The organism is Streptomyces sp. NPDC058678, assembly GCF_042714835.1.
Taxonomy (GTDB): domain Bacteria; phylum Actinomycetota; class Actinomycetes; order Streptomycetales; family Streptomycetaceae; genus Streptomyces.
This window is the reverse complement of the sequence record NZ_JBHXSG010000007.1, coordinates 113,300-225,901: the sequence shown is the minus strand read 5'-3', so window position 1 is coordinate 225,901 and position 112,602 is coordinate 113,300. Positions and strand designations below refer to the sequence as shown.

The following is a 112,602-nucleotide window of genomic DNA, read 5'->3' as shown; positions in this document are numbered from 1 at the left end:
CCGAAGCCCTGGGAAGTGCCGATGGACGACGACAGCACCTTCGAGCCGTACGACTTCCTGCCCACCGAGGCCGCGCACCCGCTGTGGCACGACGACGACGCGGCGCACGAGGCGCGCTGGGCCGCACTCAGGGAGGCGTCCACCCAGCCGGAACCATCGGGATCGCCCGACGCGCTCTGACGCCGGAGGCACTCCGACGCCGACAGGCCGCCGTCAGCTGCTCGCCCCCAGCACGCCTCGCAGCTCCTTCGGCAGAAGGTCCGCGCAGGACTGCTGTGCCTGATTCGTGAGGGCGTCGTTCGTGCAGGTGTAGTAGTCGCTGTAGACCAGCTTCACGGTGAAGCCCGCGGCGACCAGGGCGATGGCCAGGGACGCCGTGACCAGGCCGCTCACCGCGGCGGTCCGCTGCGGGCGGCCGCTCTGCGCGGGCGCCGGGATGTTCGGGTCGGGGGCGGCGGGAGGCTTGGCGCGCAGGGCGCTGATGCCCCAGTACATGGCCAGCGCACCGAGCAGCAGTGCCACGTACGGCCAGCTGAACAGGGCGAAGAAGAAGGCCCACATGCCGCTCAGGAGGGCGTACCGCGCGCGCCGCTGGGACGGGTCCGTCGGGTCCCAGCGCAGGCCCGGGCCCTGCTTGCCGCCGCTAGGCCCCTCGGGACCGGCACCCGGGCGCTCGCCGAAACCGTCGGGGGAGCGGCCGGGCTGCTGGTTGCTCCACTGACTGCCCCAGGGAGCTCTGCCGCCGCCCCCGCTCGATCCGTCGGAGGCCTGACCGCCTTCGCCGGTCTCACCGCCCCTCGGGTGGTGACGCGGCTGCCACGGCCGGTCCGGCGTGCCCTCCGGCGGCGGTGCGAACGGGTTGTCGTCCGAGGCGGGAGCAGCAGCCGGAGCCGAGCCGTCCTGCCCCTGCCCGTGTCCCTGCCCTTCGCCGGTCGGCCGGCCCGAGGGCGCGTCGGGCGGTGAGGTGGGGCGCTCCCGCAGAAGCACGCCGCTGCGCTCCCCTCCCTGCGATGACTGCGGGGGGAGCGTAAGGAGTCGCAGACTGCGGTCCGGCATCAAGTGAGCGTCTTCCCCTAGGTGATACGGCTGTCTGTCCTGAGCTGTCACGTGGAGAACGCACCGCACGACGACCGCGTTCCCGAGCCCGTTCCTCCCAGACGCTACCTTCCGGCCACGCCCCCGTCCCGTGGGGGCCGCCCGGTGTGCCGGTATCGTTGCTGACGGTCGGCCGCTTCGTAGACTTCCCCGTATCCCGGGGCGCGAAGCATTCGTACGACCATACAAACGCACCCCCGAGAAAGGGCCTCACCGTGGCCGCCAAGCCCGTGGCCAAGCGCCTCGTCGTGCTGGTCTCCGGTTCCGGTACCAACCTGCAGGCGCTGCTCGACGCCATCGCGACCGTCGGGACCGAGGCCTACGGCGCCGAGGTCGTCGCCGTCGGTGCGGACCGCGCGGGCATCGAGGGACTGGCCCGCGCCGAGCGCGCCGGCATCCCCACCTTCGTGTGCCGGGTGAAGGACCACGCCACCCGCGACGAGTGGGACGCGGCCCTTGCCGAGGCCGTGGCCGCGTACGAGCCCGACCTCGTCGTGTCCGCCGGTTTCATGAAGATCGTGGGCAAGGAGTTCCTGGCCCGCTTCGGCGGGCGGTTCGTGAACACCCACCCCGCCCTTCTCCCCAGCTTTCCCGGTGCCCACGGCGTCCGTGACGCGCTCGCGTACGGCGCGAAGGTCACCGGTTGCACCGTCCACTTCGTCGACGACGGCGTCGACACCGGACCGATCATCGCTCAGGGCGTGGTGGAGGTCCGGGAAGAGGACCACGAGGACGAGGGTGCCGCTCTGCACGAGCGCATCAAGGAAGTCGAGCGAAGGCTGCTCGTCGATGTCGTGGGGCGGCTCGCCCGCAACGGCTATCGCATCGAGGGACGAAAGGTAGTTATCCAGTGACCGCCGAGAGCAACAAGCGGGCCATCCGACGGGCGCTCGTCAGCGTCTACGACAAGACGGGCCTCGAAGACCTCGCACGCGGCCTGCACGAGGCGGGCGTGGAGCTCGTCTCCACCGGGTCGACCGCCTCCCGCATCGCCGCCGCCGGCGTCCCGGTCACCAAGGTCGAGGAGCTCACGGGCTTCCCCGAGTGCCTGGACGGCCGGGTCAAGACGCTGCACCCCAAGGTCCACGCCGGCATCCTGGCGGACCTCCGTCTGGAGGACCACCGGAACCAGCTCGCCGAGCTGGGCGTGGAGCCGTTCGACCTGGTCGTGGTCAACCTCTACCCGTTCCGCGAGACGGTCGCCTCCGGGGCCTCTCCCGACGAGTGCGTGGAGCAGATCGACATCGGCGGTCCGTCGATGGTGCGCGCGGCGGCGAAGAACCACCCGTCGGTGGCGGTCGTGACCAGCCCGGCGCGCTACGCGGACGTCCTCACGGCCGTGAAGGACGGCGGGTTCGACCTCGTCACTCGCAAGCGCCTGGCGGCGGAGGCCTTCCAGCACACGGCGTCGTACGACGTGGCGGTCGCGTCCTGGTTCGCCTCCTCCTACGCCCCCGTCGACGAGTCGCGGTTCCCCGACTTCCTGGGCGCGACCTGGGAGCGCAAGAACACCCTCCGCTACGGCGAGAACCCGCACCAGCCGGCCGCGCTCTACGTCGACGGCACCGGCGGCGGCCTGGCCGAGGCCGAGCAGCTGCACGGCAAGGAGATGTCGTACAACAACTACACGGACACGGACGCCGCCCGCCGTGCCGCGTACGACCACGACGAGCCCTGCGTCGCGATCATCAAGCACGCCAACCCCTGCGGCATCGCGATCGGCGCGGACGTCGCCGAGGCGCACCGCAAGGCGCACGCCTGCGACCCGCTGTCGGCGTTCGGCGGTGTGATCGCCGTCAACCGCCCGGTGTCGAAGGAGATGGCCGAGCAGGTCGCCGAGATCTTCACCGAGGTCATCGTGGCGCCCGGCTACGAGGACGGTGCGCTCGAGGCCCTCGCCAAGAAGAAGAACATCCGCGTCCTCAAGGCCCCGAACGGTCCGTCCAACCCGGCCGAGCTCAAGCCGGTCGACGGCGGCGCCCTCCTCCAGGTGACGGACCGTCTCCAGGCCGACGGCGACGACCCGGCCAACTGGACCCTGGCGACGGGCGAGGCGCTGTCCCCCTCGGAACTCGCCGAGCTGTCCTTCGCCTGGAAGGCCTGTCGGGCGGTCAAGTCCAACGCCATCCTCCTCGCCAAGGACGGCGCCTCGGTCGGCGTCGGCATGGGCCAGGTCAATCGCGTCGACTCCGCGAAGCTGGCGGTGGAGCGCGCGGGCGCCGAGCGGGCCACCGGCTCCTACGCCGCCTCGGACGCCTTCTTCCCCTTCCCCGACGGCCTGGAGATCCTCACCGAGGCCGGCGTCAAGGCCGTTGTCCAGCCCGGCGGTTCGGTGCGGGACGAGCTGGTGGTCGAGGCCGCGAAGAAGGCCGGCGTGACGATGTACTTCACGGGGACGCGGCACTTCTTCCACTAGTCGCCGTCCGTCCCGCCGCCCGTACGCGGTTCGTTCCGCGTACGGGCGGTTCATGCGGCGAACGCGCCGACAGCGCCCGTCACCGCACGGAAGCCGGCGGCTCCGTAGGGATCGTGGGTTTGTTCCGGCACTCGACGACGTCGGCCATCGCGCGGGCGGAACGCAACAGGTAGGTCATGTGGTCGCGGGCCGAGGTGCCACTGGTGAGGGTGTCCGTCATGAGGCCCGCGAGAGGAGTCAGGCTCTCCTGTTCCGACGGGTTGCCGAGGACCTTGCACTTGACGTACACGCCGTACTGGGTGACTCCCTGGGAGTCCTTCACCTGATGCAGTCTCACCGCGGAATTCACCGGTGTCAGCACCCCTTCAGCGGCGCTTTTGACCTGGAAGTCGAAAGGCAGAGATGAAGGGCCGAACTCGATTTTGAGTCCTTTACTGCTTGAGTCGGCTTTCAGGGTGCACAGTTCGGATGCCCAGTGGTGTCCATCCGGATCCCACGAGTCCATCTGCTTGTTGTACTCGTCTCGCGCGTCCTGCAGACTCATTCCGCCCCGCTCCAGGCTGCCGCTGCCTCCTGTATGACTCTCGATCCATTTCACACCCGATTCGCCCAGGGTCTGCTCGCAGCCGTCCGTCGCAGAGTCCGACGGGTCGTCATCCGAGGTGCAGGAGGTTGTGGTCAGGATCAGCACGGCCAAAGCCCAGGGGGCGACGGACTTTCGCATCATCAGTATCCTCGGACGTCCTTGGTGTCGCTGCGGGCGCGACCATCGTTGTAATAGCCTTCCGCCTCCGTCGACAGATCCCAGATGTCGTCATCGGACATTCCGTGAGCCTGTGCGTAATTCAGGAGCGGCGTCATGGCATTGTGCCGGCCGGTGTCCCGGGCCTTGTCGATTCCCTTGAGTGCCTCGTCCGTGTTGTCGAACTCGTTCTCCTGAAGCCAGTCGAGTGTCTGGTTCGACATATGAGTCTCCGCGGCCCCGCCGGCCACCTCGAAGGCGAGCGGTACGGCGATCGCCGCCGCCGCACGGGCCGGGATGATCACCTCTGAAGCCACCCCCACAGTGGTACCGATCACGGCACCTGCGGCGAAGTCTCGGCCAGGCTCCTTGTTTCTCCAGCTCTCTGTTGGCGGCTTCCTTCTCATCGGCGAACTGCTCGCCGATGCTCTCGAACCGAGCCTGATCGAGCATGCCGTGCATCATGATGCTGTGCATGGCGACCCGCTTCACGTCACCTTCGTCGTCGCCCTGCGCCGCCATGACACTGGTGCCATAAGCCTGTTGGGCCGCGGAGACCGTGTTGTACGAGTCCTCGTCGGATGCCAGGGCGCGGAGGAAGTTCGTGGTGCCCGTCGAGCCGAAGTCGGCGAGGTGGTTCTTGTCCGCGCCGAAACGGGCATCGCGGCCGTTGACTTCCCCGCTGCCCCCGAAGTCGGCAGCGGAGTAGTTCAGGCTGTCGATGTGACCCGAAGCCATGTTCGCCAGGCTGTCACTGATACCGGGCTGCTTCTCGATCACATCCGCTGAACTGTAGTTGTTCACGACCCGCTCCATCAGGGCGGTCCGCTCCTCCCGCGCCTCGATCTGCGCCTCCGTCTTCATCGGCGGGATGTGCGGGTTCTGGTCGTCGTACGCGTACCCCAGCGTGGCGGACTCCAGGGCGTGGCCGAGGTTGTCGTAGCCGAGCGGCTTGCCGTCGTCGCCCTCGGGCCACTTGCGGGCGTCGTTGTCGTGGCCGACGAGGTAGTCCCAGTTGTCGAGCTTCTTCCCGTCCGCCGTCGTCGAGTCGTTGAAGAACTCCAGGGAGGCTTCCGGGTTGTGGCCGAGGGCCTCCATGAGGCCGTCGACCGGGTCGTTGGCGTTGCCGGTGGGCGGGTAGGTGAGGTCGGTGGTGTCGCGCCAGGCGACGCCGGGGTCGCCCGGGTACTCGCGCTCGTACTTCAGCACCGCGTCGCCGTAGTCGTGCAGGAAGTCGTCGTCGAACTTGCCCTTGCCCATCAGGCTGCTCATGACCTGGAAGCCGTTCGGGCCCATGGGCATGGCGGGGTCGACGGGGAAGACCTTGGTGCCGGACGCGATTACGTCCTTCTTCCAGGTCTCCATCGCCGGGCTGTCGCTGTGGGACGCGTTGGCGAGGGCCATGCTCAGGTTGTCCTGCACGTGGCCCATCAGCTTGGCCCGGTCGCCCTCGACCGCGCCGCCGGGCGGGGCGGCGAGGTCACGCCAGAACTGGAGAGTGCCGTCCGCGCCCAGGCCGGTGGCGAAGGCCTCGGTGAAGCCGGGGTTGTCGCGCTGGTTCTCGAGGGTCTCGTTGAAGCGGGCGAGTTTCTCCTCGCTCCACTCGGACACGTCCCCCTTGGCGATCTCCTTGCGCCAGTGCTCGGCGTCCGCCTTGCCCTGGTCGCGGTCGGCGTCCTTCAGACTGTCGGGGCCCTGGTCGGTGAAGTCGTACTTGTTCCTGGCGAGTTGGCGCAGTGCCCGGGCCGCGATGCGGTCGGTCTCGGTCGCCTCCCAGAGGATCCTGGTGATCCTGCTCTGGGCGGCGTCCAGTTCACCGTCCGTGGGCTTGTGGATGTCGGCGTCACCGGCGGCCTGGCCGGAGGGCACGGAGGCGGCGACCTTCCCGTTCCCGTTGACGTAGATGTTGCTCTTCGCCAGCTCGTCGGTGGCGGTGCGCAGGTCTTCCTTGTGCTTCGTGAAGGCGGCGTGCGCGTCCCGCAGGACGGCCAGGACGCTCTTGGCCTCGTCGGCCGCGTCCGCGAACTGTGCCGCGGTCTTGGTGACGAACTCCCGCGAGACCGTGGCGTTGACGCCCTTCCAGTTCGCGGCGTTGGCCTTCTTCTCCAGATCCGTCGCGCTGACCTCGCCGTTGCCGCCGGTGGCCAGTTGTTCCAGTCTGCCGACCATGGTCTTCCAGTCGGAAACCGCGGTGTGCAGCGTGCCCAGGCGCAGGTCCGTGAGTTCCCGCGCGGTGAGCGTCTCCGTCGCCATCTTCGTCAGCCCCGTGGTCGCTACTTGAAGTACTCGTTGATGCGGGAGACCGTCATCAGGTCGCCCGCCGCGTTCCGCATGCCGGTCACGACATGCGCCTCGTCCTTCGCGTGCTGGGCACGGGTGAAGTCCAGATGGTTGGAGATGTGCGCGCAGGCCTCCTTCAGCGTCTGCTGCTGGGTGTTCCACGCGTCGTGCAACTCGGTGAGTGCGGAGCCCATGTCGAGGCCGTCGTTGAAGAGATCGATGGAGGCCGTGAAGGTGCTCGGTCGCGCGAGGTCGGCGTCCACCCGGAACTTCTCGAGGAGGGCGTACGCCATGTTGCCGAGCTCGCCCAGCTCGCCGTCGTGGACGACCAGGTCGGCGTCGCCCCCACCGCCGCCTCCGGACTCGGCCGGCAACTGATTGAGCTGCATCCGGTCCGACCGGTTCTCCCCGGCCGCCGCCTTCAGCTGCTCCCATTCCTCCCAGGCCACAGTCGGTCACCTTTCCCCCGTGATCGGACCAAGAACTCAGCCGCGCATACCCAAAAACAAGCCAACATTCGGATCGGTTCGCCCCGGCGCCGCTCACGTCCTCCTCACGTCCTCCCCACGGCTTCTTGGCCCGCAACCTCGGACCTCTCAGGGTCACGTCCTGCCGGGGGGCGTGTACTCCTTGAGGTGGTGGGCGACGCGGGCGGCGTAGTCGCGGTACTTCGGGGGAACGCCGCCCGCGGCGTTCACGACCTTGGTGGACGTCCGGTACGCGGCCGCCAGCAGCACCCGGCGGTCGCCGGACAGCCCGGTCGGTTCGAGGCGCGGTTCCATGAAGCAGAGGTAGCGGGCCACGGCCGGGATGGACTCGGCGGGGGTGAGAGGAGGCCGGGGGGTCTCCGTCGCGGGAGTGCCGTCCGCGCGGATGTACCAGCGCAGGAGGCTCGGGGTCCAGCGGGCGATGCCGTACTCGCCCTCCTCGCCCGCGCCGGGGTCGGAGAGGTCGGGGTCGAAATTGCTCTCCGCCTTCAGCAGTGCGGCGATCAGCGCGGGAGTGACCTCCGGCTGGACGCAGTCGTGGGCCGAGTCGACGATCAGCCGGCGGTAGGCCACGGGGACGCCCTTGTCCGTACGGAGTTCGGAGGCGCCGTAGGTGGCGGTCGTGACCTTCGCGGTCTCGGCGCCGGCCGACCCCTTGCCGTCCGTGCCGGAGCCGGCCCAGCTGCTGATGCCGTAGCCGAGGACCGCGACCGCGGCGGTCGCGGCCGTGGCGGCCAGGACCGTCGTACGGCGGGAGCGGCGGCGGGGGAGCAGGACCCGGGGCAGCCGGGGCGAGCGGCCGGTGCCCGCGGCCGTCTCGACCCGTCTCAGCAGGTCGTCGATGGCGATACGGTCCGCATGCGTGCGGGTCAGGCACGCCCGCACGATCTCCCGCCAGACGTCCGGCAGTTCGGGGGACAGGCGCAGCTCGTCCGTGCCGCGGGCGTAGGCGGCGGCCGCGTCGCGGCGGGCCGTCGGGGTGCCGCCGGGCAGCGGGAAGGAGCCGGTCAGCAGGAGGTGGGCCAGCACGCCGAAGGCCCAGACGTCCGCCGAGGGGCGGATGCGGCGGCCCCGTTCGCCGATCTCCGACCAGAGGAGTTCCGGCGGGGTGTAGTCGGGGGTGGAGAAGGCGGGCGTGTAGGCGTGGGTGCCCTCCAGCTCCGCGGCCATGTTGAAGTCGGCGAGACGGGCCGAACCGTCCTTCATCAGCAGGACGTTGGCGGGTTTCAGGTCGCCGTGCACCCAGCCCGCGCGATGCAGCTGGGCCAGCCCCTCGCAGATCTGCGCGAGCAGCGCGGGGCCGGTGGACGGCCGGGGCGAGGAGGCGAGCAGGGCGGAAAGGGAGCGTTCCGCCTTCTCCAGTACGAGGACGGTGGCGCCGTCGAGCGCCGGGTGCCCGGGGTCGTCGACGGTGAGGGTGTCGTACATCCGGATCAGCCGGGGGCGGCGCAGCCTGCGGTGCAACTCGACTTCCCGGTCGATCAGTTCCCGCAGGTGGGTCAGCTGGCGCGGGGTCCCCGTGCCGGTGGGAAGGAACTTCAGGGCGACCGTGCGCGGCGCCTCCCCGGTGCCCACCGTGTCGTCCGTGCGCCGCGCCTCGTACACGCTCCCGAACGCCCCCGTCGCGATCGGCTCGCGCACCTCCCATACGCCGAGCCGGTACCCCCGGGGGACCTGCACGGCGTAGGGCTCGGTCACCGGGTGCCCCGGGCGGCCGGCCCCGCCAGGACGACGAGGTCGTCCTCCCGGACCAGGTCGAAGCGGAGTGCCAGGGACACCAGGGACTCCTTCTTGCCGTTGAGGCGGGGGCCGGTGTCCGCCGTCTCCGGGCCGGGTTTCAGGCGCAGCTTCACGGCCAGGTAGTCGATGTTCCACTGGACGGAGGTGCGGGACGCGGCCGGCCAGTGCGGGCGCAGCCGGTCCACGACCTGGTCGACCGTGGGCAGCGGTGCGTGCGGTTCGCCGCGCAGGCGGGGTTCGCACAGGGCGGCCAGCACCGCGAAGTAGCGCTTGCTGCGGTCGACGGAGAAGGCGGGGGCGGTGGTGTCGCCGTCGAGCCCGGCCTCGACGCGCAGATGGTCGTGGCGCGGTGCCCAGACGTCGAAAGCGAGCAGGTCGCCCGCCGCGGGCAGCACGATCCGCGAGAACTCGAACGGTACGGGCGCGTCGAGGCGGCCCGGCCCGACCTTGATGTGCTCGCCCGCGCCCTCCGGGTTCTCCACGACGTACGTCTGGTGGGCGCTGAGGTTGCTCAGGGTCCAGAAGGTGCCCTGCGCGGTGATCACGCCCGCTCTGCGGGAAACCCCGTCGTGCGGAACGATCAGGTCGTTGTCGGAGGCGGAACGGCCGAAGGCCAGCCGTTCGCCCGGTGCCAGCCGCAGTTGCGCGCGGTCCGGCTCGTCCTCCGTGGTCGGCGGAGGTACCACGATGATGCTGTACACGGTGCGTCTCCCCGTCCCCGCATGTCTACGAGTCAGGGTGGGCGACGCCCCGGGGCCGTGTCACGACGTGACACGGCCCCGGGCGAAGGATGGCGAGAAGCGGTCGTAGCGATCCGCCGTGAGATGTGGTGAACCGGTGCTCAGTTCGAGCGGATCACGATGGACGAGCAGACCTTGTCGGCGAAGGTCTGACGCTTGGCGTCCCACGCCGGCCACAGCCAGCCGAGGTAGCACGCCAGGCTGTCCAGGAAGTGCGCGATACGGCGGACGAAGGCCATGCCGACGCCGAGGGGCTGTCCGTCGCTCTCCCGCACGAGGCGGATGCCGAGCGCCTTCTTGCCGAGGGTCTGGCCGGTGCGGCCCTCCTGGATCAGCATCCAGATCGCGATGCCGATGACGCCGAGGATGCCGATGATCGACAGGAACCCGGTCTGGGCGCTGACGTCGATGGCCACGAGGACGTACGGGACCATGAGGACGAGGCCGTCCACCAGGGTGCCGAGGAACCGCTGGCCCCAGTTCGCGTACGACGGCGGCATCCCGTAACCCGGCTGCTGCGGGTAGCCGTAACCGGCCGGGGCCTGCGGCGCCTGCGGGTAGCCGTATCCCTGCTGCGGCGGCACGCCCTGGGGGGCCTGCTGCGGGTAGCCGTAGGGCTGCTGCTGGCCCTGCTGGGGGTAGCCGTAACCCGGCTGCTGCGGCTGCTGCGGCTGCTGGGGGTCCTGCGGCTGACCGTAGGGGTTGTTGGGCGAGCCGAAACTCATGGCGGGATTCCTCCGTTGCGCAAGCTGGGGACAATGCGGACTGCGCGGAGGAACGTCATGAACTGAGCGGTTTGCCCCCCGAACAACAACCGCGAACTGCGCCACACATGGTTCTAGGAGGGCGAGTTGTTGTCCAGCCGCATTCCGTATGTGTTGTGCAAGTGCAACATCGCTGATCATGGCGGGATACGGGCGGACGGGGACCGTGCTGTCCGGTGGAACCCGGATTGGAACCCGGGCGGGGTCATCCGCGAGGATGGGGGTATGACCGCCCAGATTCTCGATGGCAAGGCCACCGCAGCCGCGATCAAGTCCGATCTGACCGCCCGCGTGGCGGCCCTGAAGGAGAAGGGCGTGACGCCCGGCCTCGGCACGATCCTCGTCGGGGAAGATCCCGGCAGCCAGAAGTACGTCGCCGGCAAGCACCGCGACTGCGCCCAGGTCGGCATCGCCTCCATCCAGCGTGAACTGCCCGCCACGGCCACCCAGGAGGAGATCGAGGCGGCCGTCCGCGAACTGAACGAGGACCCCGCCTGCACCGGCTACATCGTCCAGCTGCCGCTGCCCAAGGGCATCGACGAGAACCGGATCCTGGAGCTCATGGACCCGGACAAGGACGCCGACGGCCTGCACCCGATGAACCTCGGCCGCCTCGTCCTCAACGAGCCCGCCCCGCTGCCCTGCACCCCGAACGGCGTCCTGACCCTCCTGCGCCGCTACGGCGTGGAGATCAAGGGTGCCGAGGTCGTGGTCGTCGGCCGTGGCGTGACCATCGGCCGGCCGATGCCGCTGCTGCTCACGCGCCGCAGCGAGAACGCGACCGTGACCCAGTGCCACACCGGCACGCGCGACCTGTCGGCCCACCTGAAGCGCGCCGACATCATCGTCGCCGCGGCCGGTTCGGCCCACCTGATCCGCGCCGAGGACGTCAAGCCGGGCGCCGCCGTCCTCGACGTCGGCGTCTCGCGCAGCGCCGAGGGCAAGATCGTCGGCGACGTCCACCCGGACGTCGCCGAGGTGGCCGCCTGGATCTCCCCGAACCCCGGCGGCGTGGGCCCGATGACCCGGGCCCAGCTGCTCGTCAACGTGGTCGAGGCGGCGGAGCGCAGTGTCGGCTGAGGGCAAGCCCGGCAAGGCCAAGACCGCCGAGAAGGCCGAGGGCGTCGACGAGATCGAGGTGCGCGACCCGGTCAGCGCTCCCGACGTCGACGGGAAGCCGCGCCGGACGACCCGCCGCTTCCCCCTGTTCACGCGGGACACCGCGCGTCCCGAGGGCGGCGGCCGGGCCGCGCCGAGCGATGCTCCGGCGCCCGCCCGGCAGTGGCCGGTCCTCGCCGTACTGGCGATGGCCGGACTCGGACTGCTGCTGACCGCCTTCGATCTGTTCCGCGTCGGCATCCTCCTGCTCGGCGTCGCACTGCTGGCCGGCGGTGCGCTGCGCTGGCTGCTGCCGGACGTCGGCATGCTCGCGGTGCGATCCCGCTTCACCGACATCGTCACGTACGGCGTGCTCGGCCTCGTGATCGTCCTGCTGGCGATGATGGTGCAGCCCAACCCCTGGCTGGTGATCCCGTTCCTCAAGGACACGCTGCACTTCACGGTCAGCAGCTGACCGGTGGCGTGCGACGGCGACCCGTCCCCTCCCCCGAGCAAGGACGGGCCGCCGCCGGGCACCACACTCCTGCACGGTGAACCGGCTGTTCAATGGCTGTCCGTACGCTGTGGCACGGAAGTGACCGTTCCGCCACGGTGTCCGGGCCTTGCGACAGCCGGGCCGGGCACGGGAACCGATCAGGCCTGTGACGTCGTCACTTGCTCAGGATCGGGGTACCGAGGGGAGGTGGCCGATGGGTGCCTGGCAGCCGTTGTCGGACGATCTGCCGCCGGAGGTGCGGCACTTCGTGGAACAGTTGCGGCTCCTGAAGGACCGCACGGGACTCAGTCTGGTCGCCCTCGGCGCCCGCACCGCCTACAGCAAGTCCTCCTGGCACCGCTATCTCAACGCCACCCAGCCCCCGCCCCGGCAGGCCGTCGCCGCGCTGTGCCGGATCGCGGGGCTCGGCGGCACGGACGCCGAACGTTTCGGTGTGCGCTGGGAGCTGGCGGTCCAGGCATGGCCCCGCCCGGAGACGGTGCCCGCGCAACCCGCCGGGAGCGGCCAGGGCGGCAGCGGGGGCGAGGGCTATGAGGACGACCCCACGTTGCCGTGGTGGGACGCGCCCCCCGAGGAGAGCGGCCGCGGACGGGCCGGGCGACTGCTGCCGGCCGCCGTGCTGCTGCTCCTTCTCACGCTGTTGGTCGGCGTCGTCGGCACTGTTGCGTTCGGGTGAACCGAACACCTGCGTGACAGGCGGTATTTCCGGTGTGTGACACTCGTGTCGATGTATTGACAAGTTCGGGGATTTGACACGAAGTCGTTCGACATCGGCGCTAGCGTGTCCTTTTCTGCCGTCGACTTACTGGACCTCTGCCCGGTGGGCGTGCAACGGTGCATGCCCGCGGCCACGATGCACCCGTGCGCCCCCACCCCGGGAACTGAGATCCTGACTGGGCGCATCCCTGTGGGTAGCCACAACGGGGACTCGGCAGAGGCGCCACGCACGGGGAAAAGCGGGGAACAACCAGCACAACCGGGGGGAAGAGGGGGGTAGCAATGCCTCGTTGGAGGGCCTTGCCCGACGAGCTCGATCCGCAGGTCAGAGAGTTCGCAAGCCAGCTGCGGCGGCTCGTGGACCGCAGCGGCTTGAGCATCGCCGCGGTGGCGGACCGCACGGGTTACAGCAAGACGTCCTGGGATCGTTATCTCAATGGCCGGCTGCTCGCGCCGAAGGGCGCGATCGTCGCCCTGGCCGAGGTCACCGGCACCAATCCCATGCATCTGACGACGATGTGGGAGCTCGCCGAGCGCGCCTGGAGCCGCTCGGAGATGCGCCACGACATGACCATGGAGGCCATCCGGATCTCTCAGGCTCGCGCCGCGCTGGGCGAGTTCGGCGCGCCCGCGGCGGGCGCCCAGGGCAGCAAGACGGCCCGCAGGGGCAGCAGCGCCACGGCCACGCCCGGCATCGCCGGACCGGCCGGCGTGGTTCCGTCGGTGCCGACGCAGCCGACGGCACCGGACGCCCGGGACTCGGCGGGCGACGTCCGGGACGTCCTTCCTTCGGGCGGTTCTTCCGGGGGGTCCTCGAGTTCCTCGAGCTCCTCCTCGGGTGGCAACTCGTGGGGGCTCGCGGGGTACCAGCGGCCGGCGCCGACCGGTGGGCGTGGTGCGGGTGCGGGTGCGGGTGCGGGTGCCGGATCCCCGGCATCGGCCTCGGGCTCGGCATCGGCACCGGCCGACGGTCCGGTGCGGACTCCCGCGCCGGCGAGCCCGTACGGCGACCCCCCGCAGGGTCCCCGTCCGGGTGGTCGGTCCTCCGGCGGGGCGGGCGGCAAGCGGCGGCTGACGATGTTCCTCGCGGGCGTCTTCGGGGTGCTCGTGGTGGTCGTGGCCGCGTACTTCCTCACCAACGGCGGAGACGACGGCAAGAAGGAGGACGTCGCCGCCTCGCCGTCACCGTCGGTGAGCACCGACGCCGGCCTGCCGGCCGGGGTGAAGTGCAGCGGTGACTCCTGCACCGGCAAGGACGCGGAGAGCATGGGGTGCAGTGGTGACCTCGTGACCACCGCCAAGACCGCGACCGTCGGCACGACCGTCGTCGAGGTCCGCTACAGCGAGACCTGCGGCGCGGCCTGGGGGCGCATCACGCAGGCCGTGCAGGGCGACGAGGTGCGGGTGACCGCGGCGAAGGCCGAAGAGCAGACCGGGAGCATCACGGTGGCCGGGGACACGATCGCCTACACGCCGATGGTGGCCGTGAAGGACGCGGGAGAGGCGGAGGCCTGCGCGACGCTGACCTCGGGGCAGGAGGGGTGCACGAAGTAGCGGGAAAAGAATCCGGGGAGACGCGCATGCCCGCCTGAATCGCGGGCACGCGAACGTTACCCCCACGGGAGTCCGGCAATCGGTACCCCCGAACGGCGGCCGCCTACGTCCTCCCTCTCCCGGACGGGCGGCCGCCGCTTTTTGTGCGCCAGCCCGGGAGGGTCTCTGTGGGGTGGGCCACACCGCCCCGGACGCCCGGGATCCCACAGGCGCGGTAGCCTGACCGCTGGATCTCTCTTGACGCCAAGAGATCGATCAAACGTCCGGGGCAGGGACGCCCCACCGCCAGCTGTCATACGGAGAACGCCATGACCCGCACTCCCGTGAACGTCACCGTCACCGGCGCGGCCGGCCAGATCGGTTACGCCCTGCTCTTCCGCATCGCCTCCGGCCAGCTGCTCGGCGCGGACGTGCCGGTCAAGCTGCGCCTCCTGGAGATCACCCCCGCGCTGAAGGCCGCCGAGGGTACCGCCATGGAGCTGGACGACTGCGCCTTCCCGCTCCTCCAGGGCATCGACATCACGGACGACCCGAACGTCGCCTTCGACGGCGCCAACGTCGCCCTCCTCGTGGGCGCCCGCCCGCGCACCAAGGGCATGGAGCGCGGTGACCTCCTCTCGGCCAACGGCGGCATCTTCAAGCCGCAGGGCAAGGCCATCAACGACAACGCCGCGGACGACATCAAGGTCCTCGTCGTCGGCAACCCGGCCAACACCAACGCTCTGATCGCCCAGGCAGCCGCCCCGGACGTACCGGCCGAGCGCTTCACCGCGATGACCCGCCTGGACCACAACCGCGCGCTGACCCAGCTCGCGAAGAAGACGGGTTCCTCGGTCGCCGACATCAAGCGCCTGACCATCTGGGGCAACCACTCCGCCACCCAGTACCCCGACATCTTCCACGCCACGGTCGGCGGCAAGAACGCCGCCGAGGTCGTCAGCGACGAGAAGTGGCTGGCCGAGGACTTCATCCCGACCGTCGCCAAGCGCGGCGCCGCGATCATCGAGGCCCGTGGCGCGTCCTCCGCGGCCTCCGCCGCCAACGCCGCCATCGACCACGTGCACACCTGGGTCAACGGCACCGCCGACGGCGACTGGACCTCCATGGGCATCCCGTCGGACGGCTCCTACGGCGTCCCGGAGGGCCTCATCTCCTCCTTCCCGGTCACCACCAAGGACGGCAAGTACGAGATCGTCCAGGGCCTGGACATCAACGAGTTCTCCCGCGCCCGTATCGACGCCTCCGTGCAGGAGCTGGCGGAGGAGCGCGACGCGGTGCGCGGCCTCGGCCTGATCTGAGCCGGACGGCTCGACCGAGCCGTCCTGTCAGGACCCCGCACGGGCCCTGTTCCGGTACCGACCGGAACGGGGCCCGTGCCGTTTTCGGGCTACCGCCGGTCGAGACGCTTCTCGAACCAGTGGGCGGCGTACACGTTGTCGTCGTAGCGGGGGATCTCCCGGTATCCGCAGGCCCGGTACATCGCCTGCGCCTCGGTGAGCGCCGCGTGCGTGTCCAGCCGTACGACGTCGAAGCCGCGGGCCGCGGCCTCGCCCTCCAGCGCCGCCAGCAGCCGTCGGGCGAGGCCGAGGCGGCGGGCGTCCGGGTGTACCCACACGTGCCGGATCTCGCCGGCCCCGGGCTCCAGCCGGCGCAGCGCCCCGCAGCCCACCGGGCGGCTCTCCTCGTACGCGACGAAGAAGGCGCCGGCGTCGCCGGACACCTCCTCGGGCCGTACGAGAGCGGACCGGTCGAAGCCCTCCGGGAAGCGGGCGTCGATGTCGGCGGCGTACGCGTCCAGGCAGGTGCGGGCGTCGGGGGAGGCGCCGGGGACGAGGGCGACGGTGATGGCGGCCAGCCGCAGCAGGCGCTGCGCGGTGGCCAGCGCGCCGGTCAGCTCGGTCCGCTGGCCCGGCGCGAGGCCTTGGAGCAGGCCGGCGACGAGGGCGCCCGCCCTGCGGTTCTGCTCCGCGACCTCGGCGCGGCCGGCGGGGGTCAGTTCCACCCTGCGCAGCCGGTTGTCGTCGGGGTGCACGCTCGTGCGGACCAGGTCCTGGGCCTCCAGGGTCTTCGCCATCCGGCTCAGGTACCCGGCGTCCAGACCGAGCCGTGTCCTGAGCTCCCGCAGGGACGCGCCGGACGTGCTCTCGTGGATCTCGAACAGCAGCCGGGCCTCGCCGAGCGGACGGTCCTGGCCGAGGTAGTGGTCGTCCAGGACGCCGATGCGGCGCGTGAAGTAGCGGTTGAAGCGGCGCAGGGCCGTCACGTCTTCCATGGACACTGGCTTCATACTTCTTTGACTGTAGTCAAAGGATTCGCGGGGGTCCATGGTTCGGCGGCCGATGTCAGTGGCGGCCCGTAGCCTGCGGGGCAGGACGAGTGAGGGGCGGTGGACCGGGAGTGACATTCCGGTTCCGTCGGCCCCACCCGTCCCTCTATGCTGATGGTTTGTCAACAACAGTGTGAGCAAGGGTTTTTCCACGCATCGGGGGAATGGCGTGAGCACCGCGTACGTGCCTCAGCAACCACAGCAGACACCCGCCGGCACACCACCGGCCGAACCGCCGCCCACTGCGCCGCACGCCAGTGAGGCGACCCGGCTGCTGTGCGCGGGCACCTATCTCGACTCCGGTTACCGCGACAAGGTCATCGAGGAGTTGCATCTCAACGAGCAGCGGATCGTGGCCCCTTCGCTCGGCTTCGACGCGGCCCGCGTCCTCGCGCACGCCTTGCGGGCCCGGCGCCAGGAACTGATGTGGGCCGGGGCGGTCCTCGGGCTGTGGGTGGTCGGGACGGCGCTGACCGGAGGGGTGCTGGGCCTCTTCCTGTGGCCCAGCCTGTACCTCGCGGTCGCCGGCTGGGTCAGGGGACGCGGGGACCAGCCACCGCTGTACCGCAGGGTGCCCGCCTTCCTGCTCCGCTGGTGGGGCCGCATCATGTTCGCGCTCCTGCTGGTCCTCGTGACGGTCGCGGCGTTCGGCGGCACGGACGACGGCGACGGGTACGGCTCGTCCTACGACTCGTACGGCTCCACCGGTCTGTACGGCGACAGCTTCTCCGACTCGCCGAGCTTCTCCGACGCTGTGCTGCCCGACTTCGACGACCTCGACAGCTTCATCGAGCCCTGGCGGGCCTGGGCCACCCTCGTGATGTTCGCCCTGATCGCGCTGTGCCTCGCCGCCCAGCGCGGTCAGTTCGCCCGGGTGATGGCCGCCGAACTGTCCCCGCAGCGCTTCCCGGACGCCGCCGGCGACCCCGCCGAGCGGGCCGAGGGGCAGCGCTTCCAGCGGCTGAAGGAGCGCATCCGGCTGGAACAGCACGCGCCGCTGATCATGTACCACGAGGGGCGGCCGTTCTGCGGTGCCGGAGCGGCCTACGAGACCTGGGTCCTCGCCGTCGAACTGCGCCCCGACGAGATGAAGAAGCAGCAGCCGCTCGGTAACCGCATGGTCCTGGAGAAGATCCGGCCCCTGCTCGAACAGCTGCGCCTGCCCGCCGAGTACGCGGGAAGCCTGGGACGCGACCGGCTGCGCCGACTGGAGATCGACGAGTGCGTGTTCCTGCCCGTGGAGGGGCTGCGGCGGCGCGAGGATGCGCCGTACACCCTCCAGGCGTTCGAGGAGCACCGGGCGCGCGCGGTCGAGGAGGGCGCCGAGAAGCGCCGGCACTTCCTGCGCATCCGCGTCGGCGGCTGGGAGGAGGAACTGGTCGTCACGGTCTTCGTGCGCATCCACACCCAGGGCCGCATGCTCATGCTGGAGGTCGCGCCGCATGTGCTGACGCCGGTGCGCGAGGACTTCAAGAACGCCGACCGCACCGCCCACCGCTTCCGCAACAACAGCGCGCTCGGCAAGGGGGCCTGGGCGGTGGTTCGGGTGCCCGGCTCCGCGATCGGCTCCCTGGTCACGCTGGGCAAGGGACTGGCGTACGTCTGGAGGCTGCTCACCGGCGGCAACGCGGGCGCGCTGCCCGAAGGGCCGGCCGTGTCGGTGCGCGAGGTGGGTTCGGTGGCCGTCGGGTCCCTGTTCCAGGAGATGGACGTCTCCCGGTACCTCAAGAGCGTGCAGGACCGCGTCGCGAACGGCGTGCGGACCGCGCTCGCCGACTCCGGTTACCGGACCGGCGAGTTCGTCCAGAAGATCGTCAACATCAGCAAGGGCGGCGTGAACATCGACCGGATCGCGGACAGCACCTTCGCGGTCGGCAGCCACGCGTCCGCGTCCTCCTCGACCACGACCGCCGCCGCGCCGCAGAAGGGAACCCACACCGATGGCAACGGATGAGCCGAACGTCAGCATCGGCGACGTCTCGCACAGCACCTTCGCCATCGGCAGCCACGCGCACGCCGAGAGCCACCACGGTACGGCGGTACAGCGCGACCAGGCCGCCGAGGAACTCCTGAAGGCGGTGCGCGAGCTGCGCGCCGACCTGACCCGGGTACGGGCCGGCGAACAGACGGCCGCCCTGGACGAGGCGCTCGCCGAGACCGAGGACGAGATCACCCGCACCGGACAGGCGGGTCCGTCCCGCCTCGACCGACTGCGGCAGCTGCTCACCGACTCGCAGGCCCTGGTCGGCCTGATCGCGTCCGCCGGGGCTGTCGCCGGTCTCCTGGGGCTGTGAGAGGGGCGCGATGAGTGGCAGCGGGGGAACGCGGTACTGGAACGAGGAGACCCAGCGCTGGGAGGAGGACGACGGCACGAGGGCCGACCTCCCGTCGCCGACGACGCCTCCACCACCGGCCCGGCCGGGGTTCGCTCCGGCGTGGCCCACCGGCACCTCGACGGGGGCGGCGGTAGCGGAGACCGGGGGCGGTCCGGCGGCGCAGGCGGCCGAGGCGGCGGGTGGTCCGGCGGCGCCTGCGGAGCCGGTTCCCGCTTCCGACGGGTCCGCTTCCCCCGCCGGCTCTCCCGTGTGGCCCTCCCCGCCCGCCGACTGGCCGGAGCCGGCGGCCCAGGAGCCGGCGGCCCAGGAGCCGGCAGCCCAGGAGGCTGCGGGCCCCGAGCACGGGGCGTGGCCCCCGACGCAGGCGGCGGGCGGGGTTCCTCCGGCGGCGCAGGACCTCGGCGCCAGCGGAGCGTGGCCTCCGGCCCAGTGGCCCAGTGGTTCCTGGCCGCCCGTCGTTCAGACCGCCGCCCCCGCCCCCGCCCCCGCGCGAGGCATCAGCCGGCGGCTCGTGTGGTCCGTACTGATCGGGGCGGCTGCCGTCGGTGTCGCCGTGAGTCTGGTGCTGACGCTGGTCGTCCGGGGCGGGGACGACGAGCCGGAGGTCGCCGGGGGCGGGTCGCCGTCGCCGTCCTCGACGGCCGAGGTCTCGCAGCAGAACGACCCGAGCCCCACGCCCACCGAGGAGTCGGCGTCACCCACGGTCTCCGCGCCCGAACTCCCCGCCGGATACGAGGAGTACGAGGACGCCGAGGGGTTCCGGATCGCGATACCCGAGGGGTGGGCGCGTACCACGGTGGACTCCCAGTTCGGGATCGCCGTCGTCAACTACCGCAGTGCCGACAGCGAACGCCGGTTGCAGGTCTACCAGGTGTCGGAGGAGTCGCCGGACGCGTCGTTCGACCTGTATCTGTCGGAGGACACCCCCAAGCCGGCCGGGTTCGAACAGCTGACCCGGCAGAACCTCGACGACGACAGAGGGTTCACGGGCACACGGCTGGAGTACCTCGCCGACACCATCAAGGGCGAGCCGGACGTCGGCACCTGGCACGTCTACGACGAGCGGTTCGTGGCACCGGACGGCAACATCTACGCCATCGCCGCATACGGCCCCGACGCCGACGGCCGGGACGACGAACTGGAACTGCTCACCACGGCGTTGGACTGGTTCTGCCCGCCGCTCGGCCAGTGCGCACCGGCGTCGAGCTCGTTCGACATCGACTGACCCGCACCCGACCGGCTCATATGCTCCGCAGCTCGTCCTGGAGCTTCCCGATGTCCACCGTGTCGTCGGCCGAGGGTGTCTTCGTCGGGACCGGCCTGTCGTAGTCCGTGAAGGTCAGCGTCAGGTCGGTCCCGTCGCCCTTCTGCGTGGCCGAGACCAGGCGGTGCGGGGAGTCGGACGTGACGTACAGGGTCGTGCGCGTGCCGTCCTCCGTGCCCTTCAGCGGGATCACCTTCGTGCCCTCGAGCGTCGTCTCGTCGCCCTTGGTCAGGGTGGCCCTGCCGGAGGGGTCGGGAGTGTCGAGGTCCTTCTGGAAGGCGGCCAGGTCGCAGGTGTCGGCCATGCCCCTGAGCAGGGCGTCCTTCGTGGAGCCGTGGATGTAGCGGTCCTTGAACAGCTCGGCCACTGCGTCGCCCTGGCCGCCGGGCACCTGGGCCTTCCAGAAAGCGGTGTCCGGTTTCATCCACACCTCGGCGCTCTGCTTGACGATCTCGACGCTGCCGCCGTCCGAGCCCATCTCCAGGGTGCCGACGCAGTTGCCGTCCTGGTCGAGGGCCAGGTCCATCGAGGTCGGCCGGGTCTTGGCGGCGCTCGCGGCCGCGCCGCGGTCCGTCAGCTTCAGGTGGACGGACTCGGCGTCGAGGAGGTTGTCCTTCGCCTGCGTCGCGAGTTGCCGGGCGCTCAGGTCGTCGGCGTCGCCCGCCGCGACGAGGGCGGGCGCGAGGAGCAGGACGGCGCTCGCCGCCGCGCGGACCAACGCTTTCGAGGCCATGGCGTCACCTCCGTGGCGCGCCTCACGCGCATCCGTGGCGCGCCTCACGCGCACGCCATGACTCAGCGTACGGTTCGCCCTATTTGCCCGCATGTTCAGTGACGCAGCCCACTTTCGGCCATAGATTGCGCATGCAATCGCCGCGCAAGGGCAGGCGCTCACGGTCCCGGTGAGTGACACGTGTGTGACGCAGGGGCACTGAACAGGAACGGAAGGCAAAACCGATCATGGCGGACACACCAGAACTCCAGGCGCGGAAGACCATCCACGTGGACGGGGAGTGGCTCGAAGCCGTCTCCGGCGCCACGCGCGAGATCATCGACCCCGCGGACGCCCTGCCGTTCGCCCTGGTCGCGGAGGGTGACGAGAAGGACACCGATCTGGCGGTCGCGGCCGCCCGGCAGGCATTCGACCACGGCGACTGGCCGCGCACCCCCGTCGCCGAACGCGCCGCACTGCTGCGCCGCGTCGCCGATCTCCTCGTACGCGACCGCGAAGAACTCGGCCTGCTGGAGAGCCGCGACGCGGGCAAGACCGTCGAGGAGGGCCGCGTCGACATCGACTGCGTCGCCGACGCCTTCCGCTACTTCGCCGACCTCGTCGCCGCCGAAGCCCCGGGCCGGGTCGTCGACGCGGGCTCGCCCGACATCCACAGCGTGGTCGTGCACGAGCCCCTCGGCGTGTGCTCGCTGATCACGCCCTGGAACTACCCGCTCCTCCAGGCCAGTTGGAAGATCGCCCCGGCGCTCGCGGCCGGCAACACCTTCGTGGTCAAGCCGAGCGAGATCACCCCGCTGACGACCGTCGCCCTGATCGACCTGTTGACCGAGGCCGGCCTGCCCGCCGGAGTCGCCAACATCGTCACCGGACCCGGCCACTCGGTCGGCGCCCGGCTCGCCGAGCACCCCGACGTCGACCTCGTCTCCTTCACCGGCGGCCTGGTCAGCGGCACGAAGGTGGCCCAGGCCGCCGCACCGAGCGTCAAGAAGGTCGCCCTCGAACTCGGCGGCAAGAACCCCAACGTCGTCTTCGCCGACGCCTGCGCCACCGAAGAGGCCTTCGACACCGCCGTCGACCAGGCCCTCAACGCGGCCTTCATCCACAGCGGCCAGGTCTGCTCGGCGGGCGCCCGCCTCATCGTCGAGGAGAGCGTCCGGGACCGTTTCGTCGCCGAACTCGCCCGCCGGGCCGACCGTATCCGCCTCGGCCGCGGCACCGCCGACGGCGTCGAGTGCGGACCGCTCGTCTCCGAGCAGCAGCGCGCCAAGGTGGAGTCGTACGTGGACTCCGCGCTCGCCGAGGGCGCGGTGCTGCGCTCCGGCGGCAAGCGGCCCGCGCCGTCGCCGGAACGGCCCGAGAACGGCTACTTCTACGAGCCGACCGTCCTCGACCACTGCCACCGCGAGATGAAGGTCGTACGCGAGGAGGTCTTCGGACCCGTCCTCACCGTCGAGACCTTCCGCACCGAGGACGAGGCGGTCGCCCTCGCCAACGACACCGAGTACGGCCTCGCCGGCGGCGTCTGGACCACCGACGCCGGCCGGGCCCGCAGGGTCGCGGGCCGACTGCGGCACGGCACGGTCTGGATCAACGACTTCCACCCCTACCTCCCCCAGGCGGAGTGGGGCGGCTTCGGCAAGAGCGGCACGGGCCGCGAACTGGGCCCCGCCGGACTCGCCGAGTACCGCGAGACCAAGCACGTCTACCAGAACCTCGCGCCCAGGCCCGTCCGCTGGTTCGCCGGCTGACCCCCTCCCTCGCAAGCCCCTGGAGTACCTCCCATGCACCAGCACGAGTACGACTACGTCGTGATAGGCGGCGGCACCGCAGGATCCGTCATCGCCTCCCGCCTCACCGAGAACCCCGACGTCACCGTCGCCGTCATCGAAGGCGGCCCCAGCGACGTGGACAGAGACGACGTCCTGACCCTGCGCCGCTGGATGGGCCTGCTCGGCGGCGAACTCGACTACGACTACCCGACCACCGAGCAGCCGCGCGGCAACTCCCACATCCGGCACAGCCGTGCCCGCGTCCTCGGCGGGTGTTCCTCGCACAACACCCTGATCGCCTTCAAGCCGCTGCCGTCCGACTGGGACGAGTGGGAGGCGGCCGGCGCCAAGGGCTGGGGCGCGGTGCCGATGGAGGCGTACTTCGCGCGGCTGAAGAACAACATCGTCGCGGTCGACGAGAAGGACCGGAACGCCATCGCCCGCGACTTCGTCGACGCGGCCCAGAAGGCGCTCGACGTCCCCCGTGTCGAGGGCTTCAACAAGAAGCCGTTCAACGACGGCGTCGGCTTCTTCGACCTCGCCTACCACCCGGAGAACAACAAGCGCTCGTCGGCGTCGGTGGCGTACCTGCACCCGGTGATGGACGAACGGCCCAACCTCCACCTCATGCTGGAGACCTGGGCGTACAAGCTGCAGTTCGACGGTACCCGCGCCGAAGGCGTGCATGTCCGCACCAAGGACGGCGAGGAGATCCTCGTCCAGGCCCGCAACGAGGTCCTGCTGTGCGCGGGCGCCGTCGACTCGCCCCGCCTGCTGCTGCACTCCGGCATCGGCCCGAAGGCCGACCTGGAGGCGCTCGGCATCCCCGTCGTGCACGACCTGCCGGGCGTCGGCGAGAACCTGCTCGACCACCCCGAGTCGGTGATCGTCTGGGAGACGAACGGCCCCATCCCGGAGAACTCCGCGATGGACTCCGACGCGGGCCTGTTCGTGCGCCGCGACCCCGAACACGCGGGCCCCGACCTGATGTTCCACTTCTACCAGATCCCCTTCACGGACAACCCGGAGCGCCTCGGCTACGAACGCCCGCCCTTCGGCGTCTCGATGACCCCGAACATCCCCAAGCCGAAGAGCCGCGGCCGGCTGTTCCTGACCAGCGCCGACCCGTCGGTCAAGCCGGCCCTCGACTTCCGCTACTTCACCGACGAGGACGACTACGACGGCCGTACCCTCGTCGACGGCATCAAGATCGCCCGCGAGATCGCCACGACCGAGCCGCTCGCCGGCTGGCTCAAGCGCGAGGTGGCCCCGGGCCCGCAGGTCACGGGCGACGAGGAGCTGAGCGAGTACGCCCGCAAGGTCGCGCACACCGTGTACCACCCGGCGGGGACCTGCCGGATGGGAGCCGCCGACGACCGGTCGGCCGTCGTGGACCCCGAGTTGAAGATCCGGGGACTGGACGGCATCCGTATCGCCGACGCGTCCGTCTTCCCGACCATGCCGGCCGTGAACCCGATGATCGGGGTGTTGATGGTCGGGGAACGGGCCGTCGACCTCCTTGGAGGTGGTGCGTGATGAGTACGACGACTACGACTGCGAAGACGACGACGCCGACGGACACGAGCACGGATGCCGTGTTCTCCGTCGAGGGCCTGTGGAAGGTCTTCGGCCCCAAGGCGGACCAGATCCCCGCCGACCCCGAACTGGCCGCCCTCTCGCCCGCCGAACTGCGCGAGCGCACCGGCTGCACCGCCGCCGTCAGGGACGTCTCCTTCGACGTCCGCAAGGGCGAGGTCTTCGTCGTCATGGGCCTGTCCGGCTCCGGCAAGTCCACGCTGGTGCGCTGCCTGACCCGGCTCATCGAGCCGACCTCCGGCGCCGTCGCGATCGACGGCGAGGACGTGCTCGCCATGGACAAGGCCCGCCTTCGCGAACTGCGCAGGAACCGCGCCTCCATGGTCTTCCAGCACTTCGGCCTGCTTCCGCACCGCACCGTCCTCGACAACGTCGCGTACGGCCTGGAGATCCAGGGCGTCGCGAAGGCAGAGCGGCGCGCCAAGGCACTCGAAGTCGTCGCCAAGGTCGGCCTCGAAGAACTCGAGCAGCGCAAGCCCGGTCAGCTCTCCGGCGGCCAGCAGCAGCGCGTCGGCCTGGCCCGCGCGCTCGCCGTCGACCCCGAGGTCCTGCTCTTCGACGAGCCGTTCAGCGCGCTCGACCCGCTGATCCGCCGCGACATGCAGGAGGAGGTCATCCGCCTGCACCGCGACGAGGGCCGCACCATGGTCTTCATCACCCACGACCTCAACGAGGCCCTGCGCCTCGGCGACCGCATCGCGCTGATGCGCGACGGCGAGGTCGTGCAGCTCGGCACGCCCGAGGAGATCGTCGGCTCGCCCGCCGACGACTACGTGCGCGACTTCGTCCGCGACGTGCCGCGCGCCGACGTCATGAAGGTCCGCACCGCCATGCGGCCCGCCGACGCCGACGAGGAGACCAGGGGAGCGGCCGTCGCGCCCGACGCCACCGTCTCCGAGGCCATCGAGGCGGTGACCCGAACCGGCTTCCCGGTGCGCGTCGTGGACGACGGCCGCTGCCTCGGCGTCGTCGACCACGAGCGGCTGCTCGGCGTCGTCGCCGGGGTACCCGGCCCTCGCAAGGCGAACACCGGCGAGGTGGTCGCCTGATGGCCGCCGTCACCGCGTCGGGCCCGGTACGAGATACCGGAATCGGCGCCCTCCTCAAGCACCGGGCCGTCGGCAAGATCCTGCTGCTCGCCGTCGCCGCGGCCGTGCTCGTCCCGATCGCCAACGCCAAGTGGGCCTCCGGCGCCTGGCCCGACGCCCTCACCGTCGACCTGACCTCGCCGCTCGGCAAGGCCAGCGACTGGATCATCGACAACCGGGACAGCCACTGGCTGTTCACCTACTTCCTCGGGCACATCTCCAACGCCATCGTGGTGTCGGTACGCGCCGTCTACCTGGTGCTCCTCGCGGGCGGCTGGGCCGGTGTCGTAGCCGGCGCCGCGCTGGTCGCCTGGCGGGTCGCGGGCGTGCGCCTCGCCGTCCTCACGGCCGCCTCGTTCGGCGTGTGCGGGCTGCTCGGCATGTGGGTGCCGACCATGCAGACGCTGGCCCTGATGGTCGTGTCCGTCATCGCCGCCGTCGTGCTCGGCATGCTCATGGGGCTCGCCGCCGGCCTCAGCGACCGGATCTTCCGCATCCTGCGGCCGGTCCTCGACACCATGCAGGTCCTTCCGGCCTTCTCGTATCTCCTGCCGGTCGCCCTGATCTTCGGCATCGGCGTCCCCGCCGCGGTCCTCGCGACCGTCGTGTACGCGGCTCCGCCGATGGCCCGGCTCACCGCGCTCGGCCTGCGCGGTGCCGACGGCGGCGTGATGGAGGCCGTCACCTCGCTCGGCACCACCGCCCGCCAGCGCCTGTTCTCGGCCCGCCTCCCGCTGGCCCGCAAGGAACTCCTGCTCGGCCTCAACCAGACGATCATGATGGCGCTGTCCATGGCCGTCATCGCGTCGATGATCGGTGGCGCCGGTCTCGGTGACCGCGTCTACCAGGCGCTCGGGACCGTGGACGTCGGTGCCGCCCTCGCGGCCGGCATCCCGATCGTGCTGCTCGCCGTGGTCCTCGACCGCGTGACGGGCGCCGCCGGTGAGCGGCTGGGCGCGCACGCCGAGGACACCTCGCCGCTGCGCGGCGCGCGCGGCTGGTCCGTGGCCGCCGTCGTGACCGTCGCCGTCGCGCTCGCCGTGCGGTTCGCCGACCGGCTGGACTGGCCCGCGGGCTGGACGGTGGACATCGTCGAGCCGGTCAACACCGCCAAGGACTGGATGGTCGACCACCTCTACACCGGCGTGCCCGTCGTCGGCGGCACCGCCGACTGGGCCGCGCACTTCACCACCTGGGTCCTCGACCCGGTCCGCGACGGACTGCAGGACCTGCCCTGGTGGTCGCTGCTGCTCGTCGTCGCGGCCCTCGCCTGGCTGATCGGCACCTGGCAGACCGCTCTGACCGCCGTCCTCGCCATGGCCGGAATCGGCGTCCTGGGCGTGTGGGACAAGTCCCTCGACACGCTCGCGCAGGTCCTCGCGGCCGTCGCCGTCACGCTCGTCCTCGGCTTCGCGATCGGCATCGCGACCGCCAGAAGCAGCCGCCTCGAGCGGCTCCTTCGCCCCGTGCTCGACGTCTTCCAGACGATGCCGCAGTTCGTGTACCTGATCCCGGTCGTCGCCCTCTTCGGCATCGGCCGGGCGCCCGCGGTCGCCGCGGCCGTCGTGTACGCGCTGCCCGCCGTCATCCGCATCACCACGCAGGGCCTGCGCCAGGTCGACGCCGCCGCGATGGAGGCCTCGCGCTCGCTCGGCGCCACCAACTGGCAGCAACTGCGCCAGGTCCAGCTCCCGCTGGCCCGCCCCGCGCTCCTGCTCGCCCTGAACCAGGCGGTCGTCCTGGTCCTCGCCGTCGTCGTCATCGGCGCTCTGGTCGGTGGTGGCGCGCTCGGCTACGACGTCGTGTTCGGCATCGCCCAGGGCGACCTGGCGACCGGCATGGTGGGCGGCGTCGCCATCGTCTGCCTCGGTCTGATGCTGGACCGGGTGACGCAGCCCACGGCACGCCGGGAAGACGCCGCGAAGAAGGGAGCGTGACATGCGTGTACGCACGCGTGCGGTGAGCGCCATGACCGCGGTCGGCGCCCTGCTGGCCCTGGCCGGGTGCGGTGCCGCCGACATGACCAAGCAGGCGTCCCCGTACGCCAACGCGGGAGGCGCCAAGAGCGTGACGCTCTCCGTCCAGAGCTGGGTGGGCGCCCAGGCGGACGTGGCGGTCGCCGAGTACCTGCTCAAGCACGAGCTGGGCTACCGCGTCGACCTCGTCCAGATCGACGAGGTCCCGGCCTGGGACGCACTCAGCCAGGGCCGCGTCGACGCGATCATGGAGGACTGGGGCCACCCGGACGAGGAGCAGCGGTACGTCAAGGACAAGAAGACGATCACGCCCGGCGGCGACGTCGGCGTGACCGGCCACATCGGCTGGTACGTCCCCACGTACTTCGCGAAGAAGCACCCGGACGTCACCGACTGGAAGAACCTCAACAAGTACGCGGAGCAGTTCCGTACCGCGGAAAGCGGCGGCCAGGGGCAGCTGATGGACGGCTCCCCCTCGTATGTCACGAACGACAAGGCCCTCGTGAAGAACCTCGGCCTGGACTACAAGGTCGTCTTCGCGGGCTCCGAGGCGGCGCAGATCACCCAGATCGAGCAGTTCGCCAAGCAGCAGAAGCCGTTCCTGACGTACTGGTACAAGCCGCAGTGGCTGTTCGAGAAGGTGCCGATGACGGAGGTGAAGCTGCCCGAGTACAAGGAGGGCTGCGACGCCGACCCGACGAAGATCAAGTGCGCGTACCCGCACACTCCGCTGCAGAAGTACCTCAACGCCGACTTCGCCAAGCGTGGCGGCAAGGCGGCGGCCTTCCTGAAGAACTTCAAGTGGAGCGAGGCCGACCAGAACGAGGTCTCCCTCGACATCGCCGACAAGAAGATGTCCCCGCAGGACGCGGCGAAGAAGTGGGTCGACGGCCACAAGTCGACGTGGCAGGCGTGGCTGCCCAAGTAGGCGACCCGACTCGACTCTGACGCTTGACCGGTCGTGGGGTGCTCGCGCTGTATGCGGGCACCCCACGACCGCGAACCGGCTCTCCGGCGCGCCGCCGCCTACCGCTTCAGGTCCGCGGCGATCTCGCGCAGTGCCTGGGCCGCCCGGCGTTGCAGCCCCGGCCCGAACGTGACGCGGGTGGCCCCGAGTTCCCCGAGTTCGGTGGGGGAGGGATACTCGCCGTCGCCCTCCAGCACGGCGAACACGTTCATCGGCCCCTGGATGCCGGAGCGCAGCAGCGGCAGCACGGTCGTCGGGGCGCCGATCGGATAGACGCAGTCGGCACCCGCGGCGACGTACAACGCGGCCCGTCGGATGGCCTGTTCGGGATCGGTGACGCCTCTGAGGAAGGTGTCGACGCGGGCGTTGACGAAGAGCGAGTCGCCGGCGGCGTACCGCACCTCGGCGAGCCAGTCGGCGTGCTCGTGCGGGTCCTTGAGGCCGCCCGCGGACGAGTCCTCGAGGTTGCAGCCCACGGCGCCCGTCTCCAGCAGCCGCTCCACCAGCTCCTTCGGCGCGATCCCGTAGCCGCCCTCGATGTCGGCGGACACCGGCACGTCCACGGCCCGTGCGATCCGCGCGACCGCGGCGAACATCTCGTCCGCCGGAGTCGCCCCGTCCTCGTACCCGAGCGAGGCGGCGACCCCCGCGCTGGGTGTCGCGAGCGCCGGGAAGCCGGCCTCGACGAACACGCGGGCGCCGGCCGCGTCCCAGGGGCCGGGGAGGACGAGCGGGTTGTCCGGTGTCCGGCCGTGGTGGAGCCTCCGGAAGATCTCGGCCTTGTTCATGGTGTGTAACCCCCCGGCGGGACACGGCGTCCGACCATGACCCTGTTCCAGTTGTTGATGGCGGTGATCAGCGCGACGAGGTGGGCCAGCCGAGCCTCGTCGAAGTGCACGGCGGCCCGCTCGTACACCGCGTCGGGCACGAAACCGTCGGTCAGGACGGTCACCGCCTCGGTCAGCGCGAGCGCGGCCCGCTCCCGCTCGTCGAACACGTCCTCCCCGGCCTCCTCCCACGCGGCCAGCAGACCGAGCTGTCTCTCGCTCACCCCGTGCTCGCGGGCGATGGCCAGGTGCATGTCGAGGCAGAAGGCGCAGTGGTTGAGCTGCGAGGCCCGGATCACGACGAGCTCGGCGAGGCCGGGGTCGCCGAGCCCCTTCTTCGCGGCGGAACTGAGCGCGGACATCGCCTGACCGACGGCCCGGTCGAGGAGCCCCGTACGGGTCGTCGTCACTTGTGGTGCCCCGGCTCGTAGTGCCCCGGGGCCATACGGAAGGTCACCCCGAACCGGTTCCACGCGTTGATCACCGCGATCGCGGAGATCAACTGCGCCAGCTCGGCCTCCTCGAAGTGCTTGGCGGCAGTCTCGTACACCGCGTCCGGCACGAAACCGTCGGTCAGGACGGTCACCGCCTCGGTCAGCTCCAGCGCCGCGAGTTCCTTCTCCGTGTAGAAGTGCCGCGACTCGTCCCACGCGCTCAGCTGGACGATCCGCTCGACGCTCTCGCCCGCCGCGAGCGCGTCCTTGGTGTGCATGTCGACGCAGAAGGCGCAGTGGTTGATCTGCGAGGCGCGGATCTTGACCAGCTCGTAGAGCCGGTGGTCGAGGCCCTGCTTGGCCGCCGTGTCGAGGCGGATCATCGCCTTGTAGACCTCGGGGGCGAGCTGGGCCCACTGCATCCGGGCCGGCGGTTCGGGCGCGTACTCCATGGTCGTGGGGGCGTGGTCGTTCGTCGTCATGCCCTCGACCCTAGGAGGCAGGCAGCCCAGGGGTATGGTCCATTTCCATGCCGAAACCTTGGGCCACCCTGGGCGTCGACCTGCACGTGGAGCCGACCGGTCCTGGCCTGCGCCGGGGCCTGACCGACGCCCTGCGCGAGGCAGTACGGTCCGGCCGGCTGGCCCCCGGCACCCGCCTGCCGTCCTCCCGCACCCTCGCCGCCGACCTGGGCGTCGCCCGCAACACGGTCGCCGACGCCTACGCCGACCTGGTCGCCGAGGGCTGGCTGACCGCCCGCCAGGGCTCGGGCACCAGGGTGGCGGAGCGCGTGATCGCCGCTCCGGCCGGCGCGGCCCCTCCCCGCCGGGAGCGCCACCGCCCGACGTACGACCTCCGCCCCGGCGCCCCCGACCTCGCCGCCTTCCCCCGCACGGAGTGGCTCAAGGCCGCCCGCCGGGCCCTCACCGCCGCCCCGAACGACGCCCTCGGCTACGGCGACCCCCGCGGCCGCGTCGAACTGCGCACCGCCCTCGCCGGTTACCTCGCCCGCTCCCGGGGCGTACGCACGCACCCCGACCGGATCCTCGTGGTCGCCGGCTTCGGACACGGCCTGAAGGTGCTGGGCGCGGTCCTGCGGGCGCGCGGTGTACGGACCGCCGCGGTCGAGTCGTACGGCCTGAAGATCCACGAGGACCAGCTGAGGACGGCGGGCCTGCGCACCTCACCCCTCCCGTTCGACGAACTGGGCACCGACCCCTCGTACCTGACCGACGAAGGGGCGGTACTGCTCACCCCCGCCCACCAGTTCCCCATGGGCGTGCCCCTGCACCGCGACCGGCGGGCGGTCGTCCTGGACTGGGCGCGGCGCACCGGCGGACTGGTCCTGGAGGACGACTACGACGGCGAGTTCCGCTACGACCGCCAGCCGGTAGGAGCACTCCAGGGCCTGGACCCGGACCACGTCGTCTACCTGGGCACGGCGAGCAAGTCCTTGGCCCCGGGCCTGCGCCTGGCCTGGATGGTGCTGCCGCCGGCTCTCGCCGAGGAGGCGGCCTCCGCCAAGGGCGGCATCGACACCTGCGGTGTCCTCGACCAGCTCACCCTGGCGGAGTTCCTCACCTCCGGCGCCTACGACCGCCACGTACGCGCCGCCCGCCTCCGCTACCGCCGTCGCCGGGACGCCCTGGTCGACGCCGTCGCGACCCGGGCCCCCGGCGTCCACGTCACCGGTATCGCCGCAGGCCTCCACGCCGTCCTGACCCTCCCCCCGGGCACCGAACGATCCGTCCTCCAGGCCGCCACCTGGCAGGGCCTGGCCGTCCACGGCCTCTCCTTCTTCCGCCACGAGTCGGCAACCGCCGCCCGACTGGACGCCCTGGTGGTGGGCTACGGAACGCCGCCCGACCATGCGTGGGCGGGGGCGTTGGGGGCGTTGTGCGGGGTGCTGCCGTGAGCGTCGGCACAGACCGGGGCCCGAGGGGCGGAGCACCTGGCGGTCGGAAAGGGGCGGAGCACCTGGCGGGGTCGATGGGTCGGAGCACCTGGCGGGGTCGAAAGGGCGGAGCCCTTGGAGACCATCACACCCCCGCACCCGACACCTCCCCGAACCGCGCCAACACCAACGCCCCCACCACGGCCACCGCGAACCCCAGCACAGCCACCCACCCCACCCCCTCCCGCGTACGGTCCCCCAGCCACACCACCCCCACCACCGCCGGCCCGACCGTCTCCCCGATCACCATCGCCGCCGTAGCCGTGGTCACCGAACCCCGCTGCAACGCCGACGTCAGCGACAAGAACGCCGCCCCACCGCCCAACACCAGGGCATACGCGGCCGGATCGGCGAACAGCCTTGCCGGCGCGAGCGAGTCGACCAACCGCACGGCCACCTCCACCACCCCGAACCCGACCCCCGCCCCCAGCCCGAGCAGCGCCGCCCGCCCCCGCTCCGGCAACCGCCCACCGCTCAGCCCGAGCACCAGCACCACCACGGCCACCCCGAGCATCACGTACGCCAGGACCACCGACCCGCCCCGGTCCCCCTCCGTCCCGGACGCCACGCCCAACATCGCGAGCCCCGCACACACCACCCCCACCGCACGCCACTCGCCCCAGCTCAACGGAACCCGCAGCACCCGCGCCGCGACCACCGCCGTCACCGCCAGACTCGACGCCAGCGCCGCACCGACCGCGTAGATGGGGATCGACCTCAGCGCGGCGACCTGCAACAGAAACCCCACCCCGTCCAGCGCCAGCCCGGCCAGATACCGCCACTGCCGGACCGCCCGGAGAAGGAGCGCCGCCTCCCCGCCCCCGCCGGTGTCCGCCGCCCGCGCCGCCATCGCCTGCAAAACCGTCGCCGTACCGAAACAGACCGCGGCACCAAGGGCACACACCGTTCCAAAGAGCACAAAGCGACTGTAGGGGGAGGTCATCACTGGTGGGCCGCCCGTCGGCGTGCTCTTACCGATCTCTAGGCTGTCCGCCGGACGACGCACACCGGGCCACCGGCCCGACCAACGGGGAGACACGAAATGGCAGACGCACGTCGGCAACTCCGCTCGGGCACGGTCGCACTCGGCGGCGTGGGCCTGCTCGCCGCGGCACTGACGGCCTGCTCCTCCGACCCGGACAAGCGCTGCGTCGACCGCGACAGCTACAACGCGTCCAAGGGCTACGAGGTCGTCGCCGACAAGAACTGCAAGTCCGCCACCACCGTCAACGGTGCCTACTACTACGGCGGCAAGAAGAAGAGCGGCTGGATCAAGGGCGGCTCCTTCACCAAGTCCGGCAAGAAGTCGGGTAGTTCGAGCACCGGCGGAAGCAGCAGCAGCGGCGGCGTCGACCGAGGCGGCTTCGGCAGCGGCGACAGCGGAGACAGCGGCAAGGGCAGCTCCGGCGGCTGACCGACCCACCTCTCAGGAAGCCCCACATGCAGCGCCACACCATCGACCCCCGCCCCGGCTGGCAGCAGACCGTCGAGGAGCAGGGGCTCATCTACCCGCTCACCCGCCACCCCGACGACTCCCTGCGCCCCTACTGGGACGAGAGCGCCTACTACTCCTTCACGCTCCCCGAGGTCGAAGCCCTGGAGGAGGTCGTCGAGGAACTCCACCGCATGTGCCTCACGGCGGCCGAGCACATCGTGGCCGCGAACCGCTTCGCCGACCTCGGCATCACCGACCCCCGCCTGGCCGAGGCGGTCGCCGAGGCCTGGCACCGCCGCGCCGAACTCCCCTCCGTCTACGGCCGTTTCGACCTCCACTACGACGGGACGGGCCCGGCGAAGCTCCTGGAGTACAACGCCGACACCCCCACCTCCCTCGTCGAGGCCGCCTCGCCCCAGTGGTTCTGGATGGAGGAACGCTTCCCCGGCGCCGACCAGTGGAACTCCCTCCACGAACGCCTCGTCGCCGCCTGGAAGAAACAGGCCGCCCTCCTCCCGCCCGGCAGCCCCCTGTACTTCGCGCACTCCTCGGCCGACGAACTCGGCGAGGACCTCATGACGGTCGCCTATCTGAAGGAGACCGCGGAACAGGCGGGACTCGACACCGACTGGATCTCCATGGAGGAGATCGGCTGGGACCCGCTGTCCGGCCGCTTCGTCGACAACCAGCTCCGCTTCATCCGCAGCTGCTTCAAGCTCTACCCGTGGGAGTGGCTGACCACCGACCGCTTCGCCGACCACGTCCTCGGCACCCTCGACAACGGCGGCGGCACCGGCAGCACCCTGTGGATCGAACCGGCCTGGAAGATGCTCCTCAGCAACAAGGCGCTGCTGGCGATCCTCTGGGATCTGTTCCCCGGCCACCCGAACCTCCTCCCCGCCCACCTGGACGGCCCCCGCGAACTGGCGACGACGACCGGCTACGTCGCCAAGCCCCTGCTGGGCCGAGAGGGCGCGGGGGTGACGGTCCACGAGCCCGGCGCCGACCCCGTCCTACGCCAAGAGGCGTGCTGCTACCAGGAGTTGGCCCCCCTGCCCGACTTCGACGGCAACCACGTCGTGCTCGGCGCCTGGGTCGTGGAGAACGAGTCCGCGGGCCTCGGCATCCGCGAGTCCTCCGGCCTGGTCACCGACGAGTACGCCCGCTTCCTGCCACACGTGATCCGCTGAGGAACCTCCTACAGGGCCGCGGTTCCCCACAGCCCCAGTACGGCACGCAACTGGTCCAGTCCCCAGTCCAGGTCCTCCTTGCCGATGACGAGGGGCGGCGCGATCCGGATCGTCGGCCCGTGCGTGTCCTTCACCAGCACACGCCGCTCCATCAGCCTCTCCGAGACCTCCCGGCCCGTGCCGTACGACGGCTCGACGTCGACGCCCGCCCACAGCCCGCGCCCGCGCACCGCCGTCACCCGCCCCGTCCCGGCCAGCGCGCCCAACTCCCGGTGCAGATGCTCGCCGAGCTCCGCGGAGCGCGCCTGGTACTCGCCCGTCCGCAGCATCGCGATCACCTCCAGTGCCACCGCACAGGCCAGCGGATTCCCGCCGAACGTCGACCCGTGCTCCCCGGGCCGGAACACCCCGAGCACCGCCGTGCTCGACACCACCGCCGACACCGGCACGATCCCGCCCCCGAGCGCCTTCCCCAGCACATACACGTCCGGCACCACCCCCTCGTGCTCGCACGCGAACGTCCGCCCCGTCCGCCCCAGCCCCGACTGGATCTCGTCCGCCACGAACAGCACGTTCCGCTCCCGCGTCAGCTCCCGCACCCCCGGCAGGTAACCGGCCGGCGGCACCAGTACCCCCGCCTCGCCCTGGATCGGCTCCAGCAGCACCGCCACCGTGTTCTCGGTCACCGCCGCCCGCATCGCCGTCAGATCCCCGTACGGCACGATCTCGAAGCCCGGCGTGTACGGCCCGAAGTCCGCCCGCGCCTCGGAGTCCGTGGAGAAGCTGATGACCGTCGTCGTACGCCCGTGGAAGTTGTTGCCGGCCACCACGATCTTCGCCATCTCGGCGGGCACGCCCTTGACCCGGTACCCCCACTTCCGGGCGGTCTTCACCGCCGTCTCCACCGCCTCCGTGCCGGTGTTCATCGGCAGCACCATCTCCATGCCGCACAGCTCGGCAAGCTCCTCGCAGAACGCCGCGAACCGGTCGTGGTGGAACGCCCGGGACGTCAACGTCACGCGCTCCAACTGCGCCTTCGCCGCCTCCACGAGCCGCCGGTTGCGGTGCCCGAAGTTGAGCGCCGAGTAGCCGGCCAGCAGGTCCAGACAGTGGCGCCCCTCCACGTCCGTCATCCAGGCCCCGTCCGCGGTGGCGACCACCACGGGCAGCGGATCGTAGGTGTGCGCACTGTGGGCGTCGGCCGCGGCGACGAGCCGTTCCGTAGCGTTCACGGGATCTCCCTGAGGTGGCGGTGGCCTCCTTCCTATCGTCGCTCGCATGGTGGACGCGGGACCTGTCCGATGCGGCGTGCCCGGTAGGCTGACGGGCGGGCCGTGACTGGCGCGCTGGGATGGGATGAACCATCGGGGAGCGGCCCCTGGACCTTGTCCAGCACCGAGTGCCGTGCGCCTGGGCCGTACCGTGAACGCTGAACACGACGTCCGGAGGTCCCCATGCCAGCCGAACCCCTCTCTCACGAGTCCACCGCCTTCCGTGCCGCCCTCGACGTGATCCGCGCCGTCGAGCCGCGCGTGGCCGACGCCATCGGCCAGGAGGTCGCCGACCAGCGCGAGATGCTCAAGCTGATCGCCTCCGAGAACTACGCCTCCCCGGCCACCCTGCTGGCCATGGGCAACTGGTTCAGCGACAAGTACGCCGAGGGCACCATCGGCCGCCGCTTCTACGCCGGCTGCCGCAACGTCGACACCGTCGAGTCCCTCGCCGCCGAGCACGCGCGCGAGCTGTTCGGCGCCCGCCACGCCTACGTCCAGCCGCACTCCGGCATCGACGCCAACCTCGTCGCCTTCTGGTCCGTCCTCGCCCAGCGCGTCGAGGTGCCCGCCCTGGAGAAGGCCGGTGTCCGCCAGGTCAACGACCTCTCCGACGCCGACTGGGCCGAGCTCCGCCAGGCCTTCGGCAACCAGCGCATGCTCGGCATGTCCCTGGACGCCGGCGGCCACCTCACCCACGGCTTCCGCCCGAACATCTCCGGCAAGATGTTCGACCAGAGCTCCTACGGCACCGACCCCGCCACCGGCCTCCTGGACTACGAGGCCCTGCGTGCCACCGCCCGCGAGTTCAAGCCGCTCATCATCGTCGCCGGCTACTCCGCCTACCCCCGTCTCGTGAACTTCCGGATCATGCGCGAGATCGCCGACGAGGTCGGCGCCACGCTCATGGTGGACATGGCCCACTTCGCCGGTCTCGTCGCCGGCCGGGTCCTCACCGGCGACTTCGACCCGGTTCCGCACGCCCAGATCGTCACCACCACCACCCACAAGTCGCTGCGCGGCCCGCGCGGCGGCATGGTCCTGTGCGACGACTCTCTCAAGGACCAGGTCGACCGCGGCTGCCCGATGGTCCTCGGCGGCCCGCTCCCGCACGTCATGGCCGCCAAGGCCGTCGCCCTCGCCGAAGCGCGTCAGCCCTCCTTCCAGGACTACGCCCAGCGCATCGTCGACAACTCCCGCGCCCTCGCCGAAGGCCTGATGCGTCGCGGCGCCACCCTCGTCACCGGCGGCACGGACAACCACCTCAACCTGATCGACGTCGCCTCCTCCTACGGCCTCACCGGCCGCCAGGCCGAGGCCGCCCTGCTCGACTCGGGCATCGTCACCAACCGCAACGCCATCCCTGCCGACCCCAACGGCGCCTGGTACACCTCCGGCATCCGCATCGGCACCCCCGCCCTCACCACGCGCGGACTCGGTACCGCCGAGATGGACGAGGTCGCGGGCCTCATCGACCGCGTCCTCACCTCCACCGAGCCCGGCACCACCAGCAAGGGCGCCCCGTCGAAGGCCCAGCACGTCCTCGACCCGAAGATCTCGGACGAGATCTCCCACCGTGCAACCGACCTCGTGGCGGGCTTCCCGCTGTACCCGGAGATCGACCTCGGCTGACACCTCGGCCGACGGGCCGGGTCGCCCGCGCCGACCGGGGAGCCCCGATCGCGGCTCCCTGGCCGGCGGCCGTCGCTCCGGACGCCACTCACGCGTGCTCGGCCCGTCGCCTCGGTCGACGGTCCCGGTCCGCCGTCGCCTCGGTTCCCACGGTCCAGGTCCGCCGCCACCTCGGTTCACGGTCCCGGTCCGCCGTCACCTCGGATCAAGGACTCGGTCATCGCCTCGGTCGACGGTCTCGGCCCCTGGCCTGCGCCGACGGTCTCGGCTCAGCGCCAGGGTCCGCCGGCTCTGGGTCCGTCCCCCTCGTTCCGGCTCAAAGATCGATCAACTCCTGTCGTGGTTCCTCCCGCGGCGGTCCGGCACCCGGCGGGGCTGCCGCGCGGCGTATCAGCAGCGTGCCGCCGACCCCGGCGGCGAACCCCGCGGCGAGACCCGGTACCGCCCACCAGGCACCGCTCGCCGCCGGTCCGGGCCCGTCGGCACGGCCCGCGCCCCCGGCCGCCCCCTCACTGGCCGCCCTCTCACCGGCCGCACCCAGCAGTCCCGCCCAGTTAGTCCGCTCGAAGACCGAGCGAGGCGCCCGATGCCAGCGGATGTCGTCGTCCGCCACCTCGGGCGCGACGTCCGAGCGCACCCAGGGCACACCGTCAGCGGCCACGAACAACTGGTCCTGCCGCTCCATGGCCACGTCACCACCCGGCGCCGAGTCCGTCTGCGGCCAGCCCCCGACACCCGTCAGCCCCCACATCACAGTGATCCGCACCGGTGGATACCCGCCCTCGTCCCAGGCCTCCGACACCCGCTCCGTCCCCGCGTACATCGGCTCAAGCAGCTGCCAGAGACGGGCGAAGTCCGGCTCGCCCGAGCGCAGGAGCGTCGTCCGGCCGGTGCCGCCCGCGACGACCACCGCCACATCGGGCACGTCCCGGCCCGGCCCCTGAGACGCCGCGTCCGCCGCGGGCATCCCGCACAGGGCCGCCACCACGGACACCGGCACGAAGACCGCGAGCCGCCCAGCGACACGTCTGCTCCAGGTCCTCATCCGGCTCCCCACACGACTGCGGCGCAATGCCATCCGTCCCCCTCCATGTCGCCATGTCGTCCATCGCCTCATCCGTCGCCGCCCCGGACGTCTCACACGTCCCGCAGCTCCTGCCGCGGCCCCGGCTCCGGTCGCCATCGGTCCCACGGCATCCGCGTGGCGAACAGTCGGAGCACCAGCGCCAGGACGGCTCCGGCTGCCGCGCCGGGCAGTACCCACCACCAGTCGGTGCCTTCCCCGGGCCCGTCTTGCGCGGCCGGTGCGACGGCCGCGTCCGCTACGGAGTCCGTCGTATCGACGCCGGCGTCGCTCCCGGTCTCGCTCGTCTGCCAAGGCGCCGGGAAGATCGCGGAGGAGCCCTGACCCGAGGTCTTACCCATCACCCCCAGGTCCTTGAGCAGGGCGCGCAGTTGGCCGGGGTGTCGGGCGCGGTGCCAGTGGCCGTTCACCGTTTCGGGGAGGTTCGCCGCCGTGTGTATCCAGACCTCGTCGGCGTCCGTCAGCGGGAAGACCCGGTCCAGGCGCCAGGGCGACACGTCGTGTGCCATCCAGGTGACGTTGATCTGCCGGGCGGCCATCAGATCGGCCTCCGGCGGCTTGTCGCGGACGCCGGTGCCGGGGGTGCCGAGCAGTTGCTCCAGCTCTCCGTACTCCTCGTCGGAGTAGTACAGCGCCGCCGTCTCCGTGCTCTGCGGTGAGACCACGAGCACGCTCGTGGGTCCGCCGGCCGACGCCGAGGAAGCCCCCCACAGCATCAGCGCCAACGCCACCGCCAAGGCCCCTGTCAACGCGGCCAGTTCACGACAGCGGCCGCTCCAGCCGACAACGATCCCGTTCCCGATCCCAACCCCGATCCCGCGCATCGAACCCCCTGCAAAGCCGGCCCATCCCCGTGCGGCCCGCCCACGAGCCGCGTGTCACTTCTGGTACACCGCCCGACCCGTCGGGGTTCCCACCCCGCCCGCACTATCTCGGAGACTTCTCGGGCGCCCCGTCGAGGGACTTCGCGATCTCCACCGCCCGCCCCTGCGACGCCACTCCCTCCAGCCGCAGCGTCACGTGCGAGCCGCCGGAGCCGCCCGAGTCGCCGGAGCTGCCCGAGCCGTGCATCCACAGCAGCGTCGGCCCGGCGGTCCGCTGCTCGCGGGTGTGGCGGGAGCCGTACGCATCCACCAGCCAGAAGCTCAGCAGGTGCGGTCGCGGAAACCACAGGGCCGTGTTCGTCGGCGTGCCGGCGTCCGCGGGGTTCTCGCTCAGCGAGATCCACGTGGGCTGCTCGGGCACACTCTTGGCGAAGCCGACGTCCAGACTGGCCGGGTACTGGTCCAGGCGGACCGTGCGCCCCTGCTCGCGCCAGCACAGGCTCACCAAGAACCGCCCCTGCGGCTCGTCGGTGACCGACACGGTGTCCGGCGCGCCCAGCGCCGGAGGAACCAGCGGCTCGAACCCGGCCTCGCGCTCGGCCCGCGCGAGCGAGAGTGGCTTCCCGCAGCCGGGCACCTCGGCGCCGGTCGACGGCACCGCCGACGGGTCGTACCGCACCTCGACCCCGCCGAAGTCGAACCAGTCGAGGACCGCGGCCCGCACCGGGGGCGTGAGCGCGAGGACCGCCAGCAGTCCGCACAGCGTCGCGGACAGCGATCGCCACCGAGCCCGTGTCCAGAACCGGGCCGCCCGTAGCCGATCACCTACCCCCGGCGGCTCGGCCACCGGAACGGGGACCTGCTCGGCGAGTATCCGCTCCAGCACCCGCTCGACCATCGACTCGGCCCCGGCGCCGCCCGGGGGGTCCAGCGAACGCCCCAGCGCCCGCAGCTCCTCCGGCAGCCGGGCGGCCTCGCCGCGCCGACGCCCCCCGCCCCTGTCACCGGCGCCGCCCTCACCGCCGTGGGTATTCCGCTCCCGCTCCTCACTCACGCTCATCACCCCCTTCCCGAGTCTCCCGAGTCTCCCGAGTCTCCCGAGGCCGGAAATCCGGCAGCAGCCGGCTCATCTTCCGCAGTGCGCGGTTGAGCCGGGACTTCACCGTCCCCCGGGGCCAGCCCAGGGCCTGGGCCGTCTCGGACTCGTCCATCTCCAGCAGATAGCGGTAGGTGACGACCAGGCGGTGCTCCTCGGACAGCTTCTCCAGGGCGGCCAGCAGGGCGGCGCGGCGCTCCGTCTCCAAGGTGGCCACCGCGGGGTCCGCCGATTCCGGTATCAGCGGGTCCGCCTCCACGAAGGCCGCCTCACGGCCGGCGAGCGTCCGCTGCCGGGCCGCCGTCCGCACTGTGTTCCTCGTCTCATTGGCCACGATCGACAGCAGCCACGGCTTGAACGACGCGCCGTCCTTGAACCGGCCCAGCGCGCAGTACGCCTTGACGAAGGCCTGCTGCACAACGTCCTCCGCGTCCGCACCCGCCCCGAGCGCGGCGGCCGCCCTGAGCGCGAGGCCCGTATGGGCCCGCACCAGGTCCGCGTACGCCTCCGGGTCTCCGGCGCGTACGCGTGCGATCACCGCGGCCTCATCGACGATGCGGCCCCCCTCCCGCGTCCTCACATTCTTGGTACACCGCTCGGGCCGGATCGGTTCCCACCCGAGTCCCCTCTGTTTCCGGCCGGTTCCGGATCGGCCCCCGACACCTGAGAGAATGGTGAGCATGGCCTCTGACCGACCCCGCGTGCTCTCCGGAATCCAGCCCACCGCAGGCTCGTTCCACCTCGGCAACTACCTCGGCGCCGTCCGCCAGTGGGTGGCCCTGCAGGAGTCCCACGACGCGTTCTACATGGTCGTCGACCTGCACGCGATCACGGTCCCGCAGGACCCCGCGGACCTGCGTGCCAACACCCGGCTCGCCGCCGCCCAGCTCCTCGCGGCCGGTCTCGACCCGGAGCGCTGCACGCTCTTCGTTCAGAGCCACGTCCCCGAGCACGCCCAGCTGGCCTGGGTCATGAACTGCCTCACCGGCTTCGGCGAGGCGTCCCGCATGACCCAGTTCAAGGACAAGTCGGCCAAGCAGGGCGCCGACCGCGCCAGCGTCGGCCTGTTCACGTATCCGGTCCTCCAGGTCGCGGACATCCTGCTGTACCAGGCGCACGAGGTCCCGGTGGGCGAGGACCAGCGCCAGCACATCGAGCTCACCCGCGACCTCGCCGAGCGGTTCAACGGCCGCTTCGGCGCGACCTTCACCGTCCCGAAGCCGTACATCCTCAAGGAGACGGCGAAGATCTACGACCTTCAGGACCCGTCGATCAAGATGAGCAAGTCGGCGTCCATGCCGAAGGGCCTCATCAATCTCCTCGACGAGCCCAAGGCCACCGCCAAGAAGGTCAAGAGCGCGGTCACCGACACCGACACCGTCATCCGCTTCGACCCGGAGAACAAGCCGGGTGTCAGCAACCTGCTCACCATCCACTCGACCCTCACGGGCGAGGGGATCGCGGAACTGGAACAAAAGTACGAAGGTAAGGGCTACGGCGCTCTCAAGGCGGACCTGGCCGAGATCATGGTCGAGTTCGTGACGCCGTTCCGCGAGCGCACCCAGCAGTACCTGGACGACCCGGAGACACTGGACTCGATCCTGGCCAAGGGCGCGGAGAAGGCGCGTGCCGTGGCCGCGGAGACGCTCTCGCAGGCGTACGACCGGGTGGGTTTCCTGCCCGCCAAGCACTGAGGCGTACGACCGCACAGGCGCACCGCAGGGCAGAGCGCTGCACATCACTACGGTTGCGCCTGCCCACAACACAGCCGTGGCCGTACAGTCGATAGCCGGACGGCTGGGAACGCACCCGAACAGGACGACAGGAGACGACGTGGGGACCGTAACGATCGGCGTGTCGATCGCGGTCCCGGAGCCTCACGGCAGCCTGCTCCAACAGCTGCGTGCGGGCTTCGGCGACGCAGCAGCTCACGGCATTCCCACGCACGTCACCCTGCTGCCACCGACGGAGATCGACGAAACCGCGTTGTCGGCCGTCGAGGCCCACCTGACCGAGGTCGCCGCGGCCGGCCGGCCCTTCCCCATGCGGCTGTCGGGCACGGGCACGTTCCGGCCGCTGTCGCCCGTGGTCTACGTCCAGGTCGCCGAGGGCGCCGAGGCGTGCACCTGGCTGCAGAAGCAGGTCCGGGACGCCTCCGGCCCCGTGGCACGCGAACTGCAGTTCCCGTACCACCCGCACGTCACGGTGGCGCACGGCATCGACGACGACGCCATGGACCGCGCCTTCGAGGAGCTGGCCGACTACCGGGCCGAGTGGCCCTGCACCGGCTTCGCACTCTACGAACAGGGCGCCGACGGCGTGTGGCGCAAGCTGCGTGAGTACGTCTTCAAAAGCCCGGTGGTGCCGCCGCAGGCGGAGCACCTCAAGCGCGGTTCTCTGCCGACAGGCCAGCTGTAACCACGGTTACAGCGGCAGCCGCCGGAACACCGGCCGCGGCACGTGCCGCAGTGCCGACATCACCACGCGCAACGCCCCCGGCACCCATACCGTCTCGGTGCGCCGCCGCAGCCCCAGCTCGATCGCCGAGGCGACCGTCTCCGGCGTCGTCGTGAGAGGTGCCTCCGGCAGGCCCGAGGTCATCTTCGTGCGGACGAATCCGGGGCGTACGACCATCACGTGCACGCCGGTGCCGTGCAGGGCGTCGCCCAGGCCCTGGGCGAAGGCGTCGAGGCCGGCCTTGCTCGAGCCGTAGATGAAGTTCGAGCGGCGGGCGCGCTCGCCGGCCACGGAGGACAGCACCACGAGCGAACCGTGGCCCTGGGTCTGCAGCCCGCGCGCGGCGACCAGCCCCGCCGACACCGCTCCCGTGTAGTTGGTCTGCGCGACACGCACCGCGCTCGCCGGTTCGCGTTCGTCCTGCGCCTGGTCGCCGAGGATCCCGAAGGCGAGCAGCACCATATCGACGTCGCCCTCGGCGAAGACCTTGCCGAGCGTGGTCTCGTGGGAGTCGGGATCGAGCGCGTCGAAGGTGACGGTGTGGACCTCGGCCCCGAGGCCGCGCAGGTGCTCCGCGGCCTCGTCCAGGGCGGGCGTGGGGCGTCCCGCCAGCCACACCGTGCGGGTGCGGCGGGCGATCAGGCGGCGTGCGGTGGCGAGCGCGATCTCCGACGTGCCGCCGAGGACGAGCAGGGACCGGGGGATGCCGAAGGCGTCCTTCACGACAGCTCCAAGAGGTTGCCCCAGCCGTGCGGCTGAAGGGGGTGAGACGGCCGGGGTGATCAGATGTCGAGGCGCCGGGACAGGTCCGAGGCGAAGACCCCGCGCGGGTCCAGCTCCGCGCGCAGGGCGCGGAAGTCGGCCAGGCGTGGGTACATCGCGGAAAGCAGTTCGGGACGCAGGCGGGAGTCCTTGGCGAGGTAGAGGCGCCCGTCGGCCGCGGCGACCTCCTCGTCCAGTTCGTCGAGGAAGGCGCCGAGGCCGGGCAGGTGGGCCGGGATGTCCAGGGCCAGGGTCCAGCCGGGCACGGGGAAGGAGAGCCAGCCCGGGTCGGCGTCCCCGAAGCGCTTGAGGACGGCGAGGAACGACGGGCACCGGCGCTGCGAGATGCGGCGCACGATCCGGCGTACGGCGTCCTCCTGGCCGTGGCCGACAACGAACTGGTACTGCACGAAGCCGCCGCGGCCGTAGATCCGGTTCCAGTGGGGGACGCCGTCCAGGGGGTGGAAGAAGGTGGAGATCTTCTGGAGTTCGCCGGTACGCGCGCGTGGGGCTTTGCGATACCAGAGCTCGTTGAAGAGTCCCACGGTCTTCCGGTTGAGCAGGCCCTCCGGGAGGAAGGCGGGAGCGGCCGGAAGGTGGGAGGTGCGGAAGGCCAGTGGGTCTCTGCGCGCGCGCGTGCGTTGCGGCAGTGCCTCCAGGGGGGCGTGGTCACCGCGGGTCAGCACCGCGCGGCCCGTCGCCGCGCCGCGCGCCAGGAGGTCGATCCACGCGACGGAGTAGCGGTAGTGGTGATCGGTGGCCGTCAGACGGGCCATCAGGTCGTCCAGGTCCCGTGCGCGCTCGGTGTCGACCGACATGAGCGAGGTCTCGACCGGCTGGAGCCGGACCGTGGCGGTGAGGATCACGCCGGTCAGGCCCATGCCGCCGGTCGTCGCGTCGAACAGCGGCGTGCCACGGCCGACCGTGCGGATCTCGCCGTCGGCGGTGAGGAGTTCGAGCGACAGGAGGTGCCGGGAGAACGAGCCCGACACGTGGTGGTTCTTGCCGTGGATGTCCGCGCCGATCGCGCCGCCCACCGTGACGTAGCGGGTGCCGGGGGTGACCGGCACGAACCAGCCGAGCGGCAGCAGCACGTGCATCAGCCGGTGCAGGGAGACGCCCGCGTCGCACAGCACGATCCCGTCGTCGGCGTCGATGACGTGGATGCGGTCGAGAGCCGTCATGTCGAACACGGACCCACCGGCGTTCTGTGCCGCGTCACCGTAGGCCCGCCCCAGGCCTCTCGGGATGCCTCCACGGGGCCCGCAGTCCCGGACGGCGGCCACGGCCTCCTCGTACGTCCGTGGGCGGACCAGACGCGCGGCGGTGGGGGCGGTGCGGCCCCAGCCGGTGACGGAAACGGTGTCGGCAGACATGTCGGTGACCGTATCGCCCCTTAGTGGGCGATCAGTTTGCAAACATTCACCTGATCCCCGAAATGGGTGATTAATGGGATGTCGCCCTATATTGCCGGAAATTGGATGGTGTTGACGTGAACAGTGAGTCCACATGGACGATCACGACGACCTGGACCACCGAATCCTTTCGGCGCTGAGGGCGTACGGCGGCGACCCCCACATCGCGAACACCGCGCGCGCCCTGTCCTGGGCCGGCGAGCACGGCGCGCTGTGGCTCGCGGCGGGCCTCGCGGGAGCCGCCGTGGACGGCCCGCGGCGCGGCGCCTGGCTGCGCGGTACCGCGCTCACGGCGGGCGCCCACCTCGTCAGCATGGGCGTGAAAAGGGTGGTGCGCCGTCCGCGTCCAGCGCATGTCGAGCCCCTGGTACGCACCGCCGGCCGGCACTCCTTCCCGAGTTCGCACGCGACCTCCGCCGCGGCCGCCGCGGTCGCCTTCGGCGCTCTGGGGGCCTACACCGTCCCGCCGCTGGCGGCCGCGATGTGCGTGTCGCGCCTGGTCGTGGGCGTGCACCACCCCTCCGACGTGGCGGCGGGCGCGGTCCTGGGGGCGCTCACAGCGCGCATGGGGGCGCGCTGGATGAGAGGGGGCGAGCATGACTGAGGCCGCGCCGATGACAGGCGGCGCACGCACCCGCGAGACGGTGCTGCTGGAACAGAGCACGCCTCTCCGGAAGCCCCCACCACCGCGCAAGGGCTCCCTTCTGGGAGGGCTCGTCAAGACCGCGCGCCCCAGGCAGTGGGTCAAGAACGTCCTGGTCGTGGCCGCCCCTGCCGCCGCCGGCCAGCTCTTCTCCCGGCACGCCCTCACCCGACTCGCACTCGTCTTCGCCCTCTTCACCGCCTGCGCCGCCGCCGTCTACCTGATCAACGACGCCCGCGACGCCGACGCCGACCGCGCCCACCCCACCAAGCGCCGCCGCCCGGTCGCCGCCGGACAGGTCCCCGTACCCGTCGCCTACGCCGTCGGAGGCGCCCTCGGCGTCCTCGCGCCGGTCGTCGCGGCCTGGCTGGCCTCGCCGGCCGTCGCGGCGCTCCTGACGGCGTACCTGGCCATGCAACTGGCCTACTGCGTCAGCCTCAAGCACGTCCTGGTCGTCGACCTCGTCGTCGTCACGACCGGGTTCCTGATGCGGGCGATGGCCGGCGGGCTCGCGCTCGGCATCCCGCTGTCGCGGTGGTTCCTGATCACGACCGGGTTCGGCGCGCTGTTCATGGTGTCGGCCAAGCGCTACTCCGAAGCCGTCCAGATGGCCGGGAAAGCGGGTGCCACGCGCGCGTTGCTGAGCGAGTACACCCCCGGATACCTGCGCTTCGTGTGGCAGCTCGCGGCCGGCGTGGCCGTCCTCGGGTACTGCCTGTGGGCCCTGGAGGAGGGCGGCGTCCCGCACACCAGCGTCCTGCCCTGGCGGCAGTTGTCCATGGTCGCGTTCGTCCTCGCGATCCTCAGGTACGCCGTCTTCGCCGACCGTGGCACCGCCGGTGAACCCGAGGACGTCGTCCTGCGCGACCGCGCACTCGCCGTCATCGGGCTGGTGTGGGTCGCGATGTACGCCCTGGCGGTGGCCAATTGGTGAGCACACGCGCGCGGGCGAGCCGAACGGAACGGCCGCGCAAGCGCGCGTGGGCCGGCCGCCGGGAAATCCTGGGCTTCGCCACGGTCGGCCTCCTCGCCTACGCCGTCGACCTCGCCCTCTTCACCTGTCTGCGCGGCCCGGCCGGGCTCGACCCGCTCACCGCCAAGGTGCTCTCCTTCGTCGCGGGCTGCTCGGTGGCGTACCTGGGCAATGCGCTCGGCACCTACCGGAACACCGGGCCGAAGGGGCCGCGCCCGTACGCCGTCTTCTTCGCGGTGAACGTCGCCGGCGCCCTCGTACAGCTCCTGTGCCTCGCGGTCAGCCACTACGGCCTCGGCCTCACCTCGCAGCGCGCCGACACCGTCTCCGGCGCGGGAATCGGGATGGCCCTTGCCACCGTCCTGCGGTTTTGGGGCACCAGGACATTGGTCTTCCGCAACTAGGGCAGAGTCGGTTCATGGACTGGCTGAAAAGACTCCCCGGCGTCGGGCCGCTGGTCGCCCGCCTGACGGCCACGCACGCGTGGCGGTCGTACGACAGGCTGGACCGGGTGAAGTGGACTCGGCTGGCCGCCGCGATGACGTTCACCAGTTTTGTGGCGCTCTTCCCGCTCCTCACCGTGGCCGCCTCGATCGCCGCGGCCACGCTCAGCAAGGAGCGTCAGGGCACGCTGGAGGACAAGATCGCCGAGCAGGTGCCCGGCATCTCCGACCAGCTGAACATCGACGGCCTGGTGCAGAACGCCGGCACCGTCGGCCTCATCGCGGGCGCCGTCCTGCTGTTCACCGGAATCGGCTGGGCGGGCTCGATGCGTGAGTGTCTGCGGGCGGTGTGGGAGCTGCCCGACGAGGAGGAGAACCCGGTCCTGCGCAAGGCCAAGGACCTGGGCATCCTGGTCGGCCTCGGCGGCGCCGTGCTGGCCACCCTCGCCACGTCCACCGTGGCCTCCGCCATGGTCGGCTGGATCACCGACCAACTGGGCATCGACAGGGAGGGCTGGGGCAGCGTCCTGCTGCAGATCGCCGCGTTCCTCGTCGCCGTACTCGCCGACTTCCTGCTCCTCCTCTACGTCCTGACCCTGCTTCCGGGAGTCGAGCCCCCGCGCCGCCGCCTGATCGTGGCCGCGCTGACCGGCGCGGTCGGCTTCGAGCTGCTGAAACTGCTGCTCAGCGGCTATATGCAGGGTGTGGCCACGAAGAGCATGTACGGCGCGTTCGGCGTCCCCGTCGCCCTGCTGTTGTGGATCAACTTCACGGCGAAGCTGGTGCTGTTCTGCGCCGCGTGGACGGCGACGCAGAGCAAGGAGGACGAACCTACGGGCGGGGCCGGCGACGTACCAGATCCGGCAGCGGCCAGCGGCGGTTGACCAGGAACCCGGCGCCCGCGAGCAGCACCAGCAGCCCGCCGGTGATCGCGAGCGCGATACCCATGCCCCCGGAGCCGCCCTCGGTGGTGGCGGACGCCACCGGCTTCGACGAGGCGTCGGCCTCCGTGCCCCCGGCGTTCGCGCCCCCCGCCTCCCCGGAGGCGGTCGCCCCCGGCTGGGCGCTCGCCTGCGCGGCGCTCCTCGGCGGCACCAGCTCACCGACCGGCTGCACCTTGCCGGCCGCCTTGAAGCCCCAGTCGAAGAGCTTGGCGGTCTCCTTGTAGACCTCGTTGTGCTCGTCTTTGCCGGGGTTCATGACGGTGACGAGCAGCACCTTGCCGCCCTGCTCGGCGACGCCGGTGAAGGTGGCGCCGGCGTTGGTGGTGTTGCCGTTCTTGACGCCCGCGATGCCCGGATAGACGGAGACGTCGGAGTCGCCGGTCAGCAGCCGGTTGGTGTTCTGGATCTCGAAGGACCCGCGGCTGGTCCTGCCCTTCTTGTTCTTCGTCGTCTTGCCCGGGAACTTCGCGCTGACCGTCGAGCTGTACTCGCGGAAGTCCTTCTTCTGCAGCCCCGAGCGGGCGATCAGGGTCAGGTCGTACGCGGAGGAGACCTGGCCGGGCTGGTCGTAGCCGTCGGGGCTGACCACGTACGTGTCGAGGGCCTGGAGCTCCTCGGCGTGCGCGTTCATCTCCGCGACGGTGTTCTTGATGCCGCCGTTCAACTGCGACAGCACGTGCACGGCGTCGTTGCCGGAGCGCAGGAAGACGCCGAGCCACAGGTCGTGGACCGTGTACGTCTCGCCCTCCTTTATCCCGACCAGGCTGGAGCCGGAACCGATGCCGGCCAGGTCGGAGGGGACGACCTTGTGCTTCTCGGTCTTCGCGAACTTCGGCAGCACCGTGTCGGCGAACAGCATCTTCAGGGTGCTCGCCGGGGGCAGCCGCCAGTGCGCGTTGTTGGCGGCCAGCACGTCACCGGACTCGGCGTCGGCGACGATCCACGAACGCGCACTCAGGTCCTTGGGCAGCACCGGGACCCCGCTCGCGAGATTGACCTGCGCCCCCGCCTGGCCGAGGCGTTCGCCGCCGACGGTCGACATGTTCGCCGGGGGAGTGGCCGACGGGCTCGCGGACGGGCTCGGCGACGGACTCGGGGCCGCCAGGGAGACGGGCGCGGTCAACGCGAACGACGACAGGACGGCGGAGGTGACCAGCAGGGATCGCCTGGCGGTCTTCTTCGGTGCGGGCACGGTCAGGAACGTACATGGCACAGCGCGTGAAGTCCCGTCCGGCTCCCCACCCCGGCGGAGGAACCGGACACCCGGCGGCGATACTGGGCGTATGAAGCTCAGCCGCCCCGTCTCCTGGTTCCTGCTCGCCTTCGGGGTGTGGAGCTGGGTCATCTGGGTCACTTTCGTCAAAAACCTGATCAAGGACAGCAGTGGGCTCGCGTTCGACGACGGTCACCCGACGGCGTATTTCTGGGTGCACCTGGTGCTCGCCGTCGTCTCCTTCGTATTGGGGACGGTCGTCGGGGGCATCGGGTTGCGTTCCGTGCGCGCATTGCGCCGCACGTCATAACCGACAGGCCTGACAGCCCACAACGGGGGACACGAGACCGTGGTCATACTCTTCGTACTGCTCGCCCTGGCCGTCCTGGTGACGGCCAACTGGTACCTCTACAGACGCCTGTTCCGCGACACGACCCGGGCCCCCGGCCCGGTGCGCCGCGCCGGTGCGGTGCTGATCGCGGGCGGCTGGGTGCTCACCGTCACGGCCGTCGTGGCCGAGCGCGCGGGTGCGCCGTTCTGGCTCCAGCGCGTCCTGGCCTGGCCGGGCTTCCTGTGGATGGCCCTGTCGATCTACCTGCTGCTGGCCGTGGTCGCGGGTGAGGCCGTACGACCGCTGCTGCGACGGTTCCTGGAGCGGCGGGCGGGCGCCGAGACGGCCGTACGCCGGCCGGAGCCGGTCCCGGCGGGTGGGGCGCCCCTGCCGGAGCCGGAGCCGGAACAGGACCCCGAGCCCGAGCCGGCCCCTGAGCCCGCGGCCACCCCGGCGTCCCTCCCCTCCCGCCGTCTGTTCGTCTCCCGGGTCGTCGGGGGCGCCGCCGCGGCGGCGGCCCTCGGGACCGTCGGCTACGGCACGTACGGCGTCCTGAACGGCCCCACCGTCAAGCGGGTCACCGTCCCGCTGGCCAAGCTCCCGCGCGCGGCGCACGGTTACCGGATCGCCGTGGTCAGCGACATCCACCTGGGCCCGGTGCTCGGCCGCGGCTTCGCCCAGAAGGTCGTCGACACGATCAACGGCACCCAGCCCGACCTGATCGCGGTCGTGGGCGACCTGGTCGACGGCAGCGTGAAGGACCTGGGGCCGGCGGCGGCCCCGCTGTCCCAACTGCGGGCGCGCCACGGAAGCTTCTTCGTCACCGGCAACCACGAGTACTTCTCCGGCGCCGAACAGTGGATCGAGGAGGTACGACGGCTCGGCCTGCGCCCGCTGGAGAACGCCCGCACCGAACTGGCCCACTTCGACCTCGCCGGCGTCAACGACGTGACCGGCGAGAGCGAGGGCCAGGGCCCCGACTTCGCCAAGGCGCTCGGCGACCGCGACAAGGCACGCGCGTGCGTGCTGCTCGCCCACCAGCCGGTGCAGATCCACGACGCCGTCGAGCACGGCGTCGACCTCCAGCTCTCCGGCCACACCCACGGCGGCCAGCTCTGGCCGGGCAACTTCATCGCCTCGGCCGCGAACCCGACCCTCGCCGGTCTGGAGCGCTACGGCGACACGCAGTTGTACGTCAGCCGGGGCGCGGGCGCGTGGGGCCCGCCGACCCGGGTCGGGGCCGAGTCGGACATCACGGTGATCGAACTGGCGTCGAAGCTGTGAGGGCACTGTGAAACGTGGCCGAAACCGCTTGCGGTAATGTCTTTTCCAACTCCCCAAATCTCTCTTCCCCCAGGTGAAACACCTGTGGTTAATTGATCCGCGCCGCTAGGGCAGTGGCTCGTGCGGGGTGGTCCACCAGGGGCCTGGGGAGGGCAAACCGATGCGATCGGTTCGCATGCGGATCATCGCGACGCTGCTGGTGCTGGCGGCCGTGTGCGTGGGCGGCTGGCAGTTGCTGCCGGCGCAGGAGGACGCGAAGACCATCACGGTCGGCACCACGGACGCCGTCACGTCGCTCGACCCGGCCGGCGCCTACGACGCCGGATCCTGGGCGTTGTTCAGCAACGTCTTCCAGTCACTGCTGACCTTCGAGCCGGGCGGCGCCAACCCCGTCCCGGACGCGGCCCGGAGCTGTGCCTTCGTCGGCAAGGGTCTGCGCACCTACCGCTGCGAACTGCGCAAGGACCTCACCTTCCCGAGCGGCCGCAAGATGACCGCAGAGGACGTGAAGTACTCCTTCGACCGGGTCAAGAAGATCAACTCCGAGGTCGGCCCCGCCTCCCTGCTGAGCACCCTCCGCTCGGTCGGCGCGAACGACCTCACCGTCACCTTCCAGCTGTCCTCGGCCGACGCCACCTTCCCGTTCAAGGTGGCCACCGGAGCCGGCGCGATCGTCGACCGCACCAGGTACCCGGCGGGCAGCCTGCGCACCGACGCCGGCGCCGACGGCACCGGACCGTACGACCTGACGACGTATACGAAGGACAAGAAGGCCGTCCTCGCGCCCAACGAGCGCTACGAGGGCGCCCTCAAGGACACCGGACGCCCCGTCGAACTGCGCTACTACGCCGACGCCGACAAGCTCGACGCCGCCTGGAAGGCGAAGCAGATCGACGTCGCGACCCGGCAGCTGCCGCCCGCGGTCCTCGCCGGCCTGAACGCCAGCGACCCGAACCAGCGCGTGTCCGTGGCCGACAGCTCCGAGACCCGCAACCTGTACCTCAACACCCGCTCCGGATCGCCGCTGCACGATCCGCGGGTCCGCCAGGCCATGGCCTGGCTGATCGACCGCGACCGGCTGGCCGCCACGGTGTACGACGGGACCGTCGACCCGCTCTACTCGCTGATCCCGACCGGCATCACCGGCCACACGACGTCCTTCTTCGACCTCTACCCCAAGCTGAACAAGGACAAGGCCAAGCAGCTCCTCGCCGAGGCCGGCGTGACCCTGCCGGTCCACTTCACCTACGGCTACGCCAAGGGCCGCGGTGCCGCCGCCGAGGAGGCCGCGGAACTCAAGCGGGAGCTGGAGGCGGACGGCCTGTTCAAGGTGACACTCAAGGGCTACGAGTGGACCGGATTCCAGAAGCAGTGGGCGTCCGGGAAGCTGGACGCGTACGCCGTCGGCTGGGTGGCCGACTACCCCGACCCGGACACCTTCGGCTCCCCGCTCGTCGGCACCGCCGGCACGATGAACACCGGCTACAGCAGCAAGGCCGTCGACCGGCTGATCCGAACCAGCCAGCAGTACGCCGACCGCACCGAGGCCACCGAGGACTTCCGCGAGCTGCAGCAGACCGTCGCCCACGACGTTCCGGTCATCCCGCTGTGGCAGGCCAAGGAGTACGTCGTCAGCAACGAGGACGTCGGCGGCGGCCAGTACCTCTCGGACGGCACCGGAGTGTTCCGCCTCTGGCGCCTCACCTGGATCTGACGCGATCTCGCGGACAGCGCTGCGCAGGAAGCGGAACGGTGTGGGTCACGACCGAAGGGCCGCTCCCGCCGGCAGCGTGACCGTCACCGCCAGCCCCTCGCCCGGCGCCGTCCGCACCGTCACCTCCCCGTCGTGGGCCCGCACCACCCCCTGCACGATCGCCATGCCGAGCCCGCTGCCCGCGCCCCCGCCGGCCCGGAAGAAACGGTCGAAGACACGCGCCGCGTCCTCCTGGCAGAGCCCCATTCCCTTGTCCGCGACACACAGCCGTACGACGCCGTCCGCGCGCTCCACAGCGAGCCGCACCGGCACGTCCGCGGGCGTGTGCGTGCGCACGTTGGCCACCAGATTGCCGAGCACCTGGCGCATCCCGGACTCGTCGGCATGGACCAGCAGGGAGCCCTCGGCGTCGACCGTGAGGGGCCGCCCCGGCTGCTGCACCCGCAGATCCTCGGCGGCGTCCCGGACCAGGCGGCTGATGTCGACGTTGCGGAAGCGGAGTTCGGGCTGCTGGTCGAGGCGGGCGAGGGTGAGCAGTTCGTCGACGAGCCGGCCCATGCGGTCGACCTCGCCGTTCATCCGGTCCCAGGCGCGCTTGCGCTCGCTCGGGTCGGTGAGCATGCCCTTGTCGTACAGCTGGAGGTAGCCGCGTATCGCGGACAGCGGGGTGCGCAGCTCGTGCGAGGCGTCGCCGACGAAGCGGCGCAGCTGGGCCGCGCTGCGCTCGCGCGTGCGGTACGCCGACTCCACCTGATGGAGCATGGAGTTGAGGGCGACCCGGAGCTGTTCGACCTCCAGGGTGGCCTCGCTGCTGGAGGGGACGCGCCGGGCCAGGTCGCCCTCGGCGATCGCCGACGAGGTCTCCACCATGTCCTCCAGCGGCCGCATCCGGCGTCGCACACTGAACATCGTCAGACAGGCCAGCAGCGCGAGCAGGAGGGTGCCGATGGCGAGGTCGAGCTTGACGGCCTTGGCGACGCCGCGGTGGACGGCGTCGGTCGAGGTGGCGAGCAGGATGAAGGTGCCGTCGGCGAGCCGGGTGGCCGTCGCACGGTAGGCGGAGCCGTCCACGGTGACGTCGTGCGGCTCGGGGTCCTCGGTCAGGGGGCGCGGGTCGCCGACCTCGTCGGCCAGACCGCGCTGGGCGTCGGTCGGCGTGAAGCCGAGGATGCCGACGGCCTCGCCCCGGCTGTCGACCGCGGCGAAGATCGAGTCCGGAGTGGGCTGCTCGGCGCTCTGCTGCGGGTCGAGCCGGTCGCGCACGAAGCCCAGCGCGCTGAGCGAGTCGATCGCGCGCAGGGTGAGGTGCGATCTGCCCAGTGAGTCACGGGTCTTGGTCAGCTCCGTGTCGACCTGGTCGAGCAGGTAGTACCGCATGCCCATCACGCTCACGGCGGTCGCCGCGACGATGCCGAGGGCGAGCAGCGCCACGTTCGCCAGCGTCAGTTTGCCGCGCAGGGAGTGGATGCCGCGCTTGTGCGGAAGGACCCGGATCCTCATGCCAGCCCGTATCCGACACCCCGCCGGGTGGTGATCACCGGCGCCCCCAGGGCTTCGAGTTTGCGCCGCAGATAGCTGATGTAGGTCTCGACGACGGTCGACTCGGACGGGGTGTGCTCGTACTGCCAGACATGACGCAGGAGTTGTTCCTTGGGCACGATTCGGCCGCCGTTGCGCACCAGGAAGCGCAGCAGGGCGTACTCGGTGGGGGTGAGCTCGACGGAGCGCCCCGCGCGGTGCACCGAGTACGTCGTCTCGTCCAGCTCCAGGTCGCCGTAGCGCAGTGGCGGGCGGTGCGGCAGGACGTCGGCCGGGCGGGTGCGCCGCAGCACCGCGGTGATCCGTGCGACGACCTCGTCGATGTTGAACGGCTTTGTGATGTAGTCGTCGCCGAAGCCGAGCGCGCCGACGACCTCGGCGGGCGAGTCGCGCGCTGTGAGGAAGACGATCGCCAGGTCGGATCGCTGGTCGCGCAGTTTGCGACCCAAAGCCCGCCCGTCCCCGTCCGGCAGCATGACGTCGAGCAGCGCGACGTCGGGCCTGGTGCGCTCCGCGAGCGTGAGCGCCTCGCGGACAGTGCCCGCCGTCATCACCTCGAACCGGTGGTAGCGCAGCGCGATGGCGAGGACGTCCGCGATGCTCTCCTCGTCCTCCACGACCAGCACGGTGCCTGGAACCGTCGTCATGCTCCCCAGTATCGGCGCGGGCACTGACAGCGGGGCCGGTTCCCGCTTTGGAGTTCCTTGAGAGTCACGGGATTTGCATGTCCACGCGCGCGTGCCGCAGCCAATTCTGTTGCCCAGGACCTGGGGGACCGACCGGAATACGAGGGGGTTTTTGGCGTGGCGACATTGGCACGCTGGTGCTACCGGCACCGGCTGGTGGTCCTGTTGCTGTGGGTGGGGGCGCTGTTCGGCCTGGGCGCGGCGAGTTCGAGCGCGGGCACGAACTACGCGGAGGTCTTCTCCCTGCCCAACACGGACTCCAAGCACGCGTACGACCTGATGGAGAAGGCCTTCCCGGAGCGCGCGGGCGACACCGACACGGTGGTGTGGAAGGTCGACGAGGGCTCCGTAAGGGACGGCTCCGTACGGTCCCGAATAGAACCCGCCCTGAAGGAGATCGGCGCGATGAAGGGGGTCGGCGAGGTCACCGACCCGTACGGGGCGCAGGGCGCCGCGCAGATCAGTAAGGACGGCCGGATCGCGTACGCCCAGGTCACCTTCGCCGAGCAGGCGAACGCCGTACCCAAGGACCTGGTCCAGGACGTCGTCGACACCGCGCGGGAGGCGGGCGGCGACGGCCTGCAGGTCGAGCTCGGCGGCCAGGCCATCACGCGGGTGCAGGAGCCGCCCACCGGCACCGCCGAGATCGTCGGCATCCTCGCCGCGGCCGTCGTGCTGTTCCTGGCCTTCGGCTCGGTGTTCGCGATGCTGCTGCCGATCCTGATCGCGCTGTTCGGCGTGGGCACCGGCCTCTTCTCCACGCAGCTGATCAGCCACGTCACCAACGTGCCCGAACTGGCCTCGCTGCTCTCCACGCTGATCGGTCTGGGCGTCGGCATCGACTACGCCCTGTTCATCGTCACCCGGCACCGCAAGGGCATCCTGCGCGGCCTGGACCCGGAGGAGGCGGCGGTCACCGCCCTCAACACCTCCGGCCGGGCCGTGCTGTTCGCGGGCGGCACGGTGTGCATCGCACTCGCCGGGATGCTGGTGACGAACCTGCGTTTCCTGGACGGCGTGGTCATCGGTACCTCGCTGACCGTCGTCCTGAGCGTGCTCGCGGCCGTCACCCTGCTGCCCGCGCTGCTCGGTCTGCTGGGCCACCGGGTGCTCAGCCGCCGCCAGAGGCGCCGGCTCGCCGCACAGGGCCCCGAGGTGGAGCGTGCGAGCGGCCTCGCGGCCCGCTGGTCGGCGACCGTCGAGCGCCGCCCGCGCTCGGTCGCCGCGCTGGCCGTCGTCGTGATGGCCGTCCTCGCCCTGCCGCTGCTGTCGCTGCGTCTGGGCACGGTCGACCAGGGCAACGACGACGCGTCGACGACGACCAGGAAGGCGTACGACCTGCTCGCCGAGGGCTTCGGTCCCGGCTTCAACGGCCCGCTCCAGGTGGTGGTGAACGGCGACTCGGGGGACGGTCTGGTCGCGACGATCAGGGAGACGGAGGGCGTCGCCCAGGCCTTCTCCGCGCCTCCCGCGAACGGCGTCACGGTCATCCAGGTCGTCCCCACGACCTCACCGCAGGCCGAGGAGACCGACCGCCTCATCGACACCCTGCGCGACCGGGTGATCCCGGAGGCGGGCGTCCAGGCCCACGTCGGCGGCGTGACAGCGGTCTCGAAGGACTTCGCGTCGGTGACGGCCGACCGCCTGCCGTACTTCATCGCGACGATCATCGGTCTCGGCTTCGTCCTGCTGCTGATCGCCTTCCGCTCCGTCGTGGTCCCCCTGACGGCCGCGCTGATGAACCTGATCGCGGCGGCGGCCTCCTTCGGTGTCCTGGTCGCGATCTTCCAGTGGGGCTGGAGCCTGGACCTGCTGGGCCTCGGCCAGGAGGGCCCGATCGCGGCCTTCCTGCCGATCATCATGCTGTCCCTGCTCTTCGGCCTTTCCATGGACTACCAGGTGTTCCTGGTCAGCCGGATGCACGAGGAGTGGGTGCACACCAAGGACAACGCGCGAGCGGTCCGGGTGGGCCTGGCGGAGACGAGCCGGGTCATCAACTCCGCGGCCCTGATCATGGTGTGCGTCTTCATGGCGTTCGTGCTGAGCGGCGACTACGGGGCGGCGATGGCGGGCGTGGGCTTGGCCGCCGCGGTCGCCCTCGACGCGTTCATCCTGCGTACGGCCCTGGTGCCGGCCGCGATGCACCTGCTCGGCGACTCCAACTGGTGGCTGCCGGTGTGGCTGGAGAAGCGGCTGCCGCATCTGGCGGTGGAACCGAAGGAGGAAGCGGCCGCTTCGGAAGCATCTGCCGCCGAGGGTCCCGCCTCGGCCATCCACGGCTTCGTCCGCACGGCGGACGGCGAGCCGGTCCTGGAGGCGGCGGTGACGCTGCTGTCGGCGGGCGGACGTCAGCTGGACCGGGTGGTGTCCCTCGCGGACGGCTCGTACATCGTGTCGGTGCCGGGTCCGGGGACGTATCTGCTGGCGACGACGGCTCCGTCGTACGGGTCGCGGGCGCGGCACGTGGTGGTCGGGGACGGGCCGCTGGTGTGTGACGTGGAGCTGGCCGAGGGCGAGGTGGACGCGGTCAACTAGCCTTCGGCTGCCCGGCCTTGAGGATCTCGTCCACGTCGAGGGTGACCTTGGCGCCGAGGGAGTCGGGCAGGGTGACGAGCTCGCCGGGAGCGTGGACGCGGTGGTTGGCGTACGTGTCCCCGGCGGGTTCGGTCAAGACGTGGAGGCGCTGATGCTGGCGGTCGACGATGACGTGGACGGGGATCTTCGCCTGGGCGTATGCGGTGACCTTGCCGCGGAGGTCGTTCTGGTAGTTGCTGGACGTGACTTCCAGGACGAGGCGGAAGGCGATCGGGTCGTAACAGTTGTTCTCGACGAGATGGTCCTCGAAATCGGCGTCCACAACAACGAGGTCGGGGATGGCGAAGTCTTCGGCGCCGGCAGGGAGCCAGAGCCCAAGTCCCTCGAGGATTTCGGTTTCACCGCCATCCAGCCCCGCTGCAGCGAAGGGGCGCCTCAACCTGGAGAGCGCGCGAGCATGAGCACCGTCGGGGGGCGGGGACACGATGATCAGGCCTCCGATGATCTCGACGCGGTACCCCGGAAGGCGGTCCATGAGCCGGTTCGCCTCCGCGATCAGCGGACGGTCGCCATGGGGCCGCTCGACGGATGCTGCGAACATCACGTGCCTCCTGTGGGCTGGTGTCGAGAGCATCATCGTAGGCAGGCCGACTCCCCGATGTCCCGTTCGAGCCCATTCATCCGATGGTGGATCACTCCGTCCGCCCCCTCGCCCCCGCCCCCGGATCCGGCATCATCTTCGTCATCCCCGGCAGGAAGTCCGTGAACAGCTCGTGCACCTCCCGCACCAGCGGCCGCAGCACCCGGAACCGGGCCAGTGACACACCCCGTGCGGTGAGCCGCGCCCCCCGCTCGGCGAGCCGGTAACTCCGCTCGCGGCCCTCCGTCCGGTCGAAGATCCAATACAGCACGAGCCCCATCTGGGAGAGCCACATCAACTCGGGCAGGACGTCCCGCAGTTCCTCCGGCACCTTGGTCTTCGTCCCGGCGAGCACCTGGCGGTGGACGCTGATGGCCTCCACGCGCGCGTGCTCCGACTCGGGGGAGAAGGGGCTGAGCGGGCTGTCCGGGTCGGCGGCGTTCTTGAAGAACTGCACGGCGAACTCGTGGTACGGCGTCGCGATGTCCAGCCAGACCCTCAGGACGCCCGCGAGCCGCGCCTCCAGGTCGGTCTCCCGGGCCAGGACCTCCCGGACCGCCACCTGGTGCTCGGCGGCGATCCGGTCGTAGAAGCCCTGGATCAGGTGCTCCTTGCCCTCGAAGTAGTAGTACGCGTTGCCCACGGAGACCCCGGCCTCCTTGGCGATGGCCCGCATGGTCGTCTTGTCGTAGCCGCGCTCCTGGAACAGCCGCATCGCCGTCTCCAGGATGAGCGCGCGGGTCTGCTCGGACTTGCTCGGGTTACCGCCCTCGTCGGGGCCGTCGTTGTTCGCAGGCACGGAACGAGAGCCTAACGAGTGGCGCAGGTACCGCTGTCGCAGGCCGGTGGGCCGTACGTCCATCCCTGGGCGGGGTCGTACACCCACCCGTCCGCGCGGCGGTACACCGTCCCGCCCCACCGGCCGCCGTCGGCAGGGCCCCACTGGCCTTCGTTCCCCCGCCGGCCGCTCCACTGCGCCCCGCGCCACCTGGCCGCGGCGAGCACCGCGCCCTTGGCGAGCCGCGCGCCGGACGCCGTGCTCAGGCGGTGGGCGAGCGGCCGGTGCGCGCGCAGGGCCCACAGGGTGACGATCCAGGCGGCGGTGTCGCGGTAGACCTGCCCCGCGTCACCCACGACGGTGATCTCGTCGAGGGTGGCCCGGTGGTCGAGCCCGGGAAACCGCCGCCTGGCCTCGTCCGACCCGGCGGGCACCAGGTCCAGCGGCACCAGCTGCGGCTGCCGTACGAGCCAGTCGCGCAGGAAGGCGCACAGGGCGCACTCGGCGTCGTACAGGACGGTGAGCCGGCGGACCGGGACGCGCTCGGCGCCCCGGCTCTCGGTGGACGTCACGGTGCTCACGCCCGGACCCAGTCCTGCGGTGCGACCGGCGGCACCTGCTCCCGCTCCATGACGCTCCGCCGCCGGATCCGGCTGAGCACGTACACGTTGCCCAGGTGCATGACGCCGAGCACCAGCAGCACCACACCCAGCTTGGTCGACAGGGCCTCGAAGATGCCGCGGGTGTCCTCGATGGTCTCGTCACCGCTCAGGTAGAGCGCGACGAAGCCCAGGTTGACCAGGTAGAAGCCGACCACCAGGAGGTGGTTGACCGCGTCGGCGAGGCTGTCGTTGCCGCGCAGCACGTCGGCCAGGAAGACGCGGCCGTTGCGGCTGAGTGTGCGGGCCACCCACATGGTCAGTCCGATGCTGACCAGCAGGTAGATGACGTAGGCGATGACTGTGCGGTCCATGCCCCACCCCTTCTTGAACGCGTTCAAAACGCTGACGGGACAGACTGTAGTCCCGTATTTGAACGTGTTCAACTCATCTCCGGGGCGAGGGGCATGGGATCTGCGTCACGCCCGCCGCGCGAGCTCCGGCCGCTTGCCGTAGTCCGTGAACCCGATGACGTTCCCCCATGGATCGGCGACCTCGACGGTCCAGCCGGTGGCCACGGAGAAGGGCGGATCGAGCAGGGGGATGCCCGCGGCGGTCAGTTCGGTCGCGGCGCGGCGGGCGTCCGGCACCTCCAGCCACACGCGGGCGGGGGGCCAGGGAGGCGGTCGGTGCCCGAACCCCTCCTCCTCTCTGAGGAGGATCCCGGGCGTCTCGCCTCCGACCCTGAGCGACGCGATCCCGCCCTCGTCGAACCGGAACCCCACCGTGAACCCGGCGCGCTCGTAGAACCCGACGGCTTCGGCGAGGTTCCCGACCGGCAGGAGCAGGTTGTCGAAACCGAGTAGTTCGTACGACTCGTCATCTGACATGCCATCAGATTAGGTGCGAGGGCGCCACTTGCCGGGCGGGCTGTCCGCGGGGTCACTCATTGGGCCGAGGCGCGGCCCCTTGCGCCGCTACGCTGAAACCTCGGCAGAGCTGCGGCGCAGGGGGCGTGGATGGTTCCGGGGGTGAAGGTCTTCTTCGCGGAGGTGCGTGACACCTGTGCCGAGGTCGCCGGGCGGCTGGGTCTTGAGGGACCGGGCGAACAGGAGTCGGGCCTGCCCCTCGCCGTCGCGACCTACACCGGCTCCGACGTGCGGTACGAGGTCGTCCTCGGCCTGTGGGACGGCTACGTCGAGATCCACGCGTGCCGCGAGACCGAGGCCACCCTCTGCAAGGTGAGCATCGAGAAGCTGGCCCTCGCCGCGGGCGCCGTGGAGAGGCCCGGCGGCGTCTCGTTCAGCGCCCGCAGCCTCAAGCGGATGAAGAAGTCCCTGGCCGGCCAGCTGCGTTACGTCGAACTCGTGCATCCTCTCGTGAGCGGCGACGCGGCGGCCGCGGTGGAGCTGATGCGCAGGGCCGACGCACGGGAGTGGAGCAGGCCGGCCGCGAGGTGAGGGCGGCTCGGTGCCGTGGCAGGGCCCGTTGTCAGTGGTGGCTCGTACTGTCGACGGCATGGGAATCGTGACGTTCGTCGACGAGACGACAAGCGGGAGCCGCAGTGACGGCTGGGGGCTGGAGATCGCCGAGGAGCGGCTCACCGTGCGGGAGCTGATCCGGCGTCGGGTGTTCCAGGAGGTTTTCGAGTACCACGCGCGTACGCCCGGTGCGGTGTTCCAGGGTCTGGTACAGCCCCGGGACGCCGAGCGGGTGCTGAACGGGTACGCGCTGCGGACGCCGAGGCGGATAGACCCGGAGACACAGACGGAGCTCGCGCTCGCGGCCTTCGCGGGCAACGGCTTCCTCGTGCTGGTCGGCGACCGCCAGGTCACGGACCCGGACGAGGAGATCGAGCTGGGGCTCGGTACCGAAGTCACGTTCCTGAAGCTCGTACCGCTGGTCGGGGGATGACATGGCGTACATCCAGACGTACAAGGACCTGATCGCCCAGCGGGTCGCCGACGGTGACCTGGCAGCGCTCGCCGTCGACATGCTCAAGGCCGCGGCCGTCAACAACGGCAACTGGTCCGGCCTCTGGACCGAGGTGCTGGACCGGCTGCGCGAGCTCCCCGCGGACACACGGAAGCTGCTCGCCGACGCTCTCGTGGACCAGTACCACTCCGAACAGGCCGGGCCGGCCGCCCGGGGCAACGCCCTGACCCTGCTGGGAATCCTGTCCCGAGGCCTGACCGGCGACTTCCTCTCCACCGAACGGCTGAAGAAGCTCGACGAACTCTCACGCCAGCATTCCGTCTGGTGGGGCTCGCGCTACGAGGCCCTCGCCGAGGCCGAGCTGGCGACGGGCCGTCCGCTCGCACCCGCCGTGGTGGCCGTGTTCCGCCGCTCGGCCATGGACCCGTACGGCTCGAAGCCCTTCGCGGAGCTTGCGGCCAGCCTCACCGCCCCCGTCCTCAACGTCGGCGAGGAGTGGGCCGAACAGGCCCTGCGGGACGCGACCGGCCCCGACTGGCAGGCCCTGCTCACCCACGCCACAACCGCCACCGCCGCCAAACCCAACCCCAAGTGGGACGCGCGGGCGAGCGACCTCATCGAAGCCCTCGGCCCCGACCACGTCCGCGAGACGGTGCTGCCCTGGCTCGCCCTCGTCGGCCGCCCCCGCACCTTCCCGCTGGATCGCGGAACGTACGAGCCGGACGTCAACAGCGCCTACGACCCCTACAACGCCAACGCCCTGCGCGGCCTCACCTGGCTCCTCTCCCTCCTGCCGCCGCACCCCGACACCGCGCGCGCCCTCGGCGCCCTCGTCGAGACCTCGCTGAAGAAGGTCGCCGGACTCGGCCCGCGCAACCCCAAGGTCGCCAACGCCGGCGCCGTCGCACTCGCCCGCATAGACAGCGAAGCCGCCCTGGCCGAACTCGCCCGCCTGGCCACCCGGGTGACGTACAAGAACACGGCCAAGCTCCTCGACTCGGCCCTGGAAGCGCGTGCCGTCGCGCTGGGTCTCGCCCGCGAGGAGATCGAGGAACTGGCCGTGCCGACGTACGGACTCACCGAGGTCGGCGGCGCGGAGTACCGGCTGGGAGAGGCGACCGCCCGGCTCGAAGCGCACGGTTCCAAGACCCAGTTGACCTGGTTCAACGCCACCGGCAAGCCGGTCAAGAGCGTGCCGGCCGCCGTCCGGCGCGACCACGCCGACGAGCTCAAGGAGCTCAAGGCGGCCGTCAAGGACGTCGACAAGATGCTCTCGGCCCAGACCGAGCGCCTGGACCGCCAGTTCCTGGCCCGCCGCGTCTGGCCGTACGCCACCTGGCGTGAGCGCTACCTCGACCACCCGCTGGTCGGCACCCTGGCCCGCCGCCTGCTCTGGACGGTCGACGGCACGACGGTCGGATACGCCGAGGGCGAGCTGCGCACCCTCACCGACGACCCCGTCCGCGAGGGCCACGAGGTCCGGCTCTGGCATCCCGTCGGCCACGAAAGCGCCGGGATCGTCGCCTGGCGCGACTGGCTGGAGCGCCACGAGATCACCCAGCCGTTCAAGCAGGCCCACCGCGAGGTCTACCTCCTCACGGACGCCGAGCGCTCGACAGGCACGTATTCGAACCGCTTCGCGGCCCACTTCCTCCGCCAGCACCAGTTCCACTCCCTGGCGGCGATCCGCGGCTGGCGCAACAAGCTCCGCCTGTGCGTCGACGACGAGGCACCGCCGGCCACCCGTGACCTCCCGCAATGGGGCCTGCGCGCCGAGTACTGGATCGAGGGCGACGGCCAGGAGTACGGCGTCGACACCACCGAATCCGGCAGCTACCTCCGCCTGCGCACCGACCAGGTCCGCTTCTACCCGATCGACGCACCGCAGAACTCCGCGCACTGCTACGGCGGCGAGTACCACATGTGGCTCCGCGACGGGGCGGCCCCGGCAGACCCGCTGCCCCTCGAATCCGTCCCACCCCTGGTCCTCTCCGAAGTCCTGCGTGACGTCGACCTGTTCGTCGGGGTGGCCAGCGTCGGCAACGACCCGACCTGGCAGGACGGCGGCCCCGGCGGCCGCTTCCGCGAGTACTGGACGTCGTACGGCTTCGGCGAACTCAACCAGAGCGCCGAGACCCGCCGCCTCCTCCTGGACCGCCTGATACCGCGCCTCGCCATAGCCGACCGCTGCACCCTGGAGGGCCGCTTCCTGCACGTGAAGGGCGAACGCCACACGTACAAGATCCACCTCGGCTCGGGCAACATCCTGATGACCCCGGACGACCGGTACCTGTGCATCGTCCCGAAGTCCAACGCGAGTGCGCCGCAGCCCGGTTACCTGCCGTACGAGGGGGACCGGACGCTGGCGGTGATCCTCAGCAAGGCGATGATGCTGGCCGACGACACGAAGATCACGGATCCCACGATCCTCAGCCAGCTGTGATGCTGATCCGTGGGCAGCGCGGTCGAGGGCCGTCGGACCGGTCGCCCGACTGCCCCCGACCGGCATCCACGTTGGCCAAGCCTGCCGGATCAGCCGCGCCATCGGGGAGCTGTTCGGCTCACCCGATGGCGGTTCCTTCTGGACGCAACTGCGCCTGGACACGGTGACGACCAAGGCGGCCCGCGCCGGGCAGACCGGTCTCGGCCCAGTCGACAAGTACACGCTGCGCCAGTCCTTCCCGGAGGACTGGTACGACAGCGCGCCCGGTCTGTGGCTCAACTCGATCACCCGTACCGGCTACGCCCCGGGTGACACCACCGGCACCCTCCAGTCCAAGGACGGCATCAGTTTCGCGCCGTACACCGTCGGCTCCGGATCCCCCCAACTGTTGCGTGATCGGGGCCTCCTGCACCGCCAGTTGCCCAACCTCGTCCTGACCGGCAAGAGCGACCAGCGCCCCGGCTTCACCCGCCCCCGCATCGGCATCGTGTCCACCGAGTACGGCGGTGACATCGAGGTCGAGTACACCGGTGGTTGCTCCGCCGACCCGTCCGAGGACAAGGGCAAGAGCAACGGCACCTGCTACCCGGTGCGCTGGTCGCCGGACGGCGACGAGAAGACGCCCGCGAAGTCGTGGTTCAACAAGTACGTCGTCGCTTCCGTCTCGGAGATCGACAAGGTCACATCGCACGGCGAGCCGGTCGTCAACCAGTACGCCTACTCGGGCCCGGCCTGGGCCAAGAGCGACGACGAGTTCAGCCGCCCCGCGCTGCGCACCTACAGCGACTGGCGCGGTTACCGAGAGGTCAAGGTCACCAAGGGCAGCAAGTCCACGTCCGAGGTGGGTGTCCCGCAGACCCAGTCGCAGTCCGCGACGCGGTATTTCCAGGGCGTCGGTGGTGAGGTCAAGGACTCCACCGGTACCTACACGCTGCTGTCGGACGACGCCCCGCAGTACTCCGGGATGACCGCCGAGTCCATCACCTACGTCGACTCCGACGGCGCGATCCTCGAGCGCACCGTGAACTATCCCTGGTCAAAGCAGACCGCCTCCCGCGCCCGGGAGAACGAGGACGCGACGACCGCGGATCCGTTGCTCGCCCACCGACGGCCTCCCGATCCAGGTGGAGACGGCGGTCGTCCAGCCGAGCGGCACCTCCGAGGTGCTCTCCGACCAGACCTGCACCAGGACGTCGTACCTGCACAACACCACGGCATGGCTGATCGGGCTGCCCAAGGAGCAGCGCACCACGGGCACTTCTTGCGCCGGTTACGACACGGCCGATCCGGCGACCAGGCTCAAGTCGTCGGGGCAGTACACCTACGACAACCTGGCCTACGGCGGGACCCCGACCAAGGGCCAGGTCACCTCGGTGGCCGACATCAACGGGGCGGGCACGGCACACTCCGTCGTCACCGGGACGACGTACGACGAACTCGGTCGCGTACGCACCATCACCAAGCCCGGCGCGGGCGTCACCGAGACGGTGTACACGCCCCGGGACGGCGGCCCGGTCACGGCTGTCGTGCAGGTTCGCGCCGGAGATTCCGATCGAGAGGGGTAAACCGGTCCGCTCGGTGATCAAGTGGATCTTCGAGCCCTTCTTGCCCCGGTCCACAGGATTCGGACCTGTCAGGTCCCCCCTTTCAGGGCCCGCATGTTCACCGAATCGATCGCGCACCGGCTCCAGTCCAGGTCGCCGCGCCTGCCCAGCTCGTCCAGGACCAGACGGTGGAGCTTGGCCCATACTCGGGCCTTCGTCCACTCGGTGAACCGCCGGTGGGCTGTCGGCCCCGAAGGTCCAAACGAAGGGGGCAACTGCCGCCACGTGCAGCCCGACGTAGCCACGAAGATGATCGCCGCTGCGACTTCACGATCTCCGTACCGGCGCCGACCGCCGCCCTGCGGCCGCGATGGAACAGGCGGGACCACTCGCTGGAACAGCTCCCACAACTCATCTGGCACCAGACGTTCAACGATCCCCACGAGGCCAGACTATCGAACAGCCCAAATGAGATGACGTCTACGGAGTCGATCTAGCTGCGGAGATGTGTCGTCTCCAGAGTCGCTCGGGCTGCCTTCAGCGCCGGGTGGGTCTGTTGCGCGACGCGGTGGAAGGTTTCCTGGGCGGGGCGGGCCGGCCAGGCCGGGGGAAGGTGGCGGGCCGGGAGTCTCGGGTCCGTGCGGATGGTCCGGAGCCAGTCGCTCACCAGGCGGAGGCGGGTGCCGATCGGGTCGTGGTCGGTGCCGTTTCCCAGGTGGGCGCTCCAGCGCTTGTCGAAGGTGACATAGCGGGCGGCGATGGACTCCAGGTCCCACGTGTCGCGGATCATCTGCTCGATGTCGGTCACCTCGGCGGCCTGGGCGTGGAAGATCTTGACGTGGGCCGTGAGACCGAGGTCGGTGACCACCGCGGAGACGTCCACGTGACCGGGGGCGATCCACAGGCCGCTGTACAGCGCGCCGAATCCGGACCAGGTGAGCCGTGAGCGCAGGACGTGGCGCTGGCGTTTCCAGGAGTCGGGCAGGGAGAAGCCGAGCAGGGTCCAGGAGCCGTCCCAGTCGTCGTTGACGGCGCCCTGCTTCCAGATGCGGGTGCGGCCGTCGATCAGGACGCGGCTGGCCTGCGGGGTCAGGCCGAAGAACATCTTGCGGCCCTCGCGCTGACGCTGGAGCAGGCCTCGGTTGACCATGCGGGTGAGGGTGGAGCGTACGGCCTGTTCGCCCACGCCCACGCGGCCCAGGACGTCGATGATGCTGCCCGAGTAGACGCCCAGGTCCCCCTCCTCCAGAACGTGGTTGCCGAAGAAGGTGAGCATGAGCGACTGCGGGCGCGGCTGCGGCCCCTCCGCGGTGTCCAGGATGTCGTCGTCCTCCACGGGGGCAAGGGTACGACCGCCCGCCGACCGTGCGGCAGGCGGTCGTACGAGGTCACCGGCGGTCGGCGGGGTGGGCAAGGTCGTAGGGGCGGAGGTAGGGGGTGGGACGGTACGTGATGTAACGGGTGGGGGTGGTGGGGTCGGCCGCGGTGGCGCGGGCGTTGAGCGACGCCGGGTCGGTGCCCTGCCAGCTGCCGGTGGTCAGGCGGTCCTCCAGGGTGTGGAGGGCGGCCAGTTGTTCGGCAGGGCTGAAGGTGCAGTGGCCGGCGTTGTCGACGTAGGCCTGGCGGAGGAGGAGGGCGGAGCCGGCGGCCGTCACCGCTCGGCGCAGGGCGCTTTCCGTCTGGACGGGGACCAGGGGGTCGCCGATGGTGTGGATGGAGAGCTGGGGCTTGGCCAGCTTGCCGGTGAAGCTGCTGGTGGTGCTCATCCAGGCGACGGCGGCCGGGTCCGCGGTGACGCGCGGGGCCCGGTTGAGGGCGGCGAGGTCCTTGGTCAGGGAGAGGCCCGCCTTCTTGTACAGCGCGGTGACCTCCTTGCGGACGGAGGACTTCCCGAGCAGCCGTGCGTAGTCGATGCCGGTGTTCCAGGACATGTTGCCGCCCGCGCGGGTCTCGGCCTCCTGACGCCGGTTGAAGGCGGCGATCTTCAGCAGGCCCTTGACGGCGTCGTACTGGTTGGCCTGCTGGGCGTCCCAGTCGTTCGCGGCGGGGCGGGTCTGGGTGGGCGCGTTCCAGACCGGGATGTTGTGCAGGGCCGCGGCGAGGGCGATACGGGCCCGGCCCTCGGCCGTCGACTGGGCGGAGTCGACCGTGGCGGTCAGGGTGTTCGCCGCGGCGGTGGCGGCCTCCTGGCTAGGGAGGTCCACCAGGGGAACGTCGGAGCCCAGGAGCGTCTTGAGGGCGAACACCGGGTCGAGGGTGTTGTTCCAGTTGGCGACGCCGCCGTGGACCAGGCCGCACATGGAGAGCGAGCCGTCGATCTCGTCCGGGTGGCGTTCGGCTATCGCCGTGGTGACCAGGCCGCCGTACGACCGTCCCCAGGCGAGGGTGCGGGAGGCCTGGCCGAAGCGGGTGGTGAAGGCCTTCAGGGCGGCCATCTGGTCGGGGACGGCGTCGGTGACCGCCCAGCCGGTGGTGGCGTAGGAGGAGCCGACGAGGGCGTAGCCGCCCTGGAGAAGGAGCGCCTTGGTGGTGTCGTCGGGGGCGTCCTGGGCGGGGTTGGCGGGGCCGGCGTTGTAGCCGTGGCTGAAGAGCAGGACGGTGCCGTTCCAGGTGGCGGGGACGTCCATCATGTACGTGGCGCCGGAGGAGAGCCGGCCGTCCACGTGGGTGGGGCCCGCGTCGGCCGCCGTGGCCGCGGGTGCGGTGGTGAGGGTGAGCAGCAGGGCTGCCGTACAGGCGATGCGGGTGCCGTGCCTCATGCGGTGATCTCCTCCGTGTGAGGGGTGGTGGGGAGTTCGGGGGTGGGTTCCTCGGCGAGTGAGGTACGGCTCGTCTCGCGGACGAACCACACCGTCAGCGCGGTGATCAGCGAGCCGCCGCACAGCAGGAGGGCGACGGGGGTGCCGTTGCCGCTGCTCGCGACCAGGCTGCCGGCGATCAACGGGGAGAAGCCGGCGCCCACGAGGGTCGCGCCCTGGTAGCCGAGGGAGGCGCCGGTGTAGCGGACCCGGGTGCCGAACATCTCGCTGAACAGGGCGCCCAGCGGGCCGTACATCAGCGACTGGGAGATGCCGTGGCCGATGACGACGGCCAGGATCAGGGCTCCCGACGACCTGGAGTCGACCAGCGCGAGGACGGGGAAGGCGGTGGCCGCGGACAGGATCGCGCCGGTGAGGACGACCGGGCGGCGGCCGATCCGGTCGGAGAGCGCGGACGCGCAGGGCAGGACCACCAGGGCGACCGCGGCCGAGACGGTGAGCGCGGTGAGCACCTGCGGGCGGGGATAGCCGATGCCGGTGGCGTACGCGATCAGATAACTGGTCAGCAGGGACTGGGCGGTGAAGGCGCCGATGCCGACGCAGCAGGCCAGCAGCACGGGCTTCGGGCGGCGCAGGACGTCGAGGATGGGGAGCCTCGACTCGGCGCGGTCCTTCTTCACCTCGGCGAACAGCGGACTCTCGACCACCTTGAGGCGGACGAACAGGCCGACGCCGAGCAGCAGCACGCTCAGCAGGAACGGCACGCGCCAGCCCCAGGCCGCGAACTGGTCCTTGGGGAGGGTGGAGACCAGGGCGACCACGGAGGCGGAGATCAGGGAGCCGAGCGGGGCTCCCATCTGTGTGAAGCTCGACCACAGGCCGCGGCGGCGCTCGCCCGCGTGCTCCACGACCATCAGGGTCGCGCCGCCCCACTCACCGCCGATGGCGATGCCCTGCACCACGCGCAGGGTGATCAGCAGGACCGGGGCCCAGACACCGGCGGTGTCGTACGTGGGCAGCACGCCGATGAGGAAGCTGGCACCGCCCATCAGGCCCATCGTGAGCAGCAGCATGTTCTTGCGGCCGAGGCGGTCGCCGAAGTGGCCGAAGACGATGCCGCCGATCGGGCGGGCCACGTAGCCGGCGGCGAAGGTGCCGAACGCGGCGATCGTGCCCACGGCGGGGTCGGCGCCGGGGAAGAACAGTTCGCCGAACACGAGTGCGGCGACGGTGCCGTAGACGAGGAAGTCGTAGAACTCGACGGCGGTGCCGAGCATGCCGGAGAGGGCGACTCGGCGGAGTTGGAGGGTGCGTTCTGACGCGGTGGGGGCCGGGGGCATCGCGCTCTCCCTTGAGCGGGGGAAGGACACCGTGAAATTAGGCTGTCCGGTGACTACCGTCAAGAAAGTGCACAACATTAGCGCGAACATGCGGGGAGAATGTGACGCGCGTCACTGGAACTCGCTGATCCCCACAGGCAGTGCGTGCGTGACCACAGATATGCGAACCCGGATACGCGCCAGGGATCCGGACGCCTTCGCGGAGCTCTACGACGAGTGCGCTCGCTCGGTGTACAACCACGCCTTTCCGGCTGACCGCCGACTGGTCCGTGGCCGAGGACGTCATGTCGGCGACCTTCATGGAGGCCTGGCGGCGCCGGGCGTCGATCGAAACCGACGGCGGTTCGCTGCGGCCCTGGCTGCTCGGCATCGCCACGAACGTCTCCCGCTCCCACGGGCGCGGCAACCGGCGGTACCGGGCGGCCGCGAGCGCGGCGGCCGGGGCGGGTGTCGCGGAGGTCGCCGACCACGCGGAGGAGATCGCCGGGCGGCCGGACGACCGGCGCCGGATCGCCGCCACGCTGACCGCGCTGGGCTCGCTGAGACGCCCCGAGCGCAAGGTCCTCGTGCTGTGTCTGTGGGAGGGGCTGGAGTACGCCGAGGCCGCCGGCGCGCTCGGAATCCCCGTCGGGACCGTCGGCTCCCGGCTGACCCGGGCGCGGCAGGCTGCGGAAGCTCGCCGAGGCCGAACTGACCGAACTCACCCGAACAAACCGGCAGATAAAGGGTGATCGCGACTACGTGATCCGGTCCGTAGAGGAAGGAAACCGATGAACGCCAGCCCCTCCCAGCCGCACCCGGCCGAGTGGAAGGAGGCCCAGGGTCTTCTGCCCTTTGTGGAGCGGGATCTGCCGGCGGGCCGCCACCAGTTCCACAAGGAGCAGATGATGGTCCGGATCCGCGAAGACCTGCGTACGACCACTGGCACACCCCGCCGCAACCCGTTCCCGCGCCGGGCGGTCCTGCTGCCCGCGCTGGCCTGCGCCCTGGCCGGCGCGCGGTCGTGGGCGGTCTCGCCCTGACCGGCCGTGACGGGAACTCCCTGGCCACCGGGCCCGCCCTGACGACCCGGATCGGCACCGCCGACGCCCGGGGCGCCGACCGGCTGCTCGACTTCCTGCTCGTGGCCCGACCGGCCCCGTCGGCAGCGAAGGAACTGCGGGTGAGTGTCCGGTCGGTGGAACGCCGGCGGTTCAACGACGAAGAGCCGGGCGTATGCTCGCGGCCTCAGCGCCAGTCGGGTACGCCGGAGACGGGCGGCAGGCGGGTTTCGATCTTCGCTCGTATCTCCTGCATCTCGGAGATGATGCGGGCCTCGTGTTCCCTGGTCAACCGGGCCACCGGCACCGAGCAACTGATGGCGTCGGTGGCTGGTGTGTCGTACCGCAGGGCGAAGCCGAAGCCGGCAATACCGGGCACCGTCTCCTCGCGGTCGATGGAGTAGCCGCGCTCGCGCACCTGGGAGAGGTCGGCCAGCAGTGCGGCACGGTCGGTGTGCGTGTTCTTCGTGAGGGTGGTCAACAGCCCGTCCGTGAAGGGTAGTTCGTCGTCGGCGCGCTCGGCGAGCAACGCCTTGCCCAGCGCGCCCGCATGGGCCGGGACGCGACGGCCGACCCGGCTGATGGTGCGCAGGTACTCGTGGGACTCGCGGGTGGCGAGGTAGACGACGTCCGTGCCGTCGAGTCGTGCCATGTGGATCGTCTCGCCGAGCGCGTCCGACGCCTCGTCGAGGTACGGGCGGACCAGGCGGATGCGCCGGTCGCCGTCGAGGTAGCTCGTGCCGGTGAGCAGCGCGCGGATGCCGATGCCGTAGAGGGAGCCGGTGGCGTCGGTGCGGACCCAGCCGTATTCGACGAGGGTCTGGAGCAGCTGGTACATGCTGCTGCGCGGCACACCAAGCTCCTCCGCGAGCTGATCCAGGCGCGAGGGCTGCTCACCCCGCTCGGCGAGGAGTTCCAGCAGCACGACGGTCCGGGCCGCTGACTTCACCCCGCGAACGCCTCTCGTCTCTGACATGCGCTCATCGTAAATCCGCGTCTATTCGTGTCTGCGCACCCATTGACCCGTCGGGTTCATGGTTCTAGCCTCCATCTGCATACATAGACAGCATCTGCATACAGGGACAGGCGACAGGCATGACAGCAATCAGCACCGAGGCCGCAGGGGTCGTCCAGCGGCTCCGTGAGGGAATGGCGAGCGGGGTACTGTCCTTCCCCGTCACGAGCTTCCGGGACGACGGCGGCCTCGACCTGGACGCCTACCGGGCATACCTGGCCGACCGGTTGGACAGCGCACCCGGTGCGGTGTTCCCGGCCTGCGGGACGGGGGAGTTCTTCTCGCTGGACGAGGACGAGTACCGGGCTGTCGTGCGGACCACGGTCGAGATCACCGACGGGCGGTTGCCGGTGGTCGCGGGCATCGGCTACGGCTGGGCACAGGCGCTGCGCTTCGCCCGTATCGCGGAGGAAGTCGGTGCGGACGCCGCGCTGGTACTGCCCCACTACCTGGTCGGTGCCCCACAGGACGGTCTGGTGGAGCAGCTGCGCCACATCGCCGACGGCACCCGGCTGCCACTCATCGCGTACCAGCGCGGTCAGGTCGCCTTCACCGCCGACAGTCTGCGCCGGATCGCACAAATCCCCACCGTCATCGGTCTGAAGGACGGACACTGCGACCTCGACCGGCTCCAGCGCCTCACACTGGCCGCGCCCGACGGCTTCCTCTTCTTCAACGGCGCCTCTACCGCCGAGATCCAGGCCCGTGCCTACGCCACCGTCGGCGTGCCCGCCTACTCGTCGGCCGTCCACGCCTTCGCACCCGAGATCGCGAACGCCTTCTTCGCCGCTCTGCGGGACGGGGACGACGCGGGCGTGACCAAACTCCTGCGCGAGTTCTACGTCCCGCTGGTCGAACTGCGCGACCGGGTGCCCGGTTACGCCGTCTCCCTGGTCAAGGCCGCCGCCCGGCTGCGTGGCCTCCCGGTCGGCCCGGTGCGCGCCCCGCTCACCGACCCTAACCCGGTCGACCTTGCCGATCTGGAGAAGGTGCTGGACCACGGTCTGAGCCTGGTCGGCGCCGTACGACGACCCGCTTGACGAACCCGGTCACTCTCGTGCCCGGCCGCCCCCCGGCTCTGCCACGCGCCAGTGCCCTCTGCCTTCCGAGACCTGCGGCCGTTCTCGCCGTACGCCGATCGGGCCGCCCAGAGCCGACGGAGCGTCCGACTGCCCAGCCAACAGTTCAAAGGGGAACTGCCATGCCCATACTCGTAGTCGGGATCAGTGTTCTGATTCTGCTGCTCCTCATGACCAAGCTGAAAGTCAACGGCTTCGCGGCCCTCCTGCTCGTGGCGGTCGGCGTCGCACTGGTCCGGGGAATCCCGGTGGCGACCATCCCGGACGTCCTCTCCGAAGGCATCGGGGGCCAGATCGGCGACACCATGCTCACCATCGGACTAGGTGCCATGGTCGGCCGCATCATGGGGGACTCGGGCGCCGCTCAGCGTATAGCCGGCAAGCTCCTGGACGCTTTCGGCCCCCGTGGGGTTCAGGTGGCCATGGTGGTCACGTCCATGCTGATCGGCGTGACCATGTTCTACGAGGTCGCGTTCGTCATCGTGGTGCCCATAGCCTTCACCCTGGTCAGGGTCACCGGAACGAAGCTGCTGTGGGTCGGCCTGCCGATGTCCATCGCCCTGTCCACCATGCACAGCTTCCTGCCGCCGCACCCCGGCCCCACCGCGGTCGCCGCGACCTTCCACGCCTCCGTCGGGCTCACGTTGTTCTACGGCCTGTTCATAGCCGTTCCCGCCGGTGCGCTCATCGCCCTGACCTGGCCCCGTCTTCCATTCATCAAGGCGATGAACCCTTCCATCCCCAAGGGACTGGTCAGCGAGCGCGAGTTCACCGACGAGGAGATGCCCGGGCTGGGTTGGTCACTGTTCGTGGCGCTCTTCCCCGTGGTGCTGATCGTAGCCGCCGCCGTGACCGACATGGCCACCTCCACCGAGAGTCCGCTCCTGCACACCGTCGCCTTCATCGGCTCGGCCCCGATCGCGTTGCTGCTGACCCTTTGCCTGGCGGCGTGGGCGTTCGGACCGCGGATCGGCCGCAGCCTGGACGACGTCAGCGCCTCCTGCACCTCAGCGGCCAAGGCGATGGCAATGATCCTCCTGGTGATCGGCGCCGGCGGCGCCTTCAAGAACGTCCTCGTCGAAGGCGGGATCTCCGACTACATCAAGGACGCCACGGACGGCTGGTCCATCTCGCCGATCGTCCTTGCCTGGCTCGTCGCCGTCATCCTCCGCATCGCGCTCGGCTCGGCGACGGTCGCCGTCGTCACGGCCTCCGGCGTGGTGCTGCCGCTCCTGGCGGGCAGCGGGGTCCACCCGGAGATCATGGTGCTCGCCGTCGCCTGCGGTTCCATCGCGTGCTCCCACGTCAACGACCCTGGATTCTGGCTGTTCAAGGAGTACTTCAACCTCTCCGTCGTCGAGGCGATCAAGGTCCGCACCACCTACACGACGGTGCTCGCCGTTCTCGGCCTGGGCGGCGTCCTGGCGGCCGAGTGGGCCCTCGACATCCTCAACCTCTGAACCGGAACCCCCTGAACCGGAAACCTCTGATCACCCGCACCGTCTCACCCGCAGAAGGACACCCGATGAGTATCGGACAGCCGACCGTCACGGCGCTCTCCGTCTACCCGGTCGCAGGCCGGGACAGCATGGAGCTGAACCTCTCCGGCGCCCACGGCCCCTACTTCACCCGCAACATCGTCGTCCTCACCGACTCCGAGGGACGCACCGGGCTGGGCGAAGTACCCGGTGGGGAGAAGATCACGCAGACGCTGCGCGACGCCGAACCGCTGGTCGTCGGGGCGAAGGTGGGCGACTACAAGCGCGTCCTGCGCGAAATCGGCGACCGGTTCGCCGACCGCGACACCGGCGGACGGGGCGCCCAGACCTTCGACCTGCGCACCACCGTCCACACGGTCACCGCCATCGAGTCGGCGCTGCTCGACCTGCTCGGGCAGCACCTCGACGTGCCCGTCGCGGCGCTCCTGGGCGACGGGCAACAGCGGGATTCCGTACGGGTGCTGGGCTACCTCTTCTACGTGGGTAACCCAGACCGGACCGACCTGGAGTACGTCCGGGAACCCGACTCCCCCGTTGAGTGGTACCGGGTCCGGCACGAGGAGGCCCTGACGCCCGAGGCGATCGTCCGTCAGGCCGAGGCGGCCTATGGCCACTACGGATTCCGGGACTTCAAGCTCAAGGGGGGTGTCCTCAACGGCGCCGAGGAGGTCGCGGCCGTACGAGCCCTCAAGGACCGCTTCCCCGAGGCCCGCATCACCCTCGACCCGAACGGCGCGTGGTCACTGAGCGAGGCGATCGAACTGTGCCGGCCGCTGGTCGGCACGCTCGCCTACGCCGAGGACCCCTGCGGAGCCGAGGACGGCTACTCCGGACGGGAGATCCTCGCCGAGTTCCGCCGCGCCACCGGTCTTCCCACCGCAACCAACATGATCGCCACCGACTGGCGCCAGATGACCCACGCCCTGGCCCTCCAGTCGGTCTCCATCCCGCTGGCCGACCCACACTTCTGGACCATGCAGGGCTCTGTCCGGGTGGCGCAACTGTGCAACGCGATGGGACTGACCTGGGGCTGCCACTCCAACAACCACTTCGACATCTCCCTGGCCATGGTGACCCACTGCGGCGCCGCGGCCCCCGGCGAGTACAACGCCCTGGACACCCACTGGATATGGCAGGAAGGGCTGGAACGCCTCACCACCGCCCCACCGCTCATCACCGGTGGCGAGATCGCGGTCCCGGACGCGCCGGGGCTGGGCGTCCACCTCGACATGGACCGGCTCCTCGCAGCCCACGATCTCTACCAGGAAAAGACGTTGGGGGCCCGCGACGATGCAGTCACGATGCAATACCTCATTACTGACTGGAAGTTCGACAGTAGGCGCCCCTGCCTGGTTCGGTAGGCGACTGTTCGTGGACCCGCCTTCGTTCGGCCCTGGTGAGCGCACCCCCGTCCCACCAGCAGCAGTACGACGATGCACCAGGACCAGAAACGCTCGTCACTCCGATCGGCGCCGCAGTCCGGGGCAGTCCCCCACCGTCGACGCTCCCTGGACCGCACCGAAGGGCAAGCCAGAAGATGAAGCTTCCGCTTGATCGTGGACACCTGGAGACTGGGACGTGCGAGCCCCGAGGAAGCAGTGCCAGGTGGCGAGCAAGTACACGAATCGGTACTCAGCGGAGTACGAACGGGACGCGATCGAGCTCATGGGTAGTCGGGCCGGACGGTGACCGAGACGGCCCGGGAGCTCGGGATCAGCTCGGAGTCGTTGCGGGGCTGGGTTAACCCTGGATATTCAGTGGAATTGGGTGATCTGACGCCCCGATAGTTGCATCACCGGCCGTTATTCGGGCCTGCGGTCTCGGATTCCACGGCCCGCCGCGCTCTTGCCGCGCTCGACGAGGCCGCCCGTGTGGCGATCGCCAAGGTAAGGGCGAGGGTGCGCCGGCACATGTGGAGTCTGCTGCATCTGCGGCCGGGCGGCTTCCCGTGGCTGGTTGTGGCGGGCAAGCGGCTGACCCGCTGGATCGTCATCGATCTCGACGCCACCATCATCACGGCGGCGTCCGAGAAGACCGGAGCGGCGGTCACCTTCAAAGAGGCGTTCGGGTTCCATCCGCTGGCCGCATGGTGCGCCAACACAGGCGAGTCCCTGGCCATGCTCCTGCGCCCCGGCAATGCCGGCGCAAACACGGTGACCGACCACATCGCCGTGCTCACTGACGCGCTCGCGCAGATCCCCGGTTCCTCGACCGCGAATATCCTCATCCGGGTCGACAGCGCCGGAGCCACACACAGACTGCTCGAACACCTCGAAGCACTGAAAACCACGCGGCGCACGGTCCGCTACACCCTCGGCTGGAAGATCACCGAAGACGACGAGAAAGCCATCGCCCGCCTGCCCGAGACCGCCTGGGAGACCTCCCTGCACCAGGACGGCAGCCTGCAGGAAGGCTATTTCGTCGCGGAGTTGACCGGGCTGAACACTGGCGCCGGCTGGCCGGAGGGGATGCGGTTGATCGCGCGCCGCGTCAGACCGACCCGGCGGCATCTGAAGAAACTCACCCGCTTCGAGACCAAGACCGGCTGGCGCTACTGCATCACCGCGAACAACATCCGCCACATGTGGAGCATCGCCGGCTCACGCCACAGCCAGTTCCTGGACGTGCTGCACCGCTCCCACGCGTCCATGGAAGACCGGGTGCGCACCAACAGGGCTATGGGACTGGACAACCTGCCCTCACAGTCGTGGGAGGTCAACTGCGGATGGATGCTCGCCACCGACCTGGACGCATGGGTGCGGCTGCTGACCCTGCACGACATCGACGGCCTGTTCCACGCCGAGCCGGACACCATACGTTTTCGCCTCTACCATCCGGTCGCCCGCGACGTGGAAGAGGCGCGGTCCGGCGTAACGGTAGTGGAAGACGCTTCCTTTGGTGGTGAGGTGTAGCGGCAGCTGCCGTAGCCGTGGATGAGGAGATCGTCCTTAGATGTCGTCTCATTTGGAGAGTCTGCGGTAGCAGATGAGGCTGCAGGCGATGGCGGTGAAGGCCAGGAAGTGCTCGGCCTTGCGTTCGTAGCGGCGATGCAGACGGCGGCAGCCGCCCAGCCAGGACATCGTGCGCTCGATCGTCCAGCGATGCCGGCCCAGCCGGGTTGAGGACTCGATGCCCTTGCGGGCGATGCGGTAACGCGAGGGCGGTCGCGTGATCGGGCTTCCGGCCCGGTCGCCGTACCGGCCCGGCACACTGCTGTCGTGGCGAGTACGAATAGGTGAGCAGGAAGGCTCCCTACCGCTGCCAACGGTGATCCTCAGCAAGGCGATCGCGCTGGCCGACGACACAGGATCACCGATGCGATGATCCTGAGCCCGCGGCGAGGGGTCGGCTCACATGTTGCTCAGCGACCGGGCGTAGTTGATCTGCCCCATGACCGCGGGGAAGGTGTGGGGACCGAGGGCCGGGAGCATCGTCGAGTGGTGTCGGCCCGCGCTCGTCACGGTGACCTGGATGTAGCCGACGGTCTTCTTCTCCTTCATCAGGAGGAACAACAGGCCGAGGAGGCAGAACACGAAGAAGAGGATGGCCAGCACGATGGCGTGCGGCGGCATCCTCTCCTCCGTGTGCGACATGTCGGTGGCGTTCCACACCGCGCCGCGCAGCGGAAGCGGGCCGGCCGGCGTGACGATCTGGTCGCCCATCACCGTGATGTCCCCGATGGCCAGCACCGGCGCACCGCCCACGGGGACCGGAGCCGCGGGCTGCTGGGGGAAGCCGTACGCCGGCGCCGGGTTGGGGTATCCGTAGCCGGGCACCGCGGGAGGCTGGGCGGGCGGTTGCCCGGGGCCCCACTGGCTGGCTCCGCTCTGGTACGGATTCGGCTCGGTCATGCTGTGGTCCCCCGTTTTCAGCTGTATCTGATCGGCTCTGTGGCCGAGGGGCCGTTCCTCCCGCCACCGGGAGGAACGGCCCCTCGTACTTTCTCAGACGTCCCGCTGTGTCAGCGAAATCTCCTCAGAAGCGGCGCGTGATCAGCGCCCTCTTCACTTCCTGGATCGCCTTCGTGACCTCGATGCCGCGCGGGCAGGCGTCCGTGCAGTTGAAGGTCGTGCGGCAGCGCCAGACACCGTCACGGTCGTTCAGGATCTCCAGTCGCTGCTCCGCCGCATCGTCGCGCGAGTCGAAGATGAAGCGGTGGGCGTTGACGATGGCCGCCGGGCCGAAGTACTGGCCGTCGTTCCAGAAGACCGGGCACGAGGACGTGCAGGCCGCGCAGAGGATGCACTTCGTCGTGTCGTCGAAGCGCTCGCGGTCCTCGGCCGTCTGGAAACGCTCGCGTGTGGGCTCGTTCGTCTCCTTCGTGATGAGGAAGGGCATCACGTCGCGGTACGCCTGGAAGAACGGGTCCATGTCGACGACCAGGTCCTTCAGGACCGTCAGGCCCTTTATGGCCTCGACCGTGATCGGCTTCTCGGGGTTGAGGTCCTTGATCAGCGTCTTGCAGGCCAGACGGTTCTTGCCGTTGATCCGCATGGCGTCCGAGCCGCAGATGCCGTGCGCGCAGGAACGGCGGAAGGTCAGGGTGCCGTCCAGCTCCCACTTGATCTTGTGCAGGGCGTCGAGGACGCGTTCCTTCGGGTCGATCTCCACCTGGAAGTCTTCCCAGGTCGCCTCGGCCGAGACCTCGGAGTTGAAGCGGCGGATGCGGAAGGTGGCCGTGATGTACGGGGAGTCGGCGAAGCCGGGCTCGGGCGTGCCGGCCGCGTCCGCCTTGTCCAGGGTCGGGGTTGCCATCAGTACTTACGCTCCATCGGCTGGTAGCGGGTCTGGACGACCGGCTTGTAGTCGAGACGGATCGACTCGGTTCCTTCGTCGCCCACCTCGCGGTACGCCATGGTGTGGCGCATGAAGTTGACGTCGTCGCGGTTCGGGTAGTCCTCGCGGTAGTGACCGCCGCGGGACTCCTTGCGGGCCAGGGCGGACACCGCCATGACCTCGGCGAGGTCCAGGAGGTTGCCGAGTTCGACGGCCTCCAGCAGGTCGGTGTTGAACCGCTTGCCCTTGTCCTGGATCGAGACGTTCAGGTAGCGCTCGCGGAGTTCCGCGATCTTCTCCACCGCCGTCTTGATCGTCTGCTCGGTGCGGAACACCATGACGTTCGCGTCCATGGTCTCCTGCAGCTCGCGGCGCAGGACCGAGACCCGCTCGGTGCCCGTCGCGTCGCGCAGGCGCTCCACCTGCGAGATCACCAGCTCGGCCGGGTTCTCGGGCAGCTCGACGAAGTCGGCCTTCTGCGAGTACTCGGCGGCCGCGATGCCGGCCCGCTTGCCGAAGACGTTGATGTCCAGCAGCGAGTTGGTGCCGAGGCGGTTCGCGCCGTGGACGGACACACAGGCGACCTCGCCGGCCGCGTACAGGCCCGGGACGACCGTCGTGTTGTCCGCCAGGACCTCACCCTCGACGTTCGTCGGGATGCCGCCCATGGCGTAGTGCGCGGTGGGCTGGATCGGGATCGGGTCCGTGTACGGCTCGATGCCCAGGTAGGTGCGCGCGAACTCGGTGATGTCCGGGAGCTTGGCATCCAGCTGCTCCGGCGGGAGGTGGGTGAGGTCGAGGTAGACGTGGTCGCCCTCGGGGCCGCAGCCGCGGCCTTCCCGGATCTCCGTGTAGATCGAGCGGGACACGACGTCTCGCGACGCCAGGTCCTTCATCACCGGCGCGTACTTCTCCATGAAGCGCTCGCCGTCCTTGTTGCGGAGGATGCCGCCCTCACCGCGGGCGCCCTCCGTCAGCAGGATGCCCATGCGCCAGATGCCGGTCGGGTGGAACTGGAAGAACTCCATGTCCTCCAGGGGGAGGCCGCGACGGTAGACCGCCGCCTGGCCGTCACCCGTCAGCGTGTGCGCGTTCGACGTCACCTTGAAGAACTTGCCGCAGCCGCCGGACGCGTAGATCACGGCCTTCGCCTGGAAGACGTGGATCTCGCCGGTCGCCAGTTCGTAGGCGACGACACCGGCCGAGCGCTTGACGCCGTCGACCTCGGTGATCAGCTGGTCCAGGACGTAGAACTCGTTGAAGAACTCCACGCCCTCCTTGACGCAGTTCTGGTACAGCGTCTGGAGGATCATGTGACCGGTGCGGTCGGCCGCGTAGCAGGAGCGGCGGACCGGGGCCTCGCCGTGGTTACGCGAGTGACCGCCGAAGCGGCGCTGGTCGATGGTGCCGTTCGGGGTGCGGTTGAACGGCAGGCCCATCTTCTCCAGGTCGAGGACGGAGTCGATGGCCTCCTTCGCCAGGATCTCGGCGGCGTCCTGGTCGACCAGGTAGTCGCCGCCCTTGACCGTGTCGAAGGTGTGCCACTCCCAGTTGTCCTCTTCCACGTTGGCCAGCGCGGCGGCCATGCCGCCCTGCGCGGCGCCCGTGTGGGAGCGGGTGGGGTAGAGCTTGGTCAGCACGGCGGTGCGGCTGCGCTTCGTCGACTCGATGGCGGCGCGCATACCGGCGCCGCCGGCGCCGACGATGACGGTGTCGTACTTGTGGATCTTCATGGGTGGATTACCTCAGCCCCGTGCCTAGCGGATGTTCGGGTCGAAGGTGAAGATCACCAGCGTGCCCAGCAGGATGGTGAACACCGTGGCGGTGTAGAGCAGGCCCTTCAGCCACAGGCGGGTGCCCGCGCGCTCCGCGTAGTCGTTGATGACCGTGCGCAGACCGTTGGCGCCGTGCAGCATCGCGAGCCACAGCATCAGCAGGTCCCAGACCTGCCAGAACGGGGACGCCCAGCGGCCCGCCACGAAGGCGAAGCCGATCTTGGAGACGCCGCCGTCCAGCACCAGCTGGATCAGCAGGTGGCCGATGACCAGGACGACCAGGACGATGCCCGACAGGCGCATGAACAGCCAGGCGACCATCTCGAAGTTGCCCCGTGTGGACTTCGGGGTCTTCTTGGTGCGCTGACGCGGGGCCTCGATGAGGGGGGCCGGGTTGTCGACGCTGTAGAGGGACTCGCCCTCGACGGGGCCGATACCGGACGCGGTCTTCTCGGTGGTGGACATGCGCGTCAGCTCCCGAACAGTTCGCGGTAGGCGTGGCCGAGGACGGGGTAGATCGCCCCGATCATCAGCACCAGCCACAGGCCGACGACACTCCAGAGCATCTGCTTCTGGTAGCGCGGGCCCTTCGACCAGAAGTCGACGGCGATGACGCGCAGGCCGTTGAGCGCGTGGAAGAGGATGGCGGCGACGAGGCCGTACTCCAGCAGCGCCACGACCGGCGTCTTGTAGGTGGCTACGACCTTGTCGTAGTCCTCGGGGGAGACACGCACGAGCGCGGTGTCCAGCACGTGAACGAACAGGAAGAAGAAGATGAGGACGCCGGTGACTCGGTGAGCCACCCATGACCACATACCTTCCCGGCCGCGGTACAGCGTTCCAGCCGGCACGGAAGAGCCCTCCGAAAGCGGGGATTGGGGCCGCGCCGGCTTCTGTGTCGGACGGGCCCGGCCGGGTACGGTCCACCGGCCCCCAGCATCGTAGCGATGCGCGGCCGCTGGGCTGAGCCGGGGTCTGAGGGTGTGATCAAAGTGGCACGCGTATGGGTGAGCGTTTGCGGCTTCTGAGGAGGCATGTCCTGTTATTTGCCGGGTGCGGGCGCGTTGTGGCTGGTCGCGCCCCGCGGCGGAGCCGCCATGTCAGAGCCCCGCGCCCCCGGCCAGCTCCACCAGGCGCCCCTTGGCGAGGCGCCTCAGCTCCTCCGCGGCCACCACCCGTTCTTCCTCCGGATCGTTTGTCAATCGTGACCGGAATCCCGCCAGGACGTGGTCCAGAACCTCCCCGGGGGCCAGACCGTCGAGGCAGATGACGAACTGGTGTCCGAACCGAGCCTCGTACGCCGCGTGCGCGGCACCCAGTGCCATATGTGCGGCCCCGTACGCGTCGTCCGGCAGCGCCGGCAGTGTCTCGCCCGACAGCGCCTCCGCCAGATCCCCCGGCGTCAGGTCGTACGCCGCCTCGTCCGACGCGGCCAGGAGGGATTCCAGGTTCGGGTAGGGCCGATGGGTGACGACACGGGTGGCCCAGCGGAGGCTGCGGAGGCAGGTGAGGAGGGTCGCCAGGATCTCGTCGGCGGGAGCGGTGTTGAAGTGCTCCAGCGGGGCAGGCGAGCCGGGCGTGTCCCGGGTCTGCTCGGGCAGCGAGGGTATGGCCACTCGGCCAGGAAGGTGTGTGGGCGTCACGTGGGTTTCGGCAGAAGGTGATGTGAGAGATGTGGCGCCAGGCTATCGAGAGCGGACAACACGTGTCCGACGGATGCCCGAATTTCATCCGAACGGGAGAGTTTAGGAACGTCTGGTGACGCGCCCCTGTGCTCACAGGGCCTAGCGTGGTGGGTGTGAGTCAGCACAGGCGAAGTCAGCACAGGCGCCGGACAGCGGCGAAGAGCGCGCTGAAGCAGACGTGGGTGCTGATCGTCGCGGTGGTGGTCGTGACGGTCGCGGCCGGGGTGAGCCTCGGGCTGCTGGCCGCCGGCGGCGACGGCAGCGAGTCCGCGGGGTCGGCGCAGGGGCGGCCGTCGCAGGGCGCTTCCGCGGGCGAGGCGCCGCCCCCCTCCAAGACCCCGAGTCCCACGCCGACCCGCTCCTACCCGCTGTCGCAGACACCCCGCACCATCCCCGCAGTGCGCACCCACACCCCCGCGCGCGGTCCCGGCTGGGAGCCGGTCAAGGGCGAGCGGGTCGTGGTCAGCGACGGGGACCTGGCCGACGAGGGCCGGCTGCTCGCCGGTGAGCTCGGGCTGACGTACGCGGGCGAGAAGGACGACGTGCGCGCCGGGGACGTACGGCTGGCGCTCAACGACGACGAAGGCGCGAATCCGGAGTCGTACGCGATGACCGTGCGCGGCGGGCGGGTGACCATCAGCGGGTCCGCGGACGCGGGGGTGTTCTACGGCACGCGCACCCTCAAGCAGGAGGTGCACGCCGGTGGTACGGCCCCGGAGGGCGTCGTGCGGGACGAGCCGGCCAAGCCGGTGCGCGGATTCATGCTGGACATCGCGCGCAAGCACTTCACGGCCGACTGGATCGAGGACCGGGTCCGGGAACTCGGCGACCTGAAGTTCAACCAGCTGGGGCTGCACTTCTCCGACGACCAGGGGTTCCGGATCGAGTCCGACTCCCACCCGGAGATCGTGTCGCAGGAGCACCTGACCAAGGCGCAGGTGAAGCGGATCGTCGCCCTCGCGGCCAGTCGGCACATCACCGTGGTGCCCGAGATCGACTCGCCGGGGCACCTGGGCGCCGTGATCGCCGCGCACCCGGACCTCCAGCTGCGCAATGTGCGGGGCGTGGCGACGCGCGGGGCGGTCGACATCTCCGATCCGGACGCCGCCGAGATCGTCGACGACCTGCTGAACGAGTACGCCGGCCTCTTCCCGGGCGGCCAGTGGCACCTCGGCGGCGACGAGTACCAGGCGCTGGTGGTGTCCGACCCGGAGGCGTCCTATCCGCAGCTCGCCACCGCCGCCAGGGAGGCCTACGGCTCAGGCGCCACGGTCGAGGACCTCACCACCGGCTGGCTCAACGACCGCGCCGACACCGTCCGCGCCCACGACAAGGTCCCCCGCGCCTGGAACGACGGCTTCTTCGCCGGCACCTCCGTCCAGGCCGACAAGGACATCCAGGTCGCCTACTGGACGGGCAAGGAGATCGGGGCGCGGCTGCCGATCGCGTATCTGCGCGAGGGCCGCAAGATCATCAACTACAACGACGAGTTCCTCTACTACGTCCTCGGGCAGCCGCTGACCTTCGTCTACCCGACCGGGCAGCGGATCTACGAGCAGTGGACGCCGCTCGTCGTGCGCGGCACCCAGCCGGTGCCCGCGAAGTACGACGCCCAGATCCTCGGCGGGTCCTTCGCGGTCTGGTGCGACCTGGCGAACTCGCAGACCGAGGCGCAGGTCGCGGCCGGTGTCCGGATGCCGATCAGGGCGACCGTGCAGAAGCTGTGGGACCCGGGGCAGCCGGAGCTGTCGTGGCAGCAGTTCAAGGCGCTCGCGGACCGGCTGGGCTGAGTTCGGTTCAGGAGCCGGGGCGGATTGTTCCGTCCGGCTGCGAACGGCCGTACGAATGTGGTGTATTCGGGCGGAGCCGTACGGAGAGCAGCCGGGGGGAACCGGAATGGGTTACTGGGGGTACTTCGTCGTCGGCCGCGGGGAGCGGCCGCTCGCGGAGCTGGAGGCGCTGGCCGGCGTCAAGGGCATGTCGCCGCGGGCGTCGGCGCCGGGTGGATGGCAGGTGTGGGAGTACGCGAGCGGCGACGGTGACGTCGGGAGCATGAACGGCCTCGCCGTGGAGACCGGCGCGCCCGCGCTCTTCGGGTATGTCATGGACAGCGCGACCGTGGTCGTGGAGGCGGCGGGGCCGGAGAGCGGGGCGTGGACGACGTGTCTGGCCCGGGCGGCGATGGCCACGTATCTCGGGGCCGACCGGGAGGGGCTGACCCTGGAGGACTATTTCCTGGAGCCCCGGGACGCCGGCGAGCGGGCGGTGGCGTGGGCGGCGGAGGCGGGGCACGAGATCGCCGCCGAGCCGGTGATCGACGTGCTGACCGCGGACCCCGACCCGGCGGCGGACGTGTTGGCCGAAAACCTGTTCTTCCGGCTGCTCGACCGGCTCGGTGTGGTGCCCCTGTGACACTCCCGGGTCGTCGCGCGCAGTAAGGGGAAGTGCGGGCTCCGTGAGGGAGGACGCCTGGCGAGGGAGCGTGGGATGAGCCTGGTGGAACTGATCGCTCAGGCCGACGAGCGCGGACTGGCCGCCAGTGGGTTGGCTTGTTTGGATCGGTGCCTGCCCCTGCTGGGCGGTGACGACGAGGTGCTGAGACCGCTGTGGGCCGGCCTCGCAGACGGCGGCGAGGTCGACGACTGGGCCGCCCGCATCGCGGAGGTGCGCGGCAAGCTCGGCGACGGCGGTCCCGCCGACCTCGCCGACCTCGCCGGTCCCCCCGGGTCCCCCGGGGACGAGGCCGCGCTGCTGGCCCGACGGATGCTCGCCGCCGCGCCGGCCGAGCCGTCCGCCGCCGAGGTACGGGTGTGGGCCGACGCCTGCTCCGTCGCCTCCCTGCACATCCACCGTCTCCTCGACCCGCTGGCCGACCGGGCGTCCTCGGTCGACGCCCGCCGCGAGGGCCGTACGGAGGGCATGTCGCCCCTCGTCGCCGCCGAACTGCGCCGCCAGATCGCCGTCCTCGAACTGCTCGCCGAGTACGGCGCGGGAGGGGTACGCCGGGCGCTGGAGGTGTCCACCGAGGGGCGCCGTGTGCTGCGAGCGGTGGTGGCGCGGCGCTCCCGGCGGCGGGCCTGAGGGCCGCTCGGCCGTTCGGCCGTTCGACGGTTCAGGCGGGCTGAGCGGTACCGCTCACCGCACCAGCCACTTCACCACCGCGTCCCCGTAAAGGGCGGTCTGCGCGTAGAACGCGGTCAGGTCGCGGTGCGTGGACTCGAACATGCCCCGTGCCCCGGGCTCCGCGCCCGACCCGCCGTACCTCGGCAGCAGATCCTCGCGGGCGTCCCGCCACAGCGCCTCGAAGTCGGCCGACGCGAGGTAGTCGGCGACCCGGGCCGTCTGGGCGGCCGTCAGCACCAGGAACGGCGGATCGTCCGGCTCGGTGGCGGACACCGGGCCGCCGCCGAGGACGACGTGGGTCCGCGGGGCGTCCTCGGCGTGGTGCGGGGGAGCGCCGGCGTAGAGGAGTTCGTGACCGAGGTACCCCTTGTCGAGCACCTCTTCACGGCACCGGCCGATCCGTTCGCGCACGGTGTCCCAGTCGTCCTCGAACAGCTGTCGCAGCCAGGTCGCGCTGTTGCGCAGGGCCGAGGGCGGCACCGCGCGGAGATGGAAGTACAGGCTCATCAGAGAGAGGAGCGCACGGGAGCGGTGAACTGTCACACCCGCGCAAACCTCGTTTCTGGGGGAGTCCTGTGACCGTGTGAGGTGGCGGTGGGGCGGTCCTGCACCGGTTGCGGAAACGTCCCGGATCCGGGTGACGAAACGCCGCCCGGCCACGCTTTTCCGGGTGTGACGACTGTGACGACGCATCAGGAGACCAGGCCTTCGGCCGCGGCGAAGCCCGTGCGGTGGGCGGCGGACGTGGTGGCGACCCTGCGTGAGGGGGCGCGGCTGCGGCTCGACTACTCGGCGCAGAGTCTGTGGAGCGTCGACCGGATGATCGGCGAGATGCGGCGCGACGGGGCGCCGTACGCCGCCGTGGACACGGTGCTGCGCGGGCTCGGGGCGTACGCCGGTGAGGTGATCGCCCGCCAGACCGGTGCCGAGTGGTGGACGACGGGCGGCGACCACTGGATCCGCACCCCCGACGGTCGCCTGTGGGACCCGATCGACGAGGCCCGCCGGTGCTTCGCGGGGGACGACGGGTCGCTGCGGCTGCTGTGCCGGGACGCGACGACGGCGGCGAGCACGTCGTAGTCACTCGTACTGGTGCGGTGGCCCGGACGGCCGGGGTCGACGTACAGCGCCTGGAAACCTCGCGCTGATCGGCAGGGCGCTCTACCCGGCCTGCGGTTGCTCCGAGGCCGGGTAGAGCGCCCGCGTTCGCCGGGGGCGGATTACGGCGTCAGGGTCTGGCCGAGGCGGCCGTCGGTCGGAGTGCCGAGGGTGGTCTTGCTGTAGATGACGGAGTCGGCGTAGCCGAGGCCCGTGCTGTTGCTCGGCACGTGGAGGAGGATCCCGTCGGTGCCGTCCTCGCCGTCCGCGCCGAGAGCCAGGTCCGCGCGGCCGTGGCCGGACAGGTCGGACAGGGACACGGACGAGCCGAACCGGTCGCCGGTCTCCGTGGCGCCGGGGATGCCGGACGTGTCCTGCGAGACGCCGACCGAGCCGGAGCCGGTGAGGCCGGAGACGCTGCCCCTGACCAGGATCGCGTTGCCCGCGTCGGCGCGGTTGACGCCGTCGCGGGTGAGGTCCTCGCCGGGGGCGCCGGCGAGGACGTCGGCGTAACCGTCGGCGTTGTAGTCGCCGACCGAGACCGAGGTGCCGAGGGCGTCGCCGGACTCGTTGCCGCCCGGGACGCCCGTCGTGTCCTGGTGGACGGTCGTCATGCCGGTGGTGGTGAAGCCGGTCGACGTGCCGGGGACCATGGTGATCTGGCCGCCCGAGATGCCGCCGGACTCGGAGGCGACCGGCTGGCCGATGACGATGTCGTCGTAGCCGTTGCCGTTCACGTCGCCCGCGGCGATGGAGCGGCCGCCCCGGACGGAGATGACCCCGGCCTTGGTCAGGCCGGTCGCCGAGCCCGCGAAGCGGACCACACGGCCGATGCCGCCGGTGTCGCGGTAGTTGAGGGCGACGTCCGCGTAGCCGTCCCGGTTGAAGTCGCCGGTCGCCGCGTCCAGGTAGGCGACGGAGCCGGTGGCGGAGGTGAGCGCGCCGTACTGGTACCTGCCGCTGCCCAGCCGGACGTTCCAGTTGCCGCCCTTGCCCGTGCCGGCCGCGAAGACGTCCGCCTTGCCGTCGCCGTTGAAGTCGCCGACGGTGACGGCGGAGCCGAGCCTGGCGCCGGCCGGCGTGATCCCCGAGGTGCTGTACGAGAAGCCGGTGTCGAGGGCCGGGCCGTACATGACCGCGACCGAGCCGCGGTCGGTGCCGCTGGTGTCGTCCTCGCCGGGGGTGCCGACGGCGAGGTCGGCGTAGCCGTCACCGTTGACGTCGCCCCAGGCGGTGGAGGTGCCGAAGGCGTCACCGGACTCGGTGGCGCCGGGGACGCCGGGGCTGTTCTGGGTGAGCGTGATCTTCGCGGCGGGGACCGGGCCGTCGACGCCGCCGGGGATCACCTTGACCGAGTTCGCCTTGGGGACACCCGCGACCAGGTCCGTGACGCCGTCCCGGTCGTAGTCGGAGGTGGCCAGGGCGTGCGAGATGCCCGGGGTCTTGGCGACCTGGGCGATTCGGGTGAGCTTGGAGTAGAGGTTCGCGCCGGGGCAGGCCGTGGCGTTGGTGTCCCGGTGGCCGAAGACGCGCGGCAGGGTGATCGACTGGCCCTTCGGGACCTTGTTGCCGTCGACGTTCAGGTCCGAGCCCGAGGTCAGCGTCACCTTGCCGGTCGGGTCGATGCCGTACATCCCGAACTTCCACGCCACGATCCGGGAGATCGCGTCGAGCGCGGCCCGGCTGGGCTGGGCCGTCTCGAAGTTGCCGATGTACGAGATGCCGACGGTGTTGGTGTTGAAGCCGATGTCGTGCGCGCCGACCACCGGCAGGTCCATGCCGCCGCTGCGGCCCTCGAAGATCTGCCCGCACCGGTCGACGACGAAGTTGTAGCCGATGTCGTAGTAGCCGCGGGCGAAGTGGTCCTGCTGGATGGACCGCAGCCGGGCGGCGGACTCGGCGCAGGAGAGGGTGTTGTCGCTGTCCACGCCGGTGTGGTGGACGACGGCGGCCTTGATCTCGGTGCCGTAGGTCGGCGTGCCGTCGTAGTCCGTCGAGGCACCCCACTGGGCCTGCGTGATGATCGGTGGCTTGACGACCGTCGAGGGACGCGGGGCGGGGACGGTGGCGGTGGGGGACGGGGAGGCCGAGGCCGACGGGGACGCCGGGACGGATGCGGAGGGCGTCGCCGAGTCGGAGGGCGTCACGGTCGCCGTGGGAGAGGAGTCGGTGGGCGGCACCGTCGCCGTGGGTGAGTCGGTCGGCGTCGGGGAATCGGTCGCCCCGGGAGAGCCGGTCGCCGCCGGGGTCTCCGCCGCGAACGCGGCCGGCTCCAGGTCAGAGGCGACGCTCCGCTTCGGGTCGGTCCCCGGATCCAGCAGCTTCACGTCCATGCCGGCCGGCTGGCCGCCCGCCTCCGTGCCGTCCGCCTTCACGATCCGCACCTCGACGCCGTCGGAGTCGCCGGTCCACACCGAGGTCGTACCGCCGCGCACCGCGGCCCCTTCGCGCTCGGCGCCGTCGGCCTGGTTCGGCTCGTTGTCCAGCCTCTGCCAGCCGGACCACTCGCCGGTCGTCAGGTCACGGGTGCGCACCTCGGGAGTGCCCTTGGCGTTCGCGGCGGGGTCGTCCCAGGTCACCAGCACCGCGCTGAAACGGTCCGTCTCCCGTTTGGCCAGGCCCCTGCGGCCTCCGCCCTCGTCCCGGAGCTTCAGCGTGTGCACGGCCGGCGCGCGGCCCTGGCCCTTGGCGTCGGACCGCGCGGGCTGATCGGCCATCGCGTACGTGACGACGCCCGCGCCGCTCAGGACGACGGCTCCGACCGTCAGCCAGGCTCTGCGCCGAAGGCTCAGCGGTCTGTACGCATGGGACTTGCGAGGACTCAACTACCCCACCCCTAAAAAAGGTCACGAGAACACCACCTGTCACACAGGTCGCACTTACACAGCGCACCTGTCAGGTCGGACGTCACCTGACCTCGCCGGAAAGGGGGAGACGTAAGTGACGGGTGATGTTTGTGGGGTGCTGGCCGCTTGGTCAGTAGGGGGGAGCGCCGAAGGCGGGCGCTCTTGATACCGGGCAAGGGGGGCCTCTATGGACAAGATGGACGAACGTCTGGTGCGCGCGAGGGACATGCGGCCGTACGCGACGGCCTTCGTCGCCCGCGTCACCGCACGCAACCGACTGCCGCTGGACTACTCGGTGGCCAGCCTGCGGGTCGTCGACTTCCTGATCGACGGGCTGCGCAAGGGCGGCGCCGACCGGGAGCGGGCACGCGAGACGCTGCTCGGGCTCGGGGCGTACGTCGGTGAGGTGCTGGTGCGCCGCGCGGGGGCGGTGTGGGTGGACCTCGACGCCGACCAGCGCACGTACTTCGCCCAGCCGGTCGGCGTACGCATGCCGGACGGCCGTGTCTGGAACCCGCTCGGCAAGGTGCACAACCGTTTCGACGCCGGCGACCCCCAGGATTCGCTGCGGACCTTCTATCTCACGCTGCACGGACGGGCGCGCCGGGCGGTGGTGTGACCGTGCGCCCCGGTGGTCCGGTGGTGCTGAGCACCGTGGGGCCCACCAGCGGCTGTGACACTTCCGTCAGGTGCGGCGCTGATCACCGTGGGGGACGTGGGAAAGGGCAGCCGGATCGGCAGTGTGCGGATCCGCCGCCGACCGGGTACGGACGAGGACGGTTCTTGGGCCAAGGAGGGGAACCCCGCCGAGTGCAGGCGTACGACGGGGAACTGGGCGCGGCCGTCGCGCGGGCCCAGCAGGGTGACGAGGCCGCCTTCGCGGTCGCCTACCGGCTGGTGCAGCCCGGCCTGCTCGGGTACGTGCGCGGGCTCGTGGGCGACGACGCCGAGGACGTGGCGTCCGACGCCTGGCTGGAGATCTCCCGGGATCTCGGCCGGTTCAAGGGCGACGGGGCCGGGTTCCGCGGCTGGAGCGCGACCATCGCCCGGCACCGGGCGCTGGACCATCTGCGCCGCCAGAAGGTACGGCCCCGGCCGACGGCGCTCGAACAGGACGTACTGGATCTGCCAGCTTCGCACAGCACGCACGACCAGGCGCTGGAGTCCATCTCCACGGAGTACGCCCTGGAACTGGTCCGCGGTCTGCCGCGCGACCAGGCCGAGGCCGTCCTGCTGCGGGTCGTCGTCGGTCTCGACGGCCCCGCCGCCGCCCGGGTCCTCGGCAAGCGGCCGGGCGCGGTGCGGACCGCGGCGTACCGCGGGCTGAAGCGGCTGGCCCGCCAGCTGGGCGGCGAGGACGCGCGCGAAGGTGTGACGGATGAAGGCCCCCGGACGCTGGGGGAGTCGACATGACGGGCGACGGTGACGACAGGACGCCGACCGGACCGGACGCTCCGGTCAGGCGGAACGGCCCGCACGGGCCGGACGGGAACGGACACGGTATGGGTGAGCGGCAGAACGGCAGCGGGGCTCCCGACCGCCGACGCGTACGCCCCGACGATCGGGTGCCGAGCGGTGCCACGGCCGACCCCGCCGCGTTGGAGACCCTGCTCGCCGCCGCCATCCGCGGGCGCGGCGTCGACGCCGAGGCCGAGCAGCGGGCCGTGGCCGCCTTCCGGGCCGCCCGGGACGCGGGTGCGCACCGGACGCGTACCCGGCGCCGGGACGACTGGCGACCCCGGGAGCAGCGGCGGGCGGCTCGTTCGCTGAAGACCACGCTGTCCGTGTTCGTCGCCAGTCTCACGCTGGGCGGTGTCGCGGTCGCCGCGATCGGCACGGTCGGCTCCTCCTCGGGCGGCGCCGACGACGGGCGGGGCCGTGCCCACGCCTCCGCGAGCACGGAGGCCCGGCCGGGCGGCCCGTCCGCCGCACCGAGTTCCGGCCGATCCGGGCGCCCGGACGCCGCGCAGGACACCGAGGCCCACTGCCGTGCGTACGAGCAGGTCAGCGGCCGGGGCGAGGCGCTCAACTCGACGGCCTGGCGGCGGCTGCTCGCGGCCGCGGGCGGCGAGGCGAACGTGCGTGCCTACTGTGCGGAGAAGCTGGCGCGGGCGACGGCCGAGAGCAAACCGGGAAAGACGGTCAGGCCGAGCAGGACCGCGAAGACTCCCAAGCCCGCCGAGCCCGCCGCCCCCGCCGAGACGGGCGCAGGCTCCGGCAACAGTCAGGAAAAGGCCGACAAGGCCAAAGAGAAGAAGAACTAGCCGCCGCGGCAACGGCCGGGGCCGCCACCCCCCACAGGAGAGGCCCCGGCCGTCGCGCGGCACGGGCCGCGCGGCGGCCCGTATTTCCTACAGCGCCAGGACTGCGTTTTCTGTCACACCCCGCCCGGTCCCTCGCGGCAACAGAGGGTGGTCGCATGTTGTACGGACATGGACGAGCAGCGGTTTCAGGTCGTAACGTGCCTTTCGCGCCGGGCGCGGAAGTTGCATGATCACCGCAACCATCGGCGGTTCGAAGCCGCGACCATCGACCGAGGAACAGTGTGCTGGGGGACGACGCGGAGCTGACGGCCGCCGTGCTTGCTGCACAGGACGGGAACGAGACCGCGTTCCGGACTGTGTACCGCACGGTGCACCCGCGGTTGCTCGGGTACGTGAGGACGCTGGTCGGCGATCCCGACGCCGAGGACGTGGCGTCCGAGGCGTGGCTGCAGATAGCCCGTGACCTGGAGCGGTTCAGCGGCGACGCGGACCGTTTCCGCGGCTGGGCCGCGCGGATAGCCAGGAACCGCGCGCTGGACCACATACGCATGCGCGGCCGCCGCCCCGCCGTCGGCGGCGACGAGACCGAGCTGACCGGCAGGGCCGCCGAGTCCGACACCGCGGGCGAGGCCATGGAGGCCCTGGCCACCGACAGCACCCTCTCCCTCATCGCCCGGCTGCCGCAGGACCAGGCCGAGGCGGTCGTCCTGCGGGTGGTCGTGGGTCTGGACGCGAAGACCGCCGCCGAGACGCTCGGCAAGCGGCCGGGAGCCGTACGGACGGCCGCGCACCGCGGTCTGAAACGGCTCGCGGAACTCCTCGACGGCGATCCGGAATCGGCGGGCGCGCTCGACGCCCTGCCGCCCCAGCGAGAACCGCGCGGACGCGCGGTGACGTCCGCGAGTGTGACGGATACGCGTGCGCGGACGCAGAAGGACATGTGATGGCCGACGAGCGCTGTGTCTTCCCGGAGGACGCGGAGTCCTCCGACGGCTCCGCCGCGGCCCGGACCCCCGACCGGTGGCTGGACCGCGAAACGGCGGAGCGTCTGCTGCGCGGGGAGTCCCTCGACGCGGTCGACGTGGCAGACCGCGACCAGGCCGAACGGCTCGCCAAGACCCTCGGCGCGCTCAGCGTGGACCCGCCGGCCGATACCGAACTCCCCGGTGAGGCCGCCGCGTTGGCCGCTTTCCGCCAGGCGCGCACGGACCGCGTGGACGACTGGGTCGGCGAGCGGGCCGGTGAACGGGCCGGAGAACGGGCCGACGCGCGGGGGGCCGATGCGCGGGCCTCACTGGGCCGGCGCTCCCGCGGCCGCGGCTCCGACGCCGGGCTCGTCCGCATCGGCGGCCCGGACCCGGACGCCCCGCCCCGTCGCCGGGCCCGCCCCGTGCACTTCGGGCTGGCCGCCGCGCTGGCCGTCGGCATGGTGGGCGGGGTCGCCGTCGCGGCCGGAACCGGAGCGCTGCCGTTCGGCGAATCCGAACCGGAACCCGCCGCCTCCGTCTCGGCCGCGGTGACACCGGACCACCCGAGGGCGACCGACTCGCCGAACGCCCCCGAGAGCGGGACCACCCCGGACGGCGCCACCGGCGACACCGGGCAGGGCTCCTCGCGCGACACCGCGCGCGGCGGCTCGGCCACGCCGGACGACGGATCCGGCGCCGACGGCCGGCCGCCCCGCTCCGGCGACGCGTGGAGCGGGGCCGCCTCGGCGTGCCGTGCCGTGCGCGACGGCGAGGAGCTCAGCGCCGACCGCAGGCGCACCCTGGAGGCCGCGGCAGGCGGCCCCGCGCGGGTGTGGAAGTACTGCAAGGGCGTGCTGACCGCCGGCTCCTCCGACGAGGACGCCACCAACGGCGGCAAGGGCGGCAAGGGCGCCAAGCGCGATCAGGACGGCGAGAACGGCCAGAACGGCCAAGAAGACAACGAAGTCAAGGACGACCGGGGCGGCAAGGGCGAGGGGTACACCGGCGGCCAGGACGGCTCCGGCGACCACTCCTCCGGCGGCAACCACCACGACTCGAACGGCGGCTTCAGCACGCCGTCGGCATCCGCGTCCACCGCGTCCACCACGCCGCTCGCGCCGACGCGGGCGACGACCTCGTACGGGCCGACGCCCAGCCCGACGTACACCGCGCTCTGATCGCGACAAGTCCTGCCGGGACCTGTCTGCCGAGACCCCGCTGACCTGCGATTTCGTGAGCCGCGCTGACTTCGTCGAAATAGTTCGGCGGTGGGTGTGACGTTTTTGGCCGCCGTAGCGCAGTAATGAGTGTGCCGACTGGTCATCGGCCGTAGCACAGAGCCGGGGTTCCCCCCGTACTCACGGCTCGTGCACCTTGGCGCGGGCGGGGCACGTTCCCCCGGTCCCGCCCGCGCCCCGCACGTCTCTCCTTCTCGCGCTTCCGTCTCTCTCGCGCGTCACCAGTGGACGACGACCTTGTCCCCGTTCCTCACCTGCGCGAACAGATCCGCGATGGCCGGCTCGTCCCGTACGTTGACGCAGCCGTGCGAGGCGCCGGCGTATCCGCGGGCCGCGAAGTCGGACGAGTAGTGCACGGCCTGGCCGCCGCTGAAGAACATCGCGTACGGCATCGGCGAGTCGTACAGCGTCGACACGTGGTGGCGGGACTTCCAGTAGACGCTGAAGACGCCTTCGCGGGTGGGCGTGTACTGCGAGCCGAAGCGGACCGAGACCGTGGTGACCGTCCGCCCGTCGACCATCCAGCGCAGGGTCCGGCTGGTCTTGCTGATGCACATCACCCGCCCGGTCAGACAGCGCGGATCCGGTGCGTCGGCCGGCTGGCCGCCCATCAGGTAGAGGTCCCACTGGCCCGGCTCACGCGTCATCTTCAGCAGCCGCTGCCAGGTGACCGTGTCGGTCTCGCCGGTCTTCGGCAGCCCGCGCTTGCCCTGGAAGCCCCTGACCGCCTGCTCGGTCAGGTCGTCGTACGACCCCGTCGGCCCGTCGAAGAGCCAGGCCACCTGCCGCAGCCGGGCCTGGAGCTCACGCACGTCCCGGCCGGAGTCGCCTTTCGACCAGAGGACTTCGGGCGCGGGCTCGCTCTTCCTCGTGGTGGGCGTCGAGCTCGGCTTGTCGTCCGCCGGGGTGGCCGAGGGGCTCTTGTCGGGGACCTCTATGCGCACCGGCGAGCGCTGCTTGCCGTCCCCGTCGGCTGCCTGCACCGTGCAACCGCTCAGCACGGCCACGGCCAGCAGTGCGGCGAACCGTCTCCCCATGCCCTCAGTACGCAAGCGGACCCCCGTCGTCTCACGGATGTGCACCGATGCCACCTGAGATGTCTGCCCCCGGATGACTGGTTGCGAACGGCGCGGCATTGTTGTGACCGGGACCTCAAAAGTGCTGTGAGCAAGGTCCCAGCGTGCTCCCCTCCACCGGGTGCACGCCCACCGCTACAGTCCGTCGAAGGGTCGGACCGTACCAGTTGGTAACCGGCGAGTAACCTCAGCGGGAGGCAAGACACCATGGCGCGCGAGTCGGAGTCCGGACTGCCCATCGAGCCGGTGTACGGGCCGGATGCCCTGGCGGGCTGGGACCCGGCCGAGAAGCTGGGGGAGCCGGGGGCCTACCCCTTCACCCGCGGTGTCTACCCGTCGATGTACACCGGCCGCCCCTGGACCATGCGCCAGTACGCCGGTTTCGGTACGGCGACCGAGTCCAACGCCCGCTACAAGCAGCTGATCGCCAACGGCACCATGGGTCTGTCGGTCGCCTTCGACCTGCCCACCCAGATGGGCCACGACTCCGACGCGCCGATCTCGAGCGGCGAGGTCGGCAAGGTGGGCGTGGCGATCGACTCGGTCGAGGACATGCGGGTGCTTTTCGGCGGGATCCCGCTGGACAAGGTGTCGACGTCGATGACGATCAACGCCCCGGCGGCCCTGCTGCTGCTGATGTACCAGCTGGTGGGCGAGGAGCAGGGCGTCACCGCCTCCCAGCTCACGGGCACGATCCAGAACGACGTGCTGAAGGAGTACATCGCGCGCGGGACGTACATCTTCCCCCCGAAGCCCTCCCTGCGCCTGATCGCGGACATCTTCAAGTACTGCAAGGCCGAGATCCCGAAGTGGAACACCATCTCGATCTCCGGCTACCACATGGCGGAGGCGGGCGCCTCTCCCGCGCAGGAGATCGCGTTCACCCTCGCGGACGGCATCGAGTACGTCCGCACGGCCGTCGCGGCCGGCATGGACGTCGACGACTTCGCGCCCCGCCTGTCCTTCTTCTTCGTGGCCCGGACGACCATCCTGGAGGAGGTCGCCAAGTTCCGTGCCGCACGCCGGATCTGGGCGAAGGTGATGCGGGAGGAGTTCGGCGCGAAGAACCCCAAGTCGCTGATGCTGCGCTTCCACACGCAGACGGCCGGGGTGCAGCTGACGGCCCAGCAGCCCGAGGTGAACCTGGTCCGCGTCGCCGTCCAGGGACTGGCCGCGGTGCTGGGCGGTACGCAGTCGCTGCACACCAACTCCTTCGACGAGGCCATCGCGCTGCCGACCGACAAGAGCGCGCGGCTGGCGCTGCGCACCCAGCAGGTGCTGGCCTACGAGACCGACGTGACGGCGACGGTCGACCCCTTCGCCGGGTCGTACGTCGTCGAGAAGATGACCGACGAGGTGGAGGCGGCGGCCATCGAGCTGATGGCCAAGGTCGAGGAGCTCGGCGGCGCGGTCTCGGCCATCGAACACGGCTTCCAGAAGGGCGAGATCGAGCGCAGCGCCTACCGCATCGCCCAGGAGACCGACTCCGGCGAACGCGTCGTCGTCGGCGTCAACCGCTACCAGCTCGACACGGAGGAGCCCTACGAGCCGCTCCGCGTCGACCCCGCGATCGAGGCGCAGCAGGCGGAGCGGCTGGCGAAGCTGCGGGCGGAGCGGGACCAGGCGGCGGTGGACTCGGCTCTGGCTGCCCTGAAGAAGGCCGCCGAGGGCGAGGACAACGTCCTCTATCCGATGAAGGACGCGCTGCGGGCCCGGGCGACGGTGGGCGAGGTCTGCAACGCGCTGCGCGAGATCTGGGGGACCTACGTGCCCTCGGACGCCTTCTGAGCAGCGGTTTCACCCTGACCTGAGGGGAGTGTCGTACCTGCGTGCGACACTCCTTCTCATGTTCGGAGTCATCGATCTCTCCACCTATCTGGCAGGACTCGTCCTGATCGTCCTGCTGCCCGGTCCCAACTCCCTGTACGTCCTCTCCGTCGCCGCCCGGCGCGGGGTGCGGGCCGGGTACACGGCCGCGGCCGGGGTCTGGTGCGGGGACGCCGTGCTGATGACCCTGTCGGCGGCCGGGGTCGCCTCGCTGCTCCAGGCGAACGCCGTGCTGTTCGGGATCGTGAAGTACGCCGGGGCCGGGTATCTGACGTGGCTGGCGATCGGGATGCTGCGGGCCGCGTGGGGGATGTGGCGGGACCGGCGGGAGAGGGCCACCGTCGAGGACGCCTCCGCTGCCGTCGCCGACGAGCGGCCGTATCGCAGGGCACTGGTCATCAGTCTGTTCAACCCCAAGGCGATCCTGTTCTTCGTCGCCTTCTTCGTGCAGTTCGTCGACCCGGGATATGCCTACCCGGCGCTCTCTTTCGTCGTCCTCGGCACGTTCGCCCAGCTGGCCAGCTTCCTGTATCTCAGCGCGCTGATATTCGGTGGGACCAAGCTGGCGGCGGCGTTCCGGCGTCGTAAGCGGCTGTCGGCGGGGGCCACTTCGGCCGCGGGGGCGTTGTTCCTGGGGTTCGCGGTGAAGTTGTCGTTGGCGAGTTCGTGACGGAGAAGGCCGGCGCGCCGACCTCAGCGCACCCTGGCCAGCGCCGCCCGCAGTCTCGGCGTCAACGGCTTCTCCACATACCGGTTCAGCAGCCACGCCAGCAGCAGCATCGAGGCGACGGTCAGCGCGAAGGTCTCCGCCGACGGCAGGCCGAGGCTGATGTGCAGGGCGTGGATCACCACCCAGCCGAGGTGCTCGTGGACGAGGTAGAAGGGGTAGGTCAGCGCCCCCGCGACCGTCAGCCAGCGCCAGTCGGCCCAGTTCAGCCAGCCGAGCGCGATCGCCGCGACCGCCACGAACCCGAAGGCGACGACGAGGACGATGCCGAGCGAGGTGCGGTGGGCGAAGGCGTTCGGGTCGGACGCGTTCCACAGGCTGCGCACCGCGTAGTGCTGCCCGATCAGGAAGCTCACCGCCACGATGCCCCAGCCGTAGACGTCCCGCCGGTCGCGGTGGACGAGGTAGAGGCCGACACCGCCGATGAAGAAGGGGGCGTACTCGGGCATCAGCACGACGTCCAGCAGCGGCTGGTGGGCGGCCTGCGTGAGCGCCGCCGCCAGCGTCCAGCTCGCGCAGAAGAGGATCACGCGCCGCCGCGAGGCCCCGGGCAGGACGACACACAGCGCGAACAGCGCGTAGAAGCGGACCTCCGCCCACAGCGTCCAGCACACGCCCAGCACCCGGTCGACGCCCAACGGCTGTTGCAGCATGGTCAGGTTGACCAGGGTGTCGCTCGGTGACAGCGCCGCGTAGGCGACCATCGGCAGCGCGAACACGGCGGACACGAGCAGGACCGCCGCCCAGTAGGCGGGCAGCAGCCGTGCGGCGCGGGAGGCGAAGAACGACTTCAGGGGCCGGCCCCAGCCGCTCATGCAGATCACGAATCCGCTGATCACGAAAAAGACCTGGACACCGAGGCAGCCGTACGCGAAATAGCCGTGCAGGGTGGGGAACTGCTCTTTCGGTGAACTTCCCCAGGCCCGGGTGATCTCGCCGCCCCGGCCGCCGTAGTGATAGGCCGCCACCATCAGCGCCGCGATCAGCCGCAGTCCGTCGAGGGCGCGCAGCCGGGATTCCCGGCGGGCCGGCCGATCCGGCCGAGGGGGTGCGGGCGCGTCGGGCACCGGCCTGACGGACATGCTGGTCACGAAATTCCCCTTGGTCGACGCGCGGGCACTCCTGAGGTACTCGCGGCACATTAGTCCGAATCACAGGGATGTCGTGGTCCGCGGGGTGACGGTTGTCCGGGTGGTCTCTGCGAATTCACCTGGACTTCGCCTTCGTTTCCTAACTTTCTCTCAACCTCCCCCACGGGCCGATAAAGAGCGAATCGCGCAACATAGCTGCGGCAAAATTCAGGAGTGCCATGACGAGGGTCCAGAACAGACGGGCACGTGTGCGCGGAGGGGGGCTGGACGACTGCTTGCGCGCCTGCGCGGCGCACAGCGGCAAACTCGTCGGCAGCATCGACCGACGCCGCGTGGAACTCGCCGAGCAACTGCGGAAGTTGCTGGTCGTGTGGGGCACCACCTCGACCGTCGCCCCCGCACCCGCCCCGGCCGGTGCCACCGCTCTGCTCAAGCGGGCGGTCAAGGGCGCCGCGACGCCTTCCGCCGGCATCGGCAACGAACTCCTCGACGCCCTGCTCGCCGTCGCCAACAAGGCGCTGGAGTGCGGCTACGACGACGAGTTGAACCTCGCGCTGGTCATCAGCGACACCGTCCTCGCCCAGCGCAAGAACTCCCGGGCCGGCTGGCGACTGCGCGCCCGCCTCCTGGAGGCCCTCGGTGAGGACAAGGAGGCGGTGGAGGCGTACGAGCGGTATCTCGCCCTCACCGAGGACGACGGCTTCGGCGTCCGCGCCCGCATCACCGGTATGCGCACCGCGGGGGAGAGGGAGCGGGAGCTGCTGAGCCTGCTCCGCCGCCAGTGCCCGCGCGCCGAACAGTTCGCCCGCGGCCCCGCCACCGACCTCTGGGCCGAGGGTCTTGCCGCGCACGCCGTCGGTGACTGGCAGGCCGCCGAGCCCCGGCTCGTGGGAGCGCTCCTGTGCCTCGCCGCCGAGGATGCCCCGGCCACCGACCGGCAGGAACTCATCAGCCAGTACCTCGACCTGCGCATCGCCGAGTCCACCGAGAGCGGGGACCTGCCCGCGCTCACCGAGGCGATCGCCCTCTACGCCGAGCAGCGCCGCACCCGGATGCGCGGCCCGGTCGACGACCCCACCGTCGGCGGGGTGCAGTGGATCAGCCTCGGCGAGTTCCGTAACCGGATCGCCGGAAAATCGGTCTGCCTGATCGCCAACTCGGGGCGGGTCGGCGCCAGTTCGATGGGCGCGGAGATCGACGCGTACGACCTCGTGGTGCGCTTCAACTCGTACCGGATCGACCCGAAGCACACCGGCAGCCGTACCGACATCCACGCCACGATCCACAAGCACGGCTTCAACTGGGACAAGCGGGTCGACACCCGGCTCGTCTTCGGCGGCGTCTCCGGCGACTGGAAGCACTCGCTGCGCAACCGCCTGGTCCCCGGCGCCCAGACCCACCTCGGCGACGAGTCCCTGCGCTGGCCCGTGCGCAACATCGGCAAGCTCGGCACCGACGTCTGGTCGGGCATCCCGACCACCGGCTTCAACATGCTGTTCCTGCTGGACTTCCTCGACGTCAGTCCGACCCTCGACCTGATCGGCTTCGACTTCTACGAGAGCGGCGCCTACCGCGTCCAGGAAGCGATGAAGCTGGCCATCACCTCCGTGCACGAATACACCAGCGAGAAGGCATGGGTCATGCAGCGGGCCCAGAGCGTGACCGACATGAGGATCTCCCTGCGATGACCACGACCTCCCTGACCGGGGCCGCCGCGCCCCTGGCCCCGGCGACCGACGCGCACGCCCTCACCGGCAAGCGCCGCATCGCCTTCGCGAGCTACGTCGACGAGAACTACCTTCCCGGCTTCCTCGTCCTGCTGCGCAGCCTCGCCCTGTCCAACCCGGGCGTGTGCGAGGACTTCGTCGTCCTCTACGACGACCTGCGCCCCGGCTCCATCGCGAAGATCCGCGACCTGCACCCGCGCATCGTGCTGCGCCGCGTGAACGCCGAGCACTACGACTCGTACAAGAAGGGCGACCAGGACAACTACCTGGTCCGCAAGGCGTACTTCATCCTCGACGTCTTCCGCCTGCGCGAGTACGACACCGTCATCACCCTCGACACCGACATGGTCGTCCTCGGTGACCTCAGTGAACTGCTCAGGCTGCGCGAGGGCCTCGCGGCCGTGTCGCAGTTCTTCTACGGGCAGCACAAGCTCAACTCCGGTCTGCTGGTCATCCAACGCGAGTACCTGAGCGACGAGTTCTGCGCCAAGCTGGACCGCTGCGGCCGCAGTGGCGACTACGAGCTCGACAAGCACGACCAGGGCATCCTCAACGCGGTCCTCGACGGCGACTTCATCCGCCTAGACCCGCGCTACAACTTCGTCAAGCGGCGCCTCTCCGGCGACCTTCCGGTCCCCGACGACACCGCGATCCTGCACTTCACCGGCCGCCACAAGCCGTGGCAGGGCGGCGAGGCCGGCTACAGCCAGGCCGAGGACCGCTGGCGCGAGTTCGAGCTGTCCGACGCCGACTTCCACACCGAGTACCTCGCGAAGCCGGGCGGCCTCCACCACGACCTCCTCGTCCACTACGGCACCCCGCACGTCGCCCGCACCGGGGACGTCGAGGCCGCCCGCAAGGTCGCCGCCGCGCACATCTCGACCGGCGACTACCAGGACGCCGTCGACATCCTGAGCAGCGTGCGCATCCCGCTGGACGCGGCCTGGCCGCACGAGGTGCTCGGCCACGCCCTGATGAGCGTCTCGCGCTACGACGAGGCCAAGGCCCAACTACTGCTCGCCACCGCCGCCCCCAACCGGGCCGCCACCGCCTACGCCCGCCTCGCCCAGATGGCCTGGGTGCACGGCGACAACACCGCGGCCTTCGAGTACGCCACCGCCGGTCTGTCCGTCGACATCACCCACCGCTCCAGCCGGCTGTGGGCGCAGCGCGCCTCCGGCCTGCCCTCCCAGGAGCAGGGCGCCGCCGAGGAACAGCTCGCGCACGTCGCCTTCTACATGGACCGGCAGGGCAACGCGGGCGACAAACTCCTCCCCGAGACCGTCCGCCTCGCCTTCGGCCCGGACACCGGCTCCCGCCGCTGGCACTCCGTGCACGCCCACCGCCTGTTCGACGAGGCGGCCCTGGAGCGCGTGAACTCCCGGCGCGGCCTGGTCATCGGCGGCGGCGGCCTGTTCATCCCGGACACCATGCCCAACGGCAACAGCGCCTGGCAGTGGAACGTCCCCGACGAGCTGCTGAACCGCGTCGACGTGCCGATCGCTGTCTTCGCCGTGGGCTTCAACGCCTTCGACGGCCAGTCGTACCGCGCGGGCCGGTTCCGGGAGTCGCTGCGCCTGCTCGTCGAGAAGTCGTCCTTCTTCGGGCTGCGCAACCACGGCTCGATCGAGAAGGTGCGGGCCATGATCCCGGCGCACCTGCACGACAAGGTGCGCTTCCAGCCCTGTCCCACGACGGTGATGCGCCAGCTCGTGGACGGCTGGCAGGACCCGTCGACGCGCGACGACACCATCCTGATCAACGCCGCCTACGACCGCGCGGGCCTGCGCTTCGGCCACGACTACGACTACTTCCTGGCCCAGATGGCCCAGGCGGTACGGGACCTGGGCGAGCTCGCCGAGGTGAAGTGCGTGGCGCACTCGCTCGACGACGAGAAGATCGCCTTCGACCTGCGGCGCGAGCACGGCATCTCGCTGCCCGTCATCCCGATGTACGACTTCGAGAACGACGAGATCCGCGAGCTGTACGCGCGCACCAAGCTGGTGATCGGCATGCGCGGCCACGCCGGCATGATCCCGTTCGGCGTCGGCACACCCGTCATCAGCCTGATCTCGCACCCGAAGATGGCGTACTTCCTGCGCGACATCGATCGCCCCGAGTGGGGCGTCTCCGTCCACGACCGCCACCTCGCCGCCCGCCTGGTGGAACGCTCCAAGGACCTCCTCGCCGACCACGCGGCGACCGTCGCCGACGTGCACGGCCGGCAGCAGGAGCTCTGGAAGGTCACCGAGGCGAACGCGGCCGACCTCCGCGCCATCCTGGGCGGCTGACGGATGGCGACCGTCCTGGCCGACGAGGCCGCCCCGGAGGCACGGCCACGCCGGGGCGGCCGCCGGTCACCGTACTGGTGGCCGCTGGTCGCCCTGCCCGCCGCGGCGGCCGTGGTGTACACCGTGGCCACCCGCCGCCTCACCGGTGACCTGCACTACGTCCTGGGCGCCCTGCGCACCGGCCGCGCGGCAGGCTACTCACCGTCGGAGGTCTTCACCCACCGGCCGTACTTCTACCGGTGGTTCATCGCCGGCCTCGACCGGCTCACCTTCGGTGGTACGACGGCCCGCGAGGCCCTGATGGGAGTGGCGGGCGTCCTGCTCGCCGCCGCGGCCGCCCACGCGCTGTACGTGGTGCTCCGGCGACGGCTCACCGGCCGCGAGGCGGCCCTCACCGCGGGCGCCACCGGCCTCGCCCTGGCCCTCGCGCCCCGCAACGACTTCCTCCAGCCGGAGTGGGCCGCCGTGGTCCTGACGGCGTTCGCCGTCGCCGCCGCGCTCGGCCCGTCCCGGCCCTGGCCGGCGGCCCTGCTCGCCGCGCTGCCCTTCGGCCTCGCGGTCATGATGAAGTACTCGACCGCCGCCACGGCCGCGATCGGCGTCCTGCTCGTGTACGCCGCCGACCGGGGCCGGGCCGTACGGCTCGCCCTCGTCGGCCTGCCCGCCGCGCTGGCCCTGTTCGGGCTGAGTCTGCTCGGTGGGTCGCACGAGTGGCAGTGGACCGAGGACATGCCGCAGATCAACCAGTCGGCACTGAGCCGCACCGGCATCCGCCCGGCCTTCATCCTCGACCGCTCCGTGGACTTCCTGGCCGACCGGGCCGTGGAGAGCCCGGTGCTGCTCCTCCTGCCCGGAGCGCTGCTGCTGGTCCTGTCCCGGGTGTCAGGGCGGGCCCGACGGCTCGAACTGCTCCTCATCGCCCTGACGATCGGCCTCGGCGCCCAGGCGGTCGTGATCGTGCAGGGCAACTGGTTCCTGTACCACGGCGCCCAGATGCCCGTCCTCGCCGCCATGCTGTGGGGCCTCGCCGTGGGCGGCGCCCGGCGCTCGCCGCCGTGGTGCTTCGGGGTCGTGTCGCTGCTGTACGGCGCGTTGCCCGTGCTGTACGCACAGGCGCCGACGGGGCTGCAACGACCGTACGTGGCCTGGGCGTTCGCGTTGCTCGCCCTGCTGGCCGCGTTGGTGGACGTCCTGCGCGCACGGGCGACGGCGGGGCGTCCGGCGCGCCCGCTGTGGCCGGTCGCCCTGGCCGGTGTGGTGTGCCTGGCCGCGAGCATCTGGCCCGGCTCCCCGCACCTCGTCCAGTACGGCAAGGTCAGGATGACCAGCGCCGAGTACCTGAAGGGGATGCGGAACAGCGAGGCGGAGGCCGACCGGCTGCGGGCGGAGATGCCCGCCGGTGCCCCGGTGCTCTACCTCGCTTTCGGCGACACCACGTACTACGTCGACCACCCGGCCCGGTGCCGCTACCCCATCGCCACGTTCCTCCAGCGCACCCGCTACCTCGCGGACGTCACCGAGCTGAAGTCGTACCGCGAGAACGCCGACTGCGTCGACCACGGCACCGCCCCGTACGCGATCCTCGACCGCGCCTGGTTCCGCCCCGCCAAGGTCGACCCGGCACTGTGGCGGCGCATCACCGCGGTGTACGACTGCCCGCCGTCGAGCGCCGGCACGATGACGGTGCTGTGCCGGCGCAAGTAGGGCCGAAGGTCACCGCAGCCCGAGTGCCGCGGTGACCTTCCTGGCCAGCTCCACCGAGTAGCTCTGCCCCCGGTCCTGCGGGTAGATCTGCGCCATCGTCACCAGCGTGACCCGGCTCATCGGCGTCTCGTGAGCCGGGATCAGCGCCCGGTACTCGGGCGTCACGACGGGCTGCGCGAACCCGGCCTTCGAGAAGTGCCAGTCCTTGATCCAGGACTCGTCGAAGTCCGGGTTGACCCGCCGCAGATACGGCACGAATTTCCGCAGCAGCTCGGCCGGTTCGGAGGTGAACCGCCAGTCCTCGCGCTCCACGTAGTTGCCGACGTAGAGGATGTGCCGGCCGCCGTACACCGACGGGTCGATCATCTTCGTGTGCTCGACCACCGCGAGGAACGGGAAGTCCGGCTCGTTGATGTTGAGCCAGTAGTACGGGATCACGCTGCGGTCCAGCTCCAGCACGAAGCAGGTCGCGCCCAGGTACTGGTTCTTCCACACCGTGTCCTCGGACGGCAGCCCGGCCGCCTTGGCGAAGGCGGGCTGCGGAGTGGTGACGAGCAGCCGGTCGAACGCGTACGTCGAACCGTCCGCGCACCGCACGACCGCGGGCGCCTCGTCCCCCTCTCGCTGTTCTCGCTGTTCTTGCCGGATCGACTCGACCGCCTTGCCGAACTCCACCTTGCCGCCGCGCTCCTCGACACCGTCCCGCAGCGCCGCGTACACCCGCTCGAACCCGCCGTCCACATAACCGAGTTCGAACGTACGGCAGTGGATACGGGCCCACAGCCAGGCCATCGACACCTGCTCGGCCCGGTCGCCGAACTTTCCCCGCAGCAGCGGCTCCCAGATCGCACCGGTGGCCTTCTTGCCCGCCCAGCGGCGCAACCAGGCAAGGGCGGTCAGGTCGCTGAACCGCTCACCGTTGCGGATCGCCTTCAGCGCCGCCGACGAACCGGCGAACCGCACCGCGTCGACGGGCGAGAACTCCGGGAAGCGCAGCATGTCGAACGGGGTGGTGAAGTCGATGAGCTTCCCGCCCCGGTAGATGCCGGTGGTCGGCTTGTGGAAGCGCAGTGCGTCGGCGAGGCCCAGCTCCTCGATCAGGGCGATCATCGCCTTGTCGCTGCGGAAGATGTGGTGGTAGAAGCGCTCCAGCGGAACGCCGCCCACCTCCAACGAGGCGGCGAGGCCGCCCAGTTCGTCGGCCGCCTCCAGGACGGTGACCTGGTGGCCGGCGCGTACGGCGTCCCAGGCGGCGGTGAGGCCGGTGGCACCCGCGCCGATGATGCCGAGGTTCATGCGAAGCTCCACTTTCTGTTGAGCACGAACTGGAGTGCCAGGACCAGCGGCAGCGAACCCGCCTTGACCAGGTTGGCGTCGATCCCCAGCCCGTCGGTGAAGACGAGGAAGAGCAGGTTCGTCAAGGCGATGCCGGTCAGCCCGACGGCGTAGAAGCGCAGGAAGCGCAGGAGGATCCGGTCCCGCCGCTCGAAGGTGAACAGCGCGTTGAGCACGAAGTTGTTGGCGATGCCGAGGGTGGTGCTGAGCGCGTTGGCGAGCTGCTCGTCCATCCCGGTGAGGTTGTGCAGCAGCAGGAAGACGACGAAGTCGAGGGCGACACCGCTGCCGCCGATGAGGGTGTAGCTCAGGAGCTGGCGCAGGGTGCGGTGCTGCTTCTCGGGAGCCGCGTCGATCGTGGCGGTGGTCTCAGTCATCGTCGCCCGGACCGCCGATCACCTCGCGCACGAGGTACAGCGGACGCCCCTGCGTCTCGCTGTATATCCGCCCGATGTACGCCCCGATCACGCCCAGGGACAGCATCTGGGTGCCGCCGAGGAACAGCACCACACACATCAGCATCGTCCAGCCGGAGACGGTGATGTCGGGCCGGAAGAACTTCATCGCCAGGGCGTAGAGGATGCCGACGAGCGACAGCGCGAGCACCACGAAACCGAGCCGGGTGATCATCTTCAGGGGCGCGGTGGAGAAGCTGGTGACCCCGTCGACCGCCAGCCGGGCCATCTTGCGCAGCGGGTACTTGGTCTCGCCCGCGAACCGTTCGTCGCGGTCGAAGGCCACCTCGGTCTGCCGGTAGCCCATCGAGGCGACGATGCCGCGGACGAAACGACTGCGCTCACGGTACCTGCGCAGTTCGGCGGCGACCTTGCGGTCCAGCAGCCGGAAGTCCCCGGTGTCCAGCGGGATGTCCACGTCCGTGGAGGCCCGCAGCACGCGGTAGTACAGGTGCGCGGTGGCCCGCTTGAACGCGCTGTCCTGCCGGCTGCGCCGGCGCGCGTGCACGATGTCGTGGCCCTCGAGCCAGGCGTCCACCAGTTCCAGGCTGACCCGGGGCGGATCCTGGAGGTCGGTGTCCATCACGATCACCGCGTCGCCCCCGGCGACGTCGAGCCCGGCCGTGATGGCGATCTGGTGCCCGAAGTTCCGGGCGAGGTCGACCACCCGGACGCGCGGATCCTGCTCCGCGAGGCCCTTGAGGATCGCGAGCGACCCGTCACCGGACCCGTCATTGACGTACACCAGCTCGAAGTCGAGCTCGGGACGCCCGGCGAGGGCGGCGGTCAGCTCGCCGTGGAAGGCGGCGATACCGTCCCGCTCGTTGTAGACCGGGAGCACGTACGAGACCAACGGCCGGCGGGCCGGTCCCGGCTCGACCGCCGCGAGCGCGACGGGAGCCGGGACGCGGGCGGGCGGCCGGATGTCCTGCTGGGTCATCTCCGCCGGTCCCCGGGGCCGTACGGGATGAACGTGAAAGCTGTTTGCAGCATTTGGGGAAGCTATGCGCGCTCAGTGAACCTGCCCCGAACACATCGCGTCCGGGAGCTGTCTTCCCCGTTTCGCTTGAACCCGGCTCAGTCGTGAGGGGTGAAGAGCAGATTCCGTGTCTTGGGCGGACGAGGCGCGTACCACGGGACGAGCGTCCCGTCGTGTTCGGTGACCCAGTGGGAGTCGTAGCCGAGGGGGTCGAACTCGGCGAGGAGTGTGTCCAGCGGTGCGTCCCGCAGCGCTTCGAGCATCACGGTCGGCCGGTCGCGCTTCAGCACCTGCCGTGCTCCTTGCAGGACCGCCATCTCGTGACCCTCGACATCGATCTTGACGAGGTCAAGCCGGGTGTCGGCGAACACCTCGTCGAGGGGCATCAGCTGGATCCGCTTCAGCTGGGCGTCGGCGGCGGCGTGTTCCAAGGTCGACCCGGTCGAGAGCAGGTTTCCCGAGAAGCGGACGCTGATGTCGGCCCAGCCCGCGCTGCTGGACACCCCGGCCTGGTAGAGCTTCACGTTCTGGACGTTGTTCGAGCGGACGTTCACCGAGAGCCGGGCGTGGACCTGGTCCACCGGCTCGAAGGCGTGCACCTTGGCGTTCGGGTTGGCGAGTGCCGCGATCAGCGAGAAGTACCCGACGTGCGCGCCGACGTCGGCGATGGTCGCGCTCTTCGCGGCAAGGGCGGCCCAGGTGGCGAGGCTGCCGGGCTCGTAGCCGAACTTCCCGTTCCACAGGGTGTCGAGGGCGACCGCGTCGTCGTTCACGCAGAACATGACGAACGGCGGGCCGTAAGGGGAGTCGATCTCCGCGAAGCCCCGGTACGGGAACTTCTTGCGGTGGGTGCGGATGATGTCGCCCGTGGAGACCGGCCGGACGGATGGTGCGTGGGCCAGCATGCGGGCATTGGCTTGTTCGAGCTGGGGGATACGCATCCCGCGATGGTAGAGCCGCGGTCATGGCCTGGCACAGGCTCCGCAAAGCCTGGAAAGGCCAGATCACGGGCGCGTGACCTGGCCTTTTCTCGAGGGACATCTCCAGGTCCCCCATGGTTCACCCCTGCTTCGTTCAGCGCTTCACGGCCTTCTTCAGCGCCCGTGCCCGCCGCACCACCCGGCGGGCCGTCGCGCTGTGCGGCAGGAACGCCAGCCGCTCCGGAACGCCACCGGGCAGCCCGAGCGAGGTGAGCCGCTTGCGCTTGAAGTACCGCCGGGTGCGCGGGCCGAAGTGCTTCGCGAGGTAGCGTTCCGCCGCCGGGCGCAGGCCCGGGTGGATCTGCGGCTGCATCGTGAAGCCGACGGCGGTGACCAGGCCGTTCAGGTCCTCGGTGGGGATGGGGTCCTCGCCCTTGCGGGACTCCACGTCCGGCAGCACCGCGTCGGCCAGCACGGCCGGGACCCGGTTGCTGTTCTGGTACGGCGTCAGCCGGTCCAGCAGCGGCTCGGTGCCGATGCGGGCGACGGGGAGGTCGTAGAACGCGGACGCCGTGAAGAGAGCTGTGGAGAAGCAGCCGATCACCAGCCCCGGTCGCGCCTTCTCGAACAGCACCTCGGCGAGAACGGGGGTGTCCAGGACGGTGAGGTCCACGCCCAGTTTCCCGGCCTCGGTCTCCAGGGCGCGGCTGTAGCGGGCCGGCGCGGTGGGGTGCGGCTTGAAGACGACCGTACGGTGCCCGCGCTCGACCGCGCCCCGCATCATCCGCACGTGCAGGTCCTCCTCCTCGGCGGGGGAGAGGATGTTCAGCGCGGACAGGTACTGGCCGAGGAGCAGCGCCGCGTTGTCCGGCAGCACCGGCAACTCCGGGAGCGACACGGCGAGTTCGTTCAGCACCTTCAGGAACGCCGACGTCGGCACCACCTGCGCCGGCACCGCGAACTCGGTCAGCAGCATCGGCGTGAGCCCCGGCACCAGGTCCAGGTGCAGCAGCCGGCGCACCCGGGTGCCGACCAGCGGGTCGAGCTTGTTGCGGGTGGGGCCGTAACTCATCAGGCCGTCGGCGTACACCTCGACGGGCGCGCCGGTGAACAGCTGGGCCACCGTGAGGGCGGGGGTGACCTGGATGGACTCCAGGACCAGCTCCACGCGGTCCTCGCCGAGACCCCACAGCAGCCGCAGATAGCGCTCGAAGAGCGGCACGTCGTCGGGGCGCGGGGTCCAGGAGCCGGGGTGGAAGGGGCTGATGGCCTGGTTCCAGGACAGTACGTCGTCGAAGTGGCTGCGCAGCGGCTCGAAGCCCGGCATCTCGTCGAGGGCCGGCGTGGTCTCCGGGGTGGTGGAGTTGTTGAAGACCAGCAGCACCCGGCGGTCCGGCTCGGCGAACAGGTCGGAGTCGATCGCGGCGGCCAGGGTGGCGGCGCCGTACAGGGTCGAGGCGCAGAAGATCTGCGTGGTGCCGGGCATCAGGCGGCCGCCTTCGCTGTGGTGACCCGGCGCCGCAGCCGCCGCAGCTTGGAGGAGCGGCGCATGTCCATGGTCTCGAGTACGTCACCGAGCGCGTCCTGCGGCATGCGCTGCATCGCCGCCGCGCTCATCGCCAGCAACCGCTTGGCCACGGTCGGCTCCCACTTGGACTCGTCCGAGAGATGGTGGGCGATGATCGCGCAGTAGGTGCGCACCGCCTTGGGGAGCAGCCGGCCGGCGTCCGGGTCCGCCGCCGTCTCCTCGATCACCTGGTCGAAGGCGCGGATGAAGTCGAGTTGGCGGGCGTCGCCGATCTGGGTCAGCGAGGAGGCGACCCCACGCCGGTAGAACACGCCCAGCAGGCTGACCACGGCGAACGACTCGGCCTCGCGGTGCAGTTTCCAGATCCACGGCCGGTCCTCGGCCGTGCGCAGCCCGTCGGTGAAGTGCAGCAGGCCCCGGTCGAGCAGGCGGCGGTGGTAGGCGCCGGCCCAGGCGTAGGCGTAGTCCACCGAGGTGGTCCGGTCCGCCGGCAGGATCGCCTCACGCGGGTTCAGCACCTCACCGCGTCTGCCCACCGGGGCCCGGTGCACGGTCCGGGCGCGGGCGGTGGCCTGCACATGGTCGGTGCGGACGAAGTCGCAGCCCAACCCCTCGATCGCCGACACCAGTTCGGCGAGGTGGCCGCGGGCCAGCCAGTCGTCGCCGTCCAGGAACGTCAGGTACTCGCCCTGCGCGGCATCCAGGCCGGTGTTGCGGGCGGTGGCGAGCCCACCGTTCCGCTCATGGCGGATATAACGCACCTGGGCGACATCGGAAAGCTCCTCGGCAGCGCGTTCGAGAATGGCCGGGGTTTCGTCCGTCGATTTGTCGTCGACCAGCACGAACTCGAAGTCGGGCCGGGCGTTCATTTGAAGGCTTCTGAGGGTGTCCGGGGCGAATTGCTGCACGTTGTAGAACGGCACGATCACGGAAAGCTTTGGCACCCGCAAAACCCTAGGAGCCGGTCCGGCAGCGGAACCGTACGGTGACCGTACAGGGGGTGAACTCCGTGTGTCGGAATGGTGGATCCCCTGTACTTTTCGCTTTTCCACGGGCCAGTTCGGCTCTCGGTGGGCTGTTGTTAACTTTTCGTTGATTCCCGGTTGGGCCGCACCTAGAAATTGCTTCCTAGCGTCTTCCTCGTGCCACCAAGTACAAGAAGGACCCCGCGAATCGCCGTCCTCGCGGACTCGGACACCCGCTGGAAATGGGGTGCGCTGACCGCGGACCGCATCACGCCGGGCCCGTCCATGGAAGCCGCAGCGCGCGACGACGCGCAAGCCGGCCCCGCCCTGAGCGGATTCCTGCTGCGCGGCCGGGCCACGCCCACGCCCCGCCAGCTGGAGGAAGTGGGGGTGCGCGCCGACTCGCTGCGCGAGGTCACCGCGGTCGAGTTCCTGCGCGCCATGGCCGAGGAGGAGTACGACGTCGTCGTCATCGCCCTCGTCGGCGGCGGCGTCCAGGCGATGCTGCACGGGCTGGGGCGGGTCTGGGAGGGTCGTCAGAAGCGTCCCGTCGTCGTCACCGGCTATGTCGGTGTCGTCTACGAGAAGCTCGCCGACGGCCTCCTGCTGCGGCACGGCGCCGACCTCGTCCTCGCCAACTCCCGCCAGGACGCCGAGCGTTTCCGCGCGGTCTACGAGGGAGTGGGCGCCGACGCCTCGTCGGTGACCGAGGTGGCACTCCCGTTCCTCGGCGGAGCCCCCTACGCGGGAGAGCACGCCCCCTCCGCGGAGCAAGGGCGCAGGCCCTACACGGTGGTCTTCGCCGCCCAGCCGTCCGTCCCGGACAGCCGCAAGGACCGTACGTACCTGCTGGAGCGGCTCGTCCGGCACGCCCGGACGCACCCCGACCGCGAGGTACTGCTGAAGCTGCGCTCCAAGCCGGGCGAACACACCACGCACATCGAGGAGTTGCCGTACCAGAAGCTGGCGCAGCGGGCCGACCTGCCGCCCAACTTCCGTCTGGTCTACGGCCACATGGGCGAGGTGCTCGACCGCACCGACCTGCTGGTCACGGTCAGCTCGACGGCCGCCCTGGAATCACTGCACCGCCGCATTCCCACCGTGGTGCTCACCGACCTCGGCGTCCGCGAGGTGCTCGGCAACCACCACTTCGTCGGCTCCGGCTGCCTCGCCTCCTGGGACCAGCTCGACGCCGGTCACCGGCCGGCGCCCGACGAGGAGTGGGTGGCCCGGCAGGGTGTCGCGGCCGGGGGTCACACCTCCGAGGGAGGCGCGTACGCCCACGCCTTCGACGCGGCGCGGGAGCGGATCACCAAGCTGCTGGCCGCGCCCGAACTGCCCCCGCTCACCCCGTACTACACACCCGCGACCGCGCCCGGCTACCTGCCCGGCATCCTCGCCCGCCACCACCTCGGCCCGGACGGCAGCCCGCTGCCCGGCGCCCCCGCCGCCGACAGGGAGCCGGGCCCGGTCCGGCAGATCGTGCGCCGCGCGGCGCGCGGCGCCTACCGGCACGGGGTGCAGCGGGTGGCTCCCGTCATCCGGCGGATGGGGGAGCTGTGACCTCTCTTCAAGGAGTAGACCCCATGTCCCACCCGGCAGCGGGCCAAGGCGCTTCGGTGCGCCGGGTGCTCGCGGTGATCCCCGCACGCGGCGGCTCCAAGGGCGTGCCCGCGAAGAACCTCGCCCCCGTCGGCGGTGTCCCGCTGGTGGCACGAGCGGTGCGCGAGTGCCGTGCGACCCGGCTGGTGACGGACGTGGTCGTCTCCACCGACGACCAGGCCATCGCGGCCGCCGCCCGCCAGGCCGGCGCGGAGGTCGTGCTGCGGCCCGCCGCCATCGCCGGGGACACGGCGACCTCCGAGGCCGCGGTCCTGCACGCGATGGACGCCCACGAGGCCCTGCACGGCGCGGCCGTCGACGTGGTCCTGCTCGTGCAGTGCACCAGCCCGTTCATCGCCCGCGAGGACGTCGAGGGCGTCGCCGCCGCCGTCGTCGAGAACGGGGCGGACACCGCGGTGACCGTGGCGCCGTTCCACGGATTCGTCTGGCGGGACGCGGACCAGGCGGCCGGCTCCGGTGCCGAGAGCGGCGGCCACGGCGTCAACCACGACAAGTCCTACCGTCCCCGCCGCCAGGACCGCCCCCAGGACTTCCTGGAGACGGGCGCCGCCTACGCGATGGAAGCGGCGGGCTTCCGCAAGCACCGGCACCGCTTCTTCGGCCGCACGGAACTGGTCCGCACGGACCCGGCCCGTGTGCTGGAGATCGACGACCCGCACGACCTGGCCCGCGCCCGCGCGCTGGCCCCCCTCTTCGACGCGAACCGACCCGGTTCGCTGCCGACCGCCGACGACATCGACGCGGTCGTACTGGACTTCGACGGCACCCAGACCGACGACCGGGTGCTGATCGACGCCGATGGAAAGGAGTTCGTCTCCGTGCACCGCGGAGACGGCCTCGGCATCGCCGCCCTGCGCAACAGCGGCCTGAACATGCTGATCCTCTCCACGGAGCAGAACCCGGTCGTCGCCGCCCGGGCCCGGAAGCTCAGAATCCCGGTCCTGCACGGCATCGACCGCAAGGACCTCGCACTGAAGCAGTGGTGCGAGGAGCAGGGCATCGCGCCCGAGCGCGTGCT

Annotated in this window: 102 protein-coding genes and 4 pseudogenes (2 of these 106 only partly in view); 56 read left to right on the top strand and 50 right to left on the bottom strand. The window is 70.7% G+C overall.

The window, feature by feature from the left end:
- Positions 1-180: the end of a DUF6350 family protein gene (locus ACFWWR_RS10195; RefSeq protein WP_384302751.1), read on the top strand. 1,692 nt of this gene lie to the left of the window's left edge; the window shows 180 of its 1,872 coding nt (coding positions 1,693-1,872); the start codon falls outside the window, past its left edge; it ends in the stop codon at positions 178-180.
- 33 nt (positions 181-213) lie between these two features.
- Here ACFWWR_RS10195 and ACFWWR_RS10190 read toward each other — a convergent pair whose 3' ends face one another.
- Complete coding sequence (locus tag ACFWWR_RS10190) at positions 214-1,056, bottom strand: hypothetical protein (RefSeq protein ID WP_383873309.1); 843 nt, start codon at positions 1,054-1,056, stop codon at positions 214-216.
- Positions 1,057-1,310: 254 nt separating this feature from the next.
- Between ACFWWR_RS10190 and purN the strand changes: the two genes are divergently transcribed.
- Both purN and purH read left to right on the top strand, forming a co-directional pair.
- Positions 1,311-1,949 (top strand): phosphoribosylglycinamide formyltransferase, encoded by a 639-nt coding sequence (purN, locus tag ACFWWR_RS10185; protein ID WP_383873306.1) that lies wholly within the window; start codon positions 1,311-1,313, stop codon positions 1,947-1,949.
- Entirely contained in the window at positions 1,946-3,511 is a 1,566-nt protein-coding gene (gene purH / locus ACFWWR_RS10180) for a bifunctional phosphoribosylaminoimidazolecarboxamide formyltransferase/IMP cyclohydrolase (RefSeq protein ID WP_384302749.1), read from the top strand. The genes purN and purH overlap by 4 nt, the downstream gene beginning before the upstream one ends.
- Positions 3,512-3,590: 79 nt before the next feature.
- Here the strand turns inward: purH and ACFWWR_RS10175 are convergent, their stop codons facing one another.
- The 6 genes from ACFWWR_RS10175 to ACFWWR_RS10150 form a co-directional block, all read right to left on the bottom strand.
- Positions 3,591-4,202, bottom strand: coding sequence for a hypothetical protein (locus ACFWWR_RS10175; protein WP_384302747.1), 612 nt, complete (start codon positions 4,200-4,202; stop codon positions 3,591-3,593).
- A 123-nt stretch (positions 4,203-4,325) separates the two neighbouring features.
- A complete protein-coding gene (locus ACFWWR_RS10170) occupies positions 4,326-6,506 on the bottom strand; it encodes a DUF6571 family protein (RefSeq protein WP_384302745.1) in 2,181 nt (726 codons plus the stop codon).
- Between the two features lie 20 nt (positions 6,507-6,526).
- Entirely contained in the window at positions 6,527-6,982 is a 456-nt protein-coding gene (locus tag ACFWWR_RS10165) for a hypothetical protein (RefSeq protein ID WP_383873294.1), read from the bottom strand.
- 153 nt (positions 6,983-7,135) lie between these two features.
- On the bottom strand, positions 7,136-8,719 hold the full coding sequence (locus ACFWWR_RS10160; RefSeq protein WP_383873292.1) for a serine/threonine protein kinase: 1,584 nt from the start codon (positions 8,717-8,719) through the stop codon (positions 7,136-7,138).
- Positions 8,716-9,462, bottom strand: a complete 747-nt coding sequence (locus tag ACFWWR_RS10155) for an FHA domain-containing protein (RefSeq protein WP_383873289.1) — start codon at positions 9,460-9,462, stop codon at positions 8,716-8,718. Before ACFWWR_RS10155 ends, ACFWWR_RS10160 begins: the two co-directional genes overlap by 4 nt.
- A 140-nt stretch (positions 9,463-9,602) precedes the next feature.
- The gene (locus tag ACFWWR_RS10150; protein ID WP_383873286.1) at positions 9,603-10,226 is read right to left on the bottom strand and encodes an RDD family protein; all 624 of its coding nucleotides are present in this window, start codon (positions 10,224-10,226) and stop codon (positions 9,603-9,605) included.
- Positions 10,227-10,490: 264 nt separating this feature from the next.
- Between ACFWWR_RS10150 and ACFWWR_RS10145 the strand changes: the two genes are divergently transcribed.
- The 5 genes from ACFWWR_RS10145 to ACFWWR_RS10125 all read left to right on the top strand — a co-directional run bounded on the left by ACFWWR_RS10145 (position 10,491) and on the right by ACFWWR_RS10125 (position 15,449).
- A complete protein-coding gene (locus ACFWWR_RS10145) occupies positions 10,491-11,345 on the top strand; it encodes a bifunctional methylenetetrahydrofolate dehydrogenase/methenyltetrahydrofolate cyclohydrolase (RefSeq protein ID WP_097219458.1) in 855 nt (284 codons plus the stop codon).
- Complete coding sequence (locus tag ACFWWR_RS10140) at positions 11,335-11,838, top strand: DUF3017 domain-containing protein (RefSeq protein ID WP_383873283.1); 504 nt, start codon at positions 11,335-11,337, stop codon at positions 11,836-11,838. The genes ACFWWR_RS10145 and ACFWWR_RS10140 overlap by 11 nt, the downstream gene beginning before the upstream one ends.
- 235 nt (positions 11,839-12,073) lie before the next feature.
- The gene (locus tag ACFWWR_RS10135) at positions 12,074-12,556 is read left to right on the top strand and encodes a helix-turn-helix domain-containing protein (RefSeq protein ID WP_383873280.1); all 483 of its coding nucleotides are present in this window, start codon (positions 12,074-12,076) and stop codon (positions 12,554-12,556) included.
- A 341-nt stretch (positions 12,557-12,897) separates the two neighbouring features.
- Positions 12,898-14,151: a DUF2690 domain-containing protein gene (locus tag ACFWWR_RS10130; RefSeq protein ID WP_384302743.1), complete on the top strand. Its 1,254-nt coding sequence runs from the start codon at positions 12,898-12,900 to the stop codon at positions 14,149-14,151.
- Positions 14,152-14,459: 308 nt separating this feature from the next.
- Positions 14,460-15,449 carry a malate dehydrogenase gene (locus ACFWWR_RS10125; RefSeq protein ID WP_383873274.1) on the top strand — a complete coding sequence of 330 codons (990 nt, stop codon included), beginning with the start codon at positions 14,460-14,462 and terminating at the stop codon, positions 15,447-15,449.
- Between the two features lie 89 nt (positions 15,450-15,538).
- On the opposite strand, the gene ACFWWR_RS10120 is transcribed toward ACFWWR_RS10125, so the two are convergent.
- On the bottom strand, positions 15,539-16,423 hold the full coding sequence (locus ACFWWR_RS10120; protein ID WP_384302741.1) for a GNAT family N-acetyltransferase: 885 nt from the start codon (positions 16,421-16,423) through the stop codon (positions 15,539-15,541).
- A gap of 223 nt (positions 16,424-16,646) precedes the next feature.
- Between ACFWWR_RS10120 and ACFWWR_RS10115 the strand changes: the two genes are divergently transcribed.
- From ACFWWR_RS10115 to ACFWWR_RS10105, 3 genes are read left to right on the top strand one after another with little or no spacing between them, the layout of a single operon-like run.
- The gene (locus ACFWWR_RS10115) at positions 16,647-18,431 is read left to right on the top strand and encodes a hypothetical protein (protein ID WP_384302739.1); all 1,785 of its coding nucleotides are present in this window, start codon (positions 16,647-16,649) and stop codon (positions 18,429-18,431) included.
- Positions 18,418-18,771: a hypothetical protein gene (locus ACFWWR_RS10110; protein ID WP_383873267.1), complete on the top strand. Its 354-nt coding sequence runs from the start codon at positions 18,418-18,420 to the stop codon at positions 18,769-18,771. The genes ACFWWR_RS10115 and ACFWWR_RS10110 overlap by 14 nt, the downstream gene beginning before the upstream one ends.
- 10 nt (positions 18,772-18,781) lie before the next feature.
- On the top strand, positions 18,782-20,038 hold the full coding sequence (locus ACFWWR_RS10105) for a hypothetical protein (RefSeq protein ID WP_384302737.1): 1,257 nt from the start codon (positions 18,782-18,784) through the stop codon (positions 20,036-20,038).
- A 16-nt stretch (positions 20,039-20,054) separates the two neighbouring features.
- On the opposite strand, the gene ACFWWR_RS10100 is transcribed toward ACFWWR_RS10105, so the two are convergent.
- On the bottom strand, positions 20,055-20,810 hold the full coding sequence (locus tag ACFWWR_RS10100) for a hypothetical protein (protein ID WP_384302735.1): 756 nt from the start codon (positions 20,808-20,810) through the stop codon (positions 20,055-20,057).
- 227 nt (positions 20,811-21,037) lie between these two features.
- Between ACFWWR_RS10100 and ACFWWR_RS10095 the strand changes: the two genes are divergently transcribed.
- From ACFWWR_RS10095 to ACFWWR_RS10075, 5 genes are read left to right on the top strand one after another with little or no spacing between them, the layout of a single operon-like run.
- Positions 21,038-22,558 (top strand): aldehyde dehydrogenase family protein, encoded by a 1,521-nt coding sequence (locus ACFWWR_RS10095; protein WP_383873258.1) that lies wholly within the window; start codon positions 21,038-21,040, stop codon positions 22,556-22,558.
- A gap of 33 nt (positions 22,559-22,591) precedes the next feature.
- Positions 22,592-24,115, top strand: a complete 1,524-nt coding sequence (locus tag ACFWWR_RS10090) for a GMC family oxidoreductase (RefSeq protein ID WP_383873256.1) — start codon at positions 22,592-22,594, stop codon at positions 24,113-24,115.
- Complete coding sequence (locus ACFWWR_RS10085; protein WP_383873253.1) at positions 24,115-25,224, top strand: glycine betaine/L-proline ABC transporter ATP-binding protein; 1,110 nt, start codon at positions 24,115-24,117, stop codon at positions 25,222-25,224. The genes ACFWWR_RS10090 and ACFWWR_RS10085 overlap by 1 nt, the downstream gene beginning before the upstream one ends.
- Positions 25,224-27,200: an ABC transporter permease gene (locus tag ACFWWR_RS10080; protein WP_383873250.1), complete on the top strand. Its 1,977-nt coding sequence runs from the start codon at positions 25,224-25,226 to the stop codon at positions 27,198-27,200. Before ACFWWR_RS10085 ends, ACFWWR_RS10080 begins: the two co-directional genes overlap by 1 nt.
- Before the next feature lies 1 nt (position 27,201).
- Positions 27,202-28,167 (top strand): glycine betaine ABC transporter substrate-binding protein, encoded by a 966-nt coding sequence (locus ACFWWR_RS10075; RefSeq protein ID WP_383873247.1) that lies wholly within the window; start codon positions 27,202-27,204, stop codon positions 28,165-28,167.
- Positions 28,168-28,265: 98 nt separating this feature from the next.
- Here the strand turns inward: ACFWWR_RS10075 and ACFWWR_RS10070 are convergent, their stop codons facing one another.
- The 3 genes from ACFWWR_RS10070 to ACFWWR_RS10060 are packed head-to-tail and all read right to left on the bottom strand — an operon-like array spanning position 28,266 to position 29,949.
- Positions 28,266-28,994, bottom strand: a complete 729-nt coding sequence (locus tag ACFWWR_RS10070; protein ID WP_384302733.1) for an isocitrate lyase/phosphoenolpyruvate mutase family protein — start codon at positions 28,992-28,994, stop codon at positions 28,266-28,268.
- On the bottom strand, positions 28,991-29,395 hold the full coding sequence (locus ACFWWR_RS10065; protein WP_383873320.1) for a carboxymuconolactone decarboxylase family protein: 405 nt from the start codon (positions 29,393-29,395) through the stop codon (positions 28,991-28,993). Before ACFWWR_RS10065 ends, ACFWWR_RS10070 begins: the two co-directional genes overlap by 4 nt.
- 44 nt (positions 29,396-29,439) lie before the next feature.
- Positions 29,440-29,949 carry a carboxymuconolactone decarboxylase family protein gene (locus ACFWWR_RS10060; RefSeq protein WP_383873242.1) on the bottom strand — a complete coding sequence of 170 codons (510 nt, stop codon included), beginning with the start codon at positions 29,947-29,949 and terminating at the stop codon, positions 29,440-29,442.
- A gap of 47 nt (positions 29,950-29,996) precedes the next feature.
- Here ACFWWR_RS10060 and ACFWWR_RS10055 point away from each other — a divergent pair, with 47 nt between their 5' ends.
- A complete protein-coding gene (locus ACFWWR_RS10055; RefSeq protein WP_384302731.1) occupies positions 29,997-31,382 on the top strand; it encodes a PLP-dependent aminotransferase family protein in 1,386 nt (461 codons plus the stop codon).
- A gap of 124 nt (positions 31,383-31,506) precedes the next feature.
- Here the strand turns inward: ACFWWR_RS10055 and ACFWWR_RS10050 are convergent, their stop codons facing one another.
- On the bottom strand, positions 31,507-32,364 hold the full coding sequence (locus tag ACFWWR_RS10050) for a hypothetical protein (protein ID WP_384302729.1): 858 nt from the start codon (positions 32,362-32,364) through the stop codon (positions 31,507-31,509).
- Between the two features lie 99 nt (positions 32,365-32,463).
- Between ACFWWR_RS10050 and ACFWWR_RS10045 the strand changes: the two genes are divergently transcribed.
- Together ACFWWR_RS10045 and ACFWWR_RS10040 are read left to right on the top strand one after the other, a co-directional pair.
- Entirely contained in the window at positions 32,464-32,835 is a 372-nt protein-coding gene (locus tag ACFWWR_RS10045) for a hypothetical protein (protein WP_384302727.1), read from the top strand.
- 26 nt (positions 32,836-32,861) lie between these two features.
- Complete coding sequence (locus tag ACFWWR_RS10040; RefSeq protein ID WP_383873230.1) at positions 32,862-34,046, top strand: glutathionylspermidine synthase family protein; 1,185 nt, start codon at positions 32,862-32,864, stop codon at positions 34,044-34,046.
- An 8-nt stretch (positions 34,047-34,054) separates the two neighbouring features.
- Here the strand turns inward: ACFWWR_RS10040 and rocD are convergent, their stop codons facing one another.
- A complete protein-coding gene (gene rocD / locus ACFWWR_RS10035) occupies positions 34,055-35,278 on the bottom strand; it encodes an ornithine--oxo-acid transaminase (RefSeq protein WP_383873227.1) in 1,224 nt (407 codons plus the stop codon).
- 222 nt (positions 35,279-35,500) lie between these two features.
- Here rocD and ACFWWR_RS10030 point away from each other — a divergent pair, with 222 nt between their 5' ends.
- Positions 35,501-36,949: a glycine hydroxymethyltransferase gene (locus ACFWWR_RS10030; RefSeq protein WP_383873224.1), complete on the top strand. Its 1,449-nt coding sequence runs from the start codon at positions 35,501-35,503 to the stop codon at positions 36,947-36,949.
- 316 nt (positions 36,950-37,265) lie between these two features.
- Here ACFWWR_RS10030 and ACFWWR_RS10025 read toward each other — a convergent pair whose 3' ends face one another.
- From ACFWWR_RS10025 to ACFWWR_RS10010, 4 genes are all read right to left on the bottom strand, one after another.
- Positions 37,266-37,994, bottom strand: coding sequence for a hypothetical protein (locus tag ACFWWR_RS10025; RefSeq protein WP_384302725.1), 729 nt, complete (start codon positions 37,992-37,994; stop codon positions 37,266-37,268).
- 92 nt (positions 37,995-38,086) lie between these two features.
- Complete coding sequence (locus ACFWWR_RS10020; protein ID WP_383873218.1) at positions 38,087-38,782, bottom strand: hypothetical protein; 696 nt, start codon at positions 38,780-38,782, stop codon at positions 38,087-38,089.
- A gap of 178 nt (positions 38,783-38,960) precedes the next feature.
- Positions 38,961-39,917: a hypothetical protein gene (locus tag ACFWWR_RS10015; protein ID WP_384302723.1), complete on the bottom strand. Its 957-nt coding sequence runs from the start codon at positions 39,915-39,917 to the stop codon at positions 38,961-38,963.
- Positions 39,904-40,533 carry an RNA polymerase sigma factor gene (locus ACFWWR_RS10010; RefSeq protein ID WP_384302721.1) on the bottom strand — a complete coding sequence of 210 codons (630 nt, stop codon included), beginning with the start codon at positions 40,531-40,533 and terminating at the stop codon, positions 39,904-39,906. The genes ACFWWR_RS10015 and ACFWWR_RS10010 overlap by 14 nt, the downstream gene beginning before the upstream one ends.
- 100 nt (positions 40,534-40,633) lie before the next feature.
- Between ACFWWR_RS10010 and trpS the strand changes: the two genes are divergently transcribed.
- Positions 40,634-41,647, top strand: coding sequence for a tryptophan--tRNA ligase (gene trpS, locus ACFWWR_RS10005; RefSeq protein ID WP_384302719.1), 1,014 nt, complete (start codon positions 40,634-40,636; stop codon positions 41,645-41,647).
- Between the two features lie 139 nt (positions 41,648-41,786).
- Positions 41,787-42,371 (top strand): 2'-5' RNA ligase family protein, encoded by a 585-nt coding sequence (locus ACFWWR_RS10000; protein WP_383873207.1) that lies wholly within the window; start codon positions 41,787-41,789, stop codon positions 42,369-42,371.
- A gap of 6 nt (positions 42,372-42,377) precedes the next feature.
- Here the strand turns inward: ACFWWR_RS10000 and ACFWWR_RS09995 are convergent, their stop codons facing one another.
- Positions 42,378-43,133: a decaprenylphospho-beta-D-erythro-pentofuranosid-2-ulose 2-reductase gene (locus ACFWWR_RS09995; protein WP_384302717.1), complete on the bottom strand. Its 756-nt coding sequence runs from the start codon at positions 43,131-43,133 to the stop codon at positions 42,378-42,380.
- A 59-nt stretch (positions 43,134-43,192) separates the two neighbouring features.
- Positions 43,193-44,548 carry an FAD-binding protein gene (locus ACFWWR_RS09990; RefSeq protein WP_383873202.1) on the bottom strand — a complete coding sequence of 452 codons (1,356 nt, stop codon included), beginning with the start codon at positions 44,546-44,548 and terminating at the stop codon, positions 43,193-43,195.
- Between the two features lie 133 nt (positions 44,549-44,681).
- Between ACFWWR_RS09990 and ACFWWR_RS09985 the strand changes: the two genes are divergently transcribed.
- The 4 genes from ACFWWR_RS09985 to ACFWWR_RS09970 are packed head-to-tail and all read left to right on the top strand — an operon-like array spanning position 44,682 to position 47,530.
- Positions 44,682-45,191, top strand: a complete 510-nt coding sequence (locus ACFWWR_RS09985) for a phosphatase PAP2 family protein (protein ID WP_383873199.1) — start codon at positions 44,682-44,684, stop codon at positions 45,189-45,191.
- Positions 45,184-46,164 (top strand): decaprenyl-phosphate phosphoribosyltransferase, encoded by a 981-nt coding sequence (locus ACFWWR_RS09980; RefSeq protein ID WP_383873197.1) that lies wholly within the window; start codon positions 45,184-45,186, stop codon positions 46,162-46,164. Before ACFWWR_RS09985 ends, ACFWWR_RS09980 begins: the two co-directional genes overlap by 8 nt.
- Positions 46,161-46,607 carry a GtrA family protein gene (locus ACFWWR_RS09975; protein WP_384302715.1) on the top strand — a complete coding sequence of 149 codons (447 nt, stop codon included), beginning with the start codon at positions 46,161-46,163 and terminating at the stop codon, positions 46,605-46,607. The genes ACFWWR_RS09980 and ACFWWR_RS09975 overlap by 4 nt, the downstream gene beginning before the upstream one ends.
- A gap of 14 nt (positions 46,608-46,621) precedes the next feature.
- Complete coding sequence (locus tag ACFWWR_RS09970; RefSeq protein ID WP_383873194.1) at positions 46,622-47,530, top strand: YihY/virulence factor BrkB family protein; 909 nt, start codon at positions 46,622-46,624, stop codon at positions 47,528-47,530.
- On the opposite strand, the gene ACFWWR_RS09965 is transcribed toward ACFWWR_RS09970, so the two are convergent.
- A complete protein-coding gene (locus tag ACFWWR_RS09965; protein ID WP_383873191.1) occupies positions 47,478-48,782 on the bottom strand; it encodes a D-alanyl-D-alanine carboxypeptidase family protein in 1,305 nt (434 codons plus the stop codon). The genes ACFWWR_RS09970 and ACFWWR_RS09965 overlap by 53 nt on opposite strands.
- 91 nt (positions 48,783-48,873) lie before the next feature.
- Here ACFWWR_RS09965 and ACFWWR_RS09960 point away from each other — a divergent pair, with 91 nt between their 5' ends.
- From ACFWWR_RS09960 to ACFWWR_RS09950, 3 genes are all read left to right on the top strand, one after another.
- Positions 48,874-49,113 (top strand): SCO4848 family membrane protein, encoded by a 240-nt coding sequence (locus ACFWWR_RS09960; protein ID WP_383873188.1) that lies wholly within the window; start codon positions 48,874-48,876, stop codon positions 49,111-49,113.
- 39 nt (positions 49,114-49,152) lie between these two features.
- On the top strand, positions 49,153-50,418 hold the full coding sequence (locus ACFWWR_RS09955) for a metallophosphoesterase (protein ID WP_383873185.1): 1,266 nt from the start codon (positions 49,153-49,155) through the stop codon (positions 50,416-50,418).
- Positions 50,419-50,578: 160 nt separating this feature from the next.
- The gene (locus ACFWWR_RS09950) at positions 50,579-52,132 is read left to right on the top strand and encodes an ABC transporter substrate-binding protein (protein ID WP_383873182.1); all 1,554 of its coding nucleotides are present in this window, start codon (positions 50,579-50,581) and stop codon (positions 52,130-52,132) included.
- 45 nt (positions 52,133-52,177) lie between these two features.
- Here ACFWWR_RS09950 and ACFWWR_RS09945 read toward each other — a convergent pair whose 3' ends face one another.
- Together ACFWWR_RS09945 and ACFWWR_RS09940 are read right to left on the bottom strand one after the other, a co-directional pair.
- Positions 52,178-53,632: an ATP-binding protein gene (locus ACFWWR_RS09945; protein WP_383873179.1), complete on the bottom strand. Its 1,455-nt coding sequence runs from the start codon at positions 53,630-53,632 to the stop codon at positions 52,178-52,180.
- Positions 53,629-54,318: a response regulator transcription factor gene (locus ACFWWR_RS09940; protein WP_383873176.1), complete on the bottom strand. Its 690-nt coding sequence runs from the start codon at positions 54,316-54,318 to the stop codon at positions 53,629-53,631. The genes ACFWWR_RS09945 and ACFWWR_RS09940 overlap by 4 nt, the downstream gene beginning before the upstream one ends.
- 165 nt (positions 54,319-54,483) lie before the next feature.
- Here ACFWWR_RS09940 and ACFWWR_RS09935 point away from each other — a divergent pair, with 165 nt between their 5' ends.
- Positions 54,484-56,892: an MMPL family transporter gene (locus ACFWWR_RS09935; RefSeq protein WP_384302763.1), complete on the top strand. Its 2,409-nt coding sequence runs from the start codon at positions 54,484-54,486 to the stop codon at positions 56,890-56,892.
- Here the strand turns inward: ACFWWR_RS09935 and ACFWWR_RS09930 are convergent.
- The 5 genes from ACFWWR_RS09930 to ACFWWR_RS09910 form a co-directional block, all read right to left on the bottom strand.
- Positions 56,885-57,493, bottom strand: coding sequence for a Uma2 family endonuclease (locus ACFWWR_RS09930; protein WP_383873173.1), 609 nt, complete (start codon positions 57,491-57,493; stop codon positions 56,885-56,887). The two genes, ACFWWR_RS09935 and ACFWWR_RS09930, sit on opposite strands and share 8 nt — an antisense overlap.
- 91 nt (positions 57,494-57,584) lie before the next feature.
- Positions 57,585-58,331, bottom strand: a complete 747-nt coding sequence (locus tag ACFWWR_RS09925) for a TetR/AcrR family transcriptional regulator (RefSeq protein ID WP_383873171.1) — start codon at positions 58,329-58,331, stop codon at positions 57,585-57,587.
- Positions 58,332-58,342: 11 nt separating this feature from the next.
- Entirely contained in the window at positions 58,343-58,891 is a 549-nt protein-coding gene (locus ACFWWR_RS09920; RefSeq protein WP_383873168.1) for a thiol-disulfide oxidoreductase DCC family protein, read from the bottom strand.
- The gene (locus ACFWWR_RS09915) at positions 58,888-59,283 is read right to left on the bottom strand and encodes a hypothetical protein (RefSeq protein WP_383873165.1); all 396 of its coding nucleotides are present in this window, start codon (positions 59,281-59,283) and stop codon (positions 58,888-58,890) included. Before ACFWWR_RS09915 ends, ACFWWR_RS09920 begins: the two co-directional genes overlap by 4 nt.
- Positions 59,284-59,388: 105 nt before the next feature.
- Positions 59,389-59,799, bottom strand: a complete 411-nt coding sequence (locus ACFWWR_RS09910; protein WP_383873163.1) for a VOC family protein — start codon at positions 59,797-59,799, stop codon at positions 59,389-59,391.
- Positions 59,800-59,928: 129 nt separating this feature from the next.
- On the opposite strand from ACFWWR_RS09910, the gene ACFWWR_RS09905 reads away from it, so the two are divergent.
- The 4 genes and pseudogenes from ACFWWR_RS09905 to ACFWWR_RS09890 form a co-directional block, all read left to right on the top strand.
- The gene (locus ACFWWR_RS09905) at positions 59,929-60,369 is read left to right on the top strand and encodes a hypothetical protein (RefSeq protein WP_383873160.1); all 441 of its coding nucleotides are present in this window, start codon (positions 59,929-59,931) and stop codon (positions 60,367-60,369) included.
- A 58-nt stretch (positions 60,370-60,427) separates the two neighbouring features.
- A complete protein-coding gene (locus ACFWWR_RS09900) occupies positions 60,428-60,823 on the top strand; it encodes a hypothetical protein (protein ID WP_384302713.1) in 396 nt (131 codons plus the stop codon).
- A 1-nt stretch (position 60,824) separates the two neighbouring features.
- On the top strand, positions 60,825-63,287 hold the full coding sequence (locus ACFWWR_RS09895; protein WP_384302711.1) for a DUF4132 domain-containing protein: 2,463 nt from the start codon (positions 60,825-60,827) through the stop codon (positions 63,285-63,287).
- Positions 63,288-63,420: 133 nt separating this feature from the next.
- Positions 63,421-64,828, top strand: a pseudogene (locus ACFWWR_RS09890) (hypothetical protein); the annotation flags it as partial.
- Here ACFWWR_RS09890 and ACFWWR_RS09885 read toward each other — a convergent pair.
- The 4 genes and pseudogenes from ACFWWR_RS09885 to ACFWWR_RS09870 all read right to left on the bottom strand — a co-directional run.
- A pseudogene (locus ACFWWR_RS09885) lies at positions 64,805-65,274 on the bottom strand (IS5 family transposase); the annotation flags it as partial. The pseudogenes ACFWWR_RS09890 and ACFWWR_RS09885 overlap by 24 nt on opposite strands.
- Positions 65,275-65,324: 50 nt before the next feature.
- Positions 65,325-66,167 (bottom strand): PaaX family transcriptional regulator C-terminal domain-containing protein, encoded by an 843-nt coding sequence (locus ACFWWR_RS09880; protein WP_383871366.1) that lies wholly within the window; start codon positions 66,165-66,167, stop codon positions 65,325-65,327.
- A 52-nt stretch (positions 66,168-66,219) separates the two neighbouring features.
- Positions 66,220-67,590 carry an alpha/beta hydrolase family protein gene (locus ACFWWR_RS09875; RefSeq protein WP_384302709.1) on the bottom strand — a complete coding sequence of 457 codons (1,371 nt, stop codon included), beginning with the start codon at positions 67,588-67,590 and terminating at the stop codon, positions 66,220-66,222.
- Complete coding sequence (locus ACFWWR_RS09870) at positions 67,587-68,930, bottom strand: MFS transporter (protein ID WP_383871370.1); 1,344 nt, start codon at positions 68,928-68,930, stop codon at positions 67,587-67,589. The genes ACFWWR_RS09875 and ACFWWR_RS09870 overlap by 4 nt, the downstream gene beginning before the upstream one ends.
- Positions 68,931-69,078: 148 nt before the next feature.
- On the opposite strand from ACFWWR_RS09870, the pseudogene ACFWWR_RS09865 reads away from it, so the two are divergent.
- Positions 69,079-69,704: pseudogene (locus tag ACFWWR_RS09865) on the top strand (RNA polymerase sigma factor).
- Positions 69,701-70,059 (top strand): annotated as a pseudogene (locus ACFWWR_RS09860) (hypothetical protein); the annotation flags it as partial. The pseudogenes ACFWWR_RS09865 and ACFWWR_RS09860, both read left to right, overlap by 4 nt.
- Before the next feature lie 98 nt (positions 70,060-70,157).
- On the opposite strand, the gene ACFWWR_RS09855 reads toward ACFWWR_RS09860, so the two are convergent.
- Positions 70,158-70,946, bottom strand: coding sequence for an IclR family transcriptional regulator (locus ACFWWR_RS09855; protein WP_383871373.1), 789 nt, complete (start codon positions 70,944-70,946; stop codon positions 70,158-70,160).
- A 119-nt stretch (positions 70,947-71,065) separates the two neighbouring features.
- Between ACFWWR_RS09855 and ACFWWR_RS09850 the strand changes: the two genes are divergently transcribed.
- The 4 genes from ACFWWR_RS09850 to ACFWWR_RS09835 all read left to right on the top strand — a co-directional run bounded on the left by ACFWWR_RS09850 (position 71,066) and on the right by ACFWWR_RS09835 (position 76,475).
- Positions 71,066-72,025, top strand: coding sequence for a 5-dehydro-4-deoxyglucarate dehydratase (locus tag ACFWWR_RS09850; protein WP_383871376.1), 960 nt, complete (start codon positions 71,066-71,068; stop codon positions 72,023-72,025).
- A gap of 161 nt (positions 72,026-72,186) precedes the next feature.
- Complete coding sequence (locus ACFWWR_RS09845) at positions 72,187-73,524, top strand: gluconate:H+ symporter (protein ID WP_383871378.1); 1,338 nt, start codon at positions 72,187-72,189, stop codon at positions 73,522-73,524.
- A gap of 71 nt (positions 73,525-73,595) precedes the next feature.
- Positions 73,596-74,924, top strand: a complete 1,329-nt coding sequence (locus ACFWWR_RS09840) for an enolase C-terminal domain-like protein (RefSeq protein ID WP_383871562.1) — start codon at positions 73,596-73,598, stop codon at positions 74,922-74,924.
- A 510-nt stretch (positions 74,925-75,434) separates the two neighbouring features.
- On the top strand, positions 75,435-76,475 hold the full coding sequence (locus tag ACFWWR_RS09835; protein WP_384302707.1) for a transposase: 1,041 nt from the start codon (positions 75,435-75,437) through the stop codon (positions 76,473-76,475).
- A gap of 48 nt (positions 76,476-76,523) precedes the next feature.
- Here the strand turns inward: ACFWWR_RS09835 and ACFWWR_RS09830 are convergent, their stop codons facing one another.
- From ACFWWR_RS09830 to ACFWWR_RS09800, 7 genes are all read right to left on the bottom strand, one after another.
- Positions 76,524-76,772: a transposase gene (locus ACFWWR_RS09830; RefSeq protein ID WP_383871383.1), complete on the bottom strand. Its 249-nt coding sequence runs from the start codon at positions 76,770-76,772 to the stop codon at positions 76,524-76,526.
- 141 nt (positions 76,773-76,913) lie between these two features.
- Positions 76,914-77,414: a hypothetical protein gene (locus ACFWWR_RS09825; RefSeq protein ID WP_383871386.1), complete on the bottom strand. Its 501-nt coding sequence runs from the start codon at positions 77,412-77,414 to the stop codon at positions 76,914-76,916.
- Positions 77,415-77,538: 124 nt separating this feature from the next.
- Complete coding sequence (locus ACFWWR_RS09820; RefSeq protein ID WP_217235071.1) at positions 77,539-78,318, bottom strand: succinate dehydrogenase iron-sulfur subunit; 780 nt, start codon at positions 78,316-78,318, stop codon at positions 77,539-77,541.
- The gene (gene sdhA / locus ACFWWR_RS09815; RefSeq protein ID WP_384302705.1) at positions 78,318-80,072 is read right to left on the bottom strand and encodes a succinate dehydrogenase flavoprotein subunit; all 1,755 of its coding nucleotides are present in this window, start codon (positions 80,070-80,072) and stop codon (positions 78,318-78,320) included. The genes ACFWWR_RS09820 and sdhA overlap by 1 nt, the downstream gene beginning before the upstream one ends.
- 24 nt (positions 80,073-80,096) lie before the next feature.
- Positions 80,097-80,579 carry a succinate dehydrogenase hydrophobic membrane anchor subunit gene (locus ACFWWR_RS09810; protein ID WP_383871392.1) on the bottom strand — a complete coding sequence of 161 codons (483 nt, stop codon included), beginning with the start codon at positions 80,577-80,579 and terminating at the stop codon, positions 80,097-80,099.
- 5 nt (positions 80,580-80,584) lie between these two features.
- Positions 80,585-80,965 (bottom strand): succinate dehydrogenase, cytochrome b556 subunit, encoded by a 381-nt coding sequence (sdhC, locus tag ACFWWR_RS09805; protein WP_217235068.1) that lies wholly within the window; start codon positions 80,963-80,965, stop codon positions 80,585-80,587.
- Positions 80,966-81,214: 249 nt separating this feature from the next.
- The gene (locus tag ACFWWR_RS09800; RefSeq protein WP_383871395.1) at positions 81,215-81,757 is read right to left on the bottom strand and encodes a 2-oxo-4-hydroxy-4-carboxy-5-ureidoimidazoline decarboxylase; all 543 of its coding nucleotides are present in this window, start codon (positions 81,755-81,757) and stop codon (positions 81,215-81,217) included.
- A 224-nt stretch (positions 81,758-81,981) separates the two neighbouring features.
- Between ACFWWR_RS09800 and ACFWWR_RS09795 the strand changes: the two genes are divergently transcribed.
- From ACFWWR_RS09795 to ACFWWR_RS09785, 3 genes are all read left to right on the top strand, one after another.
- The gene (locus tag ACFWWR_RS09795; protein WP_383871565.1) at positions 81,982-83,589 is read left to right on the top strand and encodes a glycoside hydrolase family 20 protein; all 1,608 of its coding nucleotides are present in this window, start codon (positions 81,982-81,984) and stop codon (positions 83,587-83,589) included.
- Between the two features lie 106 nt (positions 83,590-83,695).
- Positions 83,696-84,211 carry a hypothetical protein gene (locus ACFWWR_RS09790; protein ID WP_383871398.1) on the top strand — a complete coding sequence of 172 codons (516 nt, stop codon included), beginning with the start codon at positions 83,696-83,698 and terminating at the stop codon, positions 84,209-84,211.
- Positions 84,212-84,286: 75 nt separating this feature from the next.
- Positions 84,287-84,880 carry a hypothetical protein gene (locus tag ACFWWR_RS09785; protein WP_383871400.1) on the top strand — a complete coding sequence of 198 codons (594 nt, stop codon included), beginning with the start codon at positions 84,287-84,289 and terminating at the stop codon, positions 84,878-84,880.
- 54 nt (positions 84,881-84,934) lie between these two features.
- On the opposite strand, the gene ACFWWR_RS09780 is transcribed toward ACFWWR_RS09785, so the two are convergent.
- On the bottom strand, positions 84,935-85,429 hold the full coding sequence (locus ACFWWR_RS09780; protein ID WP_383871403.1) for a DUF1877 family protein: 495 nt from the start codon (positions 85,427-85,429) through the stop codon (positions 84,935-84,937).
- 174 nt (positions 85,430-85,603) lie between these two features.
- Here ACFWWR_RS09780 and ACFWWR_RS09775 point away from each other — a divergent pair, with 174 nt between their 5' ends.
- On the top strand, positions 85,604-86,002 hold the full coding sequence (locus ACFWWR_RS09775; protein ID WP_383871406.1) for a hypothetical protein: 399 nt from the start codon (positions 85,604-85,606) through the stop codon (positions 86,000-86,002).
- A gap of 140 nt (positions 86,003-86,142) precedes the next feature.
- Here ACFWWR_RS09775 and ACFWWR_RS09770 read toward each other — a convergent pair whose 3' ends face one another.
- The gene (locus ACFWWR_RS09770; RefSeq protein WP_384302761.1) at positions 86,143-88,737 is read right to left on the bottom strand and encodes an FG-GAP-like repeat-containing protein; all 2,595 of its coding nucleotides are present in this window, start codon (positions 88,735-88,737) and stop codon (positions 86,143-86,145) included.
- Positions 88,738-89,053: 316 nt separating this feature from the next.
- Here ACFWWR_RS09770 and ACFWWR_RS09765 point away from each other — a divergent pair, with 316 nt between their 5' ends.
- The 5 genes from ACFWWR_RS09765 (at position 89,054) to ACFWWR_RS09745 (ending at position 93,276) form a co-directional block, all read left to right on the top strand.
- Positions 89,054-89,485, top strand: coding sequence for a hypothetical protein (locus tag ACFWWR_RS09765; protein WP_384302703.1), 432 nt, complete (start codon positions 89,054-89,056; stop codon positions 89,483-89,485).
- A gap of 164 nt (positions 89,486-89,649) precedes the next feature.
- On the top strand, positions 89,650-90,279 hold the full coding sequence (locus tag ACFWWR_RS09760; RefSeq protein ID WP_384302701.1) for an RNA polymerase sigma factor: 630 nt from the start codon (positions 89,650-89,652) through the stop codon (positions 90,277-90,279).
- A complete protein-coding gene (locus ACFWWR_RS09755; RefSeq protein WP_384302699.1) occupies positions 90,276-91,130 on the top strand; it encodes a hypothetical protein in 855 nt (284 codons plus the stop codon). The genes ACFWWR_RS09760 and ACFWWR_RS09755 overlap by 4 nt, the downstream gene beginning before the upstream one ends.
- A gap of 281 nt (positions 91,131-91,411) precedes the next feature.
- A complete protein-coding gene (locus tag ACFWWR_RS09750; protein WP_383871417.1) occupies positions 91,412-92,074 on the top strand; it encodes an RNA polymerase sigma factor in 663 nt (220 codons plus the stop codon).
- Positions 92,074-93,276 (top strand): hypothetical protein, encoded by a 1,203-nt coding sequence (locus ACFWWR_RS09745; RefSeq protein ID WP_384302697.1) that lies wholly within the window; start codon positions 92,074-92,076, stop codon positions 93,274-93,276. The genes ACFWWR_RS09750 and ACFWWR_RS09745 overlap by 1 nt, the downstream gene beginning before the upstream one ends.
- 278 nt (positions 93,277-93,554) lie before the next feature.
- Here the strand turns inward: ACFWWR_RS09745 and ACFWWR_RS09740 are convergent, their stop codons facing one another.
- Complete coding sequence (locus tag ACFWWR_RS09740) at positions 93,555-94,373, bottom strand: L,D-transpeptidase family protein (RefSeq protein WP_384302695.1); 819 nt, start codon at positions 94,371-94,373, stop codon at positions 93,555-93,557.
- A gap of 246 nt (positions 94,374-94,619) precedes the next feature.
- Here ACFWWR_RS09740 and ACFWWR_RS09735 point away from each other — a divergent pair, with 246 nt between their 5' ends.
- Complete coding sequence (locus tag ACFWWR_RS09735) at positions 94,620-96,200, top strand: methylmalonyl-CoA mutase (RefSeq protein WP_383871425.1); 1,581 nt, start codon at positions 94,620-94,622, stop codon at positions 96,198-96,200.
- A gap of 58 nt (positions 96,201-96,258) precedes the next feature.
- Entirely contained in the window at positions 96,259-96,909 is a 651-nt protein-coding gene (gene leuE / locus ACFWWR_RS09730) for a leucine efflux protein LeuE (RefSeq protein ID WP_383871428.1), read from the top strand.
- A gap of 23 nt (positions 96,910-96,932) precedes the next feature.
- Here the strand turns inward: leuE and ACFWWR_RS09725 are convergent, their stop codons facing one another.
- On the bottom strand, positions 96,933-98,048 hold the full coding sequence (locus ACFWWR_RS09725; protein ID WP_384302759.1) for an acyltransferase family protein: 1,116 nt from the start codon (positions 98,046-98,048) through the stop codon (positions 96,933-96,935).
- Between the two features lie 227 nt (positions 98,049-98,275).
- Between ACFWWR_RS09725 and ACFWWR_RS09720 the strand changes: the two genes are divergently transcribed.
- Genes ACFWWR_RS09720 through ACFWWR_RS09710 form a run of 3 tightly spaced genes read left to right on the top strand, consistent with a single transcriptional unit; the run spans position 98,276 to position 103,779 of the window.
- Positions 98,276-99,745 carry a glycosyltransferase family 29 protein gene (locus ACFWWR_RS09720; RefSeq protein ID WP_383871431.1) on the top strand — a complete coding sequence of 490 codons (1,470 nt, stop codon included), beginning with the start codon at positions 98,276-98,278 and terminating at the stop codon, positions 99,743-99,745.
- Positions 99,742-102,075, top strand: a complete 2,334-nt coding sequence (locus ACFWWR_RS09715; RefSeq protein ID WP_383871433.1) for a glycosyltransferase — start codon at positions 99,742-99,744, stop codon at positions 102,073-102,075. The genes ACFWWR_RS09720 and ACFWWR_RS09715 overlap by 4 nt, the downstream gene beginning before the upstream one ends.
- A gap of 3 nt (positions 102,076-102,078) precedes the next feature.
- Complete coding sequence (locus ACFWWR_RS09710; RefSeq protein WP_384302693.1) at positions 102,079-103,779, top strand: hypothetical protein; 1,701 nt, start codon at positions 102,079-102,081, stop codon at positions 103,777-103,779.
- A 9-nt stretch (positions 103,780-103,788) separates the two neighbouring features.
- Here the strand turns inward: ACFWWR_RS09710 and ACFWWR_RS09705 are convergent, their stop codons facing one another.
- The 6 genes from ACFWWR_RS09705 to ACFWWR_RS09680 form a co-directional block, all read right to left on the bottom strand.
- Positions 103,789-105,075: an NAD(P)/FAD-dependent oxidoreductase gene (locus tag ACFWWR_RS09705; protein ID WP_383871438.1), complete on the bottom strand. Its 1,287-nt coding sequence runs from the start codon at positions 105,073-105,075 to the stop codon at positions 103,789-103,791.
- Positions 105,072-105,491, bottom strand: coding sequence for a GtrA family protein (locus ACFWWR_RS09700; protein WP_383871441.1), 420 nt, complete (start codon positions 105,489-105,491; stop codon positions 105,072-105,074). The genes ACFWWR_RS09705 and ACFWWR_RS09700 overlap by 4 nt, the downstream gene beginning before the upstream one ends.
- On the bottom strand, positions 105,484-106,509 hold the full coding sequence (locus ACFWWR_RS09695) for a glycosyltransferase family 2 protein (RefSeq protein ID WP_383871444.1): 1,026 nt from the start codon (positions 106,507-106,509) through the stop codon (positions 105,484-105,486). The genes ACFWWR_RS09700 and ACFWWR_RS09695 overlap by 8 nt, the downstream gene beginning before the upstream one ends.
- Positions 106,510-106,646: 137 nt before the next feature.
- The gene (locus tag ACFWWR_RS09690; protein WP_384302690.1) at positions 106,647-107,489 is read right to left on the bottom strand and encodes an FkbM family methyltransferase; all 843 of its coding nucleotides are present in this window, start codon (positions 107,487-107,489) and stop codon (positions 106,647-106,649) included.
- A gap of 133 nt (positions 107,490-107,622) precedes the next feature.
- Positions 107,623-108,954, bottom strand: coding sequence for an alpha-2,8-polysialyltransferase family protein (locus ACFWWR_RS09685; protein WP_383871449.1), 1,332 nt, complete (start codon positions 108,952-108,954; stop codon positions 107,623-107,625).
- Complete coding sequence (locus ACFWWR_RS09680) at positions 108,954-109,940, bottom strand: glycosyltransferase family 2 protein (RefSeq protein WP_383871452.1); 987 nt, start codon at positions 109,938-109,940, stop codon at positions 108,954-108,956. The genes ACFWWR_RS09685 and ACFWWR_RS09680 overlap by 1 nt, the downstream gene beginning before the upstream one ends.
- 198 nt (positions 109,941-110,138) lie before the next feature.
- Between ACFWWR_RS09680 and ACFWWR_RS09675 the strand changes: the two genes are divergently transcribed.
- Together ACFWWR_RS09675 and ACFWWR_RS09670 are read left to right on the top strand one after the other, a co-directional pair.
- Positions 110,139-111,524: a DUF6716 putative glycosyltransferase gene (locus tag ACFWWR_RS09675; RefSeq protein ID WP_383871454.1), complete on the top strand. Its 1,386-nt coding sequence runs from the start codon at positions 110,139-110,141 to the stop codon at positions 111,522-111,524.
- A 23-nt stretch (positions 111,525-111,547) separates the two neighbouring features.
- Positions 111,548-112,602: the 5' portion of a cytidylyltransferase domain-containing protein gene (locus ACFWWR_RS09670; protein WP_383871457.1), read on the top strand. Its footprint extends 190 nt past the window's final position; 1,055 of the gene's 1,245 nt are visible here — the first part of the coding sequence; its start codon is at positions 111,548-111,550; its stop codon lies off the right edge, out of view.

Excerpts from the sequence above, each read along its gene's own strand:
- ACFWWR_RS10190 (WP_383873309.1), bottom strand. The coding sequence starts at position 1,056 with ATGCCGGACCGCAGTCTGCGACTCCTTACGCTCCCCCCGCAGTCATCG.
- ACFWWR_RS10170 (WP_384302745.1), bottom strand. The coding sequence starts at position 6,506 with ATGGCGACGGAGACGCTCACCGCGCGGGAACTCACGGACCTGCGCCTG.
- ACFWWR_RS10150 (WP_383873286.1), bottom strand. The coding sequence starts at position 10,226 with ATGAGTTTCGGCTCGCCCAACAACCCCTACGGTCAGCCGCAGGACCCC.
- ACFWWR_RS10145 (WP_097219458.1), top strand. The coding sequence starts at position 10,491 with ATGACCGCCCAGATTCTCGATGGCAAGGCCACCGCAGCCGCGATCAAG.
- ACFWWR_RS10135 (WP_383873280.1), top strand. The coding sequence starts at position 12,074 with ATGGGTGCCTGGCAGCCGTTGTCGGACGATCTGCCGCCGGAGGTGCGG.
- ACFWWR_RS10125 (WP_383873274.1), top strand. The coding sequence starts at position 14,460 with ATGACCCGCACTCCCGTGAACGTCACCGTCACCGGCGCGGCCGGCCAG.
- ACFWWR_RS10120 (WP_384302741.1), bottom strand. The coding sequence starts at position 16,423 with ATGGAAGACGTGACGGCCCTGCGCCGCTTCAACCGCTACTTCACGCGC.
- ACFWWR_RS10110 (WP_383873267.1), top strand. The coding sequence starts at position 18,418 with ATGGCAACGGATGAGCCGAACGTCAGCATCGGCGACGTCTCGCACAGC.
- ACFWWR_RS10105 (WP_384302737.1), top strand. The coding sequence starts at position 18,782 with ATGAGTGGCAGCGGGGGAACGCGGTACTGGAACGAGGAGACCCAGCGC.
- ACFWWR_RS10100 (WP_384302735.1), bottom strand. The coding sequence starts at position 20,810 with ATGGCCTCGAAAGCGTTGGTCCGCGCGGCGGCGAGCGCCGTCCTGCTC.
- ACFWWR_RS10095 (WP_383873258.1), top strand. The coding sequence starts at position 21,038 with ATGGCGGACACACCAGAACTCCAGGCGCGGAAGACCATCCACGTGGAC.
- ACFWWR_RS10090 (WP_383873256.1), top strand. The coding sequence starts at position 22,592 with ATGCACCAGCACGAGTACGACTACGTCGTGATAGGCGGCGGCACCGCA.
- ACFWWR_RS10085 (WP_383873253.1), top strand. The coding sequence starts at position 24,115 with ATGAGTACGACGACTACGACTGCGAAGACGACGACGCCGACGGACACG.
- ACFWWR_RS10080 (WP_383873250.1), top strand. The coding sequence starts at position 25,224 with ATGGCCGCCGTCACCGCGTCGGGCCCGGTACGAGATACCGGAATCGGC.
- ACFWWR_RS10075 (WP_383873247.1), top strand. The coding sequence starts at position 27,202 with ATGCGTGTACGCACGCGTGCGGTGAGCGCCATGACCGCGGTCGGCGCC.
- ACFWWR_RS10070 (WP_384302733.1), bottom strand. The coding sequence starts at position 28,994 with ATGAACAAGGCCGAGATCTTCCGGAGGCTCCACCACGGCCGGACACCG.
- ACFWWR_RS10065 (WP_383873320.1), bottom strand. The coding sequence starts at position 29,395 with ATGTCCGCGCTCAGTTCCGCCGCGAAGAAGGGGCTCGGCGACCCCGGC.
- ACFWWR_RS10060 (WP_383873242.1), bottom strand. The coding sequence starts at position 29,949 with ATGACGACGAACGACCACGCCCCCACGACCATGGAGTACGCGCCCGAA.
- ACFWWR_RS10055 (WP_384302731.1), top strand. The coding sequence starts at position 29,997 with ATGCCGAAACCTTGGGCCACCCTGGGCGTCGACCTGCACGTGGAGCCG.
- ACFWWR_RS10050 (WP_384302729.1), bottom strand. The coding sequence starts at position 32,364 with ATGACCTCCCCCTACAGTCGCTTTGTGCTCTTTGGAACGGTGTGTGCC.
- ACFWWR_RS10045 (WP_384302727.1), top strand. The coding sequence starts at position 32,464 with ATGGCAGACGCACGTCGGCAACTCCGCTCGGGCACGGTCGCACTCGGC.
- ACFWWR_RS10040 (WP_383873230.1), top strand. The coding sequence starts at position 32,862 with ATGCAGCGCCACACCATCGACCCCCGCCCCGGCTGGCAGCAGACCGTC.
- ACFWWR_RS10030 (WP_383873224.1), top strand. The coding sequence starts at position 35,501 with ATGCCAGCCGAACCCCTCTCTCACGAGTCCACCGCCTTCCGTGCCGCC.
- ACFWWR_RS10025 (WP_384302725.1), bottom strand. The coding sequence starts at position 37,994 with ATGAGGACCTGGAGCAGACGTGTCGCTGGGCGGCTCGCGGTCTTCGTG.
- ACFWWR_RS10015 (WP_384302723.1), bottom strand. The coding sequence starts at position 39,917 with ATGAGCGTGAGTGAGGAGCGGGAGCGGAATACCCACGGCGGTGAGGGC.
- trpS (WP_384302719.1), top strand. The coding sequence starts at position 40,634 with ATGGCCTCTGACCGACCCCGCGTGCTCTCCGGAATCCAGCCCACCGCA.
- ACFWWR_RS09990 (WP_383873202.1), bottom strand. The coding sequence starts at position 44,548 with ATGTCTGCCGACACCGTTTCCGTCACCGGCTGGGGCCGCACCGCCCCC.
- ACFWWR_RS09985 (WP_383873199.1), top strand. The coding sequence starts at position 44,682 with ATGGACGATCACGACGACCTGGACCACCGAATCCTTTCGGCGCTGAGG.
- ACFWWR_RS09980 (WP_383873197.1), top strand. The coding sequence starts at position 45,184 with ATGACTGAGGCCGCGCCGATGACAGGCGGCGCACGCACCCGCGAGACG.
- ACFWWR_RS09970 (WP_383873194.1), top strand. The coding sequence starts at position 46,622 with ATGGACTGGCTGAAAAGACTCCCCGGCGTCGGGCCGCTGGTCGCCCGC.
- ACFWWR_RS09960 (WP_383873188.1), top strand. The coding sequence starts at position 48,874 with ATGAAGCTCAGCCGCCCCGTCTCCTGGTTCCTGCTCGCCTTCGGGGTG.
- ACFWWR_RS09950 (WP_383873182.1), top strand. The coding sequence starts at position 50,579 with ATGCGATCGGTTCGCATGCGGATCATCGCGACGCTGCTGGTGCTGGCG.
- ACFWWR_RS09945 (WP_383873179.1), bottom strand. The coding sequence starts at position 53,632 with ATGAGGATCCGGGTCCTTCCGCACAAGCGCGGCATCCACTCCCTGCGC.
- ACFWWR_RS09940 (WP_383873176.1), bottom strand. The coding sequence starts at position 54,318 with ATGACGACGGTTCCAGGCACCGTGCTGGTCGTGGAGGACGAGGAGAGC.
- ACFWWR_RS09930 (WP_383873173.1), bottom strand. The coding sequence starts at position 57,493 with ATGTTCGCAGCATCCGTCGAGCGGCCCCATGGCGACCGTCCGCTGATC.
- ACFWWR_RS09915 (WP_383873165.1), bottom strand. The coding sequence starts at position 59,283 with ATGGACCGCACAGTCATCGCCTACGTCATCTACCTGCTGGTCAGCATC.
- ACFWWR_RS09910 (WP_383873163.1), bottom strand. The coding sequence starts at position 59,799 with ATGTCAGATGACGAGTCGTACGAACTACTCGGTTTCGACAACCTGCTC.
- ACFWWR_RS09905 (WP_383873160.1), top strand. The coding sequence starts at position 59,929 with ATGGTTCCGGGGGTGAAGGTCTTCTTCGCGGAGGTGCGTGACACCTGT.
- ACFWWR_RS09900 (WP_384302713.1), top strand. The coding sequence starts at position 60,428 with ATGGGAATCGTGACGTTCGTCGACGAGACGACAAGCGGGAGCCGCAGT.
- ACFWWR_RS09895 (WP_384302711.1), top strand. The coding sequence starts at position 60,825 with ATGGCGTACATCCAGACGTACAAGGACCTGATCGCCCAGCGGGTCGCC.
- ACFWWR_RS09875 (WP_384302709.1), bottom strand. The coding sequence starts at position 67,590 with ATGAGGCACGGCACCCGCATCGCCTGTACGGCAGCCCTGCTGCTCACC.
- ACFWWR_RS09870 (WP_383871370.1), bottom strand. The coding sequence starts at position 68,930 with ATGCCCCCGGCCCCCACCGCGTCAGAACGCACCCTCCAACTCCGCCGA.
- ACFWWR_RS09855 (WP_383871373.1), bottom strand. The coding sequence starts at position 70,946 with ATGTCAGAGACGAGAGGCGTTCGCGGGGTGAAGTCAGCGGCCCGGACC.
- ACFWWR_RS09850 (WP_383871376.1), top strand. The coding sequence starts at position 71,066 with ATGACAGCAATCAGCACCGAGGCCGCAGGGGTCGTCCAGCGGCTCCGT.
- ACFWWR_RS09845 (WP_383871378.1), top strand. The coding sequence starts at position 72,187 with ATGCCCATACTCGTAGTCGGGATCAGTGTTCTGATTCTGCTGCTCCTC.
- ACFWWR_RS09825 (WP_383871386.1), bottom strand. The coding sequence starts at position 77,414 with ATGACCGAGCCGAATCCGTACCAGAGCGGAGCCAGCCAGTGGGGCCCC.
- ACFWWR_RS09820 (WP_217235071.1), bottom strand. The coding sequence starts at position 78,318 with ATGGCAACCCCGACCCTGGACAAGGCGGACGCGGCCGGCACGCCCGAG.
- sdhA (WP_384302705.1), bottom strand. The coding sequence starts at position 80,072 with ATGAAGATCCACAAGTACGACACCGTCATCGTCGGCGCCGGCGGCGCC.
- ACFWWR_RS09810 (WP_383871392.1), bottom strand. The coding sequence starts at position 80,579 with ATGTCCACCACCGAGAAGACCGCGTCCGGTATCGGCCCCGTCGAGGGC.
- ACFWWR_RS09790 (WP_383871398.1), top strand. The coding sequence starts at position 83,696 with ATGGGTTACTGGGGGTACTTCGTCGTCGGCCGCGGGGAGCGGCCGCTC.
- ACFWWR_RS09785 (WP_383871400.1), top strand. The coding sequence starts at position 84,287 with ATGAGCCTGGTGGAACTGATCGCTCAGGCCGACGAGCGCGGACTGGCC.
- ACFWWR_RS09780 (WP_383871403.1), bottom strand. The coding sequence starts at position 85,429 with ATGAGCCTGTACTTCCATCTCCGCGCGGTGCCGCCCTCGGCCCTGCGC.
- ACFWWR_RS09770 (WP_384302761.1), bottom strand. The coding sequence starts at position 88,737 with ATGGCCGATCAGCCCGCGCGGTCCGACGCCAAGGGCCAGGGCCGCGCG.
- ACFWWR_RS09765 (WP_384302703.1), top strand. The coding sequence starts at position 89,054 with ATGGACAAGATGGACGAACGTCTGGTGCGCGCGAGGGACATGCGGCCG.
- ACFWWR_RS09755 (WP_384302699.1), top strand. The coding sequence starts at position 90,276 with ATGACGGGCGACGGTGACGACAGGACGCCGACCGGACCGGACGCTCCG.
- ACFWWR_RS09745 (WP_384302697.1), top strand. The coding sequence starts at position 92,074 with ATGGCCGACGAGCGCTGTGTCTTCCCGGAGGACGCGGAGTCCTCCGAC.
- ACFWWR_RS09740 (WP_384302695.1), bottom strand. The coding sequence starts at position 94,373 with ATGGGGAGACGGTTCGCCGCACTGCTGGCCGTGGCCGTGCTGAGCGGT.
- ACFWWR_RS09735 (WP_383871425.1), top strand. The coding sequence starts at position 94,620 with ATGGCGCGCGAGTCGGAGTCCGGACTGCCCATCGAGCCGGTGTACGGG.
- leuE (WP_383871428.1), top strand. The coding sequence starts at position 96,259 with ATGTTCGGAGTCATCGATCTCTCCACCTATCTGGCAGGACTCGTCCTG.
- ACFWWR_RS09725 (WP_384302759.1), bottom strand. The coding sequence starts at position 98,048 with ATGTCCGTCAGGCCGGTGCCCGACGCGCCCGCACCCCCTCGGCCGGAT.
- ACFWWR_RS09720 (WP_383871431.1), top strand. The coding sequence starts at position 98,276 with ATGACGAGGGTCCAGAACAGACGGGCACGTGTGCGCGGAGGGGGGCTG.
- ACFWWR_RS09715 (WP_383871433.1), top strand. The coding sequence starts at position 99,742 with ATGACCACGACCTCCCTGACCGGGGCCGCCGCGCCCCTGGCCCCGGCG.
- ACFWWR_RS09710 (WP_384302693.1), top strand. The coding sequence starts at position 102,079 with ATGGCGACCGTCCTGGCCGACGAGGCCGCCCCGGAGGCACGGCCACGC.
- ACFWWR_RS09705 (WP_383871438.1), bottom strand. The coding sequence starts at position 105,075 with ATGAACCTCGGCATCATCGGCGCGGGTGCCACCGGCCTCACCGCCGCC.
- ACFWWR_RS09700 (WP_383871441.1), bottom strand. The coding sequence starts at position 105,491 with ATGACTGAGACCACCGCCACGATCGACGCGGCTCCCGAGAAGCAGCAC.
- ACFWWR_RS09695 (WP_383871444.1), bottom strand. The coding sequence starts at position 106,509 with ATGACCCAGCAGGACATCCGGCCGCCCGCCCGCGTCCCGGCTCCCGTC.
- ACFWWR_RS09690 (WP_384302690.1), bottom strand. The coding sequence starts at position 107,489 with ATGCGTATCCCCCAGCTCGAACAAGCCAATGCCCGCATGCTGGCCCAC.
- ACFWWR_RS09685 (WP_383871449.1), bottom strand. The coding sequence starts at position 108,954 with ATGCCCGGCACCACGCAGATCTTCTGCGCCTCGACCCTGTACGGCGCC.